Origin of the sequence: Rhodococcus sp. 1R11, from assembly GCF_004563845.1 — a bacterium.
In the GTDB taxonomy this organism is placed as follows: Bacteria; Actinomycetota; Actinomycetes; order Mycobacteriales; family Mycobacteriaceae; genus Rhodococcoides.
The window spans coordinates 510112-622839 of record NZ_SPNG01000001.1; the positions used below are offsets into that span (position 1 = coordinate 510112).

Below are 112728 nucleotides of genomic sequence, written 5' to 3' on the forward strand. Positions count from 1 at the left end.
GTCGTCGCTGTTGCGGGAACAGTCGTCGCGGACGGAAGAACTGACGTAGTGGTCGGGGGAACAGTCGTGGTCGTTGCCGGAGGGGCGGTAGTGATGGCTGTCGACGTGGCCGGCGGCGCGGATTCGGTTGGTGTCGCAGGGGCGGGTGCGCTTCGGGCAGCGATGCCTGCCGTGGTGGACGACGGAGACCCGCAACTGCTTGTCACACCGAGCGCGAGATTGAGACGGGAGAATGAGTGAGTGCGGGAGCCTGTGGCCAAAAAATTTCCGACCTTGGCTTTCAGCGTCAATTGGTATGTACCAAGAGCGAGAAGTCCACCGATATTGGCTGAGCTGAACGTCGATGTGGTACCGGCAGAAGGGGCAACCTCGAATTGAGCTGTGGGAGCGCCCCCGACGGGCCCGAAGTCGAGGGTATACGTGTACGCGGAATTGGGATTCGGCCATGTGAAGATAACGGGAGTTAAAAGCCCACCGCCCCCGCACGTAAAACTAGCGGGCAGCACCACAGTCCCAGCTGTCAGGGTCGTCTTGGCGTAGGCGAGATCAGTGCTCGCTGCCAGGGTCGTCTCGGTCCGAGATATTCCTACCCCGATCGAACTCGCAGTGACCGTCACCAGCACTACGAATGCGACAACAGAGTGTTTCGCGGAAAGTTTTTCTACCGAAGAATGCTTGGGCGGGTTGGCCTTGCCGGAGGGTCGCCACGCGATCAGCATCAAAGATCCAGACAGTATCGCGCCGATCACCGACGCGTACGGGGTGCTCAACCACGTGACGAAATAACCCGCGTAGGGCACATTCACGAAGATGCGGTCGGCCTCGGTGATTATGTACGTGTCTGAATCGGCAATACTATTAGCGTCACCTTTCAGGACCAACTCAACGGTATTGCCATTGACGTCAACGATATCCGCAACCCTGTGGGTGATGTTGGTTCCGTCGGTACGCACAACGCTGATCACATCGCCGATAGCTATGTCTACGGCGGGAACGGTCTGAGCGAGTGCTAACGATCCGGTGTTCATCGCTGGTGCCATCGAACCGGATCGAAACACCAACGGGGTAACCCCGAACACGAGAGCAGCAACCGCGGCGGTCACGCATATCAGACCAAGGAGAGCACCGGTTGTCAGGGCGGCCTCCCTGATGGTGCCGCCCAGGCCCCTTTTTGTCTCAGGCACTGGACACCCCGGTCCCCGTGAAGAGCAAGACCAGCTCCGCGGTCGCCGCCTGGAATGTCGCTGGTGTCAGTAACGACAGACTCGCCTGTACACAGTAGTTCGCCGTTCCCGTTGCTGAACCTACTTGTCCCGCGGCCGTGCTCAGAGTTGCGGGCGTCAGTGGATTGGTGGGAACGGATGAGACAGAGGCTTGCCCGGTGCCGCCAACGCATATGCCGTCGGACACCGACCCGCCGGCCTGCGCGGTGACTGTGAGCCAGGGCAACAGCGTGCCGGAGCCGTACACCGTGACCCCATAGTTGAGTGCCAGCGAACCAGTGTTTCGAACTGCAATCACCTGAGCCACGCTCTTGCCTGGAAGTACCGAACCGGTCGTGAAGTTGTATGCGTTTACCGCGGTCAAACCTTCGTTGCCGTTGAGGTTGATATCGACTGTCCCAGTTGAGAATTCGCCAGAGCCCGCAGTCGCACTCGTTGACCATGCAGCCATCGTCCCGACCACGCCGAGACCGAGCACCATTCCGAGAGACAACAGTGCACGGAAGCGTGCACTGATCAGTATGCAGCCCAGCCGGCTCCGGCGGGATCGGGTCGCAGCGTGGGTGCCCATTACTTATCGATCTTCCGTGCGCGTTTCCACTCGATGCCCGCACCCACGAACTGAGAGAACGCGAACACCACCAGACCCGCAACGACGACGCCGACGAACACCGATCTGCGCTCACCCGTAATCCAGTTGTTGACGTATCCCATGTACGGAATGCTGTACCACACGGTGCCGCGAATCTGACCCGGCTTTACCGGATTGTCGTCGGGTGCGTTGTTGTTGTCGCCCTGCGTTATATAGAGCTGGTCCCCGTCTTTGTCGTAGGTTGTGGCGACAATTCTATGGGTGATGACGTCTGGCTCACCGGATTTGATCTGATAGGTCACCGATTGACCCACTCCTAGATTCTCGACATCGGCCTCGCGAACCACTATCAGACTGCCCGGCGGGTACGTGGGAATCATTGAAGACGTCAACACCGTATACGGCATTGCTCCGCTGAATTTCGGGACAACAATAGTCGCCAGCAGGATGGCTACAACGAAGAGCAGTACTACCCAAGACAGCACACGACCGAGCCACCAACGGGGGCCGCTGGCTTCGTCTTCGGTCGACTGCTCATCAGTAATCATGGATTGTTCTTCGCCTGTTGCGCTTGAAACGTAAATAAGTGGGTGTATTTGATCTGAACTTTGGGCGCTTGCACCAACGTCGATCGCACACAAATAGTAGTGGTTTCCAAAGCAGCCAGCGAAAGCCACGGCGACGTTCCCGCTACCGGAACGCTCGTCGCGACATCGGAATTGAGCAGGGTCGCAGACCCGGTCGGCAGTGTGCCGGTTGTAGGGCATGCAGCCGAATTCGCCACTCGGAGCAGATCCAAATGCACGGTCCCGGTACCGGCCGCGGTGAAGTTCACTTGGGCGGTCCCCAATCGAAACTTCAGGGGAATTGTGCCACCGTTCTTGATCAGGAGCGGACGCTGCACGAAATCGCCGGTCTGAATGAGGTTCGCAGGCTTCAAGTCGGTGAAAGGGTAAGCCGTCGACTGAACCGTGCCGGAACCTGCGGTCAACTGGAGCTTGCCGGTTCTGATCGTCGCCGCGTTCTGACCGGTCGCTTCGCTGCGCCATAACGCAGCGGTGGACTGCACTGACCCGAAGGCCAATGCAGCCACTACGACGATAAGCGCCGACACAAGCAGCGTCCTGTTCTCAGGAGACTTGATGCTCACTTCAGGCAAACGAAAGGATCAGGGGTTCGTGCGGGTCTGCTGGAGCACGACACGAAAATTGGCCAGGTTGACCGACGTATCTTGTCCGACAAGCAGTTCGGTCCCCGCGTTGAACGTGACCAACACCTTCACGGTGAGAATGTTCCCGTTATTGGCCGACGTCAAGACATTCGGGATCGGTTGACCCCCGATGGTCGTGGCGAGAGCGACGGTGACCTCGGTGGCCGAGATGCCCGTGCCGTAGGTGATCGACGCCGCATCCGGCACCAATGTGGCCTGAAGGTTGTTACCTTCCGCGTCAACGCGGTACGTGGCGTCGTAGGACAGCACGTCGCCCGGAACCAGGTTGAAGCTTCCGATCGTCACCGGATCGGTCTTGGGGCCGATCGGGGAAACGTCGGTCCACACGCCTGCAGCGACGGGCTCGAGCTTGAGAACGCCTGTCGAAATCGGTCCGAGCGGCAGAGTTTCGGTGTCACTCCACAGTGCGTACGAACCCGCACCACCGAGCAGCAGTACCACTGCAGCTCCTGCAGCAAGTGAACCCTTGGTTGCCTTGTTCATTCGATTTCGCTTTCTTCGGTGGCCGCAACGAACAGGCCGAGGAGGGGACCCGAGAGGGTCGGTGCCCATACGCCAAAAGGGCTGCGCAACAGGGTGCGTCGACCATTGTTTCTCCTAAACCGGACGGTCTGTTACCCCTCTCGGAATAAAAGTCCGAGAGTTTTCTTAGGCCCGATTTTGTGGACCGCCTCAATACCGGCAGTTACATCTACAGTAAGGCTGTAAAGATGAAGCGTCTCTGGAATCGGTCGAATCGGACTTTGCACGATGTCTGGACAGCGGCCGAAACCCGAAGAGACGACTGCGGGCCAGGGCAAAAATCCGACCTGAAGTTTTTTTGGCCCGATCGGCGAATCCGGGGGCTTCAGACCGCGGGGAGACAGCAAAAAGCCCCGAGGCATGACGCCTCGGGGCTTCGATCTTGCTGGTTCTCGCTACCGCAGAATGTCTCGGCGAACGATGGTCTCGTCCCGGCCCGGTCCCACACCGATGCACGACATGTACGCGCCCGACAGTTCCTCGAGACGCAAGACGTAGTTCTGCGCGTTGATCGGCAGTTCTTCGAATGTCCGGGCACCGGAGATGTCTTCCCACCAACCGGGCATTTCTTCGTAGATCGGCTTCGCGTGATGGAAGCCGGTCTGCGTCATCGGCATTTCGTCGTGACGGACGCCGTCGACGTCGTAGGCGACGCAGATGGGCACTGTGTCCAGGCTGGAGAGCACGTCGAGCTTGGTCAGGAAGTAGTCGGTGATGCCGTTGACGCGCGTGGCGTACCGAGCGATGACTGCGTCGAACCAGCCCGTACGTCGGGCGCGACCGGTGGTGACGCCCACTTCGCCGCCCTGCTTGGCCAGGTACTCACCGTGGTTGTCGAACAGCTCGGTGGGGAACGGACCCGAACCGACACGCGTCGTGTACGCCTTGAGGATGCCGAGCACCGTGGTGATCTTGTTCGGGCCGATGCCGGAGCCGACGGACGCGCCGCCTGCCGTCGGGTTCGACGACGTCACGTACGGATAGGTGCCGTGGTCGACGTCGAGCAACGTGCCCTGCGATCCCTCGAGCAGAATGGTGTCGCCACGCTCGAGCGCGAGGTTGAGCTGGAGGCGCGTATCGGTGATGCGGTGCTTGAATCCCTCGGCCTGCTCGAGCACCTCGTCGACGACCTGCTGCGGATCCAGCGCCCGGCGGTTGTAGATCTTCGAGAGCACCTGGTTCTTGAATTCCAGTGCGGCCTCGACCTTCTGGGTCAGGATCTTCTCGTCGAGCACATCTGCCGCACGCACACCGACACGGGCGAGCTTGTCCTGGTAGCACGGGCCGATGCCACGCCCGGTGGTGCCGATCTTCTTGGCTCCGAGGAACCGCTCGGTGACCTTGTCGATGGCCACGTGGTACGGCATGATCAGGTGCGCATCGGCGCTGAGCAGCAGGTTCGAGGTATCGACGGAACGCTTCTCGAGGCCGTCGAGCTCGGTGAGCAGCACACCCGGATCGACGACGACACCGTTACCGATGACGTTCTTGACGCCCGGCGTGAGAATGCCCGACGGGATCAGGTGCAGTGCGAACTTGTCGCCGTTGGGAAGGACGACGGTGTGGCCGGCGTTGTTGCCGCCTTGGTAGCGAACCACCCACTGAAGTCGTTCGCCGAACAGGTCGGTGGCTTTGCCTTTGCCTTCGTCGCCCCACTGGGCGCCGATCAGGACTATCGCCGGCATGTGCTCTCCTACGTTGCTTTCGTGCAAGGACGTGCTGCAGATGTACTCGAGCGAATGCAGCAGTCACCATTCGTCGCAGGCGCGACAGTGGCCGGGGGAACAGTCTAGCCGAGGCGGTGAGCTGGCCCGCATGCCGCTACGGTCGACGCCGAACGAGGGCACTATGGTCGTGACGAGGATTCATCGGAAGATCTAGGAGCGCCGTGACACCGTTCGTTCTGCAGTGCGGCAACCCGCTGCTGCCGATCACGCTGACCGACGTCCCACTGCGCAACGCCGACGCAGTACCGACCGACGACGACTGCAGCGCGATATTCTCCGACATCGAATCCGCCCCCGAGCCACGCATCATCGTCCTGGGCGACGATGCATCCCTCGCCGCGCTGCTGACGCGCTTGATGCGCACCGAACGGCTGCACGTCGAGGTCGCGTTCGTGCCGGAGAACGCGACCGATGCCGCGCACATCTACAAGCTGGGCACCGGGTCACGTGCCGCCAAGGTCGCCCTGACGGGTACGGCGTCGAGCACACCCCTCATCCGCGACGATGCAGGCAAGGCCGTCGTCGGGAGGGCACTGCTCGGCGGTGCCGACGGAACCGACCTCGAGGGCGAGGCCTACGTCGACGACACCCGGTTGTTCTCGGGAGTCGTACCAGGCGTCGAGGTTGCCCCCACCCCGGACATGCCGGGCCTTCGCGCCCGCGTGGTCAGCCGTCGCCGGTTCCTCCCGCGCCGATGGGTGAGCGGACGCGCGATGCAACTCGGCTCACCCGCCGCCGAACTGACGCGCGACGGCATCGCCGGCGGCAAGACGGTGAAGAGGTCGACCTTCTACCGCCACCATCAGGAGTGGTTGTTGGTCCGATGACCGTTCCGCTGCGGCGCAGTCCCGTCCTGCCGAGCCCGATCTTCGTCGCGGTGCTCGCCGTTGCCGGAATCGGCGGTGCCCTTGCCTGGACGGCGGAAGACGTCACGTCCGTCGCCGCGCGCATCGGGGTGTTCGTACTCGTTCTCGCCGGGTGGATCGCGTCGGTGTGCCTGCACGAATTCGGACACGCCTACACCGCGTTTCGAGCCGGTGATCGCGAAGTCGAGCTCCGGGGCTACCTGACCTTGAACCCGCTGAAGTACACCCACCCGCTGCTGTCCATCGTTCTCCCGGTGGTGTTCATCGCGATCGGCGGAATCGGCCTGCCCGGCGGTGCCGTCTATCTGCGCACCGGCCAGTTCTCGGCGTCGACCCAACGGCGCATCGCACTGGCCGGCCCGTTCGCGAATGCCGTTCTCGCCGTTGTTCTTCTGACGATCATCAAACTGTTCGGCACCGACGGCACCAACGCCGCTTTCTGGTACGGGCTCAGCTTCCTGGCGTTCCTGCAGATCATGGCCACGATCCTCAACCTGATCCCGGTGCCCGGACTCGACGGATACGCCGCCCTCGAACCCTCGCTCTCACCCACCACCCGAGCGTCGCTGAACCAGTTCAAGGGATACGGAATTCTCGTCCTCGTTGCGCTGCTCTTCGTACCGGCCGTCAACGCCGCCTTCTTCGGAGCGATCTACACCCTGTTCGGATTGTCGGGGGTCCCCGAGTTCTTCGCCGGCAACGGCAACTACCTGATGCGATTCTGGGCCTGACAGTTGGTTCGTCCGCGTCAGCGGCGGGCAACACTGCACGATATCGAGCGCAATCGGCGGGATTCCGAACATTCGGGCAGGTTCCGTGCAACCGCTCCCGTTCGTGTCGGTGGTCGCTCGCATAATGTGCGCATGACGACGTGGAACGAATTCTCGGCAGCGGCCCCGACACTCGCGTCGGCGGTGCGGGCTCGATTCACCGCGCACAAGCATCATGTTCTCGCGACGCTACGAACAGATGGCTCACCACGCGTCAGCGGAACCGAGGTGGAGTTCGTGGACACCGGGGTGCTGCGACTCGGCTCGATGCTCGGTGCCGCCAAAGCGCGAGATCTCCAGCGCGACGGCCGATTCGCACTGCACAGCAATCCCGGTCACCATTCGATGGAGGGCGGCGACGCGAAGATCAGCGGAATCGCCGCAGAGATCACCGATCCTGCTGTGCTGCAACCGATATTCGACGCGGCTCCCGGCGAACTCGTGCCGTATCACGTGTTCGATCTCGACATCGGCGAAGTGGTACTGACGTCACTGGTGGACGATCACATGCAGATCGACGTCTGGCGTCCGGGAACCGAGGTACGCACCGTCACCAGGTGAGCTCTTCCTTGCAGGTTCGGCCGTGTGCGGTCGGCTCGACCTGCACGGTGGCGTGGTCGAGTCCGTAGGTCGACAGCAGCGAGCGCGCGCGATCGAGCACCATCGACGACGACCCCTCGCATTCCAGGTGCACAGTGGCCACGTCCATTCCGGTGGTCAGAGTCCACACATGCAGGTCGTGCACTCCCGTCACTCCGGGAAGGGCGCTCAGATCTCCGGTCAACGCGTCCACGTCGACGTCGGCAGGACTCGCCTGAGTGAGGATGCGCAGTGCCGACCCGGCGAGCTTGATCGCACGCGGCACCACCCACAGAGAGATGAGCACGCCGACGACGATGTCGACCCAGGTCCACCCGAACACCAGCATGAGCACACCGCCCACCAACACACCGACGCTGCCGACGGCGTCGGCCAGCACCTCCATGTAGGCACCACGAACGGCCAGGGAATCCTTCGCATCGCCGCGGATGAGCATCATGACGACGATGTTCGCGGCGAGACCGGCCGCGGCGGTGAGAATCAGCGGAAGACCGGGAATCTCGGGTGCGTCGCCGATGCGAGATATCGCCTCGTACATGATGAACGCCGCAACGCCCAGCAGCAGAACAGCATTCGCGATTGCGGTGAGCACCTCGGCACGGTGCCAACCGAATGTCCTTGCCGCTGCGGCACTTCCCTTTCGCGCAAGGACGAGAGCGATCAAGCCCATCGACATCCCGAGTACGTCGGTGAGCATGTGGCCGGCATCGGCGAGCAGTCCGAGCGAGCCGATGGCCAGCGCCACGGTCAGTTCGACCACCAGGAACACCACCAGAACGGCCAACGCCACGATCATCTTGCGAACCCGAGATCTGGGCGGTCCAGCGCCGTCGGGCGAATGACCACCCACGCCGTGGCTGTGTCCGTGACCCGCGCCCATGACTCCCCCTCGTGACTGCAACGACTTCAGGCAGTCACCATATGCGTACATACGCATATATGCAACGGTGTGCTCGGGTCACAACTCCGGCGGGACGTGCGGATGCTTGACCGTCGGCGGCAGAGTCGCCAGCGCAGAGATGCGCTTGAGCCCGGCGACCTGCAACAGATCGACGATGATCGACCGCAACTGAGCGAGCACCACCGTCGCCGACAACCCGGCGTTCGAGATCAGTTCCGGCTTCGCTCCGGCAGCGACCGACCGCAACACCCGCGCGGCCTCCGCCGCATCCGGCTTCTGCCCCGGATCGGCGAGAATCATCTGGCGTAGGACTTCCACCGCATGCGCCAGCTTCTCCACCTCGTCGACCACCCGCGGATCGAGAATTTCGTCGTCGCGCACCAAGGTCAGCGACCGCCGTGCCAGCACCCGGATGTTGCGAACCGCGTTGTCGATGGGGTCGGCCGTCGCTGCCAGGGCCGCCAACCGGTTGCGGTGACTCCAGTACATCGGCGAGATCCGCGCGATCTCCCGGCCGCCCTTGAGATCGGTCCGCAGGGCATCGATGCCGGACTGCGTCGCCCGAGCCTTGCGCAACGCATCCTCGATGGGCTTCGGATCGTTGGCCACCAACCCGTCGGCCACCTTCTGCAACACGCTCGCCGCGGTCGCCAACACGTTCGCCGCATCCTTACGCGCCCGCCACACCGGATGCGTCGGAATCAACGCCACGATCGCGATGCCCACCAGACCACCGACCAACGCGTCGACCATGCGGTTGGGGCCACCCATGTTGCCCGGCGGAATGAGGGTCGCCACCAGCACCGCGGACGATCCGGCCTGCATCGCGATGATGGGACCACCGTCGAGGAACACCGCAGCCGACATCGCCAACACGACCACCAGCGCGATCTGCCACGGCCCACTACCGATCAGCGAGATCAACAGATCGCCGACGCCGATGCCGACCGTCACGCCGGCCACCAGCTCGGCCGATCGACGCAACCGTGCCCCGAGGGACACACCGAGCGAGACGACGGCCGCAATGGGCGCGAAGAACGGTCGTTCGTGACCGACGAGATCCGTGGCGACGAACCACGCGACCCCGGCCGCCAACGCGCACTGCACGATGGGCAACAGCGATAACCGCAGGCGCTCGGTACCCGCCTTCATCCGGGTTCGGCCACGCGTCCGGCTCGCGCGGGCCCGATCAGCCCAGGCCGAGCGCTTCCGCTGCTTTGGGGTCACAGTCTTCGAGGAGGTCGAGGCAGCGGGCGTACTCGTCGTGCTCGCCGATGTCGCGGGCGGCTTTGGCGAGGACTGCGACGCATCGGAGGAATCCGCGGTTGGGCTCATGGCTGTACGGGACCGGCCCGAATCCCTTCCATCCGTTACGACGCAACTGGTCAAGACCTCGGTGGTAACCGGTACGCGCATATGCGTACGCGGTGATGGTGGCACCCGATTCGAGAGCGGCCTCGGCGAGGTACGCCCACGCGATCGACGCCGTCGGATGGGCCGCAGCAACCGTCTCGGGAGCCTCGTGATTCAGCAGTGCGGATTCGGCCTCGTCGTCGCCGGGCAACAGCGTTGGTTGAGGTCCGAGCAGATCACCGAAAGAAGTCATGGCGATCATTGTGCCCCTACGTCACCCAATCGTGTCCGAACACCCCCGGCGGCGCTGACGCTGCGCTGCACACGCGGTCGATAGGCTGCCAGCTGACGAAATTTCGGACTTACAGCTTTCGAGGAATTCGGTGAACGAGGGAGAACGCATGCCGGACGAGAAGAAGAATGCGACCCCCGAGGCCGACACGACCAAGATCGACCTGAACAAGAAGAAGCCGGCCGACGAATCGACGGACGCCCCCACCGAGAAGATCGCCGCAACTGAGGCCGATTCGCCGGTAGCTGCGCCTCGAAAAGCCGAGCCCCAGAAGATTGCGCCCCAGAAGATCGCGCCCAGAAAGATCGAACCGCAGAAGGCTCGGCCCCAGCCGGTCGGCCCACGCCGCGTCGGACCGCCGGCTGCGGAGTCGAGCAAGCCGAGTCACAAGAAGTGGTGGGCGGCGCTCATCGCAGCGGTCGTGGTGATCGCGGGCGTCGCGACGGCAGCATTCCTGCTCGTCGACCGCGGTGGCGTCGAGGACTCACCGGAAGCGCAGATTCGCACAACCGTCGAGTCGTTCACCAGGGCGCTGGCCGCCGGAGATCTGGCCACGCTGCGCAGTACGTCCTGCGGAGACCTGGCGACGTTCTACCGCGACATCCCGGACACGGAGTTCGCCGACGTGCATCGGGTGTCCGTGGAGCAGGGCAACATCCCGACCGTCGACAGCATCGACGCCATCCAGGTCACCGACGACACCACGGCGATCGCCCAGGTCATCGCCCACACGGACGCCAACCCGAACGATCGCTCGCCGCGCACCTTCGACCTGAGCCTCGACGGCGATCAGTGGAAGGTGTGCAGCTGAGTACCCATGTGAGTGGAACTTCGTAGTGGGCTACGAGGTTCCGCTCACATGGGGCGCAGCCGCTTATCCGGCGCTGACGCTGCGTCCGGCCGACTTCAGGTCGTTGCAGGCCTCGATCACGCGGGCCGTCATTCCGGCCTCGGCCTTCTTGAGGTAGCTGCGCGGGTCGTAGGCCTTCTTGTTGCCCACCTCGCCGTCGATCTTGAGCACACCGTCGTAGTTGGAGAAGAAGTGTCCGGCGATGGGGCGGCTGAATGCGTACTGGGTGTCGGTGTCGACGTTCATCTTCACAGTTCCGTACTCGAGCGCCTCTTCGATTTCGCTCTTCGCCGAGCCCGATCCGCCATGGAAGACGAAGTCGAACGGCTTCGAGCCCGATGCCAGACCGAGCTTCTCGCTGGCCACACGCTGACCGTCGGCGAGAACGGACGGCTTGAGCTTGACGTTGCCCGGCTTGTAGACGCCGTGCACGTTGCCGAAGGTGGCCGCCAGCAGGTAGCGCGAGCCGGCGTCTCCGGCACCGAGTGCCTCGACGGTCTTGAGGAAGTCCTCGTTCGACGTGTACAGCTTGTCGTTGATCTCGGCCTCGACGCCGTCTTCTTCGCCGCCGACGACGCCGATCTCGATCTCCAGGATGATCTTCGCGGCCGCAGCGCGGGCCAGCAGATCCTTGGCGATCTCCAGGTTCTCGTCGATCGGTACGGCCGATCCGTCCCACATGTGCGACTGGAACAGCGGGTTCTTGCCGGCGTCGACGCGCTCCTGCGAGATCGCGAGCAGCGGACGCACGTAGGTGTCCAGCTTGTCCTTGGGGCAGTGGTCGGTGTGCAGCGCGATGGTGACGTCGTATTCGGCGGCCACGACGTGGGCGAACTCGGCGAGTGCGACAGCGCCGGTGACCATGCTCTTCACACCCAGGCCGGAGCCGAATTCTGCGCCGCCGGTCGAGAACTGGATGATGCCGTCGCTACCCGCGTCGGCGAAGCCTTTGATGGCGGCGTTGATGGACTCGGAACCCACACAGTTGATTGCGGGGAAGGCGAACTTGTGTTCCTTCGCCCGGCCCAGCATCTCGGCGTAGACCTCGGGAGTTGCGATAGGCACGGCGTCATTCCTCCATTGAAAGTTCGATTGTGTCCTGTGCAGTATGGCAACCTCCGGGCTCGGTGTCGTGCGTACCCGCACCCCAAGGTCATTCCGCAGGCTCCACTCCCGCCCGTCTGGTCATTCCGCAGGCTCCACTCCCGGCCCCTCTGGTCGTTCCGCAGGCTCCACTCCCGCCCCCTCCGGTCATTCCGCAGGCTCCACTCCCGCCCCCTCCGGTCATTCCGCAGGCTCCACTCCCGCTGCCGTCGCCGGCGATCGACGGCGCGTCGAGGGTGCCCAACAGGCCATCGAGTTCACGGTCGGCCGACACCGACTGTTCAGGAGTTGCCGGTTTCGGCCGGTAGTGTGGGCGCGGTGAGTCTTCTTGCTGCTTCGGAATCGGTGACGACGAATCTGGCCCTGTTGCCCGGTTTCCTCGATCCGGTGAACCTGCTCAATTCCTTCGGTCACTGGGTACTGATCGGTCTGCTGCTGGTGGTGTTCATCGAGTCGGGCCTGCTGTTTCCGCTGCTGCCCGGTGACTCGTTGCTGTTCACGGCCGGTTTGATCGCGGCGTCGAAGTCCACCGAGATCGAGCCGTTCGCGTCCATCTGGACGCTGGTCATCCTGATTCCCATCGCGGCGATCCTCGGCGACCAGGTCGGTTTCCTCATCGGCAGCAAGGGCGGCGCTGCCCTGTTCAAGTCGAACGACGCGCGATTCTTCAAGAAGAAGTACATCGACGAGTCGCACGACTTCTTCGAAAAGCATGGCCCGATCACCATCATCCTGGCGCGCTTCGTACCCATCGTGCGGACGTTCGCGCCGGTCGTCGCCGGTGCGTCGCACATGAAGTACTCGTTGTTCCTGACGTACAACGTCGTCGGCGGCATCCTGTGGGGCGCGGGTGTCACGGTTCTGGGGTACCTGCTCGGGCAGATCGCGTTCATCCGCGACCACGTCGACATCATTTTCCTGCTGATCGTCGCGGTGTCCGTACTGCCCATCGTGATCGAAGTCGGTAAGCGCATGATCAAGGCACGTAAGACTCCACTCGGGGAAGCAGCCGACGCGATCGAAGCCGACGCCCCGGACTCCAAGTCCTGATCGAGATATTCCGAAAGCGATCGAGCCCGTGTCACTGAGCGCCACAGCATTGACCGCCACCGCACTGCAGACCTTCTCCACCGAGGCCGTCGGCAGTTTCGGACCGCTGCAGTCCGCGGGTCCGCTGGTCGTGTGGGTGATCGTGATGGCATTCGTGTTCATCGAATGCGCGGTGATCATCGGTCTGTTCCTACCCGGCGACTCGATGCTGATCACGGCGGGCATCGTCATGGCGACGCACGCGTCGGGCACCGGCCACATCTGGGCTCTCTCGGTCGGTGCGATGGTTGCGGCGATCGCAGGCAACCAGGTGGGATACATGATCGGCCACCGAACCGGTTCGACGCTGGTGGCCCGCAAGAACGGCAAATATCTCAACACCAAGAACCTGCACAAGGTGAACCTGCTGCTGGAAAAGCACGGATTCTGGGCGGTGCTCGTCGCGCGTTGGATCCCGTGGGTGCGCACGCTCTGCCCGATGGTCGCCGGGGCGGCGAAGATGGATCACCGTCGCTACACCATCGCCAGCACTCTGGGCGCGATCATCTGGGCACCGGTGCTGTTGCTCGTCGGCTTCTACTTCGGCTCGTTCATCCAGCGCATCCCGTGGCTGATGCCCGCGGTGCTGATCAGCATGATCGTGCTGCTGGTCGTCGGAACGGGTCTGGGCATCTGGCAATACCGCAAGGAAATGGCGCGTCCCGAAGAGACGATCGTCGTCGACGAGGTTGTGGAGTAGCAGCCTGCGGAACGACCTGGAATCCGCGGGAGTGCAGCCTGCGGAACGACCTAAAAATTAGCCGCGCAGACGCGGTAGGCCGCTTCCATGAGCATCCAGCCACCGAGTTGCACGGACAGGTCGCGTTCGGGCACCTCGGACGGTCGGACGGTTCCCTCGGCGAAGGTGGCGATGTGCAGGCCCTGCCCCGGGAATCGGGCTTCGCGGGTCCAGTCGGCACCGAACAGTGGGTTGTCCTCCACTTCGAGTCTGTTCTCCCATGCGGCCTCGGCCGAGGCGAGGACGATTGCGGCCGCGACCTCTCGTGCACGGTCGTCGGCGTCGGTGTCGCCGGGTAGTTCGGTGGCCACCAACGCCAGGTAGCGCGCGAGAATCGGGTTGAACAGGCCCCCGTCTCCCCCGCCGCCGCCGGTGATGACGAGGTTGCGGGTGAGGTGGTTCTCCACGGCGTCGACCAGCGCGTGGACGCGCTGCGCGTGCCTCGGCTCGCCGAGACGGAGTGCGAGTTCGGTTTCCAAGCCGAGTGCGACGCCCTGGCAGTAGCTGTAGATCGCGCGTTCGACCTCGCCGGACGTGCCCGCGTCGACGAGGGCGCGAGTGGAATGCATGCCGTCCAGGATCAATCCGGTGCGCGAGTCACGCAGGGTGCGGTCCATCCAGTCCGACATCTCCTGGGCACGCCAGAGCCGACCGGTGCGGGCGAGCATGATCGCGGCCGGGCCGTTGGCCGGCGCGTTGAAGAAGTCTGATTTCTTGCGCCACGGGATGCCGCCGCCTTCGGCCGGAGCCCAGGCGTCGAACAGTTCCATCTCGATCTGCTGGATGCCACTTCGGTTTCCGACGAAGTGCTGACGCTGCGCACGTTCGAGGGCCAACCCGAGCCAGGCCATGTCGTCGTAATAGTTGTTGGTCCAGCCGGTGAGGTTCCGGGTGCGGTGCGCGCGAGTGATCTTCGTCAGGCGTCGTCGACGTTTCGTGGTGAGTTCGCGGTCGGCTGCATCCACCGCGCAGTCGAGCAGGTGTGCCTGCCACCAGTAGTGCCACCGCAGGAAGGCACGCTCACGCTTGACGGGCGGCCACGCGACCACTCCGAGCGCCGTACCGGGCAGTCCCCACAGCCGACGCATGTGCCGTGCGACGACGGCCCCCTCCGCGGCGTCGGCACGCTGCGACCACAACTCCTGCATACCCGCAATCCTGCCACTACCGTTGCCGAACCGTTACATCCCGTCCGGGTAGGGCCCTGTCCTCACCATGCGGTATCGAGATCGGCGTGGCGACGAATCCACGAGTGCATCGCAATCCCGGCCGCGACACCGGCATTGATGCTGCGTGTCGACCCGAACTGCGCGATCGAGACCGTCATGGACGCGGACTCCCGGGCACTTTCGGAGACGCCGGGACCCTCCTGGCCGAACAGCAGTAGGCAGTTGCGCGGCAGCTCTGCCGTTTCGATCGGCACCGAGCCCGGGGTGTTGTCGACGGCGACGACGACGAGCCCCCGAGCCTCGGCGAACGCCATCAGCGCTTCGACCGAATCATGGTGCTGGATGTGTTGGTACCGGTCGGTGACCATCGCGCCGCGACGGTTCCATCGACGCCGCCCGACGATGTGCACCGCCTGTGCGGCGAAGGCGTTGGCCGTCCGCACCACGGTGCCGATGTTGGCGTCGTTCGCGAAGTTCTCGATGGCGACGTGCAGCGAATGACGGCGAGTGTCGATGTCGGCGACTATCGCCTCGCGTCGCCAGTATCGATATGCGTCGACGACATTGCGTCGATCACCGGCGGCGAGCAGTTCGGGGTCCAATCGCGGGTCGTCGGGCGGCGGCTCGTCGTGAGTGTCCGACCACGGGCCGACGCCGTTCGGGTTCTCACCCCATTCGGTGGGGCCAGCTTCGGCCGGTGGGCCTTCGATCTCGTTCTCGCTCAATAGATTTCGTTACTGTCGGGCGCGATCCGGAATCCGTGGCCAGTGGCGTCGTTCGCACACGAGATGCCGTTCTCGGTCGAGGTACAGGTGTAGCCACCCTCGGCGATCGTCGCGCCGACCGCCAGCGGGGGATCCATCGACTCGCCGCCCGAGGTGTACACCACTCCCCCGGAACACATGAATGCCGCGGGACCGTCGTTGGTCACGCGAATACCGTTGCCCCAGTTGATCATGCAGTCGTCGGGCCGAGGCGGAACCGGGGTGGTCGTGCCCTGGCACCCGGCCTCGGTGCGACTCGACAGCGGCACGATTCCGCACTGGAACAGCCCGTCGGGCGAGGTGAAGTAATAGGCCCCGCCGATCGCGGCATACGTCGTCTGCGGCTCCACGACCGGTGGGGGCGGTTCGACCGGCGGGGGCGGCGGCGCTTCCGACGTTGTCGTCACCGGCGGCGGAGTAGTGGTCGGTGCCGTCGTCGTGGTGGTCGGCACAGGGGTGGTGGTCGACGACGGAGGCGGCGCTTGCGCAGCCGACTCGCTACTGCAGCCGGTGAGTACGAGAGCCGACCCGACCCCGACAGCGACCACCCACGCCCGCACCGTTCCCACCCGCACTGTCCCGAATTGTCTTGTCCTGCTCGACCGCACCGTGCTCAGCATGAAGAAAACCCGACCCACCTTTCGACACCTACTGCTCGAAAGACAGACGATACCGGCGCAGCGCCGGCATCGTCGGGTGCGGCGTTCTAGGTGTGGCTCAGACGGCGGTTGACTTCACGGGTGAGCCACGCAGGCGAGAACCGTGAACCGAGCGAGAGCGCCTTGGAGGGCAGTCCGACCGGGAAATGCACCTTGTGCAACCGACGCTTCACCGGACGGGTGGCGTCGAAGATCGCGTCGGACACATCTTTGACGGTGAGCTTGATACCCAACGAACTCGTGGTGCCCGTCGAGATCTTCTCGGTCATCGCCGTCTGGACGAACAGCGGCCACATGGCCTTGACCGCGATGTCGTACTTGCTCCATTCGAGATCCAACGCCTCGGTGATGCCGCGTACCGCGAACTTGGATGCGCCGTACGTCACCAGCTCGGGCTGACCGTAGATGGCCGAGGCCGAGCACAGGTTGACTACCTGCGCGCCCGGAGTGTCCCTGAGGTAGGGGAAGGCAGCGTGGGTGCCGTAGACGACGCCGTTGACGTTGATGTCGATCTGGCGGCGATGCACCGAGAGGGGCATGTCCTCGAAGGCACCTGCAGCGAGGATCCCGGCATTGTTGATCAAGATGTCGAGTCGACCGTCGCCCTCGGCGACGAACTCCTTCAACCGGGTTTCCCACTGGTCGGAGTTGGTTACATCCAAAGTACCGGTGAACACCCGACCGCTGAGCGAAGCAGCTTCCTTGCCGAGTGACGCCAAACCGGTCTCGTCGATGTCGTATGCACCGACGAGGTAACCGTTGGCAGCGAACTTGAGTGCCGTTGCACGGCCGATGCCGGCCGCGGCACCTGAGATGAAGACAGTTGGTCGAGTCACATCGATCACCGTACATGTAACCCTACTTACGAGTAACCCCCAATCTCCGATCGATCGAACGCCGTCTCCCGACGGCACAGGAGTACCGAAGTGAACGACTCGAGGATCGTGCGCGCCGTCGTCGCCGTGGCGATCGGCTATTCGATAGTGCTGGCAGTCTGGATCGGCTGGCTCGTGGACAAAACACCGCCCGGCACCTTGCCGTACCAGTTGGCAGCCCTGGTGGCCGGATTCGGCGCGGCCCTCGGCCTGGCCATGATGATCGCCGGACGCCCGACGCGCGAGCAGAAGGAACTGATCGAACACGGCGTCGAGGGATGGGCGACGGTGGACGCCATCCGGCGCATCGACGACGACACCGCCGAGCTGGACCTGGAGTTCACCGTGCCGGGCTCGAGCAGCTACTTCGGCAAGATCGTCTACGGCATCCCGCGAGCCGACACCGCACACTTCGAGCCGGGCACGGTCATCGCCGTTCGAGTGGACCCGGCCCATCGAGAGCGGGTTCTGCTGCTTCCCCGTCACGACGTCGACGAGTAGTGGCCAGGGCGTCGACGAGGAGCATCTGAGCGGCCACATACGTGGACAGGATCACCGCCTCGGCCGTACGGCGGTGCCGTTCGTCGGCGAGGAACAACCGTCGGTGGACGATCAGCGCGTCGGACACCGTGAACAGGATTCCGCCCACGACGAGCCTGCGGTCACCCCCACGCGAGACCGACCGAGCAGATAACGTCGACGTCGTCGCGAGCAGGCCGCCGTAGGCCGACAGGGTCGGGGCGACCGCCGGTTGGCGTCGAGCCAGCAAAATCGACGCGGCCAGCCAGCCCGCGTATCGCGGAACGGCGTCCAGCAGAACCGGTCGCGCACCACGACGCCACAGCAGCAACGTGTAACAGCTCTGCATGACTCCGAATGCCGTGGCACCGAGTTCGAGTGCCGAGTCGTCGTCCGGGTCGATCAACAGCACGTCGCCGATGGTGGCTGCGGCCAGACCCGTCGCCAGCACCCGGTCGTGTGCCGGATCGAGGGCGGTGGCCAACGCGGGAACGATCAGCGGCTTCGCGATCTTCTGCAGCCGTGCCGAGCCGGTCCACGCCCCGAACACTGTCACCGCAGCTGCTACCGACGCGGCAACGCGGGCACATCCCACCCGATCGATGTTCACTTCCGACCTTTCCGGGGCGAATCCGTCATAACGACCGTCACATGTGACCCTGACCCCTATCGCTTGATACTCGCAGTGAGCGTGGGCATCGTGGACAGGTCGGTCGGAACATTTTCGAAAGCACTGGGGACCATCATGCGCCGCAAACTCACCGGGCACACTCGCATCGCAGGTGACGAGGTCGCCGGCTACCCCAATCCGCTTCTCCGCGACTGCGACCTACGCCAGGCACAGATCAAACGCTGGATCGTCACCCTCTTGCTCGTCATGGTTCCGTTCTCGCTGTGGATCGGCATCGGCGCCTACTCCGAGCAGCAGCAACGACTCGACGATCAGCGCACATCGATCCACCAGGTGACGGCCACCACGACCGATGTCGCAGCCGTAGCACCGACCGCCGCAGCCAGTTTCGACTCCACCAACGCTGCCGCCGTGACGGCCGTTCCCTCGCAGTGGGTCTACCGAGGTGTCGAGCACACCGGCCGTGTCAGCGTCGACACCGGTTCGCCGGTCGGTACGACCGCTCAGATCTGGGTGAACGACGCCGGCGAGCTGAGCCTGCGGCCACTGACCTCCTCGGATGTCGTCGCTGCCGCGATCTTCAGTGCTGTCGGAAGCTGGATCCTGGCGGCCACTGCGCTGGTCGGCTTCTACTACGTCATGCGCTACCGCTACGACGGGCGGCGAGACGCCGAATGGGATCGCGAGATCGCCGATCTACTGAGCCGACACTGACGCGCTCGATCTCCGAGACTCACCCCACCCGATCGAAGGGGAAGGTGAGTCCCGCGTTGCGATAGATAGTTAGTGTATGTAACAATAAATCCGTGAGCCATTCCCACGACGACCTCAAAGATCTGGTCTCGGAGCTGGTCACCAGTTCGTCACGCTTCGTTCGCTTGGCTGCCCGATTCGGCAGCGACGAATGGCCCAGAGCGTGGATGCGGGCACTGTCGCTGCTCGAGGAATATCAGCCCCTGCGCATCAGCACATTCGCCGAGTTGGACCGATGCTCGCAGCCCTCGGCCACGGCACTGCTCGCGAAGCTGGGCAAGAACGGCCTGGTGACCAAGACGTCCGACCCCGATGACTCGAGGGCAGTGCTCGTCGAGATGACCGAGGCCGGCCATCGGTGGCTCGCGGCGAGTCGCCGTCACATCGTCGACGGGCTCGTGCCGTACCTGTCCGACCGCGACCCGGAACAAATCCAGAAGTTGACCGACGGCCTGAGCGAGCTTCGCAGCATTCTCGAACCCGTCGATCGCGAAAAGAGAGGAACTCTTTCGTGACCACCAGCACCTCCCCCGACAGCCTCCTGAAGCAACCGCGCGCAGTGTGGGCCGTCGCGTTCGCCAGTGTCATCGCCTTCATGGGCATCGGTCTGGTCGACCCGATCCTCAAGCCGATCGGCGAACAACTGCACGCCTCGCCGTCTCAGGTGTCGCTGCTGTTCACCAGCTACATGCTCGTCACCGGCGTCGCCATGCTCATCACCGGCGTCGTGTCCAGCCGATTCGGACCCAAGCGCACGCTGCTGGCCGGCCTGGCAGTCATCGTCGTCTTCGCCGCCCTCGCCGGCATGTCCGGTTCCGTCGGCGAGATCATCGGATTCCGCGCCGGCTGGGGCCTGGGCAACGCCCTGTTCATCGCCACGGCGCTCTCGACCATCGTCGGCGCAGCATCCGGCGGCGTCGCTCGCGCGATCATTCTCTACGAAGCCGCGCTGGGCATCGGAATCGCGACAGGCCCGCTGGTCGGTGGCCTACTCGGCGGATTCAGCTGGCGCGGACCGTTCTTCGGCGTCGCAGTGCTGATGGCCATCGCGTTCATCCTGCTGATCGTCATGCTCCCGGACACCCCCAAGCCCGCGCACACCACGTCGATCCTCGATCCGTTCAGGGCACTGCGACACCGCGGACTGCTGACCGTCGGCATCACCGCACTGCTCTACAACTACGGCTTCTTCACCCTGCTGGCGTACACCCCGTTCCCCCTGGACATGGGCACGTACTCGATCGGTTTCATCTTCTTCGGCTGGGGCCTCTGCCTGGCCGTGGCATCGGTGTTCATCGCGCCGAGACTGCAGCGGGCCTACGGAACGTTGAACATGATGATGCTCTCGCTCCTGCTCTTCGCCGTCGACCTCGGCGTCATGGCGATGTTCACCGAGAACAAGACCGTCCTGATCGTCGGAACCGTCGTGGCCGGCCTGTTCCTGGGCGTCAACAACACTCTGATCACCGAGACCGTCATGATCTCGGCACCGGTGGAGCGCTCGACCGCGTCCGCGGCCTACAGCTTCGTCCGCTTCACCGGCGGTGCCGCCGCTCCCTACCTGGCCGGCAAGCTCGGAGAATCGAACATGCACGTCCCGTTCTGGGTCGGCGCGGCCTGCACGGCACTGGCCATCGTCGTCCTGGCGACCGGCCGAAAAGTCCTCGCCCACGTGGACGAACACGAGCCGGCACCGCACAGCATCGACGAAGCCCGCGCGGTAACAGTCGGCGACTGAGCCTGTCGATCAACCACTGAATCCGACGGCCGAGAGCATGACTCTCGGCCGTCGACGTGTATCAGTGGCCTCAATCGTCACATCTGCCTCATCAGTAACACTTTGATAACCAAAAGACCGGTAAAGGACTTTTCGGTTCGATGTACCGTCCGGTTGGTTTACGGTCACGTCATCACGGTTGTTCGTGTGACTCACCAACAACACTCGTTCCGCGTGGGAGGACGGGTGCGCGCAGCTCACTGCTGCCACTGACCGAAGGGCCACAATCTCCATGTCGCAGAAGTCGATCGCCAGGTCCAAGAAGGCGCGCCTCGCCGCAGCCGGAGCCGCCATGGCACTGTCACTGTCCATCGCCGCACCGGGAATCGCCAGTGCTCAGGACCCGACCCCGCAAAGCTCCGAGGTTCAAGCACCGGCGGGCGAGGAATCCGAAGGCGTCGAACCCGCCGCTCCCACAGGCGAACAGGGTGCCGCAGTAGAAGGATCCGGCACCGCAGCAGCCGAAGGACAGATCGACGCACCTGTCCCGGCCGTCACGTCCGAGGATGCAGCAGCGGCCGCCGCAGCTGCAGCCCCGACACCCGAAGCCCCCTCCGCCGTTCGTCCGCTCCCGCAGATCACCGGCGGCGTCGTGTTCAACGAAGACGGCACGGCCACAGTCAACCTCGATGTCATTCCGCAGCTGTCCGACGCCGAGAAGAAGGCGATCGCCGACGCCGAGGCCGCCAGCAAGGAAGCCGCAGCCGCATCGGCCGCAGCCCAGGTACGGCTCGAGACTGCCAAGGCCGCCGAGGCCACCGCGAGCACCGACGCAACCAAGGCAGAGGTTGCTGCTGCCGAGGCAGACGTCAAGGCCAAAGCCGCCGTCACGGCCGCCACGAACGCGAAGGTAGAGAGCGCCGCAGCGAGCGCAGCGGTCACCGCAGCGAAGAACACCGCCGCCGAACTGAAGACCAAGGCCGACGAAAGCAAGGCCGCTGCCGACAGCGCTGCAACAGCCGCAGCCGAGGCAGAGGCGAAGGCAAAGGAGCTCGAAGCCGCAGCCGTCTCGGGCAACCCCGAGGCCACCGCCGCAGCCGAGGCAGCTCGCGCAGACGCCGACGCGAAGGCCGAACTCGCCGCCACCGCCAAGGTCGAAGCGGACGCATCGAACAAGGCACTCGCGGATTCCGTTACAGCTGTTCAGGATTCGTTCAAGAACTTCAACCTCGCCAAGGTGACCGCCGCAGTTCGCGCTGCCGCTGCCACTGCCGCGAAGTCGCTGGCACTGAACATCGAGGCTCAGACCGCTGCCGCAGTGGCCGTAGTGGCCGAGCAGAACGCCAAGAACCTCGAAGCCGCCGCCGAGGCCGCTGCAGGTGAGGAAACTGCGTCCGAGAAGGCCGCAGCCGACGCCCGCACTGCCGCCGACGCAGCCAAGGCCGACGCCGACACCAAGGCGAAGGCGGCCACCGCTGCCCAGGCTGCACTCGACGCCGCCCCGTCCGATGCCGACATCACCACTTTGGAGAAGGCCGCAGCCGACGCAGCCCAGGCAGTCGTCGATGCCGACGCCGCAGTTGCGGCTGCCGATGCAGATCTGCAGGCCAAGACCGACGCAGCCGCGGCCGCCAAGACCAAGGCCACCGAGGCCGCAGCCACCCTGAAGACCGCTCAGGACGCCGCAACGGCCGCCAAGACCGAGGCCGACGCCAAGGCGAAGGCCGAGGCCGATCTCAAGGCGGCGGCAGCCGAATTGGCAGCCAGCGGACCGAAGTTCGAGTGGACCATCAACCTCGGCAACACCGTGAAGGAAGACGTACCCGTCACCGAGGTCGACGAGAACACCGTCGTCGTCGACAAGACCGGAGTCTCGCTCGTCGGCGTCAAGAACGAGGACGGATCGTTCACCGTCGCGGACTACTTCACCACCGACGACAACGGCGTCGTCAGCGTGGCCGGAGAGCTCCCGCCGGTCGATCTGGCACTCGGCGACTCCTCGAGCGAGGCGTCGGGCGCATCGGACAGCTCGTCGAACACCCCGGTGATCCTGGCCGGCGTCGGCGTGGTCGTCGTCGCAGCTGCCGGTGGCGCGTTCTACCTGCGTCGCCGCAGTTCCACCGATGCCACCTCGTAACACCCGCTGGCTGTGGACGGCGATCCTGACGTTCGTTCTTCTCGTATCAGGTTGTGCGAGTGACGAAGTCGGGATCGCCGCACCCGATCGTTCGCCGGTGCAGTCACAGATCTCGGGGGCTGCACCGACGGGCGATGTCGCCCCCGCTCGACCGGAGTACATCGAGCTGCGCTCGGCGGACGGGTCGACCTATCTGAGCAGTCCCATTCATCCGGACCCCCTCTATCGCGGCGGGGAAAGCGGTCAGGTGCTGAACCCGGTCGACGAACTACCCGCGTGGTGGGCCGAGAGCGGAATGCCGGGAACCGACACCGAACAAACCGTTGTCGTTGCCGGACACAACTATTCGAAGCGTGATGCACCGTTCAAAGCGCTCCGGGTGGTGACACCGGGAGACACCGTGGTGCTACGAACGGCCACCGGAACCATCGAGTACGCAGTCGAATCGGTAGGACCTTTGCCGAAGGGATCCCTGTTGGCGGACAACGACCTTCGCAAATCGGTGCCGGGTCGACTGATCCTGGCCAACTGCGACGTCCAAGGCGGCGAGCCGACCGACGACAACTTCGTCGTCGTCGCGCAGTTGATTCGCTGAAAAACTCTTGCTGACAGTTACTTTCGCGGCCGGGTCTCGGGTCCGGCCGCGAAAGTGGCTACAGACCGAGGTCGGCCAAGCCCAGCAGAGATCGGTATTCCAGCCCTTCGGCAGCGATGACATCGTCCGCACCTGTCGCTCGATCCACGACAGTGGCGACCCCGACGACCGTTGCGCCCGCGTCTCGCAGAGCTCGAACCGCGGTCAAGGGCGAATTACCGGTCGTCGTCGTATCTTCCACGACGAGAACGCGTGCGCCGACGATGTCGGGTCCCTCGATCTGACGCTGCATGCCGTGCGCCTTCGCGGCCTTGCGGACCACGAATGCGTCGATCGGCCGGCCCGGCGCGTGCATGATCGCCATAGCCACCGGATCTGCGCCCATCGTCAAACCACCGACCGACGCGAAATCCCAGTCGGCGACGAGATCGCGCATCAGCGAGCCGATCAGCGCACCCGCGCGATGATGGAGCGTCGCCCGACGCAGATCCACGTAGTAGTCGGCTTCCTTGCCCGAGGACAACGTCACCTTCCCGTGCACGACGGCAAGCTCTTTCACCAGATCGGCCAGTTCCTGCCTGTCCGAATTCGCAGCGCTGTCGGCCATGTTCGGGTTCCTCTCGTCGTGCCATGAGGCGGTCGGGTCGGTACGAACTTACCCACCGAGATTCTCGACCACCCGCACCCGGGTACTGCGCGCAGCGCTCCCCTACGCGGCGACCTCGGCGGCGCGGTGCTCGTCGAGCGATTCCTTGGTTTCCACGAACGGTTCGGGCGCGGTCACCGAGCGAGCCTTCGCGATCAGCGACGAAGGAAGCGATCCGACGGCCTCCGACAGCTGATACGCCGTGTCGTTGTACACCCGCACTGCGCCGGCAATCCGCTTCTCGGTGACCGTCAGGTCGCCGGCCGGCCCCTGGAACGCCCAGTTGCCGACGACACTGCGGCGAGCTTCGGCGTCGTCGAGAACCGCGTGGAAGGCGGCGGACAGAGCGTTCTCGGCGGCAGCTTGCGCCTGCAGGCCCAGTCCGCGATCACGGACTGCCTTGGACCACGAACGCGCTCCGGCGAGCTGACGCAGGAGGTCGCCCGACAGGTCCGCCGACTCGGCCGCAGTCAGAAACGGTTGCAGTTGGTCGTATCGACGCTCGAGCTCGATGTCGACGAGCCGTGCGCTCTGCTCGGCCAGGCCGCGGTACCGCGCGAGGCGGCGCACCACCCTCAGGCCATAACCGACGACGACGAGTACCAGCACGAGGACCACAACGCCCGAGAAAACCGTCACGAGGTACGAATTTAACGGTGCCCGGCCGCCGAGGCCGGTAGGCACGCCCGAGAACGATCAGGGTTGGTTGCGTCGCCGATCCGTATCGAACGGAATCGGACGGGACACGGGCGGACGCGGTACCGGTCGCACCGGATTCGCCGATCGCGTGGCCTGCGGTCCGCTCTGATCCGGCCTCGGCGGACTCGGCCGTCGACTCGCCTCCTGCGGACGAGAATCGGCCGCAGGACTCCTCGTCTCGACACCGCGCGGTTCGACACCCCGCGGTTCGACACCCCGCGGTTCGACGCTGCGCGGCGGGACGCTCCCGGGCTGCTGGTTGCGGGGCGGTCCGACGCGCGGTTCCTGCACCAACGGTCGACCCGGATCGCTTCGATCACGAACGGACTCGCCTCCGCCCGGACGTGAGCCGTACGCGGCGCTTCCGCGGACGGGCGGAAGAACGTGCAGCATCCCCGACAATCGTGCGACCGCATCGATCGCGGCATCCCAATCGCGTCCCGAACTGTTCAGCGGCATCGACCCGAGAGTCCAGTCCTGTTCACTCCACAACAGCTGCAGATTCTCGGGAATCGACTCGGTGAACGCCGCCATCCGCTGGTCGCAGACACGGCGGGCGATGTCGACGTCGGTGGCGAACACGACTCGTGGACCGATGGAACCGAGCAATTGCATGTCCTCGTCGCGCGGAGGTGGCGTCGAGCGGGAGCGAAGGTCTATATCGACATCGGAGCCGACGGAACGCTGGACTGCCACGATGGTGCCCGTCTCCTCGACGTCGAAGAGTACGAACTCCTCACCTCGCCGAACTCCGGTGACGACGCCGAGAGCCACATCGAATTCGGGCTTGGACAGCGCGGCGCGCGAGAACTGGCCGACCAGTTCTCGGTCTTGGGGCTGGTACTCGTACCCCTGGGCCTTGGCCCACATCTGCCGTACCCGACCGGATCGATCTCGCTTGGATCGGTCGATGTAAAGCAGCGCCACTGCGCCCACGAGTGCAATTACCGCCAGGCCGAACCACATTGCCGTCATCGCGAACCACCTTAATCGACTTTCACCTCACGCCCGCCCACGGCCGCCGACTCCTGTGAACCGTCATAGGAGCAACGCGGGGACCTGAAGTAATTCCGCAGGCTCCACTCCCGCCTGACCTCAGGGTCATTCCGCAGGCTCCACTCCCGCCTGACCTCAGGGTCATTCCGCAGGCTCCACTCCCGCCTGACCTCAGGGTCATTCCGCAGGCTCCACTCCCGCCGCTACCCTCCGAGCTTCGGAGTCTCGATGATGACGTTCGCTCGGATGATCCCGTCCTGGGCTGCCTCTCCCTGCACCACGACGAACGCACCGACCGCCAACGACGCGAGATCCCTACCGGACAACGAGATTATCTGGGTCTGCGGTGTGGTCTGCACGGTGACCGGAGCGCCGTCGAGGCCGTCGAGCGTCAGAGTCGAACCGTCGTTGGCGCTGATCGTGCCCACCGACGAACCGAGCTGGCCGAGGATCTCGGGAATGCCGCCCGGGATCAGCTCGGGCGTGGTCGTCGCACCCGATTCCGTGGGCCGCGGCGTGGTCGTCGGCGCACTGGACGGCGAGGGCCGGATGGAGGTGGACGCTGCAGCGGCGGAGCTCGGTTCGTCCGACCGTCCGCCCAGAAACGCGATCCCCGCGACGACGACAACCGCCAACACCACGAACCAGAGCAACACCAGCAGCCACGGACGCGGACCCTTCCTGCCGGGTCCGGCCACGAACGGCTCCTCCGGTGGCGGCGTACCCCCGAATTGCTGCGGCGGCCCGAACTGCTGGGTGTGGCCGTATTGCTGCGGCTGCCCGAACTGCTGGGTGTGGCCGTATTGCTGGGTGTCGTATCCCGGGGTCTGGCCGTAGGCCTGGTTCGCGGCCGCCTGCTGCGCCGGGTCGAAAGGCGGGAACGCCTGCGTCGGCTGGTAGCCCGGCGGGTATGCCTGCGGGTCGGGATTCCCGTATGCCTGGGTCGGATACGCCTCCGTCGGCTGAGCCTCTGGATACTGCTGAGCACTTGGGTACTGCTGAGCATCCGGATACTGCTGGGCATCCGGGTACTGCTGGGCATCCGGATACTGCTGAGCATCCGGATACTGCTGGGCATCCGGATACTGCTGGGCACCTGGGTGCCCGTAGTCCTGCGTCGGCTGGGATGACTCCGGCTGCTGCGCCGCGTCCTGATCGCGATCTCGGGGTGCTCGCGGGTCGTCCGGATTCGTCATTCCATGAGGGTACCCACGCCGAGAACGTCGACAGCGGCAACCGACAGCAGGCCCGCACGAGGTCTCGTGCGGGCCTGCTCGGGATGGTTGCCGGCTCGGGCGCTAGCCCAGGATGAGCCGTTCGCCGTCGGGGCTGACGTTGACGGGCACCACGTCGCCGTCGTGCACGTCACCGGCGAGGAGGAGCTTCGCCAGCTGATCGCCGATTGCCTGCTGAATCAGTCGGCGTAGCGGTCGAGCACCGTACAGCGGGTCGTAACCGCGTACGGCCAGCCACATCTTGGCCGGCGACGACACGTCGAGAGTCAGTCGACGAGCTGCCAGACGGTTCGCGAGGAAGCCGAGCTGGATGTCGACGATCGATTCGAGCTGGTCCTCCGACAGGGCGTCGAACACGACGACGTCGTCGAGCCGGTTGACGAACTCGGGCTTGAACGAGCGCCGCACCGCGTCCATCACTTCGTCCTTGGTGCCGCCGGCACCGAGGTTCGAGGTGAGGATCAGGATCGTGTTGCGGAAGTCGACCGTGCGGCCCTGCCCGTCGGTGAGCCTGCCCTCGTCGAGCACGGCCAGCAGGATGTCGAACACATCCGGGTGTGCCTTCTCCACCTCGTCGAAGAGCACCACCGTGTACGGACGCCTGCGGACCGCCTCCGTCAGCTGCCCGCCGGCCTCGTACCCGACGTAGCCCGGAGGGGCACCGACGAGCCTGGCGACGGCGTGCTTCTCGCTGTACTCACTCATGTCGATCCGCACCATCGCGCGTTCGTCGTCGAACAGGAACTCCGCCAACGCTTTCGCGAGCTCGGTCTTACCGACACCGGTGGGTCCGAGGAACAGGAAGGAGCCCGTCGGACGGTTCGGGTCGGCCACCCCGGCGCGGGAGCGTCGGACGGCGTCGGACACCGCCTGTACTGCATCTTTCTGTCCGACGACTCGCTTGCCGAGTTCGTCTTCCATGCGCAGCAGCTTGGCGGTTTCGCCTTCGAGCATCCGGCCGGCCGGAATTCCGGTCCAGGCCGCTACCACGTCGGCGACGTCGTCCGGGCCCACCTCCTCCTTGAGCATCACGTCACCCTGGGCAGGTGAGTCCTCGGTCTTTGCCGCGAGCTCCTTCTCCAAGGTCGGGATTCGGCCGTACCTCAGTTCGGCGGCCTTGCCGAGATCACCGTCGCGTTCGGCGCGATCGGATTCGCCGCGCAGGTTCTCGAGCTCTTCCTTGAGTACCCGCACCGAGTCGATGGCGTTCTTCTCGTTCTGCCACCGCGTGCTGAGCTCGGCCAGTTTCTCCCGCAGGTCGGCGAGTTCCTGACGGAGCTTGTCCAGCCGGGCTTTCGACGCGTCGTCGGTCTCCTTGGCCAGTGCCATCTCCTCGATCTCGAGGCGACGGACGGCTCGTTCCACCTCGTCGATCTCGACGGGGCGCGAGTCGATCTCCATGCGCAGACGCGACGCGGCCTCGTCGACGAGGTCGATGGCCTTGTCGGGCAGGAACCGAGCGGTGATGTACCGGTCGCTGAGGGTTGCGGCGGCCACCAGTGCGGAGTCCGTGATTCGGACGCCGTGGTGCACCTCGTAGCGTTCCTTGAGTCCGCGCAGGATGCCGACGGTGTCTTCGACCGAGGGCTCACCGACGTAGACCTGCTGGAAGCGACGCTCGAGGGCGGCGTCCTTCTCGATGTACTTGCGGTACTCCTCGAGGGTCGTCGCACCGACCAGTCGCAGTTCGCCGCGGGCGAGCATGGGCTTGATCATGTTGCCCGCGTCCATCGCGGAGTCGCCGGTGGCTCCTGCACCCACGATGGTGTGCAGCTCGTCGATGAACGTGATGACCTGTCCGGCGGAGTTCTTGATGTCGTCGAGCACGGCCTTGAGCCGCTCCTCGAACTCACCGCGGAACTTCGCGCCGGCGACCATCGAACCGAGATCGAGAGATACGACGGTCTTGCCACGCAGGCTTTCGGGCACGTCACCGGCGATGACGCGTTGCGCGAGTCCTTCGACGATGGCGGTCTTGCCGACACCGGGCTCACCGATCAGAACGGGGTTGTTCTTGGTTCGCCGGGACAGCACCTGGACGACACGCCTGATCTCGGTGTCGCGGCCGATGACGGGATCGAGCTTGCCTTCTCGGGCCAGCGCCGTCAGGTCGGTGCTGTACTTCTCCAGCGCCTGGTAGGTGTTCTCCGGATCCGCGCTGGTGACGCGGGCACTGCCGCGGACCGCCTGGAACGCGTCGCGCAGCTCGTTGGCTCCGGCACCATGGCCGGAGAGGAGCTTGGCGACGTCGTCGTTTCCGGTCGCGAGACCCACCATGAGGTGTTCGGTGGAGACGAACTCGTCGTCGAGTTCGGTGGCCAGGTGCTGCGCTGCGGTGATCGCGGCGAGGGTTTCACGGCCGAGCTGCGGAGTGGTGGTCGAACCGGATGCCGAGGGCAGGCGGTCGACGAGGTTCTGCGCTTCTCGACGCACCGTTGCAGGGTCGACGCCGACGGCCTTCAGCAATGGTGTGGCGATGCCGTCGGTCTGATCGAGCAACGCCACCAACAAATGTGCCGGACGGATATCCGGGTTACCGGCCGCGGATGCGGCCTGCAGAGCAGCGGAAAGTGCTGCCTGCGACTTCGTGGTGGGAGTGAAACTGTCCACCGGTCACCTTCTTTCCAGTGTGGGGTTCGAGCGTGTCGATGGGTACAACCATAGACAAGTTGAGTCTGTTCCGCTCAACCTTGATTCTTTTCGTGCACGAAGCCCTGATGCGCGAAAGTCTCGATCGGTCTACTTTGGTGTCGGTCGAAGGTGTCAATCGGTGGGGGTGGAGGTTGCTCGACGCACGCACGGTCTCCCTGGTCCGCACCGGATTCAAGTCGGTAGTGGCCGCACCGAACGGTCCCGAACGGCTGTCCCGGTCGTTCTATGCCCACCTTTTCGCCGAGTATCCCGACTTCCGTTCCTTGTTCCCGGCGTCGATGGACGCATTGCGCGAGCATTTCGTCCTGGCATTGGGGTACGTCTTCGACCACCTGGACGACGCCGACCGCGTCGAGCCGTTCCTCGAACAGCTGGGCCGAGACCACCGCAAGCACGGAATCTCCGGGACACACTTCCGGGCGGGGAGTTCGGCGCTGATCAGCGCGTTCCGGAGCTTCGCCGGCACCGAGATGTGGACCGACGAGGTCGAGACCGCCTGGCGAGACGCCCTCACCGTGGTGAGCAACGCCATGGCCGCCGCCGCCGACAACGACGAACTGCCCCCGTACTGGAGCGCGACCGTCGTCGAGCATCACCGCCTGCTCGACGACCTGGCCGTGGTGCGACTGAAGACCGACGGGGAGATTCCCTACTTCCCCGGTCAGTACGTCAGTGTGCAGATTCCGCAGCGGCCCAAACTGTGGCGCTACCTGTCCCCTGCCATTCCCAGCAACCCCTACGGCGAGATCGAGTTCCATGTTCGACGCGTCTCCGGGGGCTGGGTATCCCCGGCGATGGTCACCGAAACGACTGTCGGCGACCGTTGGCTGATCAGCCCGCCGCTGGGTGGCATGCACGTCGATCGCACGATCGGCGAGGACGTGTTGATGATCGCCGGGGGCACCGGTTTGGCACCGTTGCGCGCGCAGGTGATGGAGATGGCCCAGCGCAGTACCAATCCGCGGGTGCATCTGTTCGTCAGCGGGACGTATCCGTGCGATCTGTACGACCTCGACACACTGTGGCAGCTGTCGTTGTCGAATCCGTGGCTGACGGTGGTGCCGGTGACCGAGGAGCTGGAGGATCCGTGGTGGCACTCGGGTCCGACGCGCGAACTTCCTCGGGGCATGCATCAGCGGCTACACGGCCCGGTGGGCAAGGTGGTGACCCGGTTCGGTTCCTGGGCCGATCGGCAGATTCAGATCTGTGGGTCGCCGTCGATGGTGCGCACCACGGTGTACGCACTACGCAAGGTCGGCACTCCGATGGAACACATTCAGCACGATCCGTTCTGACTGCGCTACAACACATTTCAGCCGGAAGTCACCTTTCAGCCGGAGATCGACCGTGGCGGGAGGTCCTCGACGACGCCACCGACGACCAACCGCGGCGTCCAGCTCTCGGTGACGAGTCTGCCGTCTCCGGTGATGATCGCCTCGGGATCGGGGTCGACGAGAATGGGGTATCCGGTGTCGGACGTAGCTCCGACGTTCTGCACCAACAGGCCGTTCTCGATGGTGTAATACACGTGCACAGGATGCAGGTCGGAGTCGAAAGCCCAAGGGCGGCCGATGAATATCACTGCGTCGCCGGTGTCGTCGAGCACCGATACGGAGCCGTCTCGCTCGAGCCGCAACGCCCAGCTCGCAGGCATGGACGCGGTGAACTCGAATCTGTGCGGTGCCCGGGCCTCGAGCAGGTGAACCATCAGTAGCGCACCGTCGCGTGGGTCTCGTTGCGGCACAACCACTTCGAACGTTCCGCATTCGTAGAATCGGGATCCGAACGGTCCCGGTATGCCTACGCCGAGCTCGTCGGCGATGGCCAGTTCCAGGCGGATCGAACCGGATCCGTTCTCGGCCCGCAAGGTGATGCCCTCGGACGGATGGGGCATCGGGGACTCGTCGCGGGGCGCGTAGGACAGCACCGCCCGCAGCAGTGGCTCGGCGACCTCTGCGTCACCGTCTCGGGAATCGAACGTGCGTCGTCGTCGTCGATCGGTCATCGTCACCCCCTTCGCCTGACTCGACCAGTTTGCCACCCTCGACCCCGATCGCGCGTCCGATTCTGCGGAAAACCATCCATTCGATGCAGTGGTCTGCTAACGCATCAGGCCCCGGAAGCCGCCTTGGCGGCAATCCGCGCCTGCACTTCCGGACGCCTGAGCGGCGGCACCGTCGGCGGCGGCTGCCGCCGGTCCGGCAGGGCGTCGAGCAGGCGATGCGTCGTGGCCGTCACTTCGGCGACGGCCGTCTCGAACGCGTCGCGAGTGGCATCGGACGTTTTCTGCACTCCGCTGATCTTGCGGACGTACTGACGCGCCGCAGCCTCGATCTCGTCGTCGGTGGCGTGTGGTTCCAATCCCCGCAGGGTGGTGATGTTTCGGCACATTCCCCGACGATAGACCCGCAGCTCACACCTCGAGAAGGCCTGCGATCGCCTTCAGACACAGCTCGCGAACCTGTTCCCGCTCGAGGGTCCTACGCTCCACCCAGTCGTGACAGACCGCGCGGACGAAGGCCACCCACCCGCGCAGCGCAACCCGGACCATCTCGTCGTCGTGGAACTCGTCCGGCAGCGCGTCGAGAATGCGTTGTTGCTGGATGTCGAACTCGCGCGTGAGGATGTCGTTGATGCGGTCGTCTCCTAGCAGCGCGCCTCGATTGACCGCTCGGACGCCGTGCGCATGCTCGTCAGTGTAGGCGATGTAGGCGTCGAGTCCGGCGGCTATCTGCTCGAGGACCGGCAACGAGGGGTCCGGGGCGGTGACGGCGAGGTTGCGCTCGGATTCGGTGCGCACGATCTCGACGAAGAACTCCCGCTTGGACGGGAAGTAGTGGTACATCAGACCCCGTGAGACCCCGGCCAGGTCTGCCACTTCCTCTATCCACACGTCCTCGTAGGGACGTTCGGCGAACAGGGTCGACCCGATCTCGATCAGCTGCGCACGCCGCTGCTCCGGTGTCATGCGTTTTCGAGGTGTGGTCATGGGGTTTCGAACCTTACTTGACACGAGTTCAACGGTGAGTACGGTCACTATTTGACACCGGTTCAACGAGTCGGTTCGCGGACTGAGGAGCGGCCATGTCGACGGAATTCGCAGTACGAGACGGCGCACTGCCGCATCCGCCGTACCGCTTGCCGATACTGGGCGACGTCATCGGCGTCGACCCGCGCTCGCCGATCCAGGATTCGACGGCTCTGGCCGCCCGGCTCGGACCGATGTTCGAGCGCCACATCCTCGGCAAGCGCTTCGTCTTCGCCTCGGGTGCCGACGTGGTCGGCGATCTGTGCGACGAACGCCGCTTCGAGAAGTTCCTGCCGCCGGGCGTCGAGCGCCTCCGCGACATCGGTGCTGACGGCCTGTTCACCGCCTACAACCACGAGCCCAATTGGCAACGAGCCCACGATCTCCTGCGGCCGGCGTTCACCGCCGGAGCCATGCGGGGCTACCACGACATCATGGTGGACGTCGCAGACGACCTGATCCAACACTGGACCGAGCGTTCGCGCGACGCGTCGACGACCGATGTCTCCTCGGACATGACGAAGCTGACGCTCGAGACCATCGGGCGCACAGGATTCAGCTACAGCTTCGGCTCGTTCACCCGCGCCGAACCACACCCGTTCGTATCCGCGATGGTCGGCGCACTGACGTACAACCAACGGCGGGCGTTGCTGTCGATTCCGGCGTTCGCCGCGCCGTTGTTCGCTCGATCGGACCGCCGGTACGACCAGAACAAGAAATACCTGGCCGACGTGCTCACCGACGTCGTACGTACTCGTCGACAGTCCGACGGGCACTTCACCGACCTACTGCAGATCATGATGGACGCGGCACGCGAGGCCGACAACCCGAATGCGTTGAGCGAAGCCAACATCGGTTACCAGATCCTGACGTTCCTGATCGCCGGGCACGAGACCACCTCTGGCGCATTGTCTTTCGCACTGTACTTCCTGGCCACCCACCCGGAGGTCTTCGAACGTGCCCGGGCCGAGGTCGACGAGATCTGGGGCACCGGCAAACCGGAGTTCGGCCAGGTCCCCAAACTTCGGTACGTCCGCCGAGTCCTGGACGAATCACTGCGTCTGTGGCCGACGGTTCCCGCGTTCGGACGCGGCGCACGAGCCGACACCGTCATCGGCGACGGCTACCCCATGGCGGCAGGAGACTGGGCGATCGTGCTCGCGACGGCACTGCATCGAGATCCGGTGTGGGGTGATCGGCCGGAGAACTTCGACCCCGACAACTTTCTGCCCGCCCGCATCAAAGCTCGTCCGGCGCACGTGTACAAGCCCTTCGGGACCGGCGAAAGAGCATGCATCGGAAGGCAATTCGCCATCCATGAGGCAGTCCTGGTACTCGGTACCGTGCTGCAACGCTTCGATCTGCAGGCCGACCCGTCATATCGACTGAAGGTCACCGAACGGCTGACCATGATGCCCGAGGGCTTTCGGGTGCAGCCGACGGTGCGCACGTAGTCAATCCGGCAGCAACGGTACAGATATCCCCGGGTCTCGTCCGAGCAGTACTCCGCGCGTCAGCGACGTCGACCCGAACTTCTTGCGCACCCCGTCCAACGCACGGTCGAGAGCCGATGCCTCGGGTGGTCTGCGTACCGAGGGGGCGTCGAACTGCAGTTCCAGTTGCTCGGCTCCTCCCCTGTCGATACTCGAGACCGTCACCCCGACCAGAGTGATGCCCTTCTCCGCGATCAACGGAGCCGCATCGTGCAGAAGCGCGAGCGCAGCATCGAGGATGTCCCGGGTGTCGGCAGTGGCGCGATCGAGGGTGTGCGAACGGGTGGCACGAGTGAAATCGGCAAATCGCAAGCGCAACATCACCGTTCGGCCGGTTCGCTGCGCGCCGCGCATTCGGTGCGTGACGCGATCGACGAGGCCGATCAACGACGCCTCCACCTCGGCCGCGTCGTGCCGCCCGCGGCCAAGGGCCCGCTGGGCACCGATGGAACTGCGCGACTTCCCGGGCTGCACGCGGCGCGGATCTCGGCCCATGGCCAGTGCGTACAGGTGCGCTCCTGCGCCCTTTCCCAGCACGGAGGCCAGCGATCTCTCGCCGTAGGCCGCGATGTCTCCCACGGTCCTTATGTCGAGTACGTGCAGCTTCTCGGCGGTGACCTTGCCGACGCCCCACAGCCGTTCGATGTTCAGCGGGTGCAGAAACTCGAGTTCACCACCGGGTGGCACCAACAGCAGACCGTCGGGCTTGGCGAACGCACTGGCCACCTTCGCCAGGAATTTGGTGGTGGCAATCCCGACGGTGATCGGCAGCCCGACCTGTTCGGCGACGTCGCGTCGCAGTTGCTGCCCGATGTCGAGTGCGCTGCCCGCTATCTTGCGCAGGCCACCGACGTCGAGAAACGCCTCGTCGATGGAGATTCCCTCGACGAGCGGCGTCGTGTCGTGAAAAACGTCGAACACGTCCTTGCTCGCCTGGGAGTACGCCTCCATCCGCGGCGGCACCACGATCGCCTGCGGACACACGGCCCGCGCCTGCCCACCGCTCATTGCGGTACGCACCCCGAAGGCCTTGGCCTCGTAGCTGGCCGCGAGCACCACTCCCCCGCCGACGATCACCGGCTTTCCTCGCAGCCGCGGATCGTCTCGCTGCTCCACCGAGGCATAGAAGGAGTCGAGATCGGCGTGCATGATGCTCGCTTCCCCGCTCTTCGCCTCCCCGGTATTCGACTCCACGTTGTCATGCTCCCACGAGGTACCGACATCTCGTTTACCTGCAGTGAGCCCGAAAAGTACCCCGATAAAGTGACCCAGGTCACCTGATGTGCCATTGTTGAGTCGTCGGATCACGTGAACGGCTGGAGACAACTGTGACGGCCTGGTGGCGGTGGTACGGAGCGGTCGGCGTACTGGGCTGCATCGCCTACTTCGTGGTGCCCGACTCCGTCTGGTCGCACTCGATCTTCGTCGTGGTCGGGGCGTCCGCCGTCGCCGCCACGATCGTGGGAACCAGGCTGAACCGTCCGCGCAACCGAACCGCCTGGTGGAGCATCGCCGCGGGCACCGCGGTATGGGTGCTCGGCGACATCGTCTACGAGTGGCTTCACGCCGGCGGAGGCGTCGCGTCCTACCCGTCGCTCGCCGACGCGCTCTACCTCGTCGGCTACCCGATCTACGGTTTCGGACTGTTTCTGCTGGTGCGGCACAAGTGGAGGGCGAGCGAACGCGGCCACATCGCCAACAGCGCCATCGTGATGGTCGCATTCGCACTGCTCACCTGGGTTTTTGCGGTCCAACCGTCGCTGGACGGGGACGGCATCTCCGGAGTCGCCGGGCTGGTCGATGTCGCCTATCCCGCGATGGACATCTTTCTGCTCGGGTTGCTCGCCCACTTCGTCGGTTCGCGTCAATGGCGAGCACTGTCCTACCGACTGCTCACCGCGGCGGTGGTCCTGCTCGTCGTCACCGATACCGTCAACAACTTCTCCATCGTGTCCGACTCCTCGGCCGACCGATCGCTGCTCGACGCAGGATGGACGTTGTCCTACGTCCTCATCGGCGTCGCCGCACTCCACCCGTCGATGCGACGAATCACCAGCCCCACCATCGAATCCGACGCCCACCTGATGGCGTCGTTCACCACACCGTCCGTCGTCGTGCTGACCGCCGCCACGCTCACCGCCCCCGCCGTGATGGTCGTCGAAGTCGTGCGCGAGAAGCCGATCGCACAATGGGGATGGGCGGTCATGCTGTGCGCGGGCATTCTGGTGGTCCTGGTGATCCTGCGCATCACCGACCTGCTGCGACTGCTGCACACCCAGACCGTTCAGCTCCGTGCCGTCGCCGACACCGACCACCTCACCGGGCTGGCCAATCTGCGCGCCCTCGAACACCGGATCTACGGCAACGCCGGTGAATCGACATTGCTGACGGTCGACATCGACCGCTTCACCGAAATCAACGACACGTTCGGACGGGGCCTCGGAGATCAGGTGTTGGCCGCCGTCGCCACCCGTCTGCGCACGGTAGGCGACGACGCGATCCTGTTGGCACGCTTGGCCGGTGACGAATTCGCGCTGTGCGGTGAGTCGGATTCGATGGATCCCGAAGCCCTCGCCCGCGACATACTGGAACAATTCTCGACGCCGTTCGAGGTGGGCAACATGTCGTTGCTCATCGAAGCGAGCGTGGGGGTGGCGACGAACGCCCCGGCGCGCGTCGCCGAGGACGACGCCACACCCGACCGTCTGGTGCAGCGGGCCGACCTTGCCGTCCAGGCCGCGAAGACCGTGCAATCACGAGTCGCGTACTACGACCGATCCATGGACCGGGACAAGAGCGAGCAGTTGATCATGCTGGGTGAGCTCACCGCTGCCCTCACGTCGGATCAACTGAGACTGCGCTATCAGCCCCAGGTCGATCTGGCCTCGATGACCGTGGTGGGGGTAGAAGCTCTGCTGCGTTGGCACCACCCGAGCGGAGAAATCCTCTCTCCCAGCGCATTTCTGCCCACGGCCGAACGCACCGGACTCATCCGCCCACTGACCCGCTACGTCCTCGAGCAAGCCCTGGCGGAACGACAACGATGGGCGGCATCGGGCCTGCACTTGCGTATGGCCGTCAACATCTCCACCCGAAACCTGTTCGACGACAGCCTCATCTTCCAGGTTTCCCGAACCCTGTCCGAGTTCGATTGCCCTGCAGAGCAGTTGACCTTGGAGGTGACCGAGAGCTCGGCGATGACCGACCCCGCCGGTGCCACCGAGGTGCTGGCCGGTCTGCACGCCATGGGAGTGCAGGTCGCCATCGACGATTACGGCACGGGCTACAGTTCTCTGGCCTACATCGAGCGCCTCCCGGTCCAGGAGCTCAAGATCGATCGAACGTTCGTCAGCGGAATGTCGCACAATGCCGCGCACGCCGCCATCGTCCGCTCGACCATCGAGTTGGCGCGCACACTGGGACTGTCGGTGACCGCAGAGGGCGTCGAGGACGAAAGGACGGTATCGGTGTTGCGGGAGCTGCAATGCGGACGGGCGCAGGGCTTCCATCTGGGCCGCCCCACCCCCGGCGAGCACCTTCCCGCCCTCGTCGACGAACTGAACCGGAACATGAAAGTTGCTATCGGAGAATGGATATCATGACCGAAGCCACACACTCGGTATACGCGGCCATTCGATCTCGCCGCGACGTACGAGCCGAGTTCGACGGAACCGTCGTCGACGACGACACCTTGCGCCGCATCCTCGGCGCAGCGCATCAGGCACCGAGCGTCGGTAACACCCAGCCCTGGGATTTCGTGGTGGTCCGCAAACCCGACACGTTGAGCGCCTTCGCCGCACACGTCGCCGACTGCCGACAGGACTTCGCGGACAAGCTCGACCCCGAGCGCCGACAGACGTTCGATCCCATCCGCATCGAGGGGATCGAGACCAGCGGCACCGGAGTGGTCGTCACGTACGACCCGAACCGGGGCGGCCCGCACGTCCTCGGCCGCGACACCGTCGACGACACCGGACTGTTCTCGGCGGTGCTTGCCATCGAAAACCTCTGGCTCGCAGCGACAGCCGAGAACGTCGGGGTCGGCTGGGTGTCGTTCTACGACGAGACGTACCTCACCGAACTGCTCGACATCCCCGCCCCGGTGCGTCCGATCGCATGGTTGTGCGTAGGCCCGGTCGAGTCGTTCCAGGCGATACCGGATCTCGAGCGATTCGGCTGGCGCACGGGGCGCCCTCTGGACGATGCCCTGCACTTCGAGCAGTACCGCCGATCGTGAAAACCGCTCTCGCCGCGGCGACGGTCGTGTGTCTCCTGCTCGCGGGGTGCTCGTCTGCCCCTGACGAATCCCCCTCGCCGGCAACAACTCCGGCAACCACTCCGGCAGCCGAACCCGCCCAGGCACCCGATTCTGCCGATCCCGTCGGAACTGTCGTTCCGCTTCCCGGGGCTCCCGAGGGCATCGTCGTGGGGACGTCGGGCATCGCCGCCGCCGGGGTACGCGAGCCCGACGGCGTGGTGCTGTTCGACGCGGCGACGGGTGCCGTCCGGCAGATGGTCCCGACGACGGGCGCACCCCGACACCTGTCGCTGGCGGGTCCCGACGGCCCGGTCCTGGTCCCGCTCGAAGGCAGTGACGAACTACTCGAAGTGGCGCTGAACGACGGCGCGATCCTGTCCACGGCCACCGGTGTCGGGCGCCAGCCACACGATGCGGTGCTCACCTCCGGCGGAACGATCGTGGCCACCAACGAGATGGGCGGCGGAGTGATCTTCCTGCGCGCCGGTTCGGTCGTGTCGGAACTACCGCCGGGCCCGGTCCAGCCCGGTGGCGCTGCCGCTCTCGGCCCGTACGCCGCCGTCGCCGACGTGCAGGGCAACGGCGTGTGGGTCTACGACGGCGCGACCCAGCGGGAGGTGGCGCAGGCCCCGATCGGCGTCAAGCTGACCCATGCGGTGACGGTGAACGAGACCACGGCCGGGTTCGCCGATACCGACGGCGGCGCTGTTCTTCTCGCATCGGTCGACGCTGCGGGGAGCATTCGCCAGACCGCGTCGATCGAGGCCCCGGGAAATCCGTACGGACTTGCCGTCGACCGCGACCGGGCACTGCTGTTCGTGACGTTGACCGCGTCGAATCTGTTGCGCGTGGTCGACGTTTCGGACGTCTCCGCACCGCGAATCCTGGGCGACGTCCCGACGGTGACACAGGCCAACTCCGTTGCCGTGGACCCGCGCACCGGGGACGTGCTGGTGACGGGCAGCGACCCCGGCGCAACGAGTTCGATTCAGATCATCCCCCGCGCCGAGCTACCCGCGGGGTGAGTGATCACCAGCCGTAGGAGCCCGGGATGCCCTTGAACGGGCCGACCACGTCGTCGGTGATCCAGCCCTCGTAGAAACCGCCTTCTTGAGGCCGAACCGCTTCGCCGTCGATTTCGCAGTCGAGCCGGCTGGGTGAGAACGCAAGGTAGCCGGCGATCTCAGCGAATCGCGGTGTCGGGTTCTCGTAGCTCCACCCAGCGGCCGGCGCGACGGCATCTCCGCCGTGAACGTCCCAGTACGTCGCCGCGCCTTTCCATTCGCAATGCGTCGAGCGCGCCTCGGACGGCGTCAACGCGCCGGGAATCACGTCCGCGGGAGAGATGTACCAGGTGGGCGGATGGCTGGTTTCGAGCACTCGGTACGCGGCGGTGGTGCGCGCGACCACCTCGCCGCCGAGGCGGACGACCAGCGAACGGTTGGAGGACTCTAGCTTAGGTGGACGGGGGTAATCCCACACCGACTCCTGACCCGGCTTCGGCTTCTCGGGAACTACGGATCTCGGCAGATTCTGGCTCATCACTCGATGGTGCCACCGGATGTCACGGAGCGTCGACGGGATAGAGATCGTCCACCCGTTCCTCGTCGAGAATCCAGCGATCGACGTCGTCCAATGGTTCGACCGTGCGCACGGACGTGAACGGAATATCGCGCGCCGGCGCATCGACCCGAACATCCTCGATCAGCGTCTCCTGGGTTCGCGCGACCGAGGTGTCGCCGTCATGGTCGTCGATGCTCGCGGCGACGGGGGCCGTCAGCCTCCGGGCATCGACCGGAACGTCTGCGATGCTCGACTCGACGACATCGGGTTGCTCGGTTGTGCGGTGCTGTTGCGCCTCGGCCCTGCCGGTCTGTTCGACCGCATGGACCCGTTCGACTTCACGGGTCCGTTCGGGTTCGGGCAGTTCGGTGTTGCGCGGCAGTTCGGCCGGCACTCGGACGAGGATGCCGAGTCCGTGGGTCGCGGCCAACAGACTGACCGGGGCGACCGTCGCAATGGCCGCAGACAACGCCGGATGCAATGTTCCGGCGTCGGAAATGAAGGCGTGCATGGCATTTGCGCCGATACTGACCAGAGCTGCCGTGATCAACACGCCCCAGAAGAAGCGTCGCCCACTGCGTTGATCCTCGAATTGAGCGAGCGCGATGACGGAGATCGTGGCCTGCAGGATGGTGCCGTCGACGATCACGGGCCACAGCCACGACAGTGATCGCGGGACGCCCGCCATCGTGGCGAGATCCCACAGTGTGGCGAAACTGAGCACGAACGATGCGATTCCGATGACGGTGGTGATGACGACCGCACTGACGAGCGTCGCACGCAGGACCTTGTTCATGGGTCGTCATGAAACACGAGACCACCGACAGGTTCGGATCGAGCACACATGTTCGCGAATCTGCCCGCTTCGGGGCCCTACTTCCTGCTGCACTTTCTGCTGTGTCACGAGCCCATTCGGCTAGTCCAGCGACACGCGCTGAGCCCCGCCACGATACGTCCAGTTACCAATCGACCGAAGTGACGCTCGATTAAAACGAGACAATCCGCATCCAGTCTGCGCCTCCGTCGCAGCGACCGCGAAGCAGGCACTGCGGATGAGTGTGCGGTTTGCCACCGATAATGGTGAGATCAGTGGCTCGGAGCACCGCAGAGTCGAGAGTCATACATTTTTCAAGAGCTCGTTGATCTCCGAGACGCGTTCATCCAACGCATCGCCCTCACTCCGTACGCGAAGTAGGACGGCGGTCGTGTCTCTCAATGTCACTGAGAGAGTGAGGGCTTTTGATCACTTATTTGGATCGAGAGTGTGATCGGCAAGTTTCGCCGCCCCAGTGCCAGTGAAGTTCCCAACATTCGGTAGATGGCTATATTGCCGGGCTCGACAGTCCTCCGACTACGTTTCCGACCGCGCCACTCACGAGCCCTGTCAAGCCTCCTGCGGTTGCGTCTGAACAGGTTCAGCCGAGGCTGATTGCGCTCCCGCAATGGCCAGTGCGGGAACGGCAACCCCGATGAATACTCCCCCGATAGCTCGTCTGACCTGCATGTCTACTCCTCCAAAAACATGAGTTGTTTCGTGCTTCTGGACGCTTCGAACATAAAACGGCACATAAGTCCGAGACAAGGGTTTGAGCCAAAATAGTTCGCCAAGGTATCGAAGGTTTGAAACGTGAAGCACACCCCTTGCCGCTCAACTCCCGTTTCGGCTTCGACTCGAGCGGCGTTGTGCTCGACCTCGTCGAGGACCGAGAATGAAAGGCTGATCGGCGGGAAAGAGTGGAAAGGTCTCGCCAATGACTATGACCAGTGCCCCGTGGCGCCATCCCCAGCCCCAGCTGTCACGACTTCGCCTGGACGCAATTCCCGCGGAGATGCTGCATGCCTTGGCAACGGGACAGTCGATTCCCGCATCACACCACCGTGTTTCGCCCTATCTCGCCGGGGTCGAATGCCGCAGCCTGTGGCGGAGGAGAAGCAAGCAGATCATCGACATCCCCGGTGATACATCGTGGATCACGCGGCTGATGGTCGACCCGAACGTCGCCATGCCAGTCGGCGTGGCCGGCTTCCACGGAGCTCCCGACGAGACGGGGATGGTGGAGATCGGGTACCGAGTCGATCCTGAGTTTCGTCGACGAGGCCATGCCCGACGTTCGGTAGAAACCCTTCTCGCCGTTGCACGGCAACACCAGGACGTGCGTAGTGTTCGCGCCACCGTCAGCCCGAACAACACGCCCTCGCTGGCCCTCATCGAGAGCTTCGGGTTCATCGAAGTGGGTGAGCAATGGGATGACGAGGACGGCCTCGAGATCGTCTACGAAGTCTCTGCAGCACCGGTACAGCAGGATCAAGCGGTACGAACCGCCCCGCGGTAGAAGTCGGCGCGATCGTGTGCAGACATTCCGCCCCACACGCCGTACGGCTCGTTCGCTTCGAGTGCGTGCTGACGGCATTGCTCGAGCACCGGGCAGCGACCGCAGACCTGCTTGGCGGTTTTCTCCCGCGTGGCGCGGGCACGGCCTCGTTCCCCTTCGGGATGGAAGAACACGGACGAGTCGAGACCACGACACAGACCGTCGAGTTGCCAGTCCCATACATCTGCGTTGGGAACGGGAAGTTGGACCGGCCTGGCGGGTGCGCCTCGCACCATGAGCTGTCTCCTCACTGAAAAGTGAACAAGCTCACCTTCTCGCATTCGTCGTACTTTTACAAGTCCTTTCAGTCATTCGTAGTACTTAAAATCAAGCGCGCTTGCTTGGAATATGCACTTACCGGACACTCCGCCCCGGACCTCTGCCCTGTTTCGGCCCCCGGGTGTGGATCAATGTCCCATTGCCGCACTCTGACCGACTGAATCTCGCATTGATCCGATCCAGTGGGAAGCCAGTAGGGAGCCAGAGAACCGAGGCAGGCAGCGCTCAGTGGCTCTCCGACATTCCTGCGCGCTTCTCGAGTTCGACGAGGATGTGTTCGGCGATTTTGGTGGGCGGCGGGCCGATGTCGACGACGATGGCGTTCTCGTCGTCGCCGAGAGGTTCCAGGGTCGAGATCTGGGTGTCGAGCAGCGAGGACGGCATGAAATGGTCCATCCGCGCGTTGAGACGTCCGCTGATTCGGTCCTTGGTTCCGGCCAGGTGCACGAAGATCACCGGCGCGCCGTCCCTGGCCCCTGCGCTGAGTACGTCCCGATACGACCGTTTCAGTGCCGAGCACGTCACGATTCCCGATCGTCCTGTGCTGGTGTGGTCGGTGATCCATTCGGCGATGATGTCGAGCCACGGCCATCGGTCCTCGTCGGTCAGTGGCTGACCCGACGCCATCTTCGCGACGTTGGCGTCCGGGTGCAGGTCGTCGCCCTCTTGGAGATCCCATTTCAAGGCTCCGGCGAGGATGCCCGCCACGGTGGATTTGCCCGACCCGGATACCCCCATCACCACGAGAACCGGATGGTGCGCTCTGCCTGTCTTCTCTGCTGCCATGCCTCGATACTGCTCCATCCGGTGCACCGGGATCGGACAGACGCGAGAAACCGGGCAACCCGTGGGACGATCGATCGGACATGACCGAGACCAACGATTTTCGCCAACTCCACGATTCGGTGCTCGACGAGCTCGGGCGCGACATCGTGAGTGGCGCGATCCCGAGCGGCACCCGAATCTCGGCCGACGACGTCGCCGTGCGGTTCGCCGTGTCGCGAACCGTGGTGCGCGAAGTCGTTCGTGTTCTCGAGTCACTGGGCCTGCTCACCGTTCGGCGACGCGTCGGCATCACGGTCCTGGGTTCGCAGAACTGGAACTCCCTCGACCCGGTGGTCATCCGCTGGCAACTGGCCGGCCCTGCCCGCGCCGAGCAGCTTCTGCTGCTCAGCGAACTGCGCTCGGGTATCGAGCCTTTGGCAGCCAAACTCGCTGCCCACCGAGCCACCCCCGAGCACTGCGGGGCACTGACCGCGGCGGTTATCGGTATGTCGTCGACGTCGCGTTCCGCGGACTCGGAGGCCTACCTCGAACACGACTGCAACTTTCACCGCACGCTGCTGGAGGCGTCGGGCAATCCCATGTTGCGGTCGATGTCGGACATCGTCGTCGAGGTACTCGCCGGACGCACCCGCCATGCCTTGATGTCGCGGCAAGCAGACCCCGAGGCCATCCGGTTGCACGGAGTGGTCGCGTCCTCCATCCAATCCGGTGACGCCGACGCCGCCCAGCGAGCGATGTTGACCATCGTCACCAAGTCCGCGAGGTCGATGTCGGCTGCTTCCGGTGTGACGCCGTCGCCCGGTCTGGTTCCCGACCAGCAGTGATGCACCCAGCGCACAAAGCCAGGTACGCCGACACGAGGTTCATCGCCTAGATTCGACGCGTGACTGCTCTCGAATTGCCGCTCGAACTTCGCCGCGCACTCGTCGGAGTCGCTCGGACTCCGCGTTTGCTCGTCGCGTCCGATTACGACGGAACCATGGCTCCGATCGTCTCCGACCCGCAGAAGGCCTTTCCGCACCCCGAGTCCGTCAGCGCCATGCGCGGGCTCGCCTCCCTCGCCGGCACCAACGCTGCGGTCATCTCCGGCCGCGCCCTCCGCGATCTCGCGATTCTCTCGCGACTGCCCTCCGAGGTGCAGCTCGTGGGCAGCCACGGCAGCGAGTTCGACGCCGGGTTCGTCAACGCCATCGACGACGACGCCAAGAAGCTCCTCACCCTCATCACCGGCGAGCTCCAAGCCATCGCCGACGCCCATCCGGGCGTGAGTATCGAAACCAAGCCGGCCAGCGTCGCACTGCACGTGCGCAACGCCGAGACCGCTGCGGGCGAGGAAGCCCTCGCCGCCGTGCGTTCCGGTGCTGCCGCACGCGACGGCGTCCAGGTGACCGAGGGCAAGTCCGTCATCGAACTGGCTGTCATCGTCACCGACAAGGGCGTCGCCCTCGATATCCTCCGGCATCAAGAAGCCGCTACTGCCGCAGTCTTTTTCGGCGACGACGTCACCGACGAGAAGGCCTTCGGCCACCTGCACGGACCCGACATCGGAGTCAAGATCGGACCGGGCGACACCCTCGCCGAGTTCCGCATCGACAGCACCGAGCACGTGGCGCTGGCACTGGCGTTCCTGCTCGAGGAGCGTCGCCAGTGGCTCTCCGGAGCCGACGCCCCGCGCATCGAACGACTGACGATGTTGGCCAGCCCCAATGCCGTCGCGCTGCTCACTCCCGATGCGGATGTCACCTGGCTCTGTCACCCCGAGCCCGATTCGGCAGCGGTGTTCGCGCATCTGCTCGGCGGCGATCAGGCCGGTCACTTCAGCATCGGACCCGTCCGCGCATCACTTCCGCTGAGTCAGCAGTACGTGGACGGCACGATGACCGTCCAGACCAAATGGGCCAGCCTGCAGGTCACCGACTACCTCCCGCACGACATCGGCCAGGGCCAGACCGCGCTGACCCGCGTCATCACCGGCAAGGCACCCGCCATCGTCACGTTCGCGCCGCGTCCGGAATTCGGAAAAGCCTGGGCGTCGCTGGAACCCGACGTCGACGGCCTGCGCATCCTCGGCACTGCAGACCCGATGGTTCTGCGCAGCCCCGGAGTCACCTGGAACATCGTCTCCGACGGATCCCAGCAGTCGGCCCACGCCGAGGTCGATCCGTCGAACGGGCCGATCGTCCTCGAATTGCGGCTCGGCACAGACGATCTGGACGAGCACCCGTGGCCCGAGGTCGAACGCCGTCGAGCGTCGGAGTCGTATTGGAAGGACTGGGCCGACGGCCTGAATCTGCCGCCGCTCAAGCGCGATCTGATGAAGCGATCGGCCCTGACTCTGCGCGGCCTCGTGCACGCAGAATCCGGCTCGATCATGGCCGCCGCCACCACGTCGTTGCCCGAAGACATCGGTGGAGTGCGCAACTGGGACTACCGATACTGCTGGCTGCGCGATGCAGCACTGACCGCGACCGCACTGGTCGACGTCGGATCGACTGCCGAGGCCGAGAATTACCTGTCGTGGATCCATGGGGTACTCGAATCGGTGTCGGGACCCGAACGCCTGCACCCGCTCTACACCATCTGGGGCCTGGGCCTGCCACCCGAGGCCGTCATCGACGAGCTGCCCGGCTACGCGGGCTCACGTCCGGTACGCGTGGGAAACGCTGCCAACCAACAGGTTCAGCTCGACGTCTTCGGCCCCATTGTCGAATTGGTGTCCGCCCTCGCCCACGCACGTAAGGCCAAGGGCTCCGAAAACGGCCTCTCCGATGACGACTGGGAACTCGTCCGCGCGATGGTCGAAGCCGTCGAGCGACGCTGGTTCGAGCCCGATCACGGTATCTGGGAAATCCGAGACAATCCCCGCCATCACGTGTACTCCAAAGTAATGGGGTGGATCACGGTCGACCGTGCCCTCGGACTGGCCGAAACATTCGGTCGCACAGCCGAACCGCGCTGGAGCGAGCTTCGTGACACCATCCGAGAAGAAGTGCTCGCCAACGGCTGGAACGACGAAGTGCAGTCCTTCACCGCCGCTTACGACGGCACCGACCTCGACGCCGCGACATTGTTCATCGGGCTGTCCGGCCTGATCGATCCGGCAGATCCGCGCTTCGCCGCCACGGTCACCGCCACCGAAGCCGAACTACGCAGTGGGTCAACGGTCTACCGCTACCGCCACGACGACGGTCTGCCCGGCGGCGAGGGCGGATTCCACCTCTGCGCAGCGTGGCTCGTCGAGGCATACCTGCTGGTGGGCCAACGCGCCGAGGCCGAGGCTCTGTTCGCTCAACTGGTCAGCGCCGCCGGACCGACCGGACTGCTCAGTGAGGAATACGACCCGATTGCCGAACGCTCTCTCGGCAACCACCCCCAGGCCTACAGTCACCTGGGGCTGCTGCGCTGCGCGAGATTGCTCAGCGCTCAGCCCGTCTGACCTCCACCCCCGGTTCGCTCCTCCCCAGTTGGGATCAATGCGCCTTTGTTGCAGTCAGACTGACTGAAATCCACATTCATCCCGAACGGGGTTCCAACCGACACTGAATGAATGTGGATTTGTTGCACTCTGAGTGACTGAAACCCACATTGATCCCAAATGGGCCGCAAATCTGGGGTGAGCGGCCGAACGGGCGAGGGCAGCTGGTCAGGCGATTGCGGGCGGTTGAGCCGGCGGCGGTGCTGCGGTGCGGCCGCGGAAGAGTTCGGTCGGGAGGGTTTCGGCGGCAACGATGCCCGAGTGCGAGGACGAGAGCACCAGTTTGCCTGCGCGGCGGCCTTTTTCCTCGGCGTCCTGGCGCACGGTGGTCAGGTTCTCGCGAATGGCGTCGGAGATGCCGTCGAATCCGGTGACCGAGAGTTGGCTCGGCACATCGATTCCCGAGACTCTGGCGAAGTTGAGTGCACCGAGGGCGATGACGTCGGTGGTGCAGAGCAGTGCGGTGGTGTCGCGGTTGGCCTGTAGTGCCTGGGCTGCGGCGGAGTGGCCGGAGCGCACGGTGTGGTCGAATCGTTCGACGACGGTGAGGGTGTCGGGGTCGAGTCCGGCGTCGATCATGGCGGCCTGGACGCCGGCGATGCGTTCACGTTGGACGTGGAAGTGACTGTCGGCCAGCCGACCCGGGGGTACGACGCCATCGCGGCGGTCGCGTCCGAGCCGCATGCACAGCACTGCAAGATGTTCGTGCCCCAGTGAGATCAGATGTGCGGCAAGCATTTTCATGGCGACGCGGTCGTCGATTGCGACGAGGGCGGCCTCGGGGATGTTGCGGGGTTGGTCGCACACGACGATCGGTAGGTGTCGTTCGCGCACTGCGGCCAGGTAGGGGTCGTCGTCGGCGACGGAGTAGACGACGAACCCGTCGACTCCTGCTTGTTGGACGACGGCTGCGGCTTGGACGTCGTCGCGTTCGGCTCCGGCGGGGATGAGCAGCAGTCCTTGTCCTGCGGCCTCGCAGGATTCGGCGAGACCGGCGAGGAAGCTCATGGCGGCGGGGTCGCGGAAGGAGTAGCTGAGGGCTTCGGTGAGCAGGAGTCCGATTGCTCCGGCTTTGCGGGTGCGCAGCGATCGCGCGACCGGGTCGGGGCCTGCGTAACCGCGTCGTTTGGCTGCCTGGAGGACGCGTTCGCGCAGTTCGGGCGAGAGTTGATCGGGTCGGTTGTAGGCGTTCGAGACGGTGGTTCGCGATACTTTCAGCTCGGCCGCGATCGACGCCAACGTCGCCTGACGTCGTGGTTCGCTTGACCTGACCATGAACGGGACGTTAGTCCCACACCGCGCCGCAGTGAAAATCGAGGTCGGGCTCGTCCGATTCGATACCTCGCCCGCCTGAGCGCTAGAGTACAACGGTAACGGTTTCCATTAGCGTCAAACCCCGCCTTCAGGAGTACATCGATGTCGTCCTTCCACCGCCCGTCTCGGGTCAAGAGCTCGGCCCTCATCGGCCTGACCTGCGCTGCCGCGCTGGCACTGACCGCATGCAGCTCGAACGAGCCGACGAGCACCGAGTCCGCTCCGGCCAACCCCGTCGACGGTCCGATCACGATCGTCGCGTCCACGAACGTGTGGGGCAGCGTTGCCGAGGCCGTTGCGGGCAATCTGGCCACCGTCAAATCGATCATCGCCGACCCCTCGGCAGACCCACACTCCTACGAGGCCAGCCCCGGTGACGCCGCCGCGGTCGCAGAGGCGTCCTTGGTGGTCTACAACGGCGGCGGCTACGACCAGTTCATCGAGGACATCCTCGGCTCCGAGGGCAAAAATGTGCCGTCCGTCGATGCGTTCACGTTGCTCGACGCGGACCACGATCACGACTCCGAGACGACGTCCGAGGCAGCAACCGAGCCCGCGACCGAAGACGGCCACTCGCACGGTGACGTCAACGAACACGTGTGGTACAACGCCGAGGTCGCAGCCCACACCGCCGAGGAGATCGCCGACAAGCTCGGTCAGCTCGACCCGGACAACGCCGCGCAGTACACCGCCAACGCCGATGCGTTCCACGAGCAGATCCACGCGATCACCGACGTGACGGACCGGATCGCCGCCGAGTTCCCGAACGCACCGGTGGCCCAGACCGAACCGATCGCGCACTATCTCCTCGAGGAGTCCGATCTCGACGACCGCACTCCCGAGGACTTCAAGGATTCCATCGAGGAGGGCAACGACCCGTCGCCCGCATCGATCGCCGCGACCCGGGATCTGTTCACGTCCAAGTCCGTTCGCGCGCTGGTCTACAACACCCAGACCGAAGACGCTGTCACACAGGACATTCGCACCACCAGCGAGGCTGCGGGCATCCCCGTGGTCGAGGTCACCGAAACTCTGCCCGCCGGGATGACGTTCATCGAGTGGCAGACCAAGGCCGCGACGGACCTGCAGGCCGCGCTCAGCACCAACCCGTGAGCCGATCCGCCTCCCGATCGGTGGGCAGCTGATGGAAAGCTATAACGCATGCCTGCTGTAGAACTGCGCGATGCCGGACTGGCCTTCGGCGACCGCACCCTCTGGCAGAACCTGGATCTGTCGGTCGCGGCGGGCGAGTTCGTCGCCGTCCTCGGCCCCAACGGGTCGGGCAAGACGTCGTTGCTCAAGGTGCTGCTCGGTCAGAACCACCTCACGTCCGGCACCGCGTCGATCGGCGGCAGTCCCGTTCGCCGCGGCCAGTCGGGCGTGGGGTACGTCCCCCAGCAACGCAACATCGACGACGATCTGCCGCTGCGCGGACGCGATCTCGTCGGTCTGGGCTGGGACGGCCACAAATGGGGCATGGGACTGCGGGGCATGCGGCAGCGCAAGGAGACGGTGCAGCGCGCCATCGATCAGGTCGACGCCAATTCCTTCGCCGGCGCACCGGTCGGCTCGATGTCCGGTGGTGAACAGCAGCGACTGCGGATCGCCCAGGCACTCGTCGGCGATCCGTCGGTACTGCTGTGCGACGAGCCTCTGCTCAGCCTCGACCTCGCCAACCAATCTTTGGTCTCCGGCCTCATCGATCGCCGACGGCGGGAGCACGACACCGCTGTGCTGTTCGTGACGCACGAGATCAACCCGATCCTTCCGCTCGTCGACCGCGTCGTCTACATCGTCGACGGCCGGTTCCGGATCGGGACTCCCGAGGACGTCATGACCACCGAGGTGTTGTCCGAGCTGTACGGCACCGAGGTCGAGGTGTTGAAGGTTCGCGGCCGGCTGGTCGTCGTCGGAACCGGCGACTCGATCGATGCGCTCGGCTCCGCCGGTGCCCACCACCCACCCGTACCGCACGACGGAGAAGACAAGGCATGAACGAGAAGGTTCTCGATGCATTCTCGAAGATGCTCGACTTCGACACCACCGCCAACCTGCTGAGCTACGACTTCGTTCAGCAGGCGTTGATTGCCGCTGCCATTCTCGGCTTGCTCGCCGGCGCGCTCGGACCGCTCATCGTCAGCAGGCAGTGGGCGTTCGCGGTACACGGATCGAGTGAACTCTCCCTCACCGGTGCGTCCGCTGCACTGCTCGTCGGCATCACCGTCGGACTCGGGGCCATCGTCGGGTCCGTCGTCGCCGCGGTGATGTTCGCCCTGCTCGGCAACAAGGCCCGCGACCGAGACTCGGTCATCGGCGTCATCATGTCGTTCGGCCTCGGCCTGTCGGTGCTCTTCATCTGGCTGTACCCGGGCCGAACCGGCACCAGCTTCTCGTTGCTCATCGGCCAGATCGTCGGCGTCGGGCAGAGCGGAATCCAGCTGCTGCTGGTGTGCGCCGTTCTCGTGCTGATCGTGCTCACCGTGGTCTACCGGCCCCTGCTGTTCGCCAGCACCGACCCCGAGGTGGCCCTGGCCCGCGGCGTCCCGGTCCGCGCACTCTCGGTCGTGTTCGCTGTACTCGTCGGTGTTGCCTGTGCACTCGGCGTGCAGATCGTCGGTGCCCTGCTGGTGCTCTCGCTGCTCATCACGCCTGCCGCGGCCGCCGCGCGGGTCACGGCCAGCCCGCTCAAGGCGACGCTGCTGTCCATCCTGTTCGCCGAGATCGCCGCTGTCGGTGGCATCTTGCTTTCGCTCGCCCCTGGCCTCCCGGTCTCGACTTTCGTCACGACCATCTCGTTCGTCATCTACCTCGTGTGCCGCGGCATCGGGGCAACCCGTAAGGCCAATTCCGGTCGGCTCGTCGCCGCCTAGACTGTCCAAGGTGACGGCCATCGATCTCAACGCCGATCTCGGCGAAAGCTACGGTGCGTGGACTCTGGGCGACGACGACGCGATGCTCGCAGTGGTATCCAGTGCCAACGTCGCGTGCGGCTTTCACGCCGGTGATCCGACCACTCTGTTGCGCACGTGCCGCTCGGCTGCAAACGCAGGCGTGCGGATCGGTGCTCAGGTCGGCTATCAGGACCTCGCCGGATTCGGTCGACGCTTTCTCGACGTCGCCCCCGCAGACCTCACCGCCGACGTGATCTATCAGATCGGTGCACTCGACGGCCTTGCTCGAGTTGCCGGTTCGGCCGTCGCGTACGTCAAACCGCACGGGGCGCTGTACAACGCGATCGTCCATCACCGCGAGCAGGCGAAGGCCGTGGTCGACGCCGTTCTCGCCTACGACCCCACGCTGCCGGTGCTCGGCCTCCCCGGTTCGGTCTTCCTCGAAGAGGCCGAGCGGGCCGGACTGCGCACCGTCGCAGAGGCTTTCGCAGACCGCGCCTACACCCCGCAGGGAACACTGGTCTCGCGCTCGGAACCCGATGCCGTGCTGTCGGATCCCCACGCGGTGGCACAGCGAGTGCTGACCATGGTCACCGACGGCACCGCCGTGGCCGTGGACGGCTCGACCATCGACGTCCGGGCCGAGTCGATCTGCCTGCACGGCGACTCCCCCGGCGCAGTCGCGATGGCCACCGCCGTCTCGGAGCTGCTGCGCTCCAACCACATCGACATCACTGCCTTCGTCTGATGCGTATTCTCCCGGCCGGCGACAATGCCACACTCGTCGAATTCGACGGGCTGGACGAGACGATGGCGTATTACCGTGCGCTGGCTCAGGACCCACCGGCTGCCGTCGTCGACCTCGTTCCCGCCGCGCGCACCGTGCTGGTGACGTTCGACGGGGCACCGGCACCGATACTCGAGTGGGTCGCGGCGTTGGAACCCGCTGTCGACGACCCCACTGACGCATCCGAGGCGGTCACGATTCCCGTCTCCTACGACGGCGCGGACCTCGACGACGTCGCCCGCCTGAAGGGGCTGTCCGTCGCCGAAGTGGTTGCAGCTCATACGGAACAGACCTGGACGGTCGCATTCGGCGGCTTCGCTCCCGGGTTCGGCTACCTCGTCGGCACCGACACCCGACTGCACGTGCCGCGGCGTGACTCACCGCGCACCAGCGTCCCGGCAGGTGCAGTGGGTCTGGCGGGTGAGTTCTCCGGCATCTACCCGCGATCCTCCCCTGGCGGCTGGCAGCTCATCGGGCGCACGGACGCGCAATTGTGGAACCTCGACCGCGATCCACCCGCACTGCTGAGCCCCGGCACCACCGTCCGATTCGAGCAAGCATGAGGGCCCTGACCGTGCTGCAGACAGGTCCGCTGTGCACCGTCCAGGATCGTGGACGACGTGGCCACGCGGCAGTGGGCGTCGGACGGTCCGGTGCAGCGGATCTCCGTTCACACGATGCGGCAAACCGTCTGGTGGGCAACGACGCCGGTGCCGCCACCCTGGAAGTGACGTTCGGTGGCCTCCAGGTCCGAGCCGAGTTCGACGCGGTCATGGCCGTCACCGGCGCACACGTGATCTGCCGCGTCGACGGCACCGTGCAGGGACTGCATTCGACGCTCGTGGTCCGAGCCGGGCAGGAGTTGACCCTGTCGCCGCCCTCCTCGGGTCTGCGCAGCTACCTCGCCGTCCGGGGAGGCATCGACGTCCCGTCGGTTCTCGGCAGCAGATCGACGGACACGATGTCGGGCCTCGGGCCCGCTCGACTCTCCCCCGGGACGGCGCTCCCGGTCGGCGACGCCACAGACCATTGGCCTGCAACGGATTTCGTAGTACCGACCCCGCTCGAGCAGACACTGCACATCACGTTCGGCCCACGCGAGGACTGGTTCACCGAGCACGCCCGATCGATTCTGATTCAGCAGCCCTGGAGGGTCACGCAGGATTCGGATCGCGTCGGCATCAGGCTCGACGGCGCGGAGCCCTTGACCCGCGCGGTCGACGACGAATTGCCCAGCGAGGGAATGGTTCTCGGGGCACTACAGGTGCCACCATCAGGACAGCCGGTGTTGTTTCTCGCCGACCATCCCGTCACGGGCGGCTATCCGGTGATCGCCGTCGTCACCGCGAACGATGTGTCCGCCGCCGCGCAACTGACCCCCGGAACGCAGATCCAGTTCCGCACTGTCGGCTGACCCCGGCCCTGCACAACCTCACACCCTCCTTCTCGACCTCACACGCCCATTCGAGTCATGACAGGGGTGTGAGGTTCGCACAAAGGGTGTGGGGTTCAGCCTCGACGCTGACGAGCGATGTCGGCCAGCACGACGCCCGCCGCGACGGAGGCGTTGAGCGACTCGACCGGCCCGGCCATCGGAATCGACAGGATGTGGTCGCAGGTCTCGCTGACCAGACGCGAGAGGCCCTTGCCCTCGGATCCGACGACGATGACGACCGGCCCCTTACCGTCGAAGGTGTCGAGTTCGGTGTCGCCGCCTGCGTCGAGGCCGACGACGGTGACGCCCTTGGACTGCCAATCCTTCAGTGTGCGAGTCAGATTCACTGCTCGCGCGATGGGTAGGCGAGCTGCGGCACCGGCACTGGTGCGCCACGCCACGGCCGACACGCTGGCGCTGCGACGCTGCGGAATCACGACGCCGTGGCCACCGAACGCGGCCACCGAACGCACGACAGCGCCGAGGTTGCGCGGGTCGGTGATGTTGTCGAGCGCCACGAGCAGCGCGGGTTCCTGGTGCGTGCGCGCGTTCGAGATCAGATCGTCGGGGTGCGCGTAGCGGTACGGCGGCACCTGCAGGGCGAGGCCCTGGTGCAGTCCGTTGGCGCTGAGCTTGTCCAGATCCGATCGGGGAACTTCGAGGATGGAGATCCGTGCGTCGCCTGCGCGTTGCACGGCTTCCTTGAGTCGATCGTCACTGTCGGTACCGACGGCAACCCACAGGGCCGTAGCGGGTACACCTGCACGCAGGCATTCGACGACCGGGTTGCGACCGAGTACCACCTCGGGACCGTCTTCGGCCTTGCGCCCGGCCGGACGTCCACCCGCGCGTCCTCCGGTGGTAGCGCCGCGGTTCTGCGCGGACTTCTCGGCGAGCTTCGCCCGACGCGCTGCGGGATGCTTGGTGCGCTCGGAGGCGGGGGGTGTTGCGCCGCGGCCCTCGAGGCCCTTACGACGCTTGCCTCCGGATCCGGCGACCTGCCCCTTCTTGGTGCCGTCCTTGCGGATTGCGCCGCGCCTACTCGAATTGCCTGCCATCACAAACCTGCTTCGTCGGTCTTGCTCGTACCCAGCGACCATTCGGGCCCGTTGGGTGTATCTGTCACATCGACTCCGGCCTGCGCCAGTCGATCGCGTATCTCGTCGGCGACGGCCCAGTCCTTGGTCGCCTTCGCCGTTGCTCGACGCTCCAGCTCGGCCTCGACGAGAACGCCGAGTGCACCGAGAGCTGCTGCATCCGAACCACTGTCGCTCGACCAGTGCGGATCGAGGGGGTCGACACCGAGGATGTCGAGCATCGCCCGCACACTGCTCGCATGCTCCACGGCTGTTGCCAGGTCACCGGACTCGAGGGCGGTGTTGCCGAGGGTGACGGTGGCGTGAATCTCGGCCAACGCTTTGGGAACTCCCAGATCGTCGTCGAGAGCCGCGGCAAACCCTGCGGTCCACTTGCCCATCGGAACGTCACCGGCGCGTTCGACGGCTCGCCGCACGAATCCCTCGATTCCTCGGTACGTCACCGCCGCGGTCTCGAGCGCAGTGTCGGAGTACTCGAGCATCGAGCGATAGTGCGCGCCGCCGAGGTAGAACCGAAGTTCTTGCGGCCGAACCTTTTTGAGCACATTGGGTACCGAGAGAACGTTGCCGAGAGACTTGGACATCTTCTCGCCGCCCATCGTCACCCAGCCGTTGTGCAACCAGTAGCGCGAGAAGCCGTCGCCGGCGGCCATGGATTGCGCCCGCTCGTTCTCGTGATGCGGAAACACCAGATCGAGTCCGCCACAATGGATGTCGAAATCCGCGCCGAGGTATGTCTCCGCCATCGCAGAGCACTCGAGATGCCAGCCGGGGCGGCCTGGGCCCCACGGCGTCGGCCACGAGGGCTCGCCGGGCTTGGCACCCTTCCACAGCGTGAAGTCGCGAGGATCGCGCTTGCCCTCGGCAACGCTCTCGCCCTGGTGTACGTCGTCGAGCTTGTGACCGGACAACGCGCCGTAACTCGGGAAACTCTGTACGTCGAAGTACACGTCTCCGCACGAATCGGCATACGCGTGCCCACGTTCGATCAGCCGCTCGATCATCTGGACCATCTGAGTGATGTGGCCGGTCGCACGCGGTTCGGCGGACGGCGGCAGCACACCGAGTCGGTCGTAGGCCCAGGTGAACGAACGCTCGTAGGTTGCCGCCCACTCCCACCACGGACGACCGGCGTCGCGCGCCTTGTTCAGGATCTTGTCGTCGATGTCGGTCACGTTGCGAACGAAAGCGACGTCGTAGTCGTGTGCCAACAGCCAGCGGCGCAGGACGTCGAACGCCACTCCGCTGCGTACGTGGCCGATGTGGGGCTCACCCTGCACCGTCGCGCCACACAGGTACACCGATACATGGCCAGGGACCAAGGGGGTGAATTCCCGCAGGGCCCTCGTCTCGGTGTCGTGTAGGTGAAGGGTCACGACCAGCAATGCTACCGGTGGTTTTACCTCGTCATGACAAGTGCGGTCGCGACGGCCGCGATTCCTTCGCCCCGACCGGTCAGCCCGAGCCCATCGGTAGTGGTCGCGGACACCGACACCGGCGCACCGAGCACACCCGAGAGAACGTCCTGCGCCTCGACGCGGCGCGGTCCGATCTTGGGCCGATTACCGATGATCTGCACCGCAGCGTTGCCGACCGCAAAACCGTCTGCGTCGAGCAACCGTCGTACCTCGGTCAGCATCGCGGCTCCACTGACTCCGTCCCACTCCGGACGCCCGGTGCCGAAGACCGACCCCAGATCGCCCAGGCCCGCAGCGGACAGCAGGGCATCACACAGCGCGTGGGCGGCGACGTCGCCGTCCGAGTGACCCTCGAGCCCGTCCGCGTCCTCGAAGAGCAATCCGGCCAGCCAGCAGGGCCGACCGGGAGCAATGGGATGGACGTCGGTGCCGATGCCGACTCTCATAGGAGCGCCTCTGCCAGTAGTAGATCGTGCGGGGTGGTGATCTTGAATGCGAGCGCGTCGCCCACGATGGTGTGCACTGTCTCGCCGATGCGCTCGACCAGTCCCGCATCGTCGGTGGAGATGTCGGATGTCGCGTCGTAGGCGCGACGCAGGACGTCGGCGTCGAAGCCCTGCGGGGTCTGTACCGCACGCAGACTCGCGCGATCGGGCGTGCCCACCACAGCGCCCATGAGATCGACTTCCTTGACGGTGTCGACGACGGGCAGCACCGGGATGACAGCCGAACGTCCGGCTCGGACCTCGGCGACGACGCGAGCGATCAACGCGGGCGGGGTGAGAGCGCGGGCGGCGTCGTGGACGAGCACGACGGAGGCATCTCCGACGACGGCGAGACCGGCTCGAACCGAATCGGTGCGCTCGCGGCCGCCTGCCACGACGGTGACGTCGTCGCCGACGAGCCCGCGGGCCGCGTCGAGCAGATCGACGGGCACGATGACGACGATGCGGTCGACGGCACCCGAGGCACGCAGTCCGTCCACGGACCGCGTCAGAAGAGAGTCGGCACCCAGACAGACGAAAGCCTTCGGCTCGTCGTGTCCGAGCCGAAGGCCTTTACCTGCTGCGGGTACCAGGGCGACAACGTCGCCGGCGGTACCGTTCACTCTACGAAGCTGTTCATTCTGCGAAGCTGCTCACTCTACGAAGCGGTGGCGAGAACTTCGTCGAGCATGGTGTCGGCCTTGGCCTGGTCGGTTCCCTCGGCCAGAGCCAGCTCGCCGACGAGGATCTGACGTGCCTTGGCGAGCATCCGCTTCTCGCCTGCCGACAATCCACGATCCTGCTCGCGACGCCAGAGATCACGAACGACCTCTGCCACCTTGTTCACGTCACCGGAAGCCAGCTTCTCCAAGTTGGCCTTGTAGCGACGCGACCAGTTGGTGGGCTCTTCGGTGTGCGGTGCGCGCAGCACCTGAAAGACTTTGTCGAGGCCTTCTTGCCCGACGACATCGCGAACGCCGACGTACTCGGCATTGTCCGCGGGGACTCGAACGGTGAGGTCGCCTTGCGCGACCTTGAGAACCAAGTACTCTCTCGGTTCACCCTTGATGGTGCGTGTCTCTATCGCTTCGATCAGCGCCGCTCCGTGATGGGGGTAAACGACGGTGTCTCCGACCTTGAAAATCATGTGACAAGTGCCCCTTTCGATTTACCCAGAATACCACGCCCAATATCAACGGCGCAGGTCAGGGGCACAGCGCTGCCGAATCAGGGGTTGACACAGACGGTTCGACGTGTATCCGGGGCCACATTTCGGCCGCGGTCGTAACACCCCCGTTCCTTGCGGAAGGCTGCCCTACCTGGCGCATCGTGAGCAGTGGCGGACCCCACGAGCGGCCGGTGGACGAGAACTACTACTCTGCCTAGTGGACGAGATGGACCGAGCCGGCCCGGCACCACATGGAGGACGACCGAAGTGACTGCAATCGACGCTGCGACACCGCTTGGCCGCCATCGCAGAACGGCCGCCGCCCTCGCGCTTCTCGCTGGTGGCACCCTCGCACTCACGGCCTGCGGCGCAGGTCAGATTTCGCAGACGGCCACTCAGGTCGCGGCGGTCAACGGCAATTCCGCCGACGTCGGGGATATCCAGCTTCGCAACGTTCACGTGGTGTACCCCAACTCCGAGGAGTACAGCATCGAGCCCGGCGGCACCGTCGAGCTCGGCTTCACGGCCATCAACGCCAACCCCGCCGTCGCGGACGAGCTGACCGGGATCTCTTCTCCCGAGGCTCAGGTCACCATCGTCGACGAGGCAGAACCGGGCAGCACCGAGATCGCTCCGCTGACGGCGCTCGGTGCCGGATCGCCCGCCGACACTCAGCTGGACGATCCGCTGCTTCCGATCCAGCTCATCAAGGTCGAGATGGCCGACATCAGCGAGAACGTGCGCCCGGGCCTGACCCTGCCGGTCACCTTCCAGTTCGCGAACGCCGGCGACATTGTCGTCAACGTGCCCGTCGATGCCGGTCACGAACTCGAGCGCTCCGCAGAGGCAGTATCCGAGCACAGCGGCGGACACTGACCTTTCGGGTCGAGGTCTCGGGCCCCCATTTTTCGAGGTCACCGGACCTGTCGGTGCCGATCGTTAGGCTTCCGACGTGGTCAAACTGAAGTCGAGCTACCGCTGCTCCGCGTGTCATCATTCGGTCTCCAAGTGGGTCGGCCGGTGTCCCGAATGCGGTGACTGGGGCTCGATGGACGAGGTCCAAGCCACCGCAGCACCGCTCACGTCGCGTGCTGGTGCATCGGCGCTCCGCTCGGGCGGCGGCGCGATGATCCCGACGACGCCCGCAGCAGCACTGACGACCATCAGCAGCGCAACCTCGCAGGCGAACACCACCGGCATCGACGAATTCGATCGTGTTCTCGGCGGTGGCTTGGTGCCCGGTTCGGTCGTTCTGCTGGCCGGTGAGCCCGGTGTCGGCAAGTCGACGCTGCTGCTCGAGGTGGTGCATCGGTGGGCTCGTTCGGCTCCCGACCGCCGCGCGTTGTACGTCACCGGTGAGGAATCCGCGGGGCAGGTTCGGCTGCGGGCGGACCGTACCGGCGCGGTGCACGAACGCGTCTTCCTCGCCGCCGAGTCCGATCTCGCAACGGTGTTCGGCCACGTGGAACAGGTCAAGCCCAGCCTGCTGATCGTCGACTCGGTACAGACGATGCTCGCCGCCGACGTCGACGGCGTCATCGGCGGTGTCACCCAGGTCCGTGCCATCACCAGTGCGTTGACCACGCTGGCCAAGACCACCGGGGTCGCCGTTCTGCTCGTGGGACACGTGACGAAGGAAGGTGCGGTGGCAGGCCCGCGCTCGCTCGAACACCTCGTCGACGTGGTCCTCAACTTCGAGGGCGACAAGCACTCCACGCTCCGCATGATTCGCGGAGTCAAGAACCGGTTCGGTGCCTCGGACGAAGTGGGCTGCTTCGAGTTGCGGGAGACCGGAATAGTCGGCATCAGCGATCCCTCCGGGCTGTTCCTGCACCACCGCAACGACGCCGTCCCGGGGACGGCGGTCACCGTCACGATGGACGGCAAGAGGCCGTTGCTGGCCGAGCTGCAGGCACTGATCGTCGACACCGCGATGCCGTCACCACGACGCGCGGTCAGCGGACTCGATCACGCCCGTGTCGCGATGATTCTGGCCGTCCTGGAACGCCGGTGCGGGGTGAAAGTGTCCAAGGCCGAGGTCTATGCCGCGACGGTCGGTGGGATGCGCACGAGTGAGCCGTCCGCAGACCTGGCGCTGGCAGCTGCGGTGGCCTCGGCAGTGCGTGATCAACCGTTGCCCGCCGGGATGGTGATTCTGGGGGAAGTGGGGCTGGCCGGCGAGGTACGACGCGTCGCAGGGCTCGGGCGCCGCCTCGCCGAGGCGGCCAGATTGGGCTTCAACTACGCCATCGTTCCCGAGGACGCGGGCCCCATCCCGCCCGGTATCAAGGTCAAAACCGTCACCAACGTCGGTGAGGCCCTGACGTACACGCGTATGCGGCCGGTATGACACCGGGCGGTACCCTTTACCGCGCTGCCCGTGTGCAACGGCATTGCCTGCCTACGGCAGCGCGTTAGTCTTTGTTGGGCACGAGCTCCGGATCTGCCGCATGCCGTTACGACACGAGGGAGTTGGCCATGGAAGGCGCCGCGCAGTCCCCGGCGTTACGCGAGACCATCGCTCGACTGGCACCGGGCACCGCCCTGCGGGACGGTCTCGAGCGAATCCTGCGAGGTCGCACCGGCGGATTGATCGTCCTGGGCTACGACGAAGAGGTCGAGGCCATCTGCGACGGCGGGTTCGAGCTCGATGTCGAGTTCGCGCCGACGCGACTGCGCGAGCTGTCCAAAATGGATGGCGCAGTGGTGCTTTCGACCGACGGGCAGCGCATCGTTCGGGCCAACGTTCAGCTCGTCCCGGACCACAAGATTCCTACCGTCGAATCCGGCACCCGACACCGCGCGGCCGAGCGAACCGCGATGCAGACCGGGTATCCCGTTGTCTCCGTGAGCCAGTCGATGAGCATCGTCAGCGTCTACATCAGCGGCATCAGGCACGTCGTCGAGGGCTCTGCCACCATTCTCTCGCGCGCCAACCAGGCCGTCGCCACGCTCGAACGGTACAAGGCCCGGCTCGACGAGAACACCCGTCAACTCTCGGTCGTGGAGATCGAAGATTTCGTGACCCTGCGCGACGCATTGACCGTCGCCCAGCGCCTCGAGATGGTGCGACGGGTATCGGTGGAAATCGAGCAGAACGTCCTCGAGCTCGGCACCGACGGCCGTCAGCTCGCCCTCCAGCTCGAAGAGTTGTTGGGCGACAACGACATCGACCGTCAACTGATCGTGCGCGACTATCTCGCGGGCAACGAACCGTCGAGCACCACCGGCGTGGAGAAAGCGCTCGCGGCTCTGGACAAGCTGACCGACGTGGATCTGTTGGACCTGACGACTCTGGCCCGGGCCTTCGGTTATCCCGCGACCATCGAAGCGTTGGATACCCCGATGAGCCCGCGCGGTTATCGCGTACTGACGCGAGTACCGCGTTTGCAGTTCAGCCAGATTCACCGACTCGTAGGCGCATTCGGCACCTTGCAGGGCCTGCTCGCCGCCACCGCGGCCGATCTGCAGTCGGTCGACGGCATCGGCAGTCTGTGGGCCAGGCACATTCGAGAAGGACTGTCCCGCTTGGCAGAGGCCTCGATCTCCGGGCCCTACGACTAGGAAGCGCTACGACCGACACCCGGGAACACCGGGAACCGGTAGCCCTACCGCTTCTTGGTCCCCGGGAGGAAACCGGCGTCGATGACGGCTTTCACGTATGGCCGTGCGCTTGTGATCAGCTGCTCCGCATCCGGAACGGTCTTCCACACTGCCGAGGCCATGGCGTCGGTGCGATCCTCGATGTGCCGATCGAGAACTGTGCCGGCGTCGGTCAACGTCTCACCCTCCGCGGAAGTGGTGAGCAGTCCCCGGACGGCGAGTCGCTCTGCGGCCGAGTCCCATTCGCCCTCCGACCACTGTCGCGTCAGCTGCGTGATGCGCTTGCCGAGGGCTCGGCGTCCGGGCTGCGGTGTCGGGCGGACGGCTTCGTGGAACACCGCTGCTTCCACCGGGTCGAGTTCTGCGTCGACCAAGGCGGCAAGGTGTCCGTCGCCGCGCCATTCACGCAGCACGGTGATCGAATGCCACAGGGCGAGATGTGGCACGTCGGGTCGTTCGGTGGAATGCCATGCTGCCGCGAGCGGACGGCCGGCGAAGGACGCCGCGTCGCCGATGCTGCGCAGCCGCTCCGCGATGGTCGCAAGATCGGGCTCGGAGGCCAAGGGACCCAATGCTGTGCCGAGGACGGAGTCGAGCAGGGCCCACCGACGATCGGACACTGCATCCAGACCGACGGCCACAGCGGCCGGCCACGCCTGCTCGATCAACACCGGGTTGAAGTTGTAGAACGCAGCCGCGACGACGCTGGGTGCGCACGGACCCATCGGCGCGGCCCGTGCGCCCACGTACCAGGCATGACCGTCGAGTCCGGTGTCCTCGTACGCAGATCCGAGTTCCGGATTGAAGTACGCAGTCACATGGAAGGGTTCGAGCGTCGTGTAGGCCGCTCGGGCAAGCGCTGTCGGGGTGGTCATGAGGATCGACCGTACTCAGCCGGTGATGTTGAACGGTTCCGGCACGCTCTTGAGCTCGCCGAGCTGCGCGATGGCCTGGTATGCGCCGACGCCGACCGGGACGCGCTCTTCACCGCAGCCGGGAACAGAGTTGGTACCAGACCACTTCACCGTGAAGCCGGCCTGCTCACCGGGCTTGAAGGTTCGCAGATCCGATGCAGCGTTGGGGAAGCAGTCGATGTTGGACCAGATCCGCTGATTGTCGAGGGTGTACACGAGCGCCTGCTGCAGCCCGGCACCGACGTCGCGCTGGCACTCCGCCGAACCGATGTTGGTGATCACGACGGTGAACACGGGCTCTTCGCCGAGGCGATAGGTGGCCTTCTCGGGCGTCACCTTGATGGCGAGCGACTGATCCGGGCACTGGTTGGCGATCGCGGGAGCGGGCGCACCACTGGTCGTTGCTGCTGCCGTGGCACCGCCTGCCGCGGAGTCGGAACCGCCGCCCGAACCACCGGACCCACCGGAACCGCCCGATCCCTCACCCGAACCACCGGAGCCGCCCGAACCGCCGGGTGTAGCAGACGAGCTGGGCGACGGTAGCGCGGACGTGGTGGCCGGAGCTGCGACCCCGGCCGGAGCGGCCTCGGGGTCGTCGGAACGGCCGCTCAGCGAGGCGATGAACCACACGATCAAGCCGAGGACGACAACGGCCGCACCGATGGCGAGTGCGCGGCGTCGCCAGTAGATTTCGGGAGGCAATGGCCCGGTCGGTTCCAACACGAATCAACCGTATGCGGCCGAAGCCACGCTATCCCTGAGCCCACGCGGCGTGTCGCACCGGCGAACGGGCTTTCGAGGGCTGCCGGACCGTCAGGCGGGCTGTTCGACGGTTCAGGCCGGCTGTTCGCCGATGTCGCCGATGACCTCGCGAAGCTGCGCGCGCCCCTTGGACAGCTGGTACGTGAGTCCGACGATCGCCAGATCGCCGGCTTCGACCTTCTCGGCGACGATGCGCGAACGCTGCATCAGCAGGTTGCCGGTTTCCTGGACGTGCCGCGCCTCGAACTCGTCGACGGCTTCGTGGCCGTCGCGTCGGGCCGAGAGCACCGACGGGGTGACGCGCTCGACGACGTCGCGGATGTAGCCTCCGGGCACGTCACCGCTTTCGAGTGCGTCGACGGTCGCCTGGACGGCACCGCAGTGGTCATGACCGAGCACGACGATCAGCGGAGCATTGAGCACCGCGACGCCGTACTCGATGGAGCCCAGAACGGCGGAATCGACGACGTGGCCGGCGGTGCGAACGACGAACATGTCGCCGAGGCCCTGATCGAAGATGATCTCGGCGGCGACACGTGAGTCGGCGCAGCCGAACAGGATGGCCCCGGGGTGCTGAGCGCTCTCGAGCCGGGCGCGATCCTCGATCCCCTGCGACGGATGCAGGACCTCTCCGGAGACGAACCGTTGGTTGCCTTCCTTGAGTGACTTCCAGGCAGCGATCGGATTCGAAGCAGGCATAGCTCTCATTGTGCATGCGCGGCGGGTTACCGGCGAGTCGGGTGCACGCGCGGCGGGTTACCGGCGAGTCGGGTGCACGCACAGCGGGTTACCGGCGAGTCGGGTGCACGCGCGGCGGGTTACCGGCGAGTCGGGTTCACTACTGTTGGTATCCGTCACAGACGCGAGAAGAAGGGCGCACAGTTGCCGATCGATGCCGAGGCCCTGCTCGGGTGGTTCGATACCGACGGACGCGACCTGCCGTGGCGTCGTCCGGGAGTGACCGCATGGCAGATCCTGATGAGCGAGATCATGCTGCAGCAGACGCCCGTCGTGCGGGTGGCTCCCATCTGGGAGCAGTGGGTGCAGCGGTGGCCGGTTCCCTCGGCGATGGCCGCGTCGTCGCAGGCCGAGGTACTGCGGGCGTGGGGGAAGCTGGGGTACCCGCGTCGAGCATTACGTCTGCACGAGTGTTCTCGGGTGCTCGCCGAGGACTACGGCGACGAGGTTCCGCGTGACGTCGACACCCTGCTCGGTCTGCCCGGCATCGGGGCCTACACGGCCAGGGCGGTGGCGACTTTCGCCTACGGCCAGCGAGTTCCGGTGGTGGACACCAATGTTCGACGCGTCGTCGCGCGTGCGTTGCACGGCAACGCCGAGCCCGGAAACCCCTCGACGACAAGGGATTTGGCCGACGTGGAACAACTGCTTCCGGTCAGCGTGCCCCGCGCCGCCCGGTATTCGGCGGCGTTGATGGAGCTCGGCGCGCTCATCTGCACCGCCAAGAATCCGGCGTGCCTGCTGTGCCCACTTCCCGAGTGCGCCTGGATCGAGGCCGGGCGGCCTGCGCACACCGGCCCGGCGAAGAGGGTGCAGAAGTTCGCCGGAACCGATCGACAGGTACGCGGCAAACTGATGTCGGTGTTGCGGGAGAGCACCGGGCCGGTGGAGCGGGCCCAGCTCGACATCGTCTGGCCCACCGACCCCACCCAGCGTGACCGCGCGTTGGACTCACTGCTGACCGACGGCTTGATCGAGCAGACCGAATCGGGATTGTTCGCGCTGGCCGGTGAGGGTTCGGACGGCTAGGACGCCAGAAACTCCACCAGAGCCGCATTGACCGCATCGGGTCGTTCGATGTAGCCGAAGTGGCCCGTATCGGCAATTTCGACGTAGCGCGCGCCCGGTATCGCCGCCGCCACCTCTCGGCACTGCTGCACGGGAATGAGCCGGTCATCGGCGAATCCGACGACGAGCGACTTGGCCGAAATTCGGCGATACGCCGTCAATCGGTCTGTGCCGGCGCGCATTTCGAGTCCGATCTGCGCCCGCATGCCGGCCGTCTTCTTGCCGCCGGAGTATTCGAGCACCGCCAGCCAGTCGCCGATCGCTGCCTCGTCGGCCAAGGTCTTGGGCGAGAAGTTCTGCATCGCAGTCATCGCCGCCCGGTACGAGGCCGGAAGTTCGACCCGGGCGTCGAACAGATCCTTCTCGCCCTTCGTCAACTGCTGACGCATCGTGGTGTTTCTGCCGTAGGTGGCCATCATCACTGCGTGCGACACCAGATCCGGCCGCGCCAACGCCAATTCCTGGGTGACGCGTGCGCCCATCGACGTGCCGACGACGCGAACCTTTCCGCCGCCGAGGTGCTCGATCAAGGCGGCGGTGTCTGCGACCAGGTCGTCGAGCGTCATTCCCTGCGCACACTCGGACGACGGTGCGATACCGCGATTGTCGAATGTGACCACGCGATATCCGCTCTTGACCAGGGCGGGAACTTGGTGGGTTCGCCAGACGCGGCCCGGGCTTCCCGTTCCCATCACCAGAACCACGAGCGGTCCGTCACCGGTGACGTCGTAGTTCAGGTCGATTCCGTTGAGCTGTGCGAGCGGCATTCGGATGATCCTAGTGTGCGCAGGAACCCCTCGACGGCGTCGCGATACCGCTCCGGGGCTTCGTCGTGAACGAGATGCGCCGCACCCTCGACTCGGACGAATACCGATCCGGGCTTGGCCGAGTGCATTCGGCTCATCTGGCCGGCCGGTGTGATGGTGTGCTCGCCTTCGATCAACAGAACCGGAGCACGGACGGCATCCCATTCGTTCCAGAAGTGCCGAGTTCCCCACTCCTGCGAGATCGCCTCGAACGTGTCGACGTCACCGTGCAGTCGCCAGCCGTCGTCGCCGAGCTCGAACGAATCCAGAAAGTACTGTCCGGCAACATCTCCGAAGAAGGCACGTACCGCGTCGGCGTCCGGGAACGGTTGCGGCCACGCCCGGATCATCGCCGCCCAGCCGTCCGCCGTTCGGCCGCGAAAGTCCGGCGCGATGTCTTCGACGACGAGCGCAGTCACCAGATCGGGTCGCCGCGCAGCCGCACACCAGCCGTGCAGCGCGCCCATCGAATGACCGACCAGCACACTGGGACCCACCGTTTCGAGGTGCTCGATCAGGTCGTCCACGAACGCCTCGGTCGTCAGTTCGGGCGGCGGAGGCCGACGGTGGCCCGGGGCGTCGTAGGTGTGCACCCGCCCGAATTCTCGGATCCACGGAATCTGGCGTCGCCACGTCGCCGCACTGCCCATCAGCCCGTGCAGCAGCAGTATCGAACGGCCGGATCCACCCTCGTCGTAGAGCATCACCGCCGAGCATATCGGCGGGGTAGTCTCCCGAGAATGGCCATTGTGAAGATCAATGCAATCGACGTACCCGAGGGCGCAGGCCCCGAGCTCGAAAAGCGCTTCGCCGCGCGTGCCGGAACGGTCGACGGTTCGCCCGGTTTTCTCGGGTTCCAATTGCTCCGTCCGGTCAAGGGCGAGACACGCTATTTCGTCGTCACCCAGTGGGAGGACGAGGAGTCGTTCCAGGCCTGGTCCGGTGGCCCGTCACGGCAGGCGCACGCCGGCTCCGGCGAGAGCAAGCCGGTCGCGTCGGGTGCGTCGCTGCTGGAGTTCGAGGTCGTGCTGGACGTGCCCGCCACCTCGTGACGGCGCAGTTCGTCGTCAGATGGGCTGACGGGCGAGCTCCCACTCCAGTCTGGTGGGCATGTCGGAATCGAGTTTGAGAACGGCGTCGAACAACAGCTCGGCAGGCATCGGACGACCGAGGTAGAAGCCTTGTGCCGCATCGCAACCCAGCCGACGAAGCGCGTCGAGGGTGCCGGCATCCTCGACGCCTTCTGCCATGACTCGCACGCCGAGGCTCCGAGCCAGGTCGATGGTCGAACGAACTATGGACGCGTCGGTGTCGTCGGAGTTCATTTTCGAGACGAACGAGCGGTCGATCTTGAGGGTCTGCACCGGCAGGGTCTGCAGGTAGGCCAGCGAGCTGTAACCGGTCCCGTAATCGTCGATGGCAAGAGTCACCCCGAGGCTGCGCAACGAGGTCAACGCAGCCACCGATCGCACCGGGTCGGTCATCGCGGTGGTTTCGGTGACCTCGAATTCCAGGGCGTGCGCCGGTACCGAATGTTTCGTCAGTGCCGCGGCGACCTGCTCGGTCAGCGTCTCGTCGAGAAGGTTCCGAACCGAAAGATTCACCGAGACAGACAGAGTGACACCCCGCCGTCGTAGTGCGCTGCACTGCGCGAGCGCCTCGTCGAGTACGAGTGCAGTGATGGCGGGCAACATACCGGTGCGCTCGGCATCGGGTAGAAACGTCGACGGCCCGATCAGTCCCTCACGTGGGTGCAGCCACCGCAGCAGAGCCTCGACGCGGTCGACGCTGCCCGACTCGAGATCCAGACACGGTTGGAAGAACACCCGGAGCTGATGGTCACGGATCGCCGTGTCGAGCTCGCCCAACAGTCGCATCTGATCGTGCCGGTTTCGGTCCATGTCGGGCTCGTACAGACCGATGCGAGCATGGCCTGCTTTTGCCGACGTCAACGCCACATGAGCACGCTGCAACATCGCCTCGCCGTCGACACCGTTCGTTCCCGACTCCCCCGAACACTCCTCGAACGCCGCTATCCCCACGGCCGCGTCGAGGGCGACGTTGATGTCGTGCACGAACATCGTTCTGCTGACCGCGAATTGGAGTCGTTGCGCCATGTCGAAGATGTCGGTCCGGCCCGGCAGCCGACGCATCGCGACGACGAACTGATCGCCTCCCAGTCGCCCCACCAGATCGTCGGATCGCACCGAGGCGACGAGGCGATGGCCGATCTCGCGGAGCACGCTGTCGCCCACGCTGTAGCCGAACGTCTCGTTGATCTGAGCGAAACGATCGATGTCGACCACGAGCGTGAAGACGTCCGAATCACCGCGTGTGACGAGCATCGCGTCGAGCCGCTCGCGAAGGAGGCGACGGTTGCCCAGTCCGGTGACCGCGTCCGTTCGTGCCACGTTCTCGAGCACCGAAGCCTGTCTGCGCAGCGTTCCGAGGAAGCACGCCATCCTGGCTCCGACCAGAGAGATGACCAACACAGAGGACAGCACGATCACCCAACCCCACTGCGCGACGGGCACTCCGCGAGCCAGTTGCACGGCCATGGCCACCGGGGTGACGGCAACCGCAAGACCCAGACCGACGAATCGTGCCCGCCCGAATCCGAACGGACCGGGACGCTCGATGCGGGCGACCGCCTGTTTCGGCACGAACAGCGCAACGACCCCGAAGCACACGTAGGCCGCCAGCCACAGCGTGTTCGGAAGTAGCGAGCGGTAGAGCTCGACATCGCCGATCCGAGAGAAGGTGACGAAGTCGGACACGGCCATGAGCACTGTGCCGATCGTGGCAGCTACGACAGGGACTCCGGTCGATCGCGTCAACAGATAGAGACTGCCGATGAGAGTCAGCAAGAACGCATCGACGGTCATATATACGGTCGCAGGCAAGAACGAGAGCATCGAGGCCGCTGACCCCGTCCAGTCGCCGGGAACGACGAGCATCCACGCGGCCAGACCGACGCCCACCGCCACCACCAGACATTCGAGCAGCTCTTCCAGACCGAAAACGAGCCCGTTCTCGTCGGCCGCACGCGCGAATCCCACAGCGATGATCACGTACCCGGCCAGAAACAGCACGTCCGCAGCCGAGAAGGTCGAGACCCGACCGCCGCCGTATTGCATCAGGGCGACCAACCCGTCGCCCACGCCCCAGCAGCCGACACCGACGGCCATGTACTTCCACGTTCGCCGATCCGGACCGTTCTCGCGCAGGTACCGGCACACGAATGCAGACACTGTGGCCAGGACCACGATTGCGAAGACGATGTCGCGGGGTATTCCCGGCGGGGCTGCGATGTGGGCTGCAACTGCAAGAGCACCCAGACCTAGGAAGCGCGTCCACAACATGGTGGGCACATCCTTCCTAGGCTGGTCGTTACATTCCCCGAAGGTATGCAACAGCCGATCTAACCCGATGCTTGACCTCGATTCGGCGCCGAACCATCCGTGGATGGGTCGATTCACGAACTATCCCAAACCTGACGACGGTTCGCCAGTCTCACATCGGGTGATCCGCTCGTCAGCCTTCCAGCGCGGCATCCAGCGTGATCTCGACGCCGGTGAGGGCCTTACTGACCGGGCAGGTCTCCTTCGCGGCCTGCGCCGCCTTCGCGAACCCGTCGGCGTCGAGCCCGTCCACCTCGCCACGGACGGTCAGTTTGATACCGGTGAGCTTGAAACCGGGCTGGTCCGGACCGAGCGAGACATCAGCAGTCACTTCGAGACTCTGCGGGGTACCGCCCGCTTCGGCGATCAGCGCCGACAATTGCATTGCGTAGCAACTCGAATGAGCCGCCGCGATCAATTCTTCCGGGCTGGTGGTGCCGTCTGCATTCTCGGCGGCACGCTTGGGAAACGACACGTCGAACGTCGCTGCACCCGAACTGGACAGCTCCACCTGGCCGGAACCTTGTTCGAGAGTTCCATTCCAAGCGGTGCGTGAGGTACGTGTTGGCATCGAACCGAGTCCTTTCGTCGTCGACCCTTCATAGGGCCGATACTCAGGCTAACGTCGGCGGGGTGACCGGGCCATCGAGTGCGGAAATCTCGAGATGACGAGCAAGCGATCGACCAGTTGGCTGCGGCGAACAGCGGTGATCGTTTCGGGGGTACTGATCTGGGGAGTCGCGCTGTCGGCACCCGCCGTCGCCGATCCCCTGTCGGACTTCTACGACGTGCCGGTGGAATCGACGGGACATTCGCCCGGCGATGTGGTGCGAATACGACCGATGAACTCGCCCAAAGGTTTCGGGCTCGGCTTCGACATCGAACGAATCCTGTACACCTCCACCGATACGCACGGCGAACCGATGACCGTCTCCGGGTACACGATGACCCCCACCGCGCCGTGGCCCGGCCCCGGACCGCGACCGGTGATGGCCTACGCGCCCGGCACGTCCGGGATGGCCGATCGCTGCGCCGGATCGGCGGTTCTCGGCACCGTCGGCTCGTCCCCCGCCATCCTGCCGCTACTGCTGGCCGGATATCGCGTCGTAGCGACCGACTACCAGGGACTCGGCACTCCGGGCGGGCACACGTATCTGAACCGTCTGGCCTCGGGACACGCCTTGCTCGACGTGGCCAGAACCGCCGGCGACGCCCCCGTGGTTCTGTACGGATACTCCGAAGGCGGGTTCGCCTCTGCCTCGGCGGCCGAACTCGCCGCCGCCTACGCCCCGGAGTTGAATATCGTCGGCGCTTACGTCGGCGCGCCACCCGCGGATCCGACGCTGAACATCGAGCCCCTCGACGGCACCACCCTCGGCAGCGCCGTCCTGTTCGCGGTCGACGGCATGATCAACGCCTACCCCGAACATGGCGACGAGATCCGAAGCGTGTTCGACGCCGACGGCACCGCGCTGCTCGACGCCGCACAGAACTGGTGCAGCACGGACCGCGCAGCGAACGACGCCGTCGACACAAGAGCGCTGACCCGCGACGGACACCCACTCACCGCGCACCTCGACGACCCTGGTGTTTCGCAGGTGATCGACGCGAACACCGTCGGCCGAATCGCACCGAGCATGCCGGTCTACCTGTCGCACGGCGTCGCCGACGACGTCGTACCGATCGAGCAGTCCCGCACTCTGCTCGAACGCTGGCAGGCACTCGGTGCCGACGTCACCTACCGCGAATACGACTTTCCGGCCCTCCCGATGACGGGCGCGAACCATGCACCCGGAGCCCTGGCCGCATACGCCGACATACTGCCCTGGATCGCCGACCTCGTTCACGAAAGCGACGCCTGATCTCAGCACCGAAATCAGGGTGTTCACCGAGGCTTCTGCGCGGCCCGGGCCTGGATCAATGCGCCTTTGTTGCAGTCTGACCGACTGGAACCCACATTGATCCGGGGGGTGGCGGGTGGGTGGGCGGGCCGGGGGGGTTGGTGGCGGGGCGGCGGGTCGGCGGGTGAGTGGGTTGGCTTGTGGACATACGACAACGGGCGACCCTCCGAAGAGGATCGCCCGTTGTGTGGAGCTGTGAAACTTACTCGCTGTCGCTGTCTCCGGCGGCCTTGGCCAGATCGACCGGGACCTCGTCAGGGACGATGATGGCTTTCTTCTCGCCGCGGAACGTGAACTTCGCGTCCTCGCCTGCGCCTTCGCCGTCCCAGTTCTCGACGTCGACCAGGATGATCTGGCCGGCTTCGATTTCGCCGAAGAGGATCTTCTCCGACAACGCGTCCTCGATCTCGCGCTGGATGGTGCGACGCAGTGGCCGCGCACCCAGGACGGGGTCGAATCCACGCTTGGCCAGCAACGACTTGGCCTTCTCGGTGACCTCGATCGCCATGTCCTTGTTCTTGAGCGCACCTTCGACTCGGTTGAGCATGAGATCGACCATCTGGATGATCTCGTCTCGCGTGAGCTGGTGGAACACGACGATGTCGTCGATGCGGTTCAGGAACTCGGGGCGGAAGTGCTTCTTCAGCTCGTCGTTGACCTTGAGCTTCATCCGCTCGTAGTTCGAGCCGGTGCCTTCACCCGAGGAGAAGCCGAGTCCGACTGCCTTCGAGATGTCCGAGGTACCGAGGTTCGAGGTGAAGATCAGCACGGTGTTCTTGAAGTCGACCGTGCGTCCCTGTCCATCGGTCAGGCGACCGTCTTCGAGGACCTGCAACAGAGTGTTGTAGATCTCCGAGTGGGCCTTCTCGATCTCGTCGAACAGCACGACGGAGAACGGCTTGCGGCGGACCTTCTCGGTGAGCTGGCCACCCTCTTCGTATCCGACGTATCCGGGAGGAGCACCGAACAGGCGCGACGCGGTGAAGCGGTCGTGGAACTCGCCCATGTCGATCTGGATGAGTGCGTCGTCCTCGCCGAACAGGAAGTTCGCGAGAGCCTTCGACAGCTCGGTCTTACCGACACCGGACGGGCCGGCGAAGATGAACGAGCCCGACGGACGCTTCGGGTCCTTCAGACCTGCACGGGTACGACGGATCGCCTTGGAGACGGCCTTGACTGCCTCGACCTGGCCGATGATCCGCTTGTGCAGCTCGTCCTCCATGCGGAGCAGACGGGTGGTCTCCTCCTCGGTGAGCTTGAAGACGGGGATGCCGGTCCAGTTGCCCAGAACCTCGGCGATCTGCTCGTCGTCGACCTCGGCGATGACGTCGAGGTCACCGGAACGCCACTGCTTCTCCCGCTCGGCGCGCTGACCGACGAGGGTCTTTTCCTTGTCGCGCAGGTTCGCAGCCTTCTCGAAGTCCTGTGCGTCGATGGCCGATTCCTTCTCCCGGCGTGCGTCGGCGATCTTGTCGTCGAACTCACGCAGGTCTGGCGGCGCGGTCATCCGGCGGATGCGCATCCGCGCGCCCGCCTCGTCGATCAGGTCGATTGCCTTGTCGGGCAGGAACCGATCGTTGATGTACCGGTCGGCCAGAGTGGCGGCAGCGACGAGTGCACCGTCGGTGATCGAGACGCGGTGGTGAGCCTCGTAGCGATCGCGCAGACCCTTGAGGATCTCGATGGTGTGCTCGACGGTCGGCTCGCCGACCTGGACGGGCTGGAAACGACGCTCGAGTGCGGCGTCCTTCTCGATGTACTTGCGGTATTCGTCGAGTGTGGTGGCACCGATGGTCTGCAGTTCGCCACGAGCCAACTTCGGCTTGAGGATCGACGCAGCGTCGATGGCACCTTCGGCGGCACCTGCGCCGACGAGCGTGTGCAGCTCGTCGATGAACAGGATGATGTCGCCGCGGGTGTTGATCTCCTTGAGCACCTTCTTCAGGCGCTCCTCGAAGTCACCGCGGTAACGGCTGCCGGCCACGAGCGAGCCGAGGTCGAGAGTGTAGAGCTGCTTGTCCTTGAGCGTCTCGGGAACCTCGCCGTTGACGATGGCCTGAGCGAGGCCTTCGACGACCGCGGTCTTACCGACACCGGGTTCACCGATCAGAACAGGGTTGTTCTTCGTACGACGCGACAGCACCTGCATGACGCGCTCGATTTCCTTCGCGCGACCGATGACCGGGTCGAGCTTGCCTTCGAGCGCGGCCTGGGTGAGGTTGCGTCCGAACTGGTCGAGAACCAGTGACGTCGACGGGGTACCTGCCTCGCCGCGGCCGCTGCCGCTCTCGGACGGTTCCTTGCCCTGGTAACCGGACAGCAGCTGGATGACCTGCTGGCGTACCCGGTTGAGGTCGGCTCCGAGCTTGACAAGAACCTGAGCTGCGACGCCTTCGCCTTCGCGGATCAGGCCGAGCAGGATGTGCTCGGTGCCGATGTAGTTGTGGCCGAGCTGCAGTGCTTCACGCAGACTGAGCTCGAGTACTTTCTTGGCGCGCGGGGTGAACGGGATGTGACCGGACGGAGCCTGCTGGCCCTGGCCGATGATCTCCTCGACCTGGCTGCGTACTCCTTCGAGGGAGATGCCCAGCGACTCGAGAGACTTGGCGGCGACGCCTTCGCCCTCGTGGATGAGGCCGAGCAGAATGTGCTCCGTGCCGATGTAGTTGTGGTTGAGCATCCGGGCTTCTTCTTGAGCCAAGACGACAACACGCCGCGCGCGATCGGTGAACCTCTCGAACATCGCTCTCCCTCACTTCTTGGTGGGTGGTAGCTCGCCCACCAGTTCTTCTAGCGCCGCAGTGTCCATACGCTGAGGTCGCTTGTGCATTTGAAGGTAAGACTGGTTCTCACTGTAGTTGGCCGACGTTACGAACGCCGACCCTCCACCCCTGAAATGCTGCGCAACCGCCCGCGAATACGGACTGCCTTGCCTGCTTACTGTTCATAACGCAGGCACTATGCAAAACGTTTCCCATTCGATGTCCGCTGCTGGCGAACAGCGCTCTACCTACCGATCAGGCCTGCGACGGCTTGACGATCGGAAACAGGATCGTTTCTCGGATACCCAGCCCGGTCAACGCCATCAGCAGACGGTCGATTCCCATACCGGTTCCGGTGGTCGGCGGCATTCCCTGTTCCATGGCGGCAAGGAAGTCCTCGTCGAGCACCATCGCCTCGTCGTCGCCTGCGGCAGCCTGACGCGCCTGGTCCTCGAAGCGCTCGCGCTGGATGATCGGGTCGATCAGCTCCGAGTAGCCGGTCGCCAGCTCGAATCCGCGGACGTAGAGATCCCACTTCTCGGTGACGCCCGGCTTGCTGCGGTGCTGACGCGTCAGCGGCGACGTCTCGACGGGGAAATCACGGACGAACGTCGGTTCGGTCAATGCGTCGCCCACCTGGTGTTCCCACAGTTCCTCGACGAGCTTGCCGTGGCCGTAGATCGGGACGCCGTCCTTGCGCGGCACGTCCAGCCCGACCTTGTCGGCGATCGCGAGCAGTTCGTCGACGGTGGTCTCGGGGGTGACGTCGAATCCGAGCGACTCCGACAACGACGGGTACATCTCGAGCGTCGTCCATTCGCCGCCGAGGTCGTAGGAGGTGCCGTCGGGCAGGGTGACCACGGTGGATCCGAGCGCGGCCACCGCCACTTCCTGGACGAGCTCACGTGTCATCTTCGCCGAGTCGTCGTACGTGCCGTAGGCCTCGTAGGTTTCGAGCATCGCGAATTCCGGCGAGTGCGAGGAGTCCGCACCTTCGTTACGGAAGTTGCGGTTGATTTCGAAGACCTTCTCGATGCCGCCGACGACGCAGCGCTTGAGGAACAGTTCCGGCGCGATGCGTAGGTACAGGTCCGTGTCCATCGCATTGGAATGGGTGACGAACGGCCGGGCCGCGGCACCGCCGTGCAGCGTCTGCAGCATCGGGGTCTCGACCTCGAGGAAACCGCGACGCTCGAGTGCGTTGCGAAGTTCACGAACGACGGCGATGCGCTTGCGGGCGGTCTCTCGGGCCTCCGGACGCGTGATCAGATCCAGGTAACGCTGCCGAATACGCGTCTCTTCGCTGAGCTCCTTGTGCGCGACGGGCAACGGCCGCAACGACTTCGACGCGATCTGCCATGCGTCGGCCATTACCGAGAGCTCCCCGCGACGAGAGCTGATGACCTCGCCGTGCACGAACACGAAGTCACCGAGGTCGACGTCTGCTTTCCAGGCTGCGAGGGCGTCCTCCCCGACACCCGCCAGGCTGATCATGGCTTGGAGTTGGGTGCCGTCACCCTCCTGCAGTGTGGCGAAGCACAGCTTGCCGGTGTTACGGACGAAGATGACTCGGCCTACGACTCCCACGATCAGGCCGGTCGTCGTGTCGGCTTCGAGCTCGGGAAACTCGGTGCGAATCTCGAGCAGCGAATGGGTCCGCGGAACCGACACCGGATACGCCTCGACCCCGCGCTCGAGCAACGCAGCGCGCTTGGCGCGACGAATCCGTAGCTGCTCCGGGGTGTCGTCGGCCGGCTGGGTAGAAGCTGTATCACTCACGCGCACACACTTTACAGTCCGAGACTGTCGGGACGATCAGTGCGCTGCGACGGCCTCGGCCTCGCGAACGCAGTGCTTGGCCTGCGTCAACACCCCGAGCAGCCCTGCCGACTTCAGTGCCTGATAGCCGCCGACCAGATCGGTGGCCTTGTGCAGACCCAACAGCTTGAGCGACGCCGCCGCGAGCGAGGAGGTGTAGCCCTCGGAGCAGATGACGATCCACTCGACGTCGTGGTCGGTGGCGATCGCCAGCCGGGCGTCACTGGTGGGATCCAAACGCCATTCCAGGACGTTGCGTTCGATGGCCAGCGCGCCCGGCAGCGTTCCTTCGACGGCGCGCTGGGCCTGCGGGCGAATGTCGATCACGACGGCACCGCGGTCGACCGCGTCGCGCAGTTCGAAGACGGTGATGCGATCGATGGTCTCGCGAGCGGATTCGAGCATTTCGACGATGGTCATCTCGTGGCCTTCTCGGGTTCGGCGGTGAGCTCGCTGCGGGTACGACGCAGCGTCGACCGCTCGGTCACTTCGTAGTACGACATCGCCGTCAGCGGCGGTGAGTAGGCGTGCACGCTGAGGGTGGGACCGGGCGTGGCGGAGGACGGACTGTGCATCACGTCGTGCACCCACCCCAACGGGAACGACGCCTGGTCACCCGCCTCCAGATGACGCTGCTTCAATTCGGTTCCAGCCCAGCGATATTCGAGCAACGATCCGCTCAGGACTGTCAACGCACCGAGCGAGCCGGCATGATCGTGCAGTTCCGTGGACCGATCGGGAACCCAGCTGATCAACCAGACGTCGAGATCGTCGTCCGAGTGCAGACGAGTGGCCCAGCGCTCGTCGGTCGGCCACCGCCCACCGCCGGGAAGCAGGTGGTCGAAACGCCCCTCGAGGACGTCCGATGCGCCCTGATCGGTGATGCGTAGCAGGTCGGGTGGACGAAGCCGCGTCGGCAACGTCGAGACCGACCGCGAGGTCGATCGGGGTCGGGTGGGTACAGAAAATACAGGTGTGGAAAGCATGAAGCTCTACTCCAGGGGTGTGTAACGAACGAGGCAGCGGTCAGCCTCGACAACACTCCTGGGTGGCCATGCACGTCATCACGCCGACGATTCTGACACACGAACGCCGGTTGCGCTAGCGCTGGTTCGAAACGGTCAGCGCGAAACCCTCAGCGCGGGCGCCGCTTTGCCATGTTGCGTTCGTAGACGAGGCGTAGCCCTTCGAGCGTCAGGTCCGGTTCGTGGTGCTCGATGGTCGTCGACTCGGGCAGGATCAGCGCAGCGATGTCTCCGGTACCGATGACCGCGACGTCGGTGCCTTTGACCTCGGGCACCTCACGTCTGATGCGTCCGACGAGTCCGTCCACCAGGCCGGCGAAACCGAAGATGGTGCCTGCTTGGATGCACTCGACGGTGTTCTTTCCCAGCACCGACCGCGGCCGCACCATCTCGACCTCACGCAGCGTTGCGGTGCGAGTCGACATGGCCGAGGCCGAGATTTCGAGACCGGGCGCGATCGCTCCGCCGAGGAACTCGCCCTTGGCCGAGACGACGTCGACACACGTGGTCGTGCCGAAATCCACGACGATGCACGCCGAGTCGTACAGGTCATGCGCGGCAAGGGTATTGACGATACGGTCGGCACCGACCTCTTTGGGATTGTCCACCAGCAGCGGAACCCCGGTCCGCACACCGGGTTCGACCACCACGTGCACCACGTGATCCCAGTAGCGCACGAGCATCGTCCGCATCTCGCGCAGCACGGACGGCACCGTGGACAGAGCCGTCACCCCGGTGATCTGCTCGGCCTGTTCACCCAACAGCCCGCGCAACATGAACGCCAGCTCGTCCGCCGTCACATGGGGATCGGTACGAATACGCCAGTCGCGCAGCAGTTTCGAGTGATCCCCGGTGCCGGTGAAGAGCCCGACCACCGTGCTGGTGTTGCGTACATCGATTGCGAGAAGCATCGAGTCAGACCAGCACGGAATCGGCCCGCAGATCGCGCGGCGTGATCAGGCCCGAACCGGCGGGCGCATGAGCCGGGTCGCTGCCGAGCTCGACCGGCCGGTTCTTGTCGTCGACGAACACCACCCGTGGCGAGTAGTCGGCAACCTCCTGCTCGTTCATGACCCCGTAGGCGATCAGGATGACCAGATCGCCCGGGTTCACCAGATGCGCTGCGGCCCCATTGATTCCGATGACGCCACTGCCCCGCTCACCGGTGATCACGTAGGTCTCGAGCCTCGCACCGTTGTCGATGTCGACGATGGTGACCTGCTCGCCTTCGAGCAGATCGGCCGCTTCCATCAGCTCCTGATCGACGGTCACCGAGCCCACGTAGTGCAGATCGGCATGCGTGACGGTGGCGCGATGGATCTTGGACTTCATCATCGTTCGAAACATTGTGTCACTCTCCACTTTTGGGATCGTCGGGGTATTCGAGAAAGCCCGTGCCGACGGCGACACCGACGTTGTCGATCAATCTCGTGGTGCCCACCTTGGCGGCCACGAGCAGCCTGCCGTCTCCCCGTTCGGGAGCGGGCCCGAGGTGCGGGTCTCGCACTTCGAGGTAGTCGACCTGCACCAGAGGTGCCTCGTCGAGCACGGCGCGCGCGGTGGCGATGATCGCCTCCGGGCCACCGGCAGCGGCGTGCGCCCCGGCCACGAGTGCCGCCGACAACGCCATTGCAGCGTCACGCTGCTCGGCATCGAGATACCTGTTGCGCGAGGACAGCGCCAGACCGTCCTGCTCACGGACCGTCGGGACTCCGATGACCGCGACGTCGAAGTTCAGGTCTCGCACCATCTGACGAATCAGTGTCAGCTGCTGGTAATCCTTCTCCCCGAAGTACGCCCGATGCGGAGCCGCAATCTGCAGCAGCTTGGCCACGACAGTGAGCATTCCCGCGAAATGCGTTGGTCTGCTGGCACCTTCGAGTTCACTACCGAGCGGGCCGGGATGGATCGTGGTGCGCGGCCCGGACGGGTACATGTCCGACGCGGACGGCGCGAATACCAGTTCCACGCCCTCACCGCGGAGCAGTTCGACATCGGCGTCGAGGGTTCGCGGATAGGCGTCGAGGTCCTCCCCCACGCCGAACTGCAGTGGATTGACGAAGATCGACACGATCACGACCGCGCCGGTGAGCTTCGCCTGGCGCACCAACTGCAGGTGTCCGGCATGCAGCGCACCCATGGTCGGCACCAGAGCAACTTGCTTGCCGACGCCACGTAGGGCCTTGGACACCGACGTGATCACCGCGGGATCGTGGTGAACCGTCAACTGTCCCTTCGTGTAGCTGCCCGCGAGGGTCATTGCTTCCCTTCCAGAATATCGATCAGATCGGCTGCGGCACCGATACGTTGGGCGGACCGCAGCGACAGCGCTCGGTAGCCGGCGGCGATCCGCGGATCCACGGCCTCGAGCACCTCGAGGTGTTTGCCGACAGCCGCAGTATCGCCTCGGGCCACCGGGCCGGTGAGCGCCGATTGTCCGTTGCGCAACACATTGTCCAGTGCAGCTTCGAGCAGCGGAGCCAGAACGCGCTCGGGCACACCACGTTCGGCGTCGGATCCAGGAAAACCCGGACCGGCCAACGCAACTCGCAGCGCCTCGACAGCGTCGACCACCAACGTGACGAGGTGATTGCTGCCGTGGGCCAACGCCGCGTGGTAGAGCGCCCGGTTGTTCTCGGGCACGTGGACCGGCTCACCGCCGATCTCGAGGACGAGAGCTTGGGCCACCGCGTAACCGATCTCGTCGCCCGCGGTGATGCCGAAACATGCGGCCGCCATCCGGTCGGTGTCCTCGGCTCCGCCGCTGAAGGTCATCGCCGGATGTATCGCCAACGGCACCGCGCCCAGCGCGGCCAACGGCTCCAGTACTGCAACTCCGTTCGCGCCGGAGGTGTGCGCCACCAACTTGCCCGGCGCGACCGCCCCGGTCGCTGCGAGACCGGCGACGATCGAGGCCAGTTCGTAGTCCGGTACTGCCAGGATCAGCAGTTCGGCGCGACGTGCAACCTCGTCGACAGGCAGAATCTGCGACTCGGGCAATCGATCACGTACTCGCGCGATGGATGCGTCCGATACCGCGGCGGCACCGACGACAACGTGTCCGACGCGTTCGAGCGCCTCACCGAATGCCGTACCGACCCGACCGGCGGAGACGACACCCACGGTCAAGCGAGCCGGAGACAGACCACCAGTGAACCCTGATGAGGTCACCGAAATTTTCCTCTCGTTCGTTCCAGTCCCGCTCTGCGGGTACCAGACGTCCTGCAGGGAACAATAGCGACAGCGGCACCGAACGTGCCATGGGAAACCGGTGTGATCTGGTTCTCAGTCTGCGCGACGGCGACGGCGACGTGTGCCGGCGTCGGTGGTCGTCGTGTCGGCCGAATCGCCGCCCGCCAGCCCGGCCATGATCTCGGCCACGGAACGGCCGTTGGAGTGCGCGCCGGACGCCTCCTCGGTGGATTCGGCGCGCCTGCGTCCGCGTCGCGGTGCATCGACCGTCTCCTCGGCAGGCGTGTCGTCGACGCGGTCGGCTGCGAAGAACGCATCGGCCGAATCTCGCAGCGAGCGGCGAGACTCCGGATACGTGGCCGCATCGTCGGCCGATTCGGACTCGGGGGCCTGCTGGGGCTGGGCCTCCTCGACCGCTTCGGCGTCCTCTACCGTTGCTGATTCGGCCGGTTCGGATTCGGCGGCGGGTCGACGCGTCTGCTCGAAGTTGTAGGCGGTGAACGGCGAGGTGGGCGGGCTCACCCGACCGGCCGGCCTCGGTGCCCCGTAGGGGCGAGCCTGCGCGGCCGGCGGCTCGGCGCGGTCGTCCTGCCCGGCATCGGTGACGTCGTCGTACCCCTCGGGTGCAGCACCCTGCTCGGCAGACGCGTCCTGTGCGTACCTGGAATCGAGGTCCGGTGCCGCCGTCGCGCGGGGCATTTCGTCCGGATCCTCGGGATAGACCACCGACGTCTCGGCGGTGACCGGCTCGTCGTAGGGCGTACCGACGCCGTTGAAGCCGGGGCCTGCGGGTCCGTTGCCGTTGCCGCCGCCTCGGACGTACAGCCCGGACGGGGCGGGCTGATAGCTGTCGTATCCGCGGCCGCCGAGTTCCTGCATCCGCATTGCCTCGGCCCGCAGTGCGACCCGTTCGGTCGGCAGATTGCCCTCGAAGAGCACCTGCAAGTTCTGGCGAAGCGCGGCCAGTTCGTTACGCAGCGCGGCGACCTCGTCCGATTCCAACCGCGTTTCGTTGCGCACCCGGGCTTCGACGCTCATCTCGTACTCGCGTCGAGCCGAGATCTCGCGGGCGAGCTGCAGTTCGTAGACGGTCTGTAAGTCCTTGGCCTTGGTCTGATCCGCGGCCGCTTCCCTGCGGTACTTCGTCATCGCGAACGCACCGATTACCGCGGCCCACAGCGCTGAGAGCACCCCGACGCGCATCCACTGAACGCTCTCGCTGAACAACAACAACACGCTGGCGACGATGCCGAACACGACGAGCGCCGCAAGGAACAGCTGGCTCGCACTACGCCGCTTTCGGCGTCCCTTCTTGGCGCGAGTCTGATCTGTCATGTTCTCAAGGGTAACCGGCCTGTCGGTCGCATCCGCTCATCCCCGACCGATCACGTACACAACGAAGGTAACGATCGAGGGACGGATACGTTATCGGGAGCGCTCGTCGTCCCGATCTTCCGGGGTGCGGCAGCACTGCTCGAGCCACACCGCGGCGGCGACGACGGCCAGGCCCGCGACGAGGGCCACGATCGCTCCGGCTCGGTCCGCCGACGCCGCTCGCACTGTCGCCGCTCGCGGCAGCACGTACACCAGGAAGCCGACGCACACCCCCACCAGAGCGGTTCCCACCAGCAACGACGCCTTCGCCAACACCAGCGCCCGGAAGACCGTCAACGGATGCAGGTCGTGCAGACCGGTACCCACTCGATGCTCGGCGATGCGGTTGCGGACGATCACCGCGGTCACCACTTCCACCACCGCGACCAGATACAGCGACGCTCCGGCGTACACCGGGATCGGCGGAAACGAACCGTAGAAAACCCGCACCAGCAGCCACGTGCCCACGGCGGCGATCAGAAACAAACCCAAGACATCCCAGATCTTGGTGGGATTGGTCACCACAGTCGATCACCGTCGTCGTCGAGACGGACGACTCCCGCTCGCTCGTCCGTACTCAGACGCTCGAGCAGCTCGGATATCGGCACGTCCGCCCCGTCGACCCGAAGAGTGGCGTCGGGCTCGACGTCCAGCCACGGCAGCAGCACGAACGCGCGCTCGTGCGCACGGGGATGGGGAAGAATCAGGCGAGGGTCCTCGCTGATGACGTCGTCGCACACGATCACGTCGACGTCGAGGCTGCGCGGACCCCATCGCTGCACTCGAACGCGGTCCGCTGCCTCCTCGAGTTGCTGCGCCAGACGCAGCCAGTCCCACGGGCCGTAGGCATCGTCCTCGGCCACCACGATACCGTTGAGGAAGTCCTGCTGCTCGACGCCGCCCCACGGAGCAGATCGATGAACGGCCGAGCACGCCACCACGCGCGAACCCAATTCTGTTGTGACAGAACGCAAGTGGCTCATGGAGTCGCCGATGTTGCTGCCGATCGACAGCACTGCCCGGCTCATTTTCGCTCCCGATAGGCCACCACGGCCACGTCCCCGAACGTCAGGGGAATGGGAGCCGACGGCTTGTGCAGCACCACCTCCACCGCGTCGACCCGGGTGTCGTAGCTGAGCACCACCTCGGCGATCTCGGCGGAGACCGTCTCGATCAGGTCCCGGGACGGGCCCGCTACCACCGCCGCGGCACGTTCGGCCAGCTCACCGTAGTGCAGCGTCCGAGTCAGATCGTCGGTCTCGGCCGCGGGAGAGAGATCCATCCAGACGGTGATGTCGACGACGAAATCCTGGCCGTCTCGCTTCTCGAAGTCGAAGACCCCGTGATTGCCGCGGACGGTCAGCCCGCGCAATTCGATGCGGTCACCGCGACGAGTCCCTGCAGCGGCACTGTTGATCTCGCTCATGCGAGACCACCCTGCCATGCCCGTACGACGGCCACCGCGTCGAGTGACGACCGGACGTCGTGCACCCGTACTCCCCACGCGCCGCCGGCGACTGCGAGGGCCGAGACGACGGCCGTCGCGATCTCTCGGCCGTCCGGTGGACGCGGTGAACCGTCGGGTTCTGCGAGGAGCGAGCCCAGAAATCGTTTCCGGGATGCACCCACCAGAACCGGGAAACCGGATTGCACCAGGGTGGGCAGTCCGCGCAACAGCTGCCAATTGTGTTCGGCGTTCTTGGCGAATCCGAGGCCAGGGTCCAGCACGATCCGCGACGCGTCGACCCCGGCGCTCACTGCGTGGTCGACCTGCTCGAGCAGTTCGCGGCGGACGTCGGCGACCACGTCGTCGTAATGATCGGCCGGACCCGTGTGCCGGAACGTCGAGTCGGCGGCCCGCCAATGCATCAGGATCCACGGCAGCCCGCCGTGCGCGACCACACCGGCCATCGCGGGGTCGGCTCGACCGCCCGAGACGTCGTTGACGATCGACACCCCGGCCTCGATCGCCGCAGCGGCGACATGTGCGCGCATCGTGTCGACACTGGTGCTCACGCCTTCGGCGGCCAACGCCGAGATGACCGGCACGACCCGCTGTACCTCGACCGACGGGTCGACGCGGTCTGCCCCGGGGCGTGTGGACTCCCCACCGACGTCGACGATGTCGACTCCCAGCCGATGCATCTCCAGACCGTGTTCGACGGCCGCGTCGACGTCGAGGTAGCGACCGCCGTCGGAGAACGAATCGGCCGTGACGTTCAGAACGCCCATGACGATGGGCGCAGGGGGAACGGAGTGCGCGAGAATCATCGCGATCGGACCGGAACCGTCATTTCCGGAGGATCAGGTCCAGGGCTTCCGAACGCGATGCCGCGCTGGACTGCAGCAGACCCCGGACCGCCGAGGTGGTGGTGCTGGCACCGGGCTTGCGGATACCGCGCATCGCCATGCACAGGTGCTCGGCCTCGATCACGACGATCGCACCGCGTGGGTCGAGCTTGCGCATCAACGCGTCGGCGATCTGGCTGGTCAACCGCTCCTGGACCTGGGGACGCTTGGCGTACATGTCCACTACCCGAGCCAGCTTCGACAGGCCGGTTACCTTGCCGCTCTTGCCGGGGATGTACCCCACGTGAGCGACGCCGTGGAACGAGACCAGGTGGTGTTCGCACGTGGAGTACATCGGGATGTCGCGAACCAGCACCAGTTCCTGGTGGCCTTCGTCGAAGGTCGTGTTCAGCGCGGTGTCCGGATCGGTGTAGAGGCCGGCAAAAATCTCGCGGTAGGAGCGGGCGACGCGAGCCGGGGTATCGAGGAGACCCGGGCGATCGGGATCCTCACCGACGGCGATCAGCAACTCGCGTACCGCAGCCTCCGCACGAGGCTGGTCGAACACCGCGCCCGTGGCGTAGGCCACCGGCTCCGTGATTCCCTGCTGCGGCACGGCGGATTGCACGGCTGCTGGGACTTCTGCCGAGTCGCCTGTCGACTCGTCGGTCCGATTGACTGACACGAGAACATACCTCCGGTTGGGCTCCGCGGATGTGACAGCTGGGCGGGCGGGCTGCTCGGTGTGAACGGCTCGCCGGCGGACAACAGCACGGGTTCGAAACGACGTACTGGGTCGACCGTGACGGTCGACCCAGTCAGCCTAATGATCGGACTAGCGGTGCGAGCCGCCCGGTCCTTCCCACCGTTGGGTGCGTGGGCCGGCGTCGCCGTCGTCGTTTCCGTGACCGTCGCCGTGCTCACCCTGCTGCGACTCCTCCGACGAACCATGAGCGGGTCGATCGTCTCCGGGCAGCGGGTAGTTGTGCGAGCTTTCCGGTACCTCCCACGTGGGAGTCGACTCCGGCGCCCCCTCGGAATTCTCGCCGTAGGGAGGCTCGTGCCGGGATGTGCGACCGTGCTCCCCGGAGTCCGGCCGGAACGGATCCGGCTGGTACTGCGGCGGCTGATACGACTGCTGCAGCTGCTGCGGGTCGTACGACTGCTGCGGCTGGGGCGGCTGGTAGGACTGCGGCTGCTGGTACGTCGGATGCTGACGGTAGCCCTGATCCGAGTCCTGCTCACGCGGCGGCTGATTCTGAGCCGGCGGCGTGGACGGACCTTGGTAGCGCGGCACCTGCGGCTGATCGCGCGGCGGCCAGCCGGGTGCCGACCAGCCGGCTGGAGCGCCGTAATCAGGGCCCGAGCCATTGGGACCCGGTCGAGGCTCGGGCCGGCGATAGCCCTCGGAGTATCCGCCGCCCGTGGTCGGCCCGCCGTAGCTTCCATTGGCAGGACCGCCGTTGGTAGCGCCGTTGTAGCCGCCGCCATTGTAGCCGCCGCCATTGTTGTTGCCGCCGTTGTTGTTACCGCCGTTGTTGTTACCGCCGTTGTAGTCGCCGGGGGCAGGCGCGCTACGTCGACCGGCACCCGTGTTGGGTCCCAGCTCGCCTATGCCGGGTGCGCCGTTGTAGCCGTTCTGCTGCCCACCCTTGGTCAGCTGCGGCGAACCGGCGTAGCTGGGCTGCGGAAACTGTTGCGGCGGAAGCTGTTTCGGGGCCGGCGGCACCGGAGGCCACGGCTCGCCACGCTCGGCGGCGAGTTCGCGAGGAGTCTTGACCGGCGGCTTGTCCGACGGCTTACGATCTCCGAAGTCGTTGAACAGCGTGATGCGTGGACGCTTGGTGACGCTGTGGAAGATCTTCTCGAGGTCCTTGCGGGTGAGCGTCTCACGTTCGAGCAGCTCGGAGGCGAGGGTGTCGAGCAGATCGCGGTACTCGTTGAGGATGGCCCACGCCTCGGTGTGCGCGGCCTCGATGAGCTTGCGCACCTCCTCGTCGATCTCGCGTGCGACCTCGTGCGAGAAGTCGGACTGCTGACCCATCGAACGACCGAGGAACGGGTCGCCCTGTTCTTGTCCGTAGCGAACGGCACCGAGCTTGCTGCTCATGCCGTACTCGGTGACCATCGCGCGGGCGATCTTGGTTGCCTGGTCGATGTCCGAGGACGCTCCGGTGGTCGGCTCGTGGAACACGAGCTCTTCCGCGGCACGTCCACCCATGGCCATCACCAGGCGCGCGATCATCTCCGACCGCGTCATCAGGCCCTTGTCGTCCTCGGGCACCGTCATCGCGTGACCGCCGGTGCGGCCGCGCGCGAGGATGGTCACCTTGTAGACGGGCTCGATATCGGGCATCGCCCACGCAGCGAGTGTGTGTCCACCCTCGTGGTACGCGGTGATCTTGCGCTCGTGCTCGCTGATGATGCGGCTCTTGCGTCGCGGACCACCGACGACGCGATCGACGGATTCTTCGAGCGACGCCTCGGTGATGACGGTGCCGTTCTCGCGAGCGGTGAGCAGCGCCGCTTCGTTGATGACGTTGGCCAGGTCTGCACCCGACATTCCGACGGTTCGCTTGGCCAGACCTTCGAGGTCGGCATCCTGCGCAACGGGCTTGCCGGCCGAGTGCACCTTGAGGATCGCTCGACGGCCGGCCAGGTCGGGGGCACCGACCGGGATCTGACGGTCGAAGCGGCCCGGACGCAGCAGGGCAGGGTCGAGGATGTCAGGCCGGTTCGTTGCGGCGATGAGGATGACCCCGGTGCGCTCACCGAAGCCGTCCATCTCGACGAGCAGCTGGTTGAGCGTCTGCTCGCGCTCGTCGTGTCCGCCGCCCATGCCTGCACCGCGCTGGCGGCCGACAGCGTCGATCTCGTCGACGAAGATGATGCAGGGGCTGTTCTGCTTGGCCTGCTCGAACAGGTCGCGCACGCGGGATGCACCGACGCCGACGAACATCTCGACGAAGTCCGAGCCAGAGATGGTGAAGAACGGGACGCCCGCCTCGCCTGCGACGGCGCGCGCCAGCAGCGTCTTGCCGGTTCCGGGAGGGCCGTACAGCAGGACGCCGCGCGGAATCTTGGCACCGAGAGCCTGGTAGCGCGCCGGGTTCTGCAAGAAGTCCTTGATCTCGTACAGCTCTTCGACGGCCTCGTCCGCGCCCGCGACATCCGCGAACGTGGTCTTGGGCATGTCTTTGGTGAGCTGCTTGGCCTTGGATTTGCCGAAGCCCATGACACCGCCGCGGCCGCCGCCCTGCATACGGCTCATCACGAAGATGATCACGCCGAGGATCAGCACCATCGGGAGGATGAGCAGCAGGAACGAGCTGAACCAGCTCTCCTGGGTGACGGTGGTGTTGTAGCTGTTCAAGCCCTGCGAATCGACCTTGTCGAAGATCTGCTCGGACGCCGAGTCCGGATACTTCGCAATGATCTGCTTCTCGTTGTCCGTGGCGTCGGAGGCCTCTTTGAGGGTCAGCCGAATCTGCTGCTCACGGTCGTCGATCTGCGCGGATTCGACATTTCGATCGTCGAGCTGGGCGATCGCCACCGAGGTGTCGACCGACGTCCAGTTCCGCGTGTCGTTACCGAAGTAGCTGAAGGCATAGATCACCAACAGAATGCCGAAAACGATGGCGAGATTTCGTATTACTGTCTTCCGATTCATACAGCTTCAGCCGACTCGGCCGTGTCCTTTCAGTCCGCTCCCGCGCGCTGGCTGCTCCCTGCCCGCCGGATACTCCAGGCTACCGCGAGACTCGGACATCGGACTCGCTCTTACCTGGCGCTCTGCGTCCACGCGCCTGTCGGCGTCGACGCTTCTTCCCCTCCAACGACTGCACTCCCCCGGCAGTTCCCCGTATCTCGCCGCACACTATCCGCATCGATGGACCATTGCATACGTCTCGGCGCGGCAATGGTCCATTCACCGACGGTCCAGCGCAGCGACTAGGGGCGGAACCGAACCAACTCGGATCAGCTGTACACCTTGGGGTCCAGCAGACCGATGTACGGCAGATCGCGGTAGCGCTCGTTGTAGTCGAGGCCGTAGCCGACGACGAACTCGTTGGGGATGTCGAAGCCCACGTTCGCGACTTCGACGTCGACCTTGATCGCGTCGGGCTTACGCAGCAGCGTCACTACCGACAGCGAAGCCGGTGACCGGGTCGCCAGGTTGCGCTTGAGCCAGCTCAGCGTCAGACCGGAGTCGATGATGTCCTCGACGATCAGCACGTGGCGTCCGGTGATGTCGCGATCGAGGTCCTTGAGAATCCGAACGACGCCGGAGGACGACGTCGACGAGCCGTAGGAGCTCACCGCCATGAACTCGAGCTGCGCCGGGATGGGCAGGGCCCGCGCGAAGTCGGTCATGAACATGATCGCGCCCTTGAGAACGCCGACCAGCAGCAAGTCGCCTTCGGGAGCACCCTCGGGATACCGCTTGGCAATTTCCTCTGCGAGTTCCGCGGTCCGTGTTTTGATCTGTTCCTCGGAAATGAGAACCGATTCGATGTCGCCCTCGTACACGGGGTTTCCCTTCATTCGTTCTCCAGGCCGACGCTCAGCCTGCCATGCCGACGCGAGCACACCAACCTCGCCTCCGGCGTTCCCCCAGGCAGCGCAACTCCGCCCTGCCCGGTCCAGCGCACGACGAGCGCATCGACAGCTCGGATCTGACGGTCCGACAACGACGTCACACCCCGGCCGAGGAGCCAGCGCCGCACCACTCGGCGGCGGATCGCAGGGTCGGACGATTCGATCGCGGAGACGTCCAACTCGCGCGTGTTCGTATCGACGACGGCCGTGGCGATGGCGTCGAGCGCCCGGCCGTCGTCCTGCAGCTGCTCGGCCGTGCGGGCCAGAGCCGGGGCGACGCCCCCACCGAGCACGTCTTCGAGCAACGGCAGCACCTCGTGGCGTAGTCGCACCCGGGTGAAGTCCGGATCGGTGTTGTGCGGGTCCTGGAACGGTTCGAGTCCCAGCTCCCGGCACGCGGCCCGCGTCACGGCACGTCGCACCCCCAGTAGCGGTCGCCCCCACGGGTCGTCGAACGCTGCCATTCCGGCGATGGACCGAGGCCCCGAGCCACGACCGAGACCGAGCAGCACCGTCTCCGCCTGGTCGTCGAGAGTGTGCGCCACCAGTACCGAGGCAGCGCCGCGCGCGCCGTCCAATGCGTCGTATCGGGCTCGGCGAGCGGCAGCTTCCATCCCGCCCGAACCGGCCACGGTCACTGTCAGCACTCGGGCGTCGTCGACGCCCAGCAACCGGGCACGCTCGGCGGCAACTTCAGCCACCTCGGCCGATCCCGCCTGAAGCCCATGATCGACGATCAGCGCCGTCACGTTCGGAGCCTCGGCGGCCGTCGCCGCAGTGAGCGCCAGTGAATCCGCACCACCGGACAACGCCACCGCTACCGGGCCGGGATGCGCCGCCAACCAACCCCGCACTGCACGCCGAACCTCCAGCAACGCCGGAGACTCAGGCAGCGTGAATCGGTGCGAGGGCTCAGCCAAGGACTCGCGCGACCCACGCATCCGGGTCCTCGATTTCCGCCAGCAGTGGGAGCGTGTCCGGCCCGGTCCACACCGTGTTGAAGCGTTCCATTCCCACCGAGCCGACGACGTGATCCACGAACGCCTTGCCGCGTACGTACTGCGCCATCTTCGCGTCCATCCCGAGCAGTGTGCGCACGACGCGTTGCACGGGGTTGACCTTGCGTTGGCGTCGTCGGTCGAACGCGCGGCGGATCTGCACCACCGACGGCACGACGGCCGGTCCGACGGCGTCCATGACGTGGTCGGCGTGACCTTCGAGCAGTGTTCCGAGAACGAGGAGACGGTCGATCGCCTGCCGCTGCGGCTCGGGTTGGGTCGCGCGCAGCAGACCGATGATGCCTGCATCCTCGGCGGATCCGGAGGGGTTCTTCCTGGCCTTCAGAGCGCCGCTCAGCCGAGTGACAACATCGGACATCGGCTCGTCGGTGCCGTCGGAGAGCAATCCGACGTTGTCCCGCATGTACTGCCCGAGCCACGGCGCGGAGGAGAACTGCACCCGGTGGGTCACCTCGTGCAGGCACACCCAGAGCCGAAAATCACTGGGTGAGACGCGAAGTGCACGTTCGACGGCGATCACGTTGGGTGCGACCAGCAGCAGGGTGCCACTCTCTCCGGTGAACGGATCGTACTGTCCCAGAATGGCACTGGACAGGAACGCGAGCATGGCACCGGCCTGCAACCCGGCGGGCTTGCCACCGAGCAGTCCGGTCGGGGGTGCCTCGTTCTCGTCCCCGGTGAGGTGCTTCATCGACGCGGCCGCAGCTGCGATCCATCCTGCTCGATCGACCACCTGGGCGTCGGGCACCGGCAGACCATCGGCCAGGCCTGTCGTCTCCCGCACCGGCCCCTCGGCTCGAATCGATGCTGCGGCAAGCTCTTCCACGGCTGCGTCGGCGGTGTATCGCGAGGTGGCCGGGCCCGGACGGGCCAATCTCGCTCCGGCCTTCGCAGCCACCGCCCAGTCGACTGCGCCGGCGAACCCGGACGTGGCGTCGTTCTCGTCGGCGGTTGCTGTTTCGGTGCTCATCGGCAACCACACATTCTCAGGGTCGATGCCACGGCATCGAGGGCGGGTCGACTGACATCGGGTGGCCGGTCGTTGGACATCAGGGCGAACGTCAGGATCCGGCCGTCGACGTCGACGACATACCCCGCCAAAGCGCTTGCAGTGGAAAGGGTTCCGGTTTTCGCACGGACCCATCCGGCACCGGTACGGTCACCCGAGGCGTACCGATCCGACAGCGTTCCGGTGGCACCGGCGACCGGTAGGTAGTCGAGCATCGGCCGCAGCGCCGGTTGGCCGGTACCAGCGGCCGACGTCAGCACCTGATCGAGCAGACGCGCGGGAATCCTGCCGTCGACCGACAGTCCGCTCGCGTCCTGCAACGCCAGGCCGGTCATGTCGAAGCCGGCCGAGAACAGGGTCTGGCCGATGGACGCCACCGCCCCGGAAAAACTTGCCGCCGTGTTCATCTCGAGCGACAGTTCTCGGCCCACTGCTTCGGCGAGTACGTTGTCGGACCGATAGATCATCTGCTGCAACCGATTTCGCAGCGGGGCCGATTGCACCGATGCGATCTGATCGGCTCCCTCCGCCGCCTTGCCCGTCGTCACCGCAGCAGGGTCCACGCCGAGTCCCGCGGCGAGTGCACGGCCGGCATCGAGGGCAGGGGTGGTGCTGCGCGGCGATTCGTCGACTAGGGGGTCCGATCGGCCGCCGTCGAGCATGATCGGTTCGATCGGGGTGATGGATCCGGCGGCAATATCGGCCGGGAACCAGCCTTGGGCCATCGTGTCGCCGGTGTAGATGGACGTGTCGACGCTGATGCTGCGCACCGTCGTTCCGCTGCGGCGGATCTGCTCCACCAGATCGTCGATACGGGCCGCACCGGGGTAGAACCCGACGGTACCGACCGGCAGTGCGGTGAGCGTGGGGTCTCCGCCCGCGATCAGGACGATGTTTCCTTCGCCGTTGCCCTGTACGACGCGAGTGGCTACGCGGTGATCGGCGGGAAGCGCGAGCATCGCTGCCGCTGCCGTGAGCACCTTGGTCGTCGATGCGGGAGTCATGGGCGTGTCGGGATTCTGCGACCACAGGATCTCGCCGGTCTCCGCGTCGGCCACGGTTCCGGTGAACGTGCCGAGCGCGGCGTCGTCCACCACGGGTGCCAGCGCGCCTGCGAGACCGGCTGCGGTCGGCGCCGGGGCGGAGTCCGGGAACGCGGTGATCGATGGGTTCGGCAGCACCGTGTCGGGTGGAGGTGCGATCGCGGTGTCGGCACTCTGGGAGACCCTGGGCAGCACCAGAGCGGCGGTCGTGACGGCAATGACCACGACGAACACCGCACACAGCGTCAGGATCAACCGCTTCTTCCTGCGTCTACGTCCCGCCATGGGACCGAGGAATCGCCGTGTCAGCCCCGCCACCGTTCCTCCGTCATTGCCGTGGTCGTACCCATGATCATCGAGTCAACAGTATCCTCGGGTCCGGTAGCCTTGCGCCGCCACCATAGAGACATTCGCAAACCACTCGGGCCCGGTCGGGCTCGAACCAAGACAGTGAGGACTGCACGTGTCGTTCGACGTCACCATCGAGATCCCCAAGGGGCAGCGCAACAAGTACGAGGTCGACCACGTCACCGGACGTGTTCGCCTCGACCGCTACCTCTACACCGCGATGGCGTATCCGGCCGACTACGGCTTCATCGAGAACACCCTGGGCGAGGACGGCGACCCGCTCGACGCGCTGGTGCTGCTGCCCGAGTCGGTGTACCCCGGTGTGATCGTCGAGGCCCGCCCGGTGGCGATGTTCAAGATGGTCGACGAAGCAGGCGGCGACGACAAGGTGCTGTGTGTGCCGGCCGGCGACACGCGCTGGGATCACATCCAGGATCTGAGCGACGTCTCGACCTTCGAGCTGGACGCGATCAAGCATTTCTTCGTCCATTACAAGGATCTCGAACCCAACAAGCACGTCACCGGTGCAGACTGGGTCGGTCGCGCAGAAGCCGAGGCCGAAATCGCTGCGTCCTTCAAGCGTTTGACGGACAATCCGGGTCACTGATCCTTTCGGCATCACAACACCTCGTTTCGGCAGTGAGCCGACGAACCACAGTTTGGGGAGACGTATGACCGACAGCACTTCCAACGGCAATGCCGGTGATCGGCGCAATCTGGAGTCGCGGCCGATCTCCGACCCGACCCAGTTCCCCGATCTGCCGGTGACCGTCGTTCTCGACCGGATCCCCGTACCGATTCTGGCTGTCGATCCCACCGGTGCCATCGTGTTCGCGAACGAGGCCTTCGACGATCTGTTCGGACTCGACCGGACAGAACGAGAGGACTTTCACCTGCACGACATCTTCCCGGATCGAGCTCCGGAGGGCGTCAACGTCGCGGAGATGTTCCTGACCACCGTCGCCACCCGTGCGGACTCCCTGTGGCGGATGACCGACAAGACCGGTGACGTCGTTCAGGTGCGTGCCAGCAAGTCGATTCTCAGGCGCGCCGAGGACACCGTCGTGCTCGTCGCGTTGGAGGATTTCACCGACCAGCTGTGGAACGACCCGAAGAGCGCTCTGCGCTGACGGCTCGAATCGTTCTCCCCAGAACGTTTTCAGGGAACGACCAACGGTGTACACCGGCATGTCACGTGCCGGTGTACACCGTTGCTCTGTTTCCACCCGCGTGCTTCGACTCGTACATCGCTGCGTCGGCGTCGAGCAGTACGTTGTGCATCAGCTCGGCCGAGTCGTAGGCCGAAGCGGCCGCTCGCCACCGACCGGCATCGAGTACTGCGACCCCGATGCTGACCGTCACGGGTACGTCGTCGCCTGAATCGTGCACCGCCTCGCGGATGTCGTCTGCCAGGTGTTTCGCGGAGTCGGCGTCGATCGGAACGGCAATCGTGAACTCCTCACCTCCGGTGCGCGCCACGCACGGACGTCTACCGGTGACAGCGCTCAGCCGCCGCGCGGTCCGGCGAAGAACCCGGTCACCCATCGCGTGACCGAAGGTGTCGTTCACCCGCTTGAACTGGTCCAGATCGACCACCATCAAGGCCACCGATCGGTTGTCGGCCAACCTGCCCAGCATCCGCTCGAGCCGCAACTCCAGACCACGCCGGTTGAGCAGGCCCGTCAAGGAATCGGTGTTGGCGAGGTCGAGCTGGCGTTGGATGACGGCGCGAAAGGCGAGCACCGAATTGACCACGAGCACCGTGATGAAGGCCCGCGCGATGATCGAGGCCGGATCGTCCGGGCGTTTGAGGACGGCCAGTACCGCGAGCAGCAGAATGACGGCGTTGACGAACGCCGTGTGGAATTTCAATACGTTGCGGCGGGAGAAGTAGGCAATGTAGGTACCGATCACCGAGAACAGGGCGGCACCGTACAGAGCGAGGTCCCGGTCCGCGAAGGTCAGCAGTAGCCCCGACACCCCCACGTCCGCGTAGATCACGAACCATCCGGGCATGTGCGAGGCGTCCACCGAACGTAGCCACCACCACGCTCCCACCGGCAGGGTGGAGAGCAGCACGATCGTGCAGATCAGCACGGCCGTCGTGCCGACCGGACCGTCGTCCGACAGCATGATGATCGCGCCGATCACGCCGAACGACGGGACGAGGGCGGCGATGCCCCTGGCCACGCGACGCTCGAGCCGGATCGAGCCCGATCGGGGTCCGATATCGGACGACGGGGACCGTGGGTCGTGATCGGTTGGCACCGCGTTCCCTCCGTCCGTTCCGAGCAGTCCGAGCAGCCGGGGACTACGGCCTCGCGTCCCGGCCGTCGAGGCAGGGCTCGAGCGTACGGAACAGCCCGACCGTCGTCACCGAGTTCTCGGCGTCCGAGGCTCAGACGTTACCTGGGCGTTGAGTGGGCAGGTCCGGTCTGATGGTCTCGTAATCGGTCAAGAATCGGTCCAACAGAGCGACCAGCGTTTGCCGATCCTCCTGGGCCCATCCTTCGATGACTCGTCCGAGGTTCTCGGTGCGGCGTTGCTGGATGGCGGCTGCGGCTTCCTCTCCGGACGGGGTGACGGCCAGAACGAATGCCCGTCCGTCACGTTCGTCGGGCACTCGAGCGACGTGCCCTCGCTCGACCAGCTGGGCTACCTGTCTACTGACGGTGGACGGATCCGAGTTGACCATCGCGGCAAGTTCGCTGGACCGCATCGGTCCGTCGCGCAGCAGGCGGAACAGGCACACGTAGGCGGCACCGTCGACCCCGCCCGAGGACGAGATCTGCGCGATGTTCCGCTCCCGAATTCGCTGCAGCCGAACCAGCTGCGTACCCAGCTCTTCGGCGAATTCGACCATGTCAGCTACCGGTGAATTGGGCCGGACGCTTCTCGAACACCGAGGTGATGGCCTCGGTGAGATCGTGTGAGGCGAGGAAGGCCGCGTTCCACGCAGCGACGAATCTCAGCGAGTCGTCGACGCTCGCCGATCGGGAATGGTCGAGGACGGTCTTGATGCCCTGCACCACCAGGGGCGGGTTCGCAGCGATGGCCGCGGCGCAGTCGCGGGCGGCCGCGAGGACTGCGTCGTGGTCCTCGAACACGTCGTTGACCAGCCCGATCTTCTCGGCGCGCGCCGCGTCGATGTCCTTTCCGGTCAACGCGAGCTCACGCAGGTGGCCGTCACCGATGATCGCAGGGAGTCGAGCGAGGGATCCCATGTCGGCGACGATCGCGACACGCACCTCGCGGACGCTGAACTTCGCGTCGGCGCTGGCGTATCGCACGTCGGCGGCGGTGATGAGGTCGACGCCGCCACCGATGCACCAGCCCTGCACTGCGGCGACGACGGGCTTGCGGCAGTCCGCCACCGCGTTGACGGCCTTCTGCATCGTCTTGATGGTGTCGTGAAACGTCGTCCTGGGCCCGGCGAGTGCCTGGTCGGCCATCAGCGGCCCGAACGTTCCCGCCATCGCCGGCAGGTCGAGACCGTAGGTGAAGTTCCTTCCGGAGCCCGCGAGGACCACGGCCCGCACCTCGGGATCGGCATCGAGTTGGGCGAACAGTTCTGGGCATTCGCTCCAGAAATCAGGGCCCATGGCGTTGCCCTTGTTCGGCCCGAGAAGTGTCACGTGCGCGATGTGGTCTGCGATCTCCACAGAGAATGCGGTCCAGTTCCGTTCGGTCATGCCTGCGAGCCTAGCGGCAGACGCAGCCGTGCCCGCAGGGCGTGTTACGCCGAGTAACGTCTGCGCTAAGAGCCTGCTCAGCGATGGCAATGGCCGACTCGGGTCCCTCATCATTCATGCATGTTGATGCATCAGGGGTTGGGTCTCGAGACATTCAACGATCTGCCGCGTCGCAAAGCGGTACATGCGCTCTACGAGTGCTGTTGCTCGGTCGCCTGGGCCTCACGTCTCGCCGACGGCCGCCCGTACCGATCGCGGGACGAGTTGTTCGCCGCGGCGGCGGCCGAGCTGAACGAGTTGTCCGACAACGACATCGACGCCTTGGCCGCGACGCTGCCCGAACCGAACAGGATGTGCACGGCCATGGACGCAGAGTCGCGCAGCGCTCTGGGCACCGCGGCGCGCGCGTACGAAACGAAATTCGGCTGGCGCTACGTCTCGAATCTGATGATGGCTCCCGACGGTTTCGAGCCAAGGGATGTGCTGATGGAACTCGGCCATCGGCTCGACAACGACGAACGAACCGAGCGGCTGCTCATGCGTCGAGAGCTGGTCGAGATCGATCGGTTCCGCCTCGGCCGACTGTTGGGTCCCGAAGGCGGCTGGCCGCCGTACTGATTCCGCGCGGGTCAGCCGAACAGGCCGACGACTCGGCCGATCAGGCCGCCCGCGATCACGATTGCCAACAGTGCCACCAGCACGATGACGACGATCGGCATCACTCGGCTGCGCTGCGGCGGTTCGTGGTTGGGCCCACCGACTGCTGTCTCTGCTGGAGGAGTATCGCCCGGCGTCACGCTACCGCCCGCTTCGAGGCCGGCAGTCTCATCGGGTTCTGGATTCTGAGCAGTCATGAACCCGGAGTACCCGGTCGCGCATCCCTCAATCGAGCTGTGCTCTGGCTATCGCTCCGGCGAACAATTCAGTGACGGCATCGGCGATGACGGACCGGTCGATCTCCTCCGGATCCACCGAATGTTCGACGGCCAATCCGGAGATCAATGCCGCCAGTGACATCGCGAGGCGTCGAGCATCGAGGGTCTGCCCCACACCCCATTGCACCGCCCGCTCCGCGATGAGCCGTTCGAGTTCGGTGCGAAGGGCTCGACGGTCGGCGCGGTAGCGCTCGGCAATCACCGGGTCGCGGCCGGCGAGAATGCCGAACTCGACGGTCAGTAGTGGCCATCGCGGCTCGGCGACCACCCAGGACGCAATTTCGCCCCCGCCGGCTCCCGCAGCTTCTTGCGGGTCCAGATCGGATACGTGAGCCAGTACTCGGGCAGCAAGATCGAGTGAGCGCCGAGCGAGCAATTCGGCGAACAAACCCTGCTTGGAATCGAAGTTGGAGTACACGGCCCCCTTCGTGAAGCCGGCCCGGTCGGCTATGTCGGTGAGCTTGGCCGCCGCATATCCGCGCTCGGTGAACTCGTCGGCCGCTGCGGCGAGCAGCCGCTCTCGCACGTCGTTCCGCTGCGGCCTGCGCTGCGGCTGTGTCGATGACCACTCTTCTTGCTGCTCGACGTTCACGATACCTAGAGTATTGAATACCTCGGGTATCGACAAGGTTTTCGGGGATCGACGAGGTCTTCGGGTATCGACATGGTCAGGAGCACGTTCATGCGCAAGATGTCACTACTCGCCGCCGCAGTGCTGGTGCTGCAACTCGGCTTCATCCTCAGTTACGTATCGGCGTTCCATCAGCCGACTCCCCACGCAATTCCGATCGCCGTGGTGACCGAGTCCGGGCTCCCCGCCGGCCTGGACCAGCAGACCGCCGACCGCCTCGACGCCATCGACGGTGCGCCGCTCGACGCGCGTACGGCAGTGGATACCGCCGAGGTTCGCACCCTGCTCCGCGATCGGGACATCCTCGGTGCCTACGTCGTCGGCTCGAGCGGCACCGACACGCTGATCACCGCGAGCGCCGCCGGCAGCTCGGTGGCGACCGCCCTCGAATCGATCTTCACCGAGGTCGACGCCGCCCAGGGACGCCAATTCGTGGTGCGGGACGAGATCCCGGTCGGTGTGCACGACAACCGAGGATTGTCCGGCTTCTACCTGTCTGTGGGCTGGGTCGTCGGCGGCTACCTACTCGCGGCAGCCTTCGGTCTGCTCATCGGGGCACCGACGACCCGACGCGAAACCTGTGTTCACGTCGGCATTCTCGCCGCGTACTCGATTGCATCGGGCGCGCTGGGAGCACTGCTGACCACTCACGTACTCGGAACCTTTGCCGGGCACTGGTTTCCGCTCACCCTGTTGGGCACCGGCGTCGTCTTCGCCACCGGGCTGTTCACCATGGGCCTGCGCGCCCTGATCGGAGTGGCAGCGGTACCGGCGGCCATCGCACTGTTCGTCGTTCTCGGAAACCCCAGCGCTGGAGGTGCTTTCGGAGCAAACGTGCTGCCGACGCTGTACGCGTCGATCGGCCGGTGGATCACCCCGGGTATCGGCACCGAAGGAGTACGCAGCATCGTGTACTTCTCGGGTGCGGGGGTCGGCCAGCCGGTACTCGGGCTGGGTCTCTACATCCTGATCGGCGCGCTGATGATGGCTGCGGCGGCAGTTCTGCGCCGTCGTCGCAGCGTCGGTGAATCGATGCCGAGCCAGTAAAGTGGCATCTCATGACTGCCACCTTCCCTCTGCCGATGCCCGATCTCGCTGTCCGCACGCTCGGCGGCGCAGTGGTGTGGGCGAACGACGAGACGTTCGCCGAGAAGGAAAACTTGATCACCCCGGGCAAAGCCGACTACTCGACCGCGACGTTCGGACACAAGGGGCAGATCTACGACGGGTGGGAGACGCGGCGCCGACGCGAGGCCGGCTACGACGAGGCGATCGTGCGACTCGGAGCCGCCGGCATCGTGTCGGCCGTCATCGTCGATACGTCCTGGTTCACCGGCAACTACCCGCCGGAAATTTCGATCGAGGCCGCCGAGGTGACCGGATTCCCGTCGCCGACCGAGCTGTACGCGACGGAATGGACGACCATCGTTGCCCGTAGTGCCGTCGACGGCGACAGCGAGAACCGATTCGAGGTCGCGTCCGACGCCCGCTGGACGCACGTCAAACTGTCCATCTATCCGGACGGCGGAGTCGCTCGGCTGCGAGTACTGGGCCGCGGCGTCCCGGACCCGAAGTTCCTGGCCGTCGGGCCCGTCGACCTGGCCGCGCTCGAGAACGGCGCATACGTCTCGGCCTGCTCCAACATGTTCTACAGCTCCCCGAACAACCTTCTGTTCCCCGGCCCGCCGCGCTCGATGGGCGAAGGCTGGGAGACCTCGCGTCGCCGCAACGACGCCAACGACTGGGTGCAGGTCCAGCTCGCCGGCACCGGCCGTATCCGGCTGGCCGAGCTGGACACCAGTTGCTTCTTGGGCAACGCCCCCGGCGCGGCGTCCCTGCAGGGTCGGCTGGGCGACGGCGACTGGGTCGAACTGCTGCCGCGAACGACACTGCAGCCCGACACTCGGCATCGCTTCGTTCTCGATCACGACGCCCCGGTGTCGGAGGTCCGAATGGACATCTTCCCCGACGGCGGGATGGCGCGATTGAGACTGTTCGGTGATCTCGCGGGAGTGGAGCCTGCGGAATGACCCAAGGAGGCGGGAGTGGAGCCTGCGGAATGACCCAGTTGGGCAAGCTCTCTGCGTAAACGGTCGTGTGGCAATAGGGTTGGGACATGTCCCGGCTACTTCATCCGAATGCAGCCCACGTTGCCGACACCCTGATTTCTCGTGGTCATCACGGGGTGGTGGTGAACAGTCCCGAGGGCACCCACACCGCCGCCGATGCCGCAGCTGCGTTGGGCGTCGAGGTAGGTGCGATCGTGAAGTCGATGGTGTTCCTGCTCGACGACGAGCCGGTGTTGCTCCTGGTGTCCGGGGCTCACAATGTTCATCTCGAGCACACCGGTGAGCGTCTCGGCGGCACGCTCGCCCGCGCCGATCTGCGCACCGCCAAGCACGCCACCGGTCAGCCGATCGGCGGAATCGCTCCGGTGGGCCATCCGACGAACTTGGATACGTTCGTCGATCAGGACCTGGCTGCCCACCCTGAATTGTGGGCCGCGGCCGGGCACATCGACACGATCTTCCGCTCCTCGTACACCGAGTTGCTGCGCATCACCGCAGGTCTGGCGATCGACGTCACCTGAGCTCGAACGACCTACGAGGCGAGGGTCGGGGCAATTCGGGGTGCGCCGAGGACCGCGTCGACGACGTCGGTGTCGAGGCGGGTGCCGCGCGATTCGAGGAGCGGCAACACTCCCGCGACCAGGAACGTCGCCTGCCGCTCGATCTCGCCGTGTACCTGCAGCGTCACGCCGTCCGCGACGTCGGCCGCGGTGACGTCGGAGATCAAACTCGCCAGTCCCGACGGGGTACCGACGTAGCGGATGGACGACGGGCCTGCCGGCGCGTCGAGTGCGGCGAATTCCCGACGGGCCGTCCTGGCGTCGGCAGCGATGTAGATCTCGAGATCGAGGAAGACCGCGAGATTGTCGGCCGATTCACCGCGGTCGACGGATTCTGCGTGCAACCGGGCGCGTTGTTGCTGAGCTTCCCGCAGGTCCGAGGCAACGATTCTGATGGTGTTCACCTCGGGCCCGGCGGTCAGCTCGGTCCAGACGTCATCGGATTCGATGGCTACGCGGGTGTGATTGTGCGACATGAGTGGTGGTCCTGATTCGTCGGTCGGGATGCGCATGCGGTCGGAGCGGAGCCGAACTCGAACACGACCCGGACGCAGTGCGGCACAGATCGACATACCTGTTGCACCAGTGGCGATTGCCACGAAAGACGACACTCACGGTCATGACGCCATGCTAACTGTCTGTGGGGCTGCACGGGGACCCAACCCCGGCGGCCCCGTCGACCAGCGCGGGGAACGGCCGAGGGTCCGGTACGGGGTTCCACCACCCGGCTTCTTCGGCGTAATTCCATGTCGGACCGGACTCGACGAACGCCGCCAACGCGTCGACGAGTCGGTCCACGTCGGCCGAGGAACTGCCGAGACCGATACTGGCACGCACGGCGCCGTCGGCATGACCGAGCCGGCGCAGCAGCGGGTGGGCGCAGAACTTTCCGTCGCGCACTCCGATGCCGTGTTCGGCCGACAGGTACGCCGCCACTTCACCGGGATCGTGGCCGGCGACGGTGAAGGTGACGATGCCGACGACGTCGGGCGCGTCGGCCCATACCTGCAGCAGTTCGACACCGTTCAGTGCGACCAGCCCGTCCCGCAATCGACTCGACAATTCCCGCTCGTGTGTCGTCGCGGCATCCTCGTCGAACGAGGCGATGGCCTCGCATGCCGCCGCCAGCGCGGCGACCCCGAGCACGTTGGGCGTTCCTGCCTCGTGACGCTGCGGTGCGGGAGCCCAGTCGGTGTGCTCGATCGTGACACTGCGCACGGCACCGCCGCCGGCCAGGTGGGGCTCGCCCGCGTCGAGCCAATCACGGCTTCCCACAAGCACACCCGCGCCGAACGGGGCGTAGAGCTTGTGTCCGGAGAACGCCAGATAGTCCACGCCGAGTGCGGCGATGTCCACTCGGCGGTGCGGAACGAGCTGGGCGCCGTCGACGACGATCCGGGCACCGTGCCGATGCGCGAGATCGGCCAGTTGCTCGATGGGGAGCACTTCGCCGGTGACGTTCGATGCACCCGTGATGGCCAGTAGCGCAGCGGGTTTCGCAGCCAGTTCGGCGTCGAGCCGGGCGAGCGTCTCGGCCAGCGTCGATGCTGCCACCACCACTCGGCGATTGCGCCACGGAAGGAGGTTGGCGTGGTGTTCGATGTCGAGCACCACGGTCTCCCCCGGCACGCACGCGGCCAGCAGATTGAGCGAATCGGTGGTGTTACGCGTGAATACGACCACTGAATTCGCTTGTGCACCAACGAACTCGGCCACGGTCTCGCGCGCCTTCTCGTACGCCGCGGTGCACACCCGAGACGCGTAGCCGGCCCCGCGGTGCACGCTCGAGTAGAACGGGAGCAACTCCGCGATCCGATCGGTCACCGCGGACAGCGCCGGCGCGCTGGCCGCGTAATCGAAGTTGGCGTAGGTGCACGTGCCGCCGTGAACCAGCGGAACCTGCAACTCCGTGCCGGAAACAGGGGCAAAAGGAGCACAGGGACGGGAAAGTACAGACGTCATGACAGATCAAGCCCTCACGTTCGAGGGACCCGCAACGGAAGATATTCGTGAACGAGTCCGCGCTTGCCGCACCGATTGTTCGGCGTCAGCCTGGTCGTCACCCGGAGCACCCCACCGCGAAGGAGGGTTGCCGACCAGCAAGCCGGGGCTTGATGCTGGTACTCGTGACCGTGGACAAGACACTGGCAAACCCACCATGGCTTTGTCAAGCCGGAGCTCACTCCGACACAGCAGTAGGATCTCCGCGGTAGGAAGGCGCGCTCGTTCACCTGCTGGCAAACAGAACGTGAGATAACCAACGGCGCTGCTGCTCCCCCAGCACCACGAGAGTCATTTGCCAACGAACGAGAAGGACACCCGGTTGCCTGTGCACCAAGAGAACGATCTGCCGGGTTCGAGCACGGATATCGCACCTGCTCCGGCCGCGTTTCTCCGCTCGCCCCTTGCCCCGCCGGCCCGCACACTGATCGACGTTCTGCGTGAGACCGCCGATCGCTTTCCGGACGCACCCGCGATCGACGACGGCACGGTGTCGGTCAGCTACGCCGAATTGCTCGACGACATCGCCGAGGGTGCCCAGTGGCTCGCCGACGCCGGTGTCCGGCGCGGCGACCGCGTCGGCATCAGGATGCCGTCGGGATCCTTCTCGCTGTATGTCGCAATTCTGTCGATCCTCGACGTCGGGGCTGCGTACGTGCCCGTCGACGCCGACGATCCGGAAGAGCGCGCCGAACTGGTCTTCGGCGAGGCTCAGGTGACGGCCATCGTCACTGCGGGCGGTATCGCTGCCGGCACCGCGCCGAAACAGGACCTGCCCGAACTGGGTGCCGGTACTCCGGTCCCCGAGCTGCCCACACCCGAGGACGACGCGTGGGTGATCTTCACCTCGGGTTCGACCGGAACCCCCAAAGGTGTTGCGGTCAGCCACCGTAACGCCGCGGCGTTCGTCGACGCCGAGGCCCGGATGTTCCTGCAGAAGGATCCGCTGGGACCAGGCGACCGAGTGCTCGCCGGCCTGTCGGTCGCGTTCGACGCCTCCTGCGAGGAGATGTGGCTGGCGTGGCGGCACGGTGCCTGCCTGGTGCCCGCCCCGCGCTCCCTGGTGCGATCCGGCTTCGACCTCGGTCCGTGGCTCGTCTCCCGAGACATCAGCGTCGTCTCGACGGTGCCGACGCTGGCGTCACTGTGGCCCGCGGTGGCACTGGAAGCGGTGCGGCTGTTGATCTTCGGCGGCGAAGCATGCCCACCTGAGCTGGCCGAGCGGCTCGCCGTCGAAGGCCGGGAAGTCTGGAACACCTACGGCCCCACCGAGGCGACGGTCGTCGCGTGCGCGGCCATCATGGACGGTAAAGGCCCGGTCCGCATCGGATTGCCGCTGGACGGGTGGGATCTGGCGGTCGTCGACGCCTCGGGCACTCCGGTGGCGGTCGGCGAAGTAGGCGAGCTCGTCATCGGCGGCGTGGGCCTCGCCCGGTATCTCGATCCGGCCAAGGACGCCGAGAAGTACGCGCCCATGCCCTCTCTCGGGTGGGACCGGGCGTATCGCAGCGGCGATCTGGTGAAGCTCGAGCTCGAGGGACTGTTGTTCCAGGGCCGGGCCGACGACCAGGTCAAGCTCGGTGGGCGACGCATAGAGCTGGGCGAGATAGACAATGCGCTGCAAGCACTTCCGGGCGTCGGCGGTGCGGCCGCGGCAGTCCGCAAGACCGCTGCGGGCAACTCGGTTCTGGTGGGATATCTCGCCAGTACCAATCCCGACTTCGACCTGGAGGCCGCGCGCGCCTTGCTGGCCGAGCAGTTGCCGTCGGCGCTCGTACCGCGGCTCGCGCTGGTCGACGAGATGCCCACACGTACCTCGGGCAAGGTCGACCGTAATGCGTTGCCGTGGCCGCTGCCCGGCATGGCGGGCGCATCGGCGCTCGGAGGTACCGCGGGGTGGGTGGCCGAGTTGTGGACCAACATCCTCGGCGCTCAGGTCAACGACGAGAACGCCGACTTCTTCGCCAACGGCGGCGGTTCGCTGTCTGCCGCGCAACTGGTGACGGCATTGCGCGAGCGGTTCCCCGAGATCACCGTCGCGCAGCTCTACGATCACCCGCGGTTGGGTTCTCTGGCACAGTATCTGGACGACCTGAAGCCTGTCGTGGAGGCAATCCCCCGCGATGTGGCACCGACGTCCCGTACCGCGCAGTGGGCCCAGATTCTGGCGACCGTTCCGTTGACGACGCTGACCGGGTTGCAGTGGGTCACCTGGCTCGGCCTGCTGTTCAACGTCATGGCGTGGTTCGACGACGTGCCGTGGGCTCCGACGCTGTCGTGGTGGTGGATTCTTCTCGCGTTCGTCCTGTTCATCACCCCGGTCGGGCGCATGGCCATCTCGGTGATCGGCTCGCGGATACTGCTGGCGGGGTTGAAACCGGGCGCATATCGACGCGGCGGCAGCATGCACATAAGGCTTTGGGCGGCAACGAGATTGACCGATGCCAGTGGCGCGTCCAACCTCTCGGGTGCACCGTGGATGGTCTATTACGCGCGCGCCCTCGGCTCGAAGATCGGCAAGGGCGTCGACCTGCACACCCTGCCGCCCGTCACCGGCATGCTCGAGCTGGGCGACGGCTGCTCCATCGAGCCCGAGGTGGATCTGTCCGGGCACTGGATCGACGGCGATCTCGTCTACATCGGCGGCATCGAGATCGGTGCGGGTGCCACTGTCGGCGCACGCTCCACGCTGCTGCCCGGAACCAAGGTCGGCAAGAACGCGGTCGTCACCGCCGGCTCCGCCGTCGTCGGACGGGTGAAGGCCGGGCAGATGTGGTCCGGTTCGCCTGCGCAGAAGGTCGGCAAGGCCGATCATCCGTGGCCGGCGGAGACCCCACCGCGCGCCACCAAGTGGGTGTTCGCCTACGGCGTGGCGTCGTTGTTCCTCTCCGGCATGGCCCTGTTCTCCATCGGCGTCAGCCTGGTGTTGATGGGCTGGTGGATTCACACTGCAGACTCCGTGCTGGGGGCCTTCGAGCGCGGCTTGGTGATGTTGCCCGTCGCAACGATGGTGTCGCTGGCGGTGTTCGCCATGATCACCGTCGTCGCGGTGCGGTTGCTCAGCATCGGACTCGTCGGCGGATACCACCCGGTGCGCAGCCGTATCGGCTGGCAGGTGTGGGCCACCGAACGCCTGATGGATTCGGCGCGCACGTTCCTGTTCCCGCTCTACGCGTCGCTGCTGACCCCGCATTGGCTCCGGTTGCTGGGCGCGAAGATCGGCAAGGACGTCGAGGCGTCGACAGTGCTGATGATTCCCAAATTCACCACCGTCGCCGACGGTGCGTTCCTCGCCGACGACACCATGGTCGCGAGCTACGAACTCGGCGGCGGCTGGATGCACCTGGGCGACGCCAAGGTGGGCAAACGGGCGTTCCTGGGAAACTCAGGAATGACCGGGCCGGGGCGGACCGTCCCGAAGAACGGTCTCGTTGCGGTGCTGTCGGCAACCCCGGACAAGGCCAAGTCGGGCTCGTCGTGGCTCGGTAGCCCTCCGGTTCGGTTGCGCCGTGCCGCAGGCAGCGCCGACTCGTCACGGACGTTCGATCCGCCTCGTAAGTTGAAGATCGCGCGCGCACTCGTCGAGACGTGCCGACTGATTCCTGTCGTCGTGACATTCGGCATCGGGCTCGGAGTGTTGTTCGGACTGACCGCCGTCGCCGACACCGTCGGCTATTGGTTGGCAGCCTTGGTCAGCGGCCTCGTGCTGCTCGTCGCCGGCTTCGTGGCTGCGGCTGTGTCGGCGGCCGCGAAGTGGCTGTGGGTCGGCCGGATCGGCAAGACCGACCATCCGCTGTGGAGCTCGTTCGTGTGGCGCAACGAGGTGGCCGACACGTTCGTCGAGACCGTCGCTGCGCCATGGTTCGCCCGCGCTGCCGAGGGCACCGCGGTGCTCAACATGTGGCTGCGATGGCTCGGGGCGGACATCGGCCGCGGCGTGTGGTGTGAGACGTACTGGCTCCCCGAAGCCGACCTCGTGACGTTGGCCGACGGCGCGACGGTGAACCGAGGGTGCGTTGTGCAGACGCACCTGTTCCATGATCGGATCATGTCCATGGACACCGTCGATCTCGGCAGAGGCGCAACCCTGGGACCGCACTGTGTCGCTTTGCCTGCATCGGGTATAGGTGATGGTGCGACGGTGGGGCCTGCCTCCCTGGTGATGCGCGGCGATACGGTTCCCGCGCATACTCGTTGGCAGGGCAATCCGATCGCGCCGTGGGCCAAGGGTGATCCCTTTCCGCGGATTCGCGACGACCGAAGCGAGGGGTGATCTACCGTGCCGGACAGGCTCGTGGCACCGGTGTTCGACGTCGACGCCAACGACAACCCACTCGATACCTACCTTCCGCAGAACGGCAATCGCGGTTATCGCGTCTCGCGGTACGAGCTCGACCTCGAGTACAAGGTCGAGAGCAACCGTTTGACGGGCAAGGCGAAGATCACCGCGGTCACCACGGCGACGGTGTCGAAGTTCGCGTTGGACCTCGGTCCGGCGCTCAACGTGTCGAAGGTGTCGGTCAACGGATCGCGTTCGGTGAAGTTCAGCCACCAACGGGGCAAGCTGAAGATCACCCCTGCCAAGCCCATCGCGTCCGGGGCGGCACTGGTGGTGACGGTGGCCTACGGCGGAACTCCCAAGCCGATCAACGGATTCTGGGGCGAGGTCGGCTGGGACGAGCTCACCGAAGGGTCGATCGTCGCGAGTCAGCCGAACGGTGCCGCGTCGTGGTTTCCGTGTGACGACCACCCGGTGTCCAAGGCCAGCTACGGCATCACCATCACCACCGACTCGCCGTACTACGCGGTGGCCAACGGCACGTTGGTACGCAAGCAGACTCGGGCCAGCCGGACCACGTGGGTGTACGAGCAGCCCGAGCCGATGGCCAGCTATCTCGCGACCATCCAGATCGGGCCGTACGAGCATCGCGTCGTCAGCCCGGGGCCGGTGCCGATGAACGCGATCACGCCGCCGCGGCTACGAGCGCAGTTCGACCACGACTTCGGCCGTCAACCGCAGATGATGGACACCTTCGTACGGCTCTACGGCCCTTACCCTTTCGCGGCGTACACCGTGGTGGTGACCGACGACGATCTCGAAATCCCGGTGGAGGCGCAGGGCCTGTCCATCTTCGGCGCCAACCACTGTTCGGGTTCCCGGTACTACGAGCGCCTGGTCGCACACGAATTGGCGCACCAGTGGTTCGGCAATTCCCTGACCCTCGGCAAGTGGGCAGACATCTGGCTGCACGAAGGATTCGCCTGCTACTCGGAATGGATCTGGGCCGAGAACTCCGGCGGCGCAACGGCTCACGACAAGGCCAAGCGTGCTCACACCATTCAACGAGGGCTCGCGATGGATCTGCAACTCACCGATCCCGGGCCCGCCCGCATCTTCGACGACCGCGTCTACAAGCGCGGCGCACTGGCCTTGCACGCACTGCGACGCACCATCGGCGACGAACGGTTCTTCGGCCTGATCCAGGAATGGACCTCCAAGTACCGCTACTCCACCGTGGCGACCGCCGACTTCACCGACCTCGCTTCTCGCTTCGGTTGCCCCCGAACCCTGTGGGACGCATGGCTTGTGGATACGCAATTGCCGTCGTTGCCGTAGGTCCAGCGGGCAATCGGCTCCCCGGTTTCAGAAATGTGCCTCCGATCCGTTCCTTGCCAGGATGGTCGTGAGACATGTCGGGCAGGGTTGCGGGGAAGCGAGGACAGATGATCGACGTCGAAGTTGGGCGTACACCGACCGGCAACAGATCGTTCCCGATCGCGTTTAAGGTCGAGTTCATTCGGCAGTGGGACGACTGCACCGAGTGGGGAGCCAAGACTGCGTTGTTGCGTGAATACAACCTGCCCAAGTCGACAGTGAAGTCTTGGCTTCGATCGCGCGACAATGGGACGCTGACTGCAGCAATGGTCAAGGCGGCGGACAAGTCGAGGTTCAAAATGGAAAACCGTGAGCGCGCTGAACTGGCACGACTTCGTACCGAGAACGATCAGCTCAAGAAGAAGGTCGCACAGAGTGAAGCTGTGCAAGAGATCTTGGGAAAAGCATACGAGCTCTTGGAAGGGATGACCACGAGCTCGGACGAGGGCCCCGACATCCCGGTGTCGGGGATGAGTGCGACGGAGTACGCGAGCTGGCTTCACCGCAAAGGCTTGTCCTGACCGACACCGTCCGATCCCTGCATTCTGCAGGTGTGACGGTGGCGGCGGCATGCGCGTCGGTCGGCCTCCCACGATCGACGTTCTATCGAATCTCTCAGCAGTACAGCCATTATCGAAGGGTTCCATCACCGGTTCCGCACGCCGACCGGCACCAACCGGCGGCATTGACCGGAGCCGAGAAGGCCGATGTTCTGGCCGTCTTGACAGACGAACAGTATGCGAACCTGTCTGTCGTCCAAACATATTGGCGTGCACTCGACGCCGGGAAAGTGTCGTGTTCGCAACGGACCTTCTATCGGATAGCTCGATCCGCCCGATTCGTCGGCGACCGGCGGCGATGCAAGTACAACACTGGAAAGCATTCTCGCAGAACGCCTATCGTGCATGCCGGTGCAGTCGGTGAACTGTGGTCATGGGATGTCACCGAACTACGAGGGCCACGATACCAAGATCGATACAAGTTGTACGCCGTGATGGACGTGTTCTCCCGCTATCCGGTTGCTTGGCGAATCGAGTATCACGAGAAAATCGATCACGCTGTTTCCATGTTCACCCAAGCGTGGGCAACCCATGGCGTCCCCGGTACCGTCCACGCCGACAACGGCTCGGTCATGCGATCGGGTCCGCTGATGGCCGCACTCGACTCGGCAGGTGCGTTCGCCTCTTTCTCCCGCCCGCGGGTCAGTGACGACAACCCGTTCTCCGAATCACTGTTCAAGACAATCAAGTACGACCTCGACTGCCCTGTTCAGTTCGAGAGTATCGACCATGCACGGGAGTGGACAAGGGCGTTCTTTCATCGCTACAGCACCCAGCACCGGCACAGCGGGCTAGGCCGATGCACACCCGAACAAGTGCACACCGGCACAGCCATCCAGGTGCGCCGACAGCGTCAACTCACCCTCGACCACTACTACCAACAACACCCCAACCGATTCCGGAAACCACCACAAGCACCACCACTACCAACTGCCACCGGAATCAACACCCACCTGTCTCAGACAGGTTGACAACTACCGGATCAGAGGCATATTTCCGAGTCTGGGGGGCCGATTGTCGTCAGCGATACCCGAGCGAGACCGCGAGGCCTGCCACGGCGTAGCCGTACAGCGCGACCGTCGCAGATGCCTGTCGCCAGAATCCTTGCGGGAACGACGCCGCCCATCGTCCCTTGCCGTCCAGTTGTAGATCGCAGGGGAAGTCGCTGATGACCATCGCCGAAGCCGGTTGTTTCGAGTGTGCGAGCACCACACCGGTGGTGAACGGCAGTCCCCGAACGAACAGGTGACCACGCGCATCCCCCGCTCGATAGCGCACCGTAGATTCGGTCAACGGTCCTGTGTACCAACGCCGTTGGACGTTCCACCCGGTGGCGTGTGCGAGTCGAAGATTGCGATCGCCGCGTAGTGCCGTGTCCACGGTCTCGACGTCTGCGATCACTCCCCAGCGCAGCATCGACACCCACGAGGCGACCCGTCGGTAGCGAAACACCAGAGCCCCGATCAGAACGATCGCGAACATGTACGGCACCAGCGCGGGATACCTCGACCAGCATGCGGCAGGCACGATCACCGCGACGAGAAACCAGTACGATTCGTGTCGATTCCAAACCGTGGCACCAACGATCAAAGCTGTCGGGGGCACCCGATACGGCGGGACCGTGCGCGAGGACTGCACCATGATGGCGCTGATCCTAGAGCCGAACCGGTCAACGCGCACCCACTCGCGCAGTGCCCCGTCTGTTCGGAGAACGGCACGATGCCTGCGTACCATCCCCTGATGGCGAAACGGTGGTGGGGACTTGTCATTGCAGCCGCGGTTGCTGTGGCTCTGTTGTCGCTCGCCTCGAACGTCACGAGCGAAAGCCAGTTGTCCGCTCAGGCGAACACGTTGCTGGCCGTGCGCTCGACCTTCAGCAAACTGCTGAATTCCGGTGCCGTGTGGGCCGGCCTGCCTATCCTGTCCGGCTGGCTGGTCCGACGTCCGCTGCACGCATTCGCGGCGGGGATCGTTGCGAGTCTGCTGGCGTTGGTCGTGCACTACGGTGTCGGGCAGCTGTTCGGGATGTTCGACGAGACCGTGTGGGCGGGGAACCGGATATGGTTCGCTCTCGCCGTTGTCATGGGCGGCCCGCTGGGCCTGGTCGGGGTCGTAGCGCGAGCCGGTGGCCTCCCGGGATCGATCGCGCGGCTCGTCGTCCCCGCCGGCGCGATCATCGAGCCGTTCTTTCGGGGCATGTTCAGCGTGCCGACGCTACTGCCGTGGCCCGAGCGTGTTGCCAGTGTCACCGCAGGCATAGTTCTCGTGGCCACCGGAATTGTGGGTGCCGCGGAGCTGATCCGCCAACGACGAAAGCAACTCCAAGCGCACAGGAAATCCAAGCATCCGGGCGCGGATCGACCGCATCCCAACGACATCGTCAGTCAGCACCACGGCGACGCGCACGACCCCTAGGGCAGGTGAGCGGACGTCTTCGATCGCACCACCAGACCACACAGTGCCGCCATCACCGCGCCGAATCCGAAGATGATCGGATACGTGACCACCCCTGGCCAGGTCTCGGTCAGCGCCGACAGCACAGCGGGCACCGCGAACCCGAGATACGTCAGCGAATAGAACACCGCGGTGAGGCCGGCGAGGTCGTCGGGGCCCGCAATGCGTTGCACCTCTTGCAGACCCGAGACCAGTGCCATGCCGTATCCGCAACCGAGCACCGCTGCGGCGATCAATGCCGCGGCGATGGTGAGCACCGACGCCGCCCACGCCGCGACAGCCATACCCGCAACCAACAACGACAGTGCGACGAGAGCGCCGCGCGCATTGGCGGGTGTGTCGATCCGACGCCCGACAGCCTGGATCGCGAAACCGGAGCCGAGGGCGATCACCGCCATCGCCGCGGACAGTGCGACAGGGTAACCGCCACCGGGCTCGTCGGCCAACGCGTCGGCCATCAGAGACGGCAACACCGCATAGGCGACGCTGGCTGCGCCGAAAACCCATGGGGCCAAGGGCAACACGACGAACAGGAAGCGTCGATGCGATGCCGATGGAATTCTGAGATCGTCGAAAAGACTTTTCCGCCCCGATGAGGCTGCGGCGCTGCGTGTTTCCGGGACCGACAGCATGCCGACGAACGCGGCGATGCAGATCAACACGTGCACGCTGTACGCGAGATGCGTAGGCCAGGGTGCCCACTGCGCCAGCACACCGGCGACGCCGGCTCCCAAGGCAAATCCCGCCGTCAGAGACATCGCGGCGCGGCGCGCTCCGGCACCGGGCTTGGCGGTGGCGTCGCGACTGGAAAGTTCCTTGACCCAACTGCCACCGACGGCCATACCGATTCCGAGCGCGATGCCGCTGAGCACTCGTCCACCGAAGAGCATGTAGGCGTTGTCGGGGCCGAGGGCGATCAGAATCGACCCGGCCGCGGCAATTGCGGGCGCGGGCAACATGATCGGGCGTCGACCGAGCCGGTCGGACAACGGACCACAGATCAGCATCGCCGGAATGATGCCGAGAACGTACGCGAACAGGAACGTGTCGACCACCACGGCAGAGAAGCCGTGGTCGAGTCGATACATCACCAAGAGCGGTGTGAATTCGTTGCCACCCCAGGCGACGGCGAACATGCCGACGGCAACCAACAGCCAGCGTTTGGCCGTCGTTTGTCGGACGTCGTCGTCGATCATTGCCTCGGTCATCGTGTTCCCCCTCTGTCTGTGCGCAAGCCGTGCACCCTGAGCATGTGTTGTTCGACGGCTCGCTCGAATTCGTCTGCGTCCCCGGCTTCGATCAGGTCGGCGAGTGCGCGATGGTCGTCGACGATGCGGGAGATCTGACCCGGGTCACGGGTCAGGGATGCCGCTGTCATCCGCCGCTGTCGCTCGCGAAGTCCGTCGTAGAACGCGTCGAGCAACGGGTTGTTGCCGGCACGGACGACGGTGCGATGGAAATCTGCGTCGGCGGCACTGAACTCCGCTGCGGTGCCGTCGACTGCTAGCTCGTCCTGGATTCGCAGGTTGTCGCGCAGCTCCTCCACCACTCGTGCGCGGGCATCCGCATCGCCGATGAAAGCGCGAACACTGCCGGCCTCGACCAATCGCCTCGCGTCGACGACACTTTCCGCCTCACCCACGGCAATGGGAACGACCAGCGCCCCGCGCTTGGGATACAGGCGCATCCATCCCTCGACCTGTAGGCGAAGGAACGCCTCGCGGACCGGTGTGCGGCTGATCTCGAGCCGCGTCGCGATCTCCCCTTCACTGACGAGCTCACCACCGGGAAGTTCCCCCGAAATGATGAGCTCCTTGACAGTCAGGTATGCCGTATCAGCGGCAGATCTCGTCTCGGACACAACATAGATACTAGATGCGCCTCAGCAGTCCGCCAACTCGGGACCATCCAAAGTCCACTCGAGGCAAAAGCGACTGCCGAGCTTTACATCTTCAGGGCGCTGAAACTCGTCGATTCAGGTCTATGGGTGTCCGCAATATGCGCGACCGTACTTCCATGACCATCACGGAGTCCCCCGTCCCGTTCACCGTTGACATCCCGCAGTCCGAACTCGACGACCTGGCACGACGCATCCGCGACGCCCGCCTTCCCGAACCTCTGGGCACCGACGACTGGACAACCGGTGTCCCCATCTCCGTCCTGGAGTCCATGGCCACAACTTGGATCGACGACTTCAGCTGGAAAGAGGTGGAAAAGCAGCTCAAGTCGTTCCCACAATTCCTGGTGGAGATCGACGGGCAGCGCATCCACTATCTGCACGTGCGATCACCGCAGGCCGATGCCACACCGATACTGCTGTGCCATGGGTGGCCAGGGTCGTATCTCGAGTTCCTCGAGCTCATCCCGCTCCTCACCGAACCGGATGGCGTAAACAGCCGTCCATTCGACGTAATAGTTCCCTCCGTCCCCGGATTCGCTTTCTCCATGCCGCTGTCCGACGACGGGTGGACCACCGAGCGTGTGGCAAAGGCGTTCGTGGAGTTGATGAGTCACCTGGAGTACGACTCGTACGTCGTGCAAGGTGGCGACTACGGTGCCGGCGTTGCACCTGCGATGGGACGGCTCGATCCCGATCACTGCACCGCCATTCACGTCAACGGTTCGATCGGCGCACCCCAGCAGGCGCCTGACGATCAAGAGCAAAAGCGTTGCACCGAAGTCGAACTGGATCGCTACCGCCGCGTAGCGGACTTCTTGCAGTCCGAGTTCGGGTACATATCCAT

The 112728-nt window shown here is 65.3% G+C and carries 114 protein-coding genes and 1 riboswitch (2 of these 115 cut by a window edge); of the genes, 45 read left to right on the plus strand and 69 right to left on the minus strand.

What is annotated here, in order from left to right:
* A protein-coding gene (locus E4P29_RS26240; protein ID WP_245154117.1) for a hypothetical protein crosses the window boundary here: on the plus strand, positions 1-240 show its 3' portion. Its footprint begins 81 nt before the window's first position; 240 of the gene's 321 nt are visible here — the last part of the coding sequence; its start codon lies beyond the left edge, outside the window; the stop codon is at positions 238-240.
* Between the two features lie 936 nt (positions 241-1176).
* Here E4P29_RS26240 and E4P29_RS02550 read toward each other — a convergent pair.
* From E4P29_RS02550 to E4P29_RS02570, 5 genes are all read right to left on the minus strand, one after another.
* Positions 1177-1794, minus strand: coding sequence for a SipW-dependent-type signal peptide-containing protein (locus E4P29_RS02550; RefSeq protein WP_135041601.1), 618 nt, complete (start codon positions 1792-1794; stop codon positions 1177-1179).
* Positions 1794-2363, minus strand: a complete 570-nt coding sequence (locus E4P29_RS02555) for a signal peptidase I (RefSeq protein WP_135041603.1) — start codon at positions 2361-2363, stop codon at positions 1794-1796. The genes E4P29_RS02550 and E4P29_RS02555 overlap by 1 nt, the downstream gene beginning before the upstream one ends.
* Entirely contained in the window at positions 2360-2965 is a 606-nt protein-coding gene (locus E4P29_RS02560; protein ID WP_135041605.1) for a hypothetical protein, read from the minus strand. The genes E4P29_RS02555 and E4P29_RS02560 overlap by 4 nt, the downstream gene beginning before the upstream one ends.
* 18 nt (positions 2966-2983) lie before the next feature.
* Positions 2984-3529, minus strand: a complete 546-nt coding sequence (locus tag E4P29_RS02565; RefSeq protein WP_167735356.1) for an alternate-type signal peptide domain-containing protein — start codon at positions 3527-3529, stop codon at positions 2984-2986.
* A 434-nt stretch (positions 3530-3963) separates the two neighbouring features.
* A complete protein-coding gene (locus tag E4P29_RS02570) occupies positions 3964-5253 on the minus strand; it encodes an adenylosuccinate synthase (protein ID WP_135041609.1) in 1290 nt (429 codons plus the stop codon).
* A gap of 203 nt (positions 5254-5456) precedes the next feature.
* Here E4P29_RS02570 and E4P29_RS02575 point away from each other — a divergent pair, with 203 nt between their 5' ends.
* The 3 genes from E4P29_RS02575 (at position 5457) to E4P29_RS02585 (ending at position 7492) form a co-directional block, all read left to right on the plus strand.
* Positions 5457-6122, plus strand: coding sequence for a hypothetical protein (locus tag E4P29_RS02575; RefSeq protein WP_167735357.1), 666 nt, complete (start codon positions 5457-5459; stop codon positions 6120-6122).
* Positions 6119-6892 (plus strand): site-2 protease family protein, encoded by a 774-nt coding sequence (locus tag E4P29_RS02580; protein WP_135041612.1) that lies wholly within the window; start codon positions 6119-6121, stop codon positions 6890-6892. The genes E4P29_RS02575 and E4P29_RS02580 overlap by 4 nt, the downstream gene beginning before the upstream one ends.
* A gap of 132 nt (positions 6893-7024) precedes the next feature.
* Positions 7025-7492, plus strand: coding sequence for a pyridoxamine 5'-phosphate oxidase family protein (locus tag E4P29_RS02585; protein ID WP_167735358.1), 468 nt, complete (start codon positions 7025-7027; stop codon positions 7490-7492).
* Here the strand turns inward: E4P29_RS02585 and E4P29_RS02590 are convergent.
* The 3 genes from E4P29_RS02590 to E4P29_RS02600 all read right to left on the minus strand — a co-directional run bounded on the left by E4P29_RS02590 (position 7482) and on the right by E4P29_RS02600 (position 10038).
* A complete protein-coding gene (locus tag E4P29_RS02590; protein ID WP_027494299.1) occupies positions 7482-8411 on the minus strand; it encodes a cation diffusion facilitator family transporter in 930 nt (309 codons plus the stop codon). The two genes, E4P29_RS02585 and E4P29_RS02590, sit on opposite strands and share 11 nt — an antisense overlap.
* Positions 8412-8489: 78 nt before the next feature.
* Positions 8490-9584, minus strand: a complete 1095-nt coding sequence (locus tag E4P29_RS02595; RefSeq protein ID WP_094694098.1) for an FUSC family protein — start codon at positions 9582-9584, stop codon at positions 8490-8492.
* Positions 9585-9621: 37 nt separating this feature from the next.
* Positions 9622-10038, minus strand: coding sequence for a DUF3151 domain-containing protein (locus E4P29_RS02600; protein WP_027494301.1), 417 nt, complete (start codon positions 10036-10038; stop codon positions 9622-9624).
* Positions 10039-10186: 148 nt separating this feature from the next.
* On the opposite strand from E4P29_RS02600, the gene E4P29_RS02605 reads away from it, so the two are divergent.
* Positions 10187-10888 (plus strand): hypothetical protein, encoded by a 702-nt coding sequence (locus E4P29_RS02605; protein WP_135041614.1) that lies wholly within the window; start codon positions 10187-10189, stop codon positions 10886-10888.
* A gap of 63 nt (positions 10889-10951) precedes the next feature.
* On the opposite strand, the gene fbaA is transcribed toward E4P29_RS02605, so the two are convergent.
* Entirely contained in the window at positions 10952-11992 is a 1041-nt protein-coding gene (gene fbaA / locus E4P29_RS02610) for a class II fructose-bisphosphate aldolase (RefSeq protein WP_027494302.1), read from the minus strand.
* Positions 11993-12349: 357 nt separating this feature from the next.
* Here fbaA and E4P29_RS02620 point away from each other — a divergent pair, with 357 nt between their 5' ends.
* Together E4P29_RS02620 and E4P29_RS02625 are read left to right on the plus strand one after the other, a co-directional pair.
* Positions 12350-13081, plus strand: coding sequence for a VTT domain-containing protein (locus tag E4P29_RS02620; RefSeq protein ID WP_135041616.1), 732 nt, complete (start codon positions 12350-12352; stop codon positions 13079-13081).
* A gap of 145 nt (positions 13082-13226) precedes the next feature.
* On the plus strand, positions 13227-13820 hold the full coding sequence (locus E4P29_RS02625) for a DedA family protein (RefSeq protein ID WP_135041913.1): 594 nt from the start codon (positions 13227-13229) through the stop codon (positions 13818-13820).
* Between the two features lie 50 nt (positions 13821-13870).
* Here E4P29_RS02625 and E4P29_RS02630 read toward each other — a convergent pair whose 3' ends face one another.
* The 4 genes from E4P29_RS02630 to E4P29_RS02645 form a co-directional block, all read right to left on the minus strand.
* Positions 13871-15007 (minus strand): glycoside hydrolase family 76 protein, encoded by a 1137-nt coding sequence (locus E4P29_RS02630; RefSeq protein WP_135041618.1) that lies wholly within the window; start codon positions 15005-15007, stop codon positions 13871-13873.
* A 62-nt stretch (positions 15008-15069) separates the two neighbouring features.
* Positions 15070-15753: an RNA methyltransferase gene (locus tag E4P29_RS02635; protein ID WP_135041620.1), complete on the minus strand. Its 684-nt coding sequence runs from the start codon at positions 15751-15753 to the stop codon at positions 15070-15072.
* Positions 15750-16412, minus strand: a complete 663-nt coding sequence (locus E4P29_RS02640; protein ID WP_245154118.1) for a DUF6636 domain-containing protein — start codon at positions 16410-16412, stop codon at positions 15750-15752. The genes E4P29_RS02635 and E4P29_RS02640 overlap by 4 nt, the downstream gene beginning before the upstream one ends.
* An 86-nt stretch (positions 16413-16498) precedes the next feature.
* A complete protein-coding gene (locus E4P29_RS02645) occupies positions 16499-17287 on the minus strand; it encodes an SDR family oxidoreductase (RefSeq protein WP_027494308.1) in 789 nt (262 codons plus the stop codon).
* 90 nt (positions 17288-17377) lie between these two features.
* Between E4P29_RS02645 and E4P29_RS02650 the strand changes: the two genes are divergently transcribed.
* Positions 17378-17827: a hypothetical protein gene (locus E4P29_RS02650; RefSeq protein ID WP_135041622.1), complete on the plus strand. Its 450-nt coding sequence runs from the start codon at positions 17378-17380 to the stop codon at positions 17825-17827.
* Here E4P29_RS02650 and E4P29_RS02655 read toward each other — a convergent pair.
* The gene (locus E4P29_RS02655) at positions 17754-18449 is read right to left on the minus strand and encodes a lysoplasmalogenase (protein ID WP_135041917.1); all 696 of its coding nucleotides are present in this window, start codon (positions 18447-18449) and stop codon (positions 17754-17756) included. The genes E4P29_RS02650 and E4P29_RS02655 overlap by 74 nt on opposite strands.
* Positions 18450-18590: 141 nt before the next feature.
* Here E4P29_RS02655 and E4P29_RS02660 point away from each other — a divergent pair, with 141 nt between their 5' ends.
* The 5 genes from E4P29_RS02660 (at position 18591) to E4P29_RS02680 (ending at position 23678) form a co-directional block, all read left to right on the plus strand.
* Entirely contained in the window at positions 18591-19190 is a 600-nt protein-coding gene (locus E4P29_RS02660; protein ID WP_135041624.1) for a hypothetical protein, read from the plus strand.
* A gap of 92 nt (positions 19191-19282) precedes the next feature.
* A complete protein-coding gene (locus tag E4P29_RS02665; protein ID WP_032364936.1) occupies positions 19283-19744 on the plus strand; it encodes a MarR family transcriptional regulator in 462 nt (153 codons plus the stop codon).
* Positions 19741-20967 (plus strand): MFS transporter, encoded by a 1227-nt coding sequence (locus tag E4P29_RS02670; protein WP_094694100.1) that lies wholly within the window; start codon positions 19741-19743, stop codon positions 20965-20967. The genes E4P29_RS02665 and E4P29_RS02670 overlap by 4 nt, the downstream gene beginning before the upstream one ends.
* A gap of 271 nt (positions 20968-21238) precedes the next feature.
* Positions 21239-23083: a hypothetical protein gene (locus E4P29_RS02675; RefSeq protein WP_135041626.1), complete on the plus strand. Its 1845-nt coding sequence runs from the start codon at positions 21239-21241 to the stop codon at positions 23081-23083.
* On the plus strand, positions 23070-23678 hold the full coding sequence (locus E4P29_RS02680) for a class F sortase (protein WP_135041628.1): 609 nt from the start codon (positions 23070-23072) through the stop codon (positions 23676-23678). The genes E4P29_RS02675 and E4P29_RS02680 overlap by 14 nt, the downstream gene beginning before the upstream one ends.
* Before the next feature lie 58 nt (positions 23679-23736).
* Here the strand turns inward: E4P29_RS02680 and pyrE are convergent, their stop codons facing one another.
* The 5 genes from pyrE to clpB form a co-directional block, all read right to left on the minus strand.
* Complete coding sequence (gene pyrE / locus E4P29_RS02685) at positions 23737-24285, minus strand: orotate phosphoribosyltransferase (RefSeq protein WP_135041630.1); 549 nt, start codon at positions 24283-24285, stop codon at positions 23737-23739.
* Positions 24286-24387: 102 nt separating this feature from the next.
* Entirely contained in the window at positions 24388-24963 is a 576-nt protein-coding gene (locus tag E4P29_RS02690) for a LemA family protein (protein WP_135041632.1), read from the minus strand.
* Between the two features lie 57 nt (positions 24964-25020).
* The gene (locus E4P29_RS02695; protein WP_135041634.1) at positions 25021-25998 is read right to left on the minus strand and encodes a hypothetical protein; all 978 of its coding nucleotides are present in this window, start codon (positions 25996-25998) and stop codon (positions 25021-25023) included.
* Between the two features lie 224 nt (positions 25999-26222).
* Positions 26223-27215, minus strand: coding sequence for a DUF5666 domain-containing protein (locus E4P29_RS02700; protein WP_135041636.1), 993 nt, complete (start codon positions 27213-27215; stop codon positions 26223-26225).
* A 102-nt stretch (positions 27216-27317) separates the two neighbouring features.
* Positions 27318-29864, minus strand: coding sequence for an ATP-dependent chaperone ClpB (clpB, locus tag E4P29_RS02705; RefSeq protein ID WP_135041638.1), 2547 nt, complete (start codon positions 29862-29864; stop codon positions 27318-27320).
* Positions 29865-30037: 173 nt separating this feature from the next.
* Here clpB and E4P29_RS02710 point away from each other — a divergent pair, with 173 nt between their 5' ends.
* Positions 30038-31201 carry a globin domain-containing protein gene (locus E4P29_RS02710; protein WP_135041919.1) on the plus strand — a complete coding sequence of 388 codons (1164 nt, stop codon included), beginning with the start codon at positions 30038-30040 and terminating at the stop codon, positions 31199-31201.
* Positions 31202-31236: 35 nt separating this feature from the next.
* Here the strand turns inward: E4P29_RS02710 and E4P29_RS02715 are convergent, their stop codons facing one another.
* The 3 genes from E4P29_RS02715 to E4P29_RS02725 form a co-directional block, all read right to left on the minus strand.
* Positions 31237-31911, minus strand: a complete 675-nt coding sequence (locus tag E4P29_RS02715; RefSeq protein WP_135041640.1) for a hypothetical protein — start codon at positions 31909-31911, stop codon at positions 31237-31239.
* Between the two features lie 104 nt (positions 31912-32015).
* Entirely contained in the window at positions 32016-32297 is a 282-nt protein-coding gene (locus E4P29_RS02720) for a DUF2277 domain-containing protein (RefSeq protein WP_135041642.1), read from the minus strand.
* 22 nt (positions 32298-32319) lie between these two features.
* Positions 32320-32895, minus strand: coding sequence for a TetR/AcrR family transcriptional regulator (locus tag E4P29_RS02725; RefSeq protein WP_135041644.1), 576 nt, complete (start codon positions 32893-32895; stop codon positions 32320-32322).
* A 95-nt stretch (positions 32896-32990) separates the two neighbouring features.
* Here E4P29_RS02725 and E4P29_RS02730 point away from each other — a divergent pair, with 95 nt between their 5' ends.
* The gene (locus E4P29_RS02730) at positions 32991-34388 is read left to right on the plus strand and encodes a cytochrome P450 (RefSeq protein ID WP_135041646.1); all 1398 of its coding nucleotides are present in this window, start codon (positions 32991-32993) and stop codon (positions 34386-34388) included.
* On the opposite strand, the gene dinB is transcribed toward E4P29_RS02730, so the two are convergent.
* Positions 34389-35621, minus strand: coding sequence for a DNA polymerase IV (gene dinB / locus E4P29_RS02735; protein WP_280634516.1), 1233 nt, complete (start codon positions 35619-35621; stop codon positions 34389-34391).
* Positions 35622-35755: 134 nt separating this feature from the next.
* Here dinB and E4P29_RS02740 point away from each other — a divergent pair, with 134 nt between their 5' ends.
* Genes E4P29_RS02740 through E4P29_RS02750 form a run of 3 tightly spaced genes read left to right on the plus strand, consistent with a single transcriptional unit; the run spans position 35756 to position 39710 of the window.
* Positions 35756-38029, plus strand: coding sequence for a bifunctional diguanylate cyclase/phosphodiesterase (locus E4P29_RS02740; protein ID WP_135041648.1), 2274 nt, complete (start codon positions 35756-35758; stop codon positions 38027-38029).
* Positions 38026-38664 (plus strand): 5,6-dimethylbenzimidazole synthase, encoded by a 639-nt coding sequence (gene bluB / locus E4P29_RS02745; protein ID WP_135041650.1) that lies wholly within the window; start codon positions 38026-38028, stop codon positions 38662-38664. The genes E4P29_RS02740 and bluB overlap by 4 nt, the downstream gene beginning before the upstream one ends.
* Positions 38661-39710 (plus strand): hypothetical protein, encoded by a 1050-nt coding sequence (locus E4P29_RS02750; protein ID WP_135041652.1) that lies wholly within the window; start codon positions 38661-38663, stop codon positions 39708-39710. The genes bluB and E4P29_RS02750 overlap by 4 nt, the downstream gene beginning before the upstream one ends.
* 4 nt (positions 39711-39714) lie before the next feature.
* On the opposite strand, the gene E4P29_RS02755 is transcribed toward E4P29_RS02750, so the two are convergent.
* On the minus strand, positions 39715-40227 hold the full coding sequence (locus E4P29_RS02755; protein WP_135041654.1) for a DUF427 domain-containing protein: 513 nt from the start codon (positions 40225-40227) through the stop codon (positions 39715-39717).
* A 22-nt stretch (positions 40228-40249) separates the two neighbouring features.
* Positions 40250-41044 (minus strand): DUF2637 domain-containing protein, encoded by a 795-nt coding sequence (locus tag E4P29_RS02760; RefSeq protein WP_135041656.1) that lies wholly within the window; start codon positions 41042-41044, stop codon positions 40250-40252.
* Between the two features lie 955 nt (positions 41045-41999).
* Between E4P29_RS02760 and E4P29_RS02765 the strand changes: the two genes are divergently transcribed.
* Complete coding sequence (locus E4P29_RS02765) at positions 42000-42581, plus strand: GNAT family protein (RefSeq protein WP_135041658.1); 582 nt, start codon at positions 42000-42002, stop codon at positions 42579-42581.
* On the opposite strand, the gene E4P29_RS02770 is transcribed toward E4P29_RS02765, so the two are convergent.
* Together E4P29_RS02770 and E4P29_RS02775 are read right to left on the minus strand one after the other, a co-directional pair.
* A complete protein-coding gene (locus E4P29_RS02770) occupies positions 42554-42856 on the minus strand; it encodes a WhiB family transcriptional regulator (RefSeq protein ID WP_032364923.1) in 303 nt (100 codons plus the stop codon). The two genes, E4P29_RS02765 and E4P29_RS02770, sit on opposite strands and share 28 nt — an antisense overlap.
* Before the next feature lie 268 nt (positions 42857-43124).
* On the minus strand, positions 43125-43685 hold the full coding sequence (locus tag E4P29_RS02775) for a gluconokinase (protein WP_135041660.1): 561 nt from the start codon (positions 43683-43685) through the stop codon (positions 43125-43127).
* A gap of 80 nt (positions 43686-43765) precedes the next feature.
* On the opposite strand from E4P29_RS02775, the gene E4P29_RS02780 reads away from it, so the two are divergent.
* Both E4P29_RS02780 and otsB read left to right on the plus strand, forming a co-directional pair.
* On the plus strand, positions 43766-44509 hold the full coding sequence (locus tag E4P29_RS02780) for an FCD domain-containing protein (protein WP_135041662.1): 744 nt from the start codon (positions 43766-43768) through the stop codon (positions 44507-44509).
* 59 nt (positions 44510-44568) lie between these two features.
* The gene (gene otsB, locus E4P29_RS02785; protein ID WP_135041665.1) at positions 44569-47121 is read left to right on the plus strand and encodes a trehalose-phosphatase; all 2553 of its coding nucleotides are present in this window, start codon (positions 44569-44571) and stop codon (positions 47119-47121) included.
* A gap of 207 nt (positions 47122-47328) precedes the next feature.
* Here otsB and E4P29_RS02790 read toward each other — a convergent pair whose 3' ends face one another.
* Complete coding sequence (locus tag E4P29_RS02790; RefSeq protein ID WP_135041667.1) at positions 47329-48435, minus strand: LacI family DNA-binding transcriptional regulator; 1107 nt, start codon at positions 48433-48435, stop codon at positions 47329-47331.
* 141 nt (positions 48436-48576) lie between these two features.
* Here E4P29_RS02790 and E4P29_RS02795 point away from each other — a divergent pair, with 141 nt between their 5' ends.
* From E4P29_RS02795 to E4P29_RS02820, 6 genes are read left to right on the plus strand one after another with little or no spacing between them, the layout of a single operon-like run.
* Complete coding sequence (locus E4P29_RS02795; RefSeq protein WP_135041669.1) at positions 48577-49587, plus strand: zinc ABC transporter substrate-binding protein; 1011 nt, start codon at positions 48577-48579, stop codon at positions 49585-49587.
* A gap of 48 nt (positions 49588-49635) precedes the next feature.
* Entirely contained in the window at positions 49636-50469 is an 834-nt protein-coding gene (locus tag E4P29_RS02800; protein WP_027494335.1) for a metal ABC transporter ATP-binding protein, read from the plus strand.
* Positions 50466-51344, plus strand: a complete 879-nt coding sequence (locus E4P29_RS02805) for a metal ABC transporter permease (protein ID WP_032364918.1) — start codon at positions 50466-50468, stop codon at positions 51342-51344. The genes E4P29_RS02800 and E4P29_RS02805 overlap by 4 nt, the downstream gene beginning before the upstream one ends.
* Positions 51345-51354: 10 nt before the next feature.
* A complete protein-coding gene (locus E4P29_RS02810; RefSeq protein WP_135041671.1) occupies positions 51355-52113 on the plus strand; it encodes a 5-oxoprolinase subunit PxpA in 759 nt (252 codons plus the stop codon).
* Entirely contained in the window at positions 52113-52715 is a 603-nt protein-coding gene (locus tag E4P29_RS02815) for an allophanate hydrolase subunit 1 (RefSeq protein ID WP_135041673.1), read from the plus strand. Before E4P29_RS02810 ends, E4P29_RS02815 begins: the two co-directional genes overlap by 1 nt.
* Positions 52712-53566, plus strand: a complete 855-nt coding sequence (locus tag E4P29_RS02820) for a biotin-dependent carboxyltransferase family protein (RefSeq protein WP_135041675.1) — start codon at positions 52712-52714, stop codon at positions 53564-53566. The genes E4P29_RS02815 and E4P29_RS02820 overlap by 4 nt, the downstream gene beginning before the upstream one ends.
* A gap of 95 nt (positions 53567-53661) precedes the next feature.
* Here the strand turns inward: E4P29_RS02820 and rlmB are convergent, their stop codons facing one another.
* Genes rlmB through E4P29_RS02845 form a run of 5 tightly spaced genes read right to left on the minus strand, consistent with a single transcriptional unit; the run spans position 53662 to position 57734 of the window.
* Positions 53662-54645 (minus strand): 23S rRNA (guanosine(2251)-2'-O)-methyltransferase RlmB, encoded by a 984-nt coding sequence (gene rlmB / locus E4P29_RS02825; RefSeq protein ID WP_037195058.1) that lies wholly within the window; start codon positions 54643-54645, stop codon positions 53662-53664.
* Positions 54645-56060: a cysteine--tRNA ligase gene (gene cysS / locus E4P29_RS02830; protein ID WP_135041677.1), complete on the minus strand. Its 1416-nt coding sequence runs from the start codon at positions 56058-56060 to the stop codon at positions 54645-54647. Before cysS ends, rlmB begins: the two co-directional genes overlap by 1 nt.
* 23 nt (positions 56061-56083) lie before the next feature.
* On the minus strand, positions 56084-56548 hold the full coding sequence (gene ispF / locus E4P29_RS02835; protein ID WP_027494342.1) for a 2-C-methyl-D-erythritol 2,4-cyclodiphosphate synthase: 465 nt from the start codon (positions 56546-56548) through the stop codon (positions 56084-56086).
* The gene (ispD, locus tag E4P29_RS02840) at positions 56545-57210 is read right to left on the minus strand and encodes a 2-C-methyl-D-erythritol 4-phosphate cytidylyltransferase (protein ID WP_135041679.1); all 666 of its coding nucleotides are present in this window, start codon (positions 57208-57210) and stop codon (positions 56545-56547) included. Before ispD ends, ispF begins: the two co-directional genes overlap by 4 nt.
* 35 nt (positions 57211-57245) lie before the next feature.
* Positions 57246-57734: a CarD family transcriptional regulator gene (locus E4P29_RS02845; protein WP_027494344.1), complete on the minus strand. Its 489-nt coding sequence runs from the start codon at positions 57732-57734 to the stop codon at positions 57246-57248.
* Between the two features lie 288 nt (positions 57735-58022).
* Between E4P29_RS02845 and E4P29_RS02850 the strand changes: the two genes are divergently transcribed.
* The 3 genes from E4P29_RS02850 (at position 58023) to disA (ending at position 61319) form a co-directional block, all read left to right on the plus strand.
* A complete protein-coding gene (locus E4P29_RS02850) occupies positions 58023-58631 on the plus strand; it encodes a hypothetical protein (RefSeq protein WP_135041681.1) in 609 nt (202 codons plus the stop codon).
* A 76-nt stretch (positions 58632-58707) separates the two neighbouring features.
* The gene (radA, locus tag E4P29_RS02855) at positions 58708-60105 is read left to right on the plus strand and encodes a DNA repair protein RadA (protein WP_027494346.1); all 1398 of its coding nucleotides are present in this window, start codon (positions 58708-58710) and stop codon (positions 60103-60105) included.
* A 128-nt stretch (positions 60106-60233) separates the two neighbouring features.
* Positions 60234-61319, plus strand: coding sequence for a DNA integrity scanning diadenylate cyclase DisA (disA, locus tag E4P29_RS02860; RefSeq protein ID WP_135041683.1), 1086 nt, complete (start codon positions 60234-60236; stop codon positions 61317-61319).
* A 44-nt stretch (positions 61320-61363) separates the two neighbouring features.
* On the opposite strand, the gene E4P29_RS02865 is transcribed toward disA, so the two are convergent.
* The 3 genes from E4P29_RS02865 to E4P29_RS02875 form a co-directional block, all read right to left on the minus strand.
* The gene (locus E4P29_RS02865) at positions 61364-62233 is read right to left on the minus strand and encodes a hypothetical protein (RefSeq protein ID WP_209205271.1); all 870 of its coding nucleotides are present in this window, start codon (positions 62231-62233) and stop codon (positions 61364-61366) included.
* Between the two features lie 15 nt (positions 62234-62248).
* On the minus strand, positions 62249-62995 hold the full coding sequence (locus E4P29_RS02870; RefSeq protein ID WP_135041688.1) for a hypothetical protein: 747 nt from the start codon (positions 62993-62995) through the stop codon (positions 62249-62251).
* Between the two features lie 111 nt (positions 62996-63106).
* Positions 63107-63733 carry a carbonic anhydrase gene (locus E4P29_RS02875; RefSeq protein ID WP_135041690.1) on the minus strand — a complete coding sequence of 209 codons (627 nt, stop codon included), beginning with the start codon at positions 63731-63733 and terminating at the stop codon, positions 63107-63109.
* Between the two features lie 183 nt (positions 63734-63916).
* Here E4P29_RS02875 and E4P29_RS02880 point away from each other — a divergent pair, with 183 nt between their 5' ends.
* On the plus strand, positions 63917-64801 hold the full coding sequence (locus E4P29_RS02880; protein ID WP_135041692.1) for an A/G-specific adenine glycosylase: 885 nt from the start codon (positions 63917-63919) through the stop codon (positions 64799-64801).
* On the opposite strand, the gene E4P29_RS02885 is transcribed toward E4P29_RS02880, so the two are convergent.
* Complete coding sequence (locus E4P29_RS02885) at positions 64798-65607, minus strand: alpha/beta hydrolase (protein ID WP_135041694.1); 810 nt, start codon at positions 65605-65607, stop codon at positions 64798-64800. The genes E4P29_RS02880 and E4P29_RS02885 overlap by 4 nt on opposite strands.
* Entirely contained in the window at positions 65574-66350 is a 777-nt protein-coding gene (locus E4P29_RS02890) for an alpha/beta hydrolase (RefSeq protein ID WP_135041696.1), read from the minus strand. Before E4P29_RS02890 ends, E4P29_RS02885 begins: the two co-directional genes overlap by 34 nt.
* Before the next feature lie 36 nt (positions 66351-66386).
* Here E4P29_RS02890 and E4P29_RS02895 point away from each other — a divergent pair, with 36 nt between their 5' ends.
* Positions 66387-66698, plus strand: coding sequence for an antibiotic biosynthesis monooxygenase (locus tag E4P29_RS02895; RefSeq protein WP_027494354.1), 312 nt, complete (start codon positions 66387-66389; stop codon positions 66696-66698).
* A gap of 15 nt (positions 66699-66713) precedes the next feature.
* Here the strand turns inward: E4P29_RS02895 and E4P29_RS02900 are convergent, their stop codons facing one another.
* The gene (locus E4P29_RS02900) at positions 66714-69008 is read right to left on the minus strand and encodes a bifunctional diguanylate cyclase/phosphodiesterase (protein ID WP_245154136.1); all 2295 of its coding nucleotides are present in this window, start codon (positions 69006-69008) and stop codon (positions 66714-66716) included.
* A gap of 172 nt (positions 69009-69180) precedes the next feature.
* Positions 69181-69618 (minus strand): OsmC family protein, encoded by a 438-nt coding sequence (locus E4P29_RS02905; RefSeq protein ID WP_027494355.1) that lies wholly within the window; start codon positions 69616-69618, stop codon positions 69181-69183.
* Positions 69619-69712: 94 nt separating this feature from the next.
* Here E4P29_RS02905 and E4P29_RS02910 point away from each other — a divergent pair, with 94 nt between their 5' ends.
* Positions 69713-70909: a lipase family protein gene (locus E4P29_RS02910; protein ID WP_135041701.1), complete on the plus strand. Its 1197-nt coding sequence runs from the start codon at positions 69713-69715 to the stop codon at positions 70907-70909.
* Positions 70910-71150: 241 nt separating this feature from the next.
* On the opposite strand, the gene E4P29_RS02915 is transcribed toward E4P29_RS02910, so the two are convergent.
* The 19 genes from E4P29_RS02915 to dacB form a co-directional block, all read right to left on the minus strand.
* Positions 71151-73691 carry an ATP-dependent Clp protease ATP-binding subunit gene (locus E4P29_RS02915; RefSeq protein ID WP_032391346.1) on the minus strand — a complete coding sequence of 847 codons (2541 nt, stop codon included), beginning with the start codon at positions 73689-73691 and terminating at the stop codon, positions 71151-71153.
* A 274-nt stretch (positions 73692-73965) separates the two neighbouring features.
* Complete coding sequence (lysS, locus tag E4P29_RS02920; RefSeq protein WP_135041703.1) at positions 73966-75489, minus strand: lysine--tRNA ligase; 1524 nt, start codon at positions 75487-75489, stop codon at positions 73966-73968.
* Positions 75490-75525: 36 nt separating this feature from the next.
* Positions 75526-75948 (minus strand): rhodanese-like domain-containing protein, encoded by a 423-nt coding sequence (locus E4P29_RS02925; RefSeq protein WP_135041705.1) that lies wholly within the window; start codon positions 75946-75948, stop codon positions 75526-75528.
* Positions 75945-76514 (minus strand): cysteine dioxygenase family protein, encoded by a 570-nt coding sequence (locus tag E4P29_RS02930; protein ID WP_135041707.1) that lies wholly within the window; start codon positions 76512-76514, stop codon positions 75945-75947. The genes E4P29_RS02925 and E4P29_RS02930 overlap by 4 nt, the downstream gene beginning before the upstream one ends.
* A 149-nt stretch (positions 76515-76663) precedes the next feature.
* A complete protein-coding gene (locus tag E4P29_RS02935; RefSeq protein WP_032373865.1) occupies positions 76664-77464 on the minus strand; it encodes a type III pantothenate kinase in 801 nt (266 codons plus the stop codon).
* A gap of 4 nt (positions 77465-77468) precedes the next feature.
* Positions 77469-77900 carry an aspartate 1-decarboxylase gene (panD, locus tag E4P29_RS02940; protein WP_057472908.1) on the minus strand — a complete coding sequence of 144 codons (432 nt, stop codon included), beginning with the start codon at positions 77898-77900 and terminating at the stop codon, positions 77469-77471.
* 4 nt (positions 77901-77904) lie between these two features.
* Positions 77905-78813 (minus strand): pantoate--beta-alanine ligase, encoded by a 909-nt coding sequence (panC, locus tag E4P29_RS02945; RefSeq protein ID WP_135041709.1) that lies wholly within the window; start codon positions 78811-78813, stop codon positions 77905-77907.
* Positions 78810-79724 (minus strand): DUF2520 domain-containing protein, encoded by a 915-nt coding sequence (locus tag E4P29_RS02950; protein WP_135041711.1) that lies wholly within the window; start codon positions 79722-79724, stop codon positions 78810-78812. The genes panC and E4P29_RS02950 overlap by 4 nt, the downstream gene beginning before the upstream one ends.
* 114 nt (positions 79725-79838) lie before the next feature.
* The gene (locus tag E4P29_RS02955; RefSeq protein WP_209205272.1) at positions 79839-81080 is read right to left on the minus strand and encodes a DUF6779 domain-containing protein; all 1242 of its coding nucleotides are present in this window, start codon (positions 81078-81080) and stop codon (positions 79839-79841) included.
* A gap of 90 nt (positions 81081-81170) precedes the next feature.
* Positions 81171-81641, minus strand: coding sequence for a DUF3180 domain-containing protein (locus tag E4P29_RS02960; RefSeq protein WP_032369421.1), 471 nt, complete (start codon positions 81639-81641; stop codon positions 81171-81173).
* Entirely contained in the window at positions 81638-82147 is a 510-nt protein-coding gene (folK, locus tag E4P29_RS02965; RefSeq protein ID WP_135041713.1) for a 2-amino-4-hydroxy-6-hydroxymethyldihydropteridine diphosphokinase, read from the minus strand. Before folK ends, E4P29_RS02960 begins: the two co-directional genes overlap by 4 nt.
* Positions 82144-82545 carry a dihydroneopterin aldolase gene (gene folB, locus E4P29_RS02970; protein ID WP_135041714.1) on the minus strand — a complete coding sequence of 134 codons (402 nt, stop codon included), beginning with the start codon at positions 82543-82545 and terminating at the stop codon, positions 82144-82146. Before folB ends, folK begins: the two co-directional genes overlap by 4 nt.
* On the minus strand, positions 82542-83390 hold the full coding sequence (gene folP / locus E4P29_RS02975) for a dihydropteroate synthase (RefSeq protein ID WP_209205273.1): 849 nt from the start codon (positions 83388-83390) through the stop codon (positions 82542-82544). The genes folB and folP overlap by 4 nt, the downstream gene beginning before the upstream one ends.
* A 19-nt stretch (positions 83391-83409) precedes the next feature.
* A complete protein-coding gene (gene folE / locus E4P29_RS02980; protein ID WP_045841636.1) occupies positions 83410-83976 on the minus strand; it encodes a GTP cyclohydrolase I FolE in 567 nt (188 codons plus the stop codon).
* Between the two features lie 267 nt (positions 83977-84243).
* Positions 84244-87078: an ATP-dependent zinc metalloprotease FtsH gene (gene ftsH / locus E4P29_RS02985; protein WP_135041716.1), complete on the minus strand. Its 2835-nt coding sequence runs from the start codon at positions 87076-87078 to the stop codon at positions 84244-84246.
* Between the two features lie 308 nt (positions 87079-87386).
* Positions 87387-87938 carry a hypoxanthine phosphoribosyltransferase gene (gene hpt, locus E4P29_RS02990; RefSeq protein WP_027494374.1) on the minus strand — a complete coding sequence of 184 codons (552 nt, stop codon included), beginning with the start codon at positions 87936-87938 and terminating at the stop codon, positions 87387-87389.
* An 11-nt stretch (positions 87939-87949) separates the two neighbouring features.
* Positions 87950-88948: a tRNA lysidine(34) synthetase TilS gene (gene tilS / locus E4P29_RS02995; RefSeq protein ID WP_135041718.1), complete on the minus strand. Its 999-nt coding sequence runs from the start codon at positions 88946-88948 to the stop codon at positions 87950-87952.
* Entirely contained in the window at positions 88920-89996 is a 1077-nt protein-coding gene (locus E4P29_RS03000) for a zinc-dependent metalloprotease (RefSeq protein WP_135041720.1), read from the minus strand. Before E4P29_RS03000 ends, tilS begins: the two co-directional genes overlap by 29 nt.
* Positions 89993-91363, minus strand: coding sequence for a D-alanyl-D-alanine carboxypeptidase/D-alanyl-D-alanine-endopeptidase (gene dacB, locus E4P29_RS03005; protein WP_135041925.1), 1371 nt, complete (start codon positions 91361-91363; stop codon positions 89993-89995). The genes E4P29_RS03000 and dacB overlap by 4 nt, the downstream gene beginning before the upstream one ends.
* A gap of 178 nt (positions 91364-91541) precedes the next feature.
* On the opposite strand from dacB, the gene E4P29_RS03010 reads away from it, so the two are divergent.
* Together E4P29_RS03010 and E4P29_RS03015 are read left to right on the plus strand one after the other, a co-directional pair.
* On the plus strand, positions 91542-92033 hold the full coding sequence (locus E4P29_RS03010) for an inorganic diphosphatase (RefSeq protein WP_027494378.1): 492 nt from the start codon (positions 91542-91544) through the stop codon (positions 92031-92033).
* 64 nt (positions 92034-92097) lie between these two features.
* Positions 92098-92556 (plus strand): PAS domain-containing protein, encoded by a 459-nt coding sequence (locus E4P29_RS03015; protein WP_135041730.1) that lies wholly within the window; start codon positions 92098-92100, stop codon positions 92554-92556.
* Between the two features lie 61 nt (positions 92557-92617).
* Here the strand turns inward: E4P29_RS03015 and E4P29_RS03020 are convergent, their stop codons facing one another.
* The 3 genes from E4P29_RS03020 to E4P29_RS03030 all read right to left on the minus strand — a co-directional run bounded on the left by E4P29_RS03020 (position 92618) and on the right by E4P29_RS03030 (position 95118).
* Positions 92618-93694 (minus strand): GGDEF domain-containing protein, encoded by a 1077-nt coding sequence (locus E4P29_RS03020; RefSeq protein ID WP_135041732.1) that lies wholly within the window; start codon positions 93692-93694, stop codon positions 92618-92620.
* A 130-nt stretch (positions 93695-93824) separates the two neighbouring features.
* A complete protein-coding gene (locus tag E4P29_RS03025; protein ID WP_135041734.1) occupies positions 93825-94289 on the minus strand; it encodes a MarR family transcriptional regulator in 465 nt (154 codons plus the stop codon).
* Between the two features lies 1 nt (position 94290).
* A complete protein-coding gene (locus tag E4P29_RS03030; RefSeq protein WP_135041736.1) occupies positions 94291-95118 on the minus strand; it encodes a crotonase/enoyl-CoA hydratase family protein in 828 nt (275 codons plus the stop codon).
* Between the two features lie 120 nt (positions 95119-95238).
* On the opposite strand from E4P29_RS03030, the gene E4P29_RS03035 reads away from it, so the two are divergent.
* Positions 95239-95736 carry a 2-oxo-4-hydroxy-4-carboxy-5-ureidoimidazoline decarboxylase gene (locus E4P29_RS03035; RefSeq protein ID WP_135041738.1) on the plus strand — a complete coding sequence of 166 codons (498 nt, stop codon included), beginning with the start codon at positions 95239-95241 and terminating at the stop codon, positions 95734-95736.
* Between the two features lie 11 nt (positions 95737-95747).
* Here the strand turns inward: E4P29_RS03035 and E4P29_RS03040 are convergent, their stop codons facing one another.
* Positions 95748-95972, minus strand: coding sequence for a DUF6480 family protein (locus E4P29_RS03040; RefSeq protein ID WP_027494384.1), 225 nt, complete (start codon positions 95970-95972; stop codon positions 95748-95750).
* 28 nt (positions 95973-96000) lie between these two features.
* Complete coding sequence (locus tag E4P29_RS03045; protein ID WP_209205274.1) at positions 96001-96645, minus strand: TetR/AcrR family transcriptional regulator; 645 nt, start codon at positions 96643-96645, stop codon at positions 96001-96003.
* A 90-nt stretch (positions 96646-96735) separates the two neighbouring features.
* Here E4P29_RS03045 and E4P29_RS03050 point away from each other — a divergent pair, with 90 nt between their 5' ends.
* The 3 genes from E4P29_RS03050 to E4P29_RS03060 all read left to right on the plus strand — a co-directional run bounded on the left by E4P29_RS03050 (position 96736) and on the right by E4P29_RS03060 (position 99274).
* Positions 96736-97731: a hypothetical protein gene (locus E4P29_RS03050; protein WP_135041740.1), complete on the plus strand. Its 996-nt coding sequence runs from the start codon at positions 96736-96738 to the stop codon at positions 97729-97731.
* Between the two features lie 11 nt (positions 97732-97742).
* Entirely contained in the window at positions 97743-98714 is a 972-nt protein-coding gene (gene alc, locus E4P29_RS03055) for an allantoicase (protein ID WP_135041742.1), read from the plus strand.
* 86 nt (positions 98715-98800) lie between these two features.
* Positions 98801-99274 (plus strand): YbaK/EbsC family protein, encoded by a 474-nt coding sequence (locus tag E4P29_RS03060; RefSeq protein WP_032369378.1) that lies wholly within the window; start codon positions 98801-98803, stop codon positions 99272-99274.
* 11 nt (positions 99275-99285) lie between these two features.
* On the opposite strand, the gene E4P29_RS03065 is transcribed toward E4P29_RS03060, so the two are convergent.
* Positions 99286-99789 carry a hypothetical protein gene (locus tag E4P29_RS03065; protein WP_135041744.1) on the minus strand — a complete coding sequence of 168 codons (504 nt, stop codon included), beginning with the start codon at positions 99787-99789 and terminating at the stop codon, positions 99286-99288.
* Positions 99790-99943: 154 nt separating this feature from the next.
* Positions 99944-101275 carry an aminotransferase class V-fold PLP-dependent enzyme gene (locus E4P29_RS03070; protein WP_135041746.1) on the minus strand — a complete coding sequence of 444 codons (1332 nt, stop codon included), beginning with the start codon at positions 101273-101275 and terminating at the stop codon, positions 99944-99946.
* A gap of 54 nt (positions 101276-101329) precedes the next feature.
* Positions 101330-101445, minus strand: a riboswitch (SAM riboswitch).
* Positions 101446-101642: 197 nt separating this feature from the next.
* On the opposite strand from E4P29_RS03070, the gene E4P29_RS03075 reads away from it, so the two are divergent.
* The 4 genes from E4P29_RS03075 to E4P29_RS26245 all read left to right on the plus strand — a co-directional run bounded on the left by E4P29_RS03075 (position 101643) and on the right by E4P29_RS26245 (position 108501).
* Positions 101643-105587 carry a Pls/PosA family non-ribosomal peptide synthetase gene (locus E4P29_RS03075; protein ID WP_245154137.1) on the plus strand — a complete coding sequence of 1315 codons (3945 nt, stop codon included), beginning with the start codon at positions 101643-101645 and terminating at the stop codon, positions 105585-105587.
* Between the two features lie 6 nt (positions 105588-105593).
* On the plus strand, positions 105594-106931 hold the full coding sequence (locus E4P29_RS03080) for a M1 family metallopeptidase (RefSeq protein ID WP_135041748.1): 1338 nt from the start codon (positions 105594-105596) through the stop codon (positions 106929-106931).
* Between the two features lie 107 nt (positions 106932-107038).
* Positions 107039-107491: a hypothetical protein gene (locus E4P29_RS03085; protein WP_135041750.1), complete on the plus strand. Its 453-nt coding sequence runs from the start codon at positions 107039-107041 to the stop codon at positions 107489-107491.
* A 380-nt stretch (positions 107492-107871) separates the two neighbouring features.
* Positions 107872-108501 (plus strand): DDE-type integrase/transposase/recombinase, encoded by a 630-nt coding sequence (locus tag E4P29_RS26245; RefSeq protein WP_245154119.1) that lies wholly within the window; start codon positions 107872-107874, stop codon positions 108499-108501.
* 49 nt (positions 108502-108550) lie between these two features.
* Here the strand turns inward: E4P29_RS26245 and E4P29_RS03095 are convergent, their stop codons facing one another.
* Entirely contained in the window at positions 108551-109171 is a 621-nt protein-coding gene (locus E4P29_RS03095; protein WP_135041754.1) for a hypothetical protein, read from the minus strand.
* Between the two features lie 99 nt (positions 109172-109270).
* Between E4P29_RS03095 and E4P29_RS03100 the strand changes: the two genes are divergently transcribed.
* The gene (locus tag E4P29_RS03100) at positions 109271-109945 is read left to right on the plus strand and encodes a DUF6518 family protein (protein ID WP_209205275.1); all 675 of its coding nucleotides are present in this window, start codon (positions 109271-109273) and stop codon (positions 109943-109945) included.
* On the opposite strand, the gene E4P29_RS03105 is transcribed toward E4P29_RS03100, so the two are convergent.
* Both E4P29_RS03105 and E4P29_RS03110 read right to left on the minus strand, forming a co-directional pair.
* Positions 109942-111192 (minus strand): MFS transporter, encoded by a 1251-nt coding sequence (locus E4P29_RS03105; RefSeq protein ID WP_135041756.1) that lies wholly within the window; start codon positions 111190-111192, stop codon positions 109942-109944. The genes E4P29_RS03100 and E4P29_RS03105 overlap by 4 nt on opposite strands.
* The gene (locus E4P29_RS03110) at positions 111189-111845 is read right to left on the minus strand and encodes a GntR family transcriptional regulator (RefSeq protein ID WP_135041758.1); all 657 of its coding nucleotides are present in this window, start codon (positions 111843-111845) and stop codon (positions 111189-111191) included. Before E4P29_RS03110 ends, E4P29_RS03105 begins: the two co-directional genes overlap by 4 nt.
* A 155-nt stretch (positions 111846-112000) precedes the next feature.
* Here E4P29_RS03110 and E4P29_RS03115 point away from each other — a divergent pair, with 155 nt between their 5' ends.
* On the plus strand, positions 112001-112728 hold the 5' portion of the coding sequence (locus E4P29_RS03115; RefSeq protein ID WP_135041760.1) for an epoxide hydrolase family protein. Its footprint extends 412 nt past the window's final position; only the first 728 of its 1140 coding nucleotides appear in the window; the start codon lies at positions 112001-112003; its stop codon lies beyond the right edge, outside the window.

Bases quoted from the DNA above. Each gene is read 5' to 3' on its own strand.
- E4P29_RS02550 (WP_135041601.1), bottom strand. From the start codon at position 1,794: ATGGGCACCCACGCTGCGACCCGATCCCGCCGGAGCCGGCTGGGCTGC.
- E4P29_RS02555 (WP_135041603.1), bottom strand. From the start codon at position 2,363: ATGATTACTGATGAGCAGTCGACCGAAGACGAAGCCAGCGGCCCCCGT.
- E4P29_RS02565 (WP_167735356.1), bottom strand. From the start codon at position 3,529: ATGAACAAGGCAACCAAGGGTTCACTTGCTGCAGGAGCTGCAGTGGTA.
- E4P29_RS02570 (WP_135041609.1), bottom strand. From the start codon at position 5,253: ATGCCGGCGATAGTCCTGATCGGCGCCCAGTGGGGCGACGAAGGCAAA.
- E4P29_RS02580 (WP_135041612.1), top strand. From the start codon at position 6,119: ATGACCGTTCCGCTGCGGCGCAGTCCCGTCCTGCCGAGCCCGATCTTC.
- E4P29_RS02585 (WP_167735358.1), top strand. From the start codon at position 7,025: ATGACGACGTGGAACGAATTCTCGGCAGCGGCCCCGACACTCGCGTCG.
- E4P29_RS02590 (WP_027494299.1), bottom strand. From the start codon at position 8,411: ATGGGCGCGGGTCACGGACACAGCCACGGCGTGGGTGGTCATTCGCCC.
- E4P29_RS02595 (WP_094694098.1), bottom strand. From the start codon at position 9,584: ATGAAGGCGGGTACCGAGCGCCTGCGGTTATCGCTGTTGCCCATCGTG.
- E4P29_RS02600 (WP_027494301.1), bottom strand. From the start codon at position 10,038: ATGACTTCTTTCGGTGATCTGCTCGGACCTCAACCAACGCTGTTGCCC.
- E4P29_RS02605 (WP_135041614.1), top strand. From the start codon at position 10,187: ATGCCGGACGAGAAGAAGAATGCGACCCCCGAGGCCGACACGACCAAG.
- E4P29_RS02625 (WP_135041913.1), top strand. From the start codon at position 13,227: ATGGCATTCGTGTTCATCGAATGCGCGGTGATCATCGGTCTGTTCCTA.
- E4P29_RS02630 (WP_135041618.1), bottom strand. From the start codon at position 15,007: ATGCAGGAGTTGTGGTCGCAGCGTGCCGACGCCGCGGAGGGGGCCGTC.
- E4P29_RS02640 (WP_245154118.1), bottom strand. From the start codon at position 16,412: ATGCTGAGCACGGTGCGGTCGAGCAGGACAAGACAATTCGGGACAGTG.
- E4P29_RS02660 (WP_135041624.1), top strand. From the start codon at position 18,591: ATGCGCCGCAAACTCACCGGGCACACTCGCATCGCAGGTGACGAGGTC.
- E4P29_RS02675 (WP_135041626.1), top strand. From the start codon at position 21,239: ATGTCGCAGAAGTCGATCGCCAGGTCCAAGAAGGCGCGCCTCGCCGCA.
- E4P29_RS02680 (WP_135041628.1), top strand. From the start codon at position 23,070: ATGCCACCTCGTAACACCCGCTGGCTGTGGACGGCGATCCTGACGTTC.
- pyrE (WP_135041630.1), bottom strand. From the start codon at position 24,285: ATGGCCGACAGCGCTGCGAATTCGGACAGGCAGGAACTGGCCGATCTG.
- E4P29_RS02695 (WP_135041634.1), bottom strand. From the start codon at position 25,998: ATGACGGCAATGTGGTTCGGCCTGGCGGTAATTGCACTCGTGGGCGCA.
- E4P29_RS02700 (WP_135041636.1), bottom strand. From the start codon at position 27,215: ATGACGAATCCGGACGACCCGCGAGCACCCCGAGATCGCGATCAGGAC.
- E4P29_RS02715 (WP_135041640.1), bottom strand. From the start codon at position 31,911: ATGACCGATCGACGACGACGACGCACGTTCGATTCCCGAGACGGTGAC.
- E4P29_RS02720 (WP_135041642.1), bottom strand. From the start codon at position 32,297: ATGTGCCGAAACATCACCACCCTGCGGGGATTGGAACCACACGCCACC.
- E4P29_RS02725 (WP_135041644.1), bottom strand. From the start codon at position 32,895: ATGACCACACCTCGAAAACGCATGACACCGGAGCAGCGGCGTGCGCAG.
- E4P29_RS02730 (WP_135041646.1), top strand. From the start codon at position 32,991: ATGTCGACGGAATTCGCAGTACGAGACGGCGCACTGCCGCATCCGCCG.
- bluB (WP_135041650.1), top strand. From the start codon at position 38,026: ATGACCGAAGCCACACACTCGGTATACGCGGCCATTCGATCTCGCCGC.
- E4P29_RS02755 (WP_135041654.1), bottom strand. From the start codon at position 40,227: ATGAGCCAGAATCTGCCGAGATCCGTAGTTCCCGAGAAGCCGAAGCCG.
- E4P29_RS02760 (WP_135041656.1), bottom strand. From the start codon at position 41,044: ATGAACAAGGTCCTGCGTGCGACGCTCGTCAGTGCGGTCGTCATCACC.
- E4P29_RS02765 (WP_135041658.1), top strand. From the start codon at position 42,000: ATGACTATGACCAGTGCCCCGTGGCGCCATCCCCAGCCCCAGCTGTCA.
- E4P29_RS02770 (WP_032364923.1), bottom strand. From the start codon at position 42,856: ATGGTGCGAGGCGCACCCGCCAGGCCGGTCCAACTTCCCGTTCCCAAC.
- E4P29_RS02775 (WP_135041660.1), bottom strand. From the start codon at position 43,685: ATGGCAGCAGAGAAGACAGGCAGAGCGCACCATCCGGTTCTCGTGGTG.
- E4P29_RS02780 (WP_135041662.1), top strand. From the start codon at position 43,766: ATGACCGAGACCAACGATTTTCGCCAACTCCACGATTCGGTGCTCGAC.
- E4P29_RS02790 (WP_135041667.1), bottom strand. From the start codon at position 48,435: ATGGTCAGGTCAAGCGAACCACGACGTCAGGCGACGTTGGCGTCGATC.
- E4P29_RS02795 (WP_135041669.1), top strand. From the start codon at position 48,577: ATGTCGTCCTTCCACCGCCCGTCTCGGGTCAAGAGCTCGGCCCTCATC.
- E4P29_RS02800 (WP_027494335.1), top strand. From the start codon at position 49,636: ATGCCTGCTGTAGAACTGCGCGATGCCGGACTGGCCTTCGGCGACCGC.
- E4P29_RS02805 (WP_032364918.1), top strand. From the start codon at position 50,466: ATGAACGAGAAGGTTCTCGATGCATTCTCGAAGATGCTCGACTTCGAC.
- E4P29_RS02815 (WP_135041673.1), top strand. From the start codon at position 52,113: ATGCGTATTCTCCCGGCCGGCGACAATGCCACACTCGTCGAATTCGAC.
- E4P29_RS02820 (WP_135041675.1), top strand. From the start codon at position 52,712: ATGAGGGCCCTGACCGTGCTGCAGACAGGTCCGCTGTGCACCGTCCAG.
- rlmB (WP_037195058.1), bottom strand. From the start codon at position 54,645: ATGGCAGGCAATTCGAGTAGGCGCGGCGCAATCCGCAAGGACGGCACC.
- ispF (WP_027494342.1), bottom strand. From the start codon at position 56,548: ATGAGAGTCGGCATCGGCACCGACGTCCATCCCATTGCTCCCGGTCGG.
- E4P29_RS02845 (WP_027494344.1), bottom strand. From the start codon at position 57,734: ATGATTTTCAAGGTCGGAGACACCGTCGTTTACCCCCATCACGGAGCG.
- disA (WP_135041683.1), top strand. From the start codon at position 60,234: ATGGAAGGCGCCGCGCAGTCCCCGGCGTTACGCGAGACCATCGCTCGA.
- E4P29_RS02865 (WP_209205271.1), bottom strand. From the start codon at position 62,233: ATGACCACCCCGACAGCGCTTGCCCGAGCGGCCTACACGACGCTCGAA.
- E4P29_RS02875 (WP_135041690.1), bottom strand. From the start codon at position 63,733: ATGCCTGCTTCGAATCCGATCGCTGCCTGGAAGTCACTCAAGGAAGGC.
- E4P29_RS02885 (WP_135041694.1), bottom strand. From the start codon at position 65,607: ATGCCGCTCGCACAGCTCAACGGAATCGACCTGAACTACGACGTCACC.
- E4P29_RS02890 (WP_135041696.1), bottom strand. From the start codon at position 66,350: ATGCTCTACGACGAGGGTGGATCCGGCCGTTCGATACTGCTGCTGCAC.
- E4P29_RS02895 (WP_027494354.1), top strand. From the start codon at position 66,387: ATGGCCATTGTGAAGATCAATGCAATCGACGTACCCGAGGGCGCAGGC.
- E4P29_RS02900 (WP_245154136.1), bottom strand. From the start codon at position 69,008: ATGTTGTGGACGCGCTTCCTAGGTCTGGGTGCTCTTGCAGTTGCAGCC.
- E4P29_RS02905 (WP_027494355.1), bottom strand. From the start codon at position 69,618: ATGCCAACACGTACCTCACGCACCGCTTGGAATGGAACTCTCGAACAA.
- E4P29_RS02910 (WP_135041701.1), top strand. From the start codon at position 69,713: ATGACGAGCAAGCGATCGACCAGTTGGCTGCGGCGAACAGCGGTGATC.
- E4P29_RS02915 (WP_032391346.1), bottom strand. From the start codon at position 73,691: ATGTTCGAGAGGTTCACCGATCGCGCGCGGCGTGTTGTCGTCTTGGCT.
- E4P29_RS02925 (WP_135041705.1), bottom strand. From the start codon at position 75,948: ATGACCATCGTCGAAATGCTCGAATCCGCTCGCGAGACCATCGATCGC.
- E4P29_RS02930 (WP_135041707.1), bottom strand. From the start codon at position 76,514: ATGCTTTCCACACCTGTATTTTCTGTACCCACCCGACCCCGATCGACC.
- E4P29_RS02935 (WP_032373865.1), bottom strand. From the start codon at position 77,464: ATGCTTCTCGCAATCGATGTACGCAACACCAGCACGGTGGTCGGGCTC.
- panD (WP_057472908.1), bottom strand. From the start codon at position 77,900: ATGTTTCGAACGATGATGAAGTCCAAGATCCATCGCGCCACCGTCACG.
- panC (WP_135041709.1), bottom strand. From the start codon at position 78,813: ATGACCCTCGCGGGCAGCTACACGAAGGGACAGTTGACGGTTCACCAC.
- E4P29_RS02955 (WP_209205272.1), bottom strand. From the start codon at position 81,080: ATGACAGATCAGACTCGCGCCAAGAAGGGACGCCGAAAGCGGCGTAGT.
- folK (WP_135041713.1), bottom strand. From the start codon at position 82,147: ATGAGCCGGGCAGTGCTGTCGATCGGCAGCAACATCGGCGACTCCATG.
- folB (WP_135041714.1), bottom strand. From the start codon at position 82,545: ATGAGCGAGATCAACAGTGCCGCTGCAGGGACTCGTCGCGGTGACCGC.
- folP (WP_209205273.1), bottom strand. From the start codon at position 83,390: ATGATTCTCGCGCACTCCGTTCCCCCTGCGCCCATCGTCATGGGCGTT.
- ftsH (WP_135041716.1), bottom strand. From the start codon at position 87,078: ATGAATCGGAAGACAGTAATACGAAATCTCGCCATCGTTTTCGGCATT.
- tilS (WP_135041718.1), bottom strand. From the start codon at position 88,948: ATGCGTGGGTCGCGCGAGTCCTTGGCTGAGCCCTCGCACCGATTCACG.
- E4P29_RS03000 (WP_135041720.1), bottom strand. From the start codon at position 89,996: ATGAGCACCGAAACAGCAACCGCCGACGAGAACGACGCCACGTCCGGG.
- dacB (WP_135041925.1), bottom strand. From the start codon at position 91,363: ATGGCGGGACGTAGACGCAGGAAGAAGCGGTTGATCCTGACGCTGTGT.
- E4P29_RS03015 (WP_135041730.1), top strand. From the start codon at position 92,098: ATGACCGACAGCACTTCCAACGGCAATGCCGGTGATCGGCGCAATCTG.
- E4P29_RS03025 (WP_135041734.1), bottom strand. From the start codon at position 94,289: ATGGTCGAATTCGCCGAAGAGCTGGGTACGCAGCTGGTTCGGCTGCAG.
- E4P29_RS03030 (WP_135041736.1), bottom strand. From the start codon at position 95,118: ATGACCGAACGGAACTGGACCGCATTCTCTGTGGAGATCGCAGACCAC.
- E4P29_RS03035 (WP_135041738.1), top strand. From the start codon at position 95,239: ATGTTGATGCATCAGGGGTTGGGTCTCGAGACATTCAACGATCTGCCG.
- E4P29_RS03040 (WP_027494384.1), bottom strand. From the start codon at position 95,972: ATGACTGCTCAGAATCCAGAACCCGATGAGACTGCCGGCCTCGAAGCG.
- E4P29_RS03050 (WP_135041740.1), top strand. From the start codon at position 96,736: ATGCGCAAGATGTCACTACTCGCCGCCGCAGTGCTGGTGCTGCAACTC.
- alc (WP_135041742.1), top strand. From the start codon at position 97,743: ATGACTGCCACCTTCCCTCTGCCGATGCCCGATCTCGCTGTCCGCACG.
- E4P29_RS03060 (WP_032369378.1), top strand. From the start codon at position 98,801: ATGTCCCGGCTACTTCATCCGAATGCAGCCCACGTTGCCGACACCCTG.
- E4P29_RS03065 (WP_135041744.1), bottom strand. From the start codon at position 99,789: ATGTCGCACAATCACACCCGCGTAGCCATCGAATCCGATGACGTCTGG.
- E4P29_RS03070 (WP_135041746.1), bottom strand. From the start codon at position 101,275: ATGACGTCTGTACTTTCCCGTCCCTGTGCTCCTTTTGCCCCTGTTTCC.
- E4P29_RS03085 (WP_135041750.1), top strand. From the start codon at position 107,039: ATGATCGACGTCGAAGTTGGGCGTACACCGACCGGCAACAGATCGTTC.
- E4P29_RS03095 (WP_135041754.1), bottom strand. From the start codon at position 109,171: ATGGTGCAGTCCTCGCGCACGGTCCCGCCGTATCGGGTGCCCCCGACA.
- E4P29_RS03100 (WP_209205275.1), top strand. From the start codon at position 109,271: ATGGCGAAACGGTGGTGGGGACTTGTCATTGCAGCCGCGGTTGCTGTG.
- E4P29_RS03105 (WP_135041756.1), bottom strand. From the start codon at position 111,192: ATGACCGAGGCAATGATCGACGACGACGTCCGACAAACGACGGCCAAA.